101 protein-coding genes and 6 pseudogenes (2 of these 107 cut by a window edge) are annotated in these 111,621 nt (G+C 72.4%); 46 read left to right on the top strand and 61 right to left on the bottom strand.

What is annotated here, in order from left to right:
- From bioB to C1N81_RS37155, 9 genes are all read left to right on the top strand, one after another.
- Window positions 1-238 carry the 3' end of a biotin synthase BioB gene (gene bioB / locus C1N81_RS37195; RefSeq protein WP_394435782.1) on the top strand. It extends 917 nt beyond the left edge of the window, so 238 of the gene's 1,155 nt are visible here — the last part of the coding sequence; the start codon falls outside the window, past its left edge; its stop codon occupies window positions 236-238.
- Window positions 231-1,508, top strand: coding sequence for an adenosylmethionine--8-amino-7-oxononanoate transaminase (locus C1N81_RS37190; RefSeq protein WP_394435781.1), 1,278 nt, complete (start codon window positions 231-233; stop codon window positions 1,506-1,508). The genes bioB and C1N81_RS37190 overlap by 8 nt, the downstream gene beginning before the upstream one ends.
- Window positions 1,509-1,552: 44 nt before the next feature.
- A complete protein-coding gene (gene bioD, locus C1N81_RS37185) occupies window positions 1,553-2,311 on the top strand; it encodes a dethiobiotin synthase (protein WP_394435780.1) in 759 nt (252 codons plus the stop codon).
- A gap of 352 nt (window positions 2,312-2,663) precedes the next feature.
- On the top strand, window positions 2,664-3,350 hold the full coding sequence (locus C1N81_RS37180) for a class I SAM-dependent methyltransferase (RefSeq protein WP_394435779.1): 687 nt from the start codon (window positions 2,664-2,666) through the stop codon (window positions 3,348-3,350).
- 68 nt (window positions 3,351-3,418) lie between these two features.
- The gene (locus tag C1N81_RS37175) at window positions 3,419-4,237 is read left to right on the top strand and encodes an ABC transporter ATP-binding protein (RefSeq protein WP_394435778.1); all 819 of its coding nucleotides are present in this window, start codon (window positions 3,419-3,421) and stop codon (window positions 4,235-4,237) included.
- A 2-nt stretch (window positions 4,238-4,239) separates the two neighbouring features.
- Complete coding sequence (locus C1N81_RS37170; protein ID WP_394435777.1) at window positions 4,240-6,804, top strand: ABC transporter permease; 2,565 nt, start codon at window positions 4,240-4,242, stop codon at window positions 6,802-6,804.
- A 258-nt stretch (window positions 6,805-7,062) separates the two neighbouring features.
- Entirely contained in the window at window positions 7,063-7,539 is a 477-nt protein-coding gene (locus tag C1N81_RS37165) for a GNAT family N-acetyltransferase (protein WP_394438477.1), read from the top strand.
- Between the two features lie 185 nt (window positions 7,540-7,724).
- The gene (locus C1N81_RS37160) at window positions 7,725-9,068 is read left to right on the top strand and encodes a hemolysin family protein (protein WP_394435776.1); all 1,344 of its coding nucleotides are present in this window, start codon (window positions 7,725-7,727) and stop codon (window positions 9,066-9,068) included.
- Entirely contained in the window at window positions 9,065-10,078 is a 1,014-nt protein-coding gene (locus C1N81_RS37155; protein WP_394435775.1) for a hemolysin family protein, read from the top strand. The genes C1N81_RS37160 and C1N81_RS37155 overlap by 4 nt, the downstream gene beginning before the upstream one ends.
- 19 nt (window positions 10,079-10,097) lie before the next feature.
- Here C1N81_RS37155 and C1N81_RS37150 read toward each other — a convergent pair whose 3' ends face one another.
- Complete coding sequence (locus tag C1N81_RS37150; RefSeq protein WP_394435774.1) at window positions 10,098-10,349, bottom strand: holin; 252 nt, start codon at window positions 10,347-10,349, stop codon at window positions 10,098-10,100.
- A 169-nt stretch (window positions 10,350-10,518) separates the two neighbouring features.
- Between C1N81_RS37150 and C1N81_RS37145 the strand changes: the two genes are divergently transcribed.
- The 3 genes from C1N81_RS37145 to mug all read left to right on the top strand — a co-directional run bounded on the left by C1N81_RS37145 (window position 10,519) and on the right by mug (window position 13,490).
- Window positions 10,519-11,295: an SGNH/GDSL hydrolase family protein gene (locus tag C1N81_RS37145; RefSeq protein ID WP_394435773.1), complete on the top strand. Its 777-nt coding sequence runs from the start codon at window positions 10,519-10,521 to the stop codon at window positions 11,293-11,295.
- Between the two features lie 204 nt (window positions 11,296-11,499).
- Window positions 11,500-12,939: an adenylosuccinate lyase gene (purB, locus tag C1N81_RS37140; protein ID WP_394435772.1), complete on the top strand. Its 1,440-nt coding sequence runs from the start codon at window positions 11,500-11,502 to the stop codon at window positions 12,937-12,939.
- A 5-nt stretch (window positions 12,940-12,944) separates the two neighbouring features.
- Window positions 12,945-13,490, top strand: coding sequence for a G/U mismatch-specific DNA glycosylase (mug, locus tag C1N81_RS37135; RefSeq protein ID WP_394438475.1), 546 nt, complete (start codon window positions 12,945-12,947; stop codon window positions 13,488-13,490).
- Window positions 13,491-13,497: 7 nt separating this feature from the next.
- Here the strand turns inward: mug and C1N81_RS37130 are convergent, their stop codons facing one another.
- From C1N81_RS37130 to C1N81_RS37120, 3 genes and pseudogenes are all read right to left on the bottom strand, one after another.
- Window positions 13,498-14,301 carry an SAM-dependent methyltransferase gene (locus tag C1N81_RS37130; RefSeq protein ID WP_394435771.1) on the bottom strand — a complete coding sequence of 268 codons (804 nt, stop codon included), beginning with the start codon at window positions 14,299-14,301 and terminating at the stop codon, window positions 13,498-13,500.
- Window positions 14,302-14,397: 96 nt separating this feature from the next.
- A complete protein-coding gene (locus C1N81_RS37125; protein ID WP_394435770.1) occupies window positions 14,398-14,817 on the bottom strand; it encodes a hypothetical protein in 420 nt (139 codons plus the stop codon).
- Window positions 14,818-14,897: 80 nt separating this feature from the next.
- Window positions 14,898-15,038 (bottom strand): annotated as a pseudogene (locus tag C1N81_RS37120) (ABC transporter permease); the annotation flags it as partial.
- Here C1N81_RS37120 and C1N81_RS37115 point away from each other — a divergent pair.
- From C1N81_RS37115 to C1N81_RS37105, 3 genes and pseudogenes are all read left to right on the top strand, one after another.
- A pseudogene (locus C1N81_RS37115) lies at window positions 15,032-15,475 on the top strand (sensor histidine kinase); the annotation flags it as partial. The pseudogenes C1N81_RS37120 and C1N81_RS37115 sit on opposite strands and share 7 nt — an antisense overlap.
- A 48-nt stretch (window positions 15,476-15,523) precedes the next feature.
- A complete protein-coding gene (locus C1N81_RS37110; protein ID WP_394435769.1) occupies window positions 15,524-16,015 on the top strand; it encodes a response regulator transcription factor in 492 nt (163 codons plus the stop codon).
- A gap of 129 nt (window positions 16,016-16,144) precedes the next feature.
- Window positions 16,145-17,299 (top strand): ROK family transcriptional regulator, encoded by a 1,155-nt coding sequence (locus C1N81_RS37105; protein ID WP_394435768.1) that lies wholly within the window; start codon window positions 16,145-16,147, stop codon window positions 17,297-17,299.
- Window positions 17,300-17,567: 268 nt separating this feature from the next.
- Here the strand turns inward: C1N81_RS37105 and C1N81_RS37100 are convergent, their stop codons facing one another.
- A complete protein-coding gene (locus tag C1N81_RS37100; protein ID WP_394435767.1) occupies window positions 17,568-18,329 on the bottom strand; it encodes a GntR family transcriptional regulator in 762 nt (253 codons plus the stop codon).
- A 250-nt stretch (window positions 18,330-18,579) separates the two neighbouring features.
- Window positions 18,580-19,473, bottom strand: a complete 894-nt coding sequence (sigJ, locus tag C1N81_RS37095) for an RNA polymerase sigma factor SigJ (protein WP_394435766.1) — start codon at window positions 19,471-19,473, stop codon at window positions 18,580-18,582.
- Window positions 19,474-19,598: 125 nt separating this feature from the next.
- Here sigJ and C1N81_RS37090 point away from each other — a divergent pair, with 125 nt between their 5' ends.
- The gene (locus C1N81_RS37090; RefSeq protein ID WP_394435765.1) at window positions 19,599-20,429 is read left to right on the top strand and encodes an alpha/beta fold hydrolase; all 831 of its coding nucleotides are present in this window, start codon (window positions 19,599-19,601) and stop codon (window positions 20,427-20,429) included.
- An 84-nt stretch (window positions 20,430-20,513) separates the two neighbouring features.
- Here the strand turns inward: C1N81_RS37090 and C1N81_RS37085 are convergent.
- Window positions 20,514-21,302: pseudogene (locus C1N81_RS37085) on the bottom strand (DMT family transporter); the annotation flags it as partial.
- A gap of 103 nt (window positions 21,303-21,405) precedes the next feature.
- On the opposite strand from C1N81_RS37085, the gene C1N81_RS37080 reads away from it, so the two are divergent.
- Window positions 21,406-22,830, top strand: a complete 1,425-nt coding sequence (locus C1N81_RS37080) for a MocR-like pyridoxine biosynthesis transcription factor PdxR (RefSeq protein WP_394435764.1) — start codon at window positions 21,406-21,408, stop codon at window positions 22,828-22,830.
- Window positions 22,831-22,890: 60 nt separating this feature from the next.
- A pseudogene (locus tag C1N81_RS37075) lies at window positions 22,891-23,649 on the top strand (alkaline phosphatase D family protein); the annotation flags it as partial.
- A gap of 332 nt (window positions 23,650-23,981) precedes the next feature.
- Here C1N81_RS37075 and C1N81_RS37070 read toward each other — a convergent pair.
- Entirely contained in the window at window positions 23,982-24,209 is a 228-nt protein-coding gene (locus C1N81_RS37070) for a hypothetical protein (RefSeq protein ID WP_394435763.1), read from the bottom strand.
- A gap of 100 nt (window positions 24,210-24,309) precedes the next feature.
- Here C1N81_RS37070 and C1N81_RS37065 point away from each other — a divergent pair, with 100 nt between their 5' ends.
- Window positions 24,310-25,515: a helix-turn-helix transcriptional regulator gene (locus tag C1N81_RS37065; RefSeq protein ID WP_394435762.1), complete on the top strand. Its 1,206-nt coding sequence runs from the start codon at window positions 24,310-24,312 to the stop codon at window positions 25,513-25,515.
- A gap of 291 nt (window positions 25,516-25,806) precedes the next feature.
- On the opposite strand, the gene C1N81_RS37060 is transcribed toward C1N81_RS37065, so the two are convergent.
- From C1N81_RS37060 to C1N81_RS37025, 8 genes are all read right to left on the bottom strand, one after another.
- A complete protein-coding gene (locus C1N81_RS37060; RefSeq protein WP_394435761.1) occupies window positions 25,807-30,771 on the bottom strand; it encodes an aggregation-promoting factor C-terminal-like domain-containing protein in 4,965 nt (1,654 codons plus the stop codon).
- Window positions 30,758-31,021, bottom strand: a complete 264-nt coding sequence (locus C1N81_RS37055; protein WP_394435760.1) for a hypothetical protein — start codon at window positions 31,019-31,021, stop codon at window positions 30,758-30,760. Before C1N81_RS37055 ends, C1N81_RS37060 begins: the two co-directional genes overlap by 14 nt.
- Window positions 31,022-31,090: 69 nt before the next feature.
- The gene (locus C1N81_RS37050) at window positions 31,091-31,420 is read right to left on the bottom strand and encodes a hypothetical protein (RefSeq protein ID WP_394435759.1); all 330 of its coding nucleotides are present in this window, start codon (window positions 31,418-31,420) and stop codon (window positions 31,091-31,093) included.
- 1,345 nt (window positions 31,421-32,765) lie between these two features.
- The gene (locus C1N81_RS37045; protein ID WP_394435758.1) at window positions 32,766-32,990 is read right to left on the bottom strand and encodes a hypothetical protein; all 225 of its coding nucleotides are present in this window, start codon (window positions 32,988-32,990) and stop codon (window positions 32,766-32,768) included.
- A gap of 251 nt (window positions 32,991-33,241) precedes the next feature.
- Complete coding sequence (locus tag C1N81_RS37040) at window positions 33,242-34,114, bottom strand: hypothetical protein (protein ID WP_394435757.1); 873 nt, start codon at window positions 34,112-34,114, stop codon at window positions 33,242-33,244.
- Window positions 34,115-34,191: 77 nt separating this feature from the next.
- Entirely contained in the window at window positions 34,192-34,452 is a 261-nt protein-coding gene (locus C1N81_RS37035; RefSeq protein ID WP_394435756.1) for a hypothetical protein, read from the bottom strand.
- Window positions 34,453-35,361: 909 nt separating this feature from the next.
- Window positions 35,362-35,871, bottom strand: a complete 510-nt coding sequence (locus tag C1N81_RS37030; RefSeq protein WP_394435755.1) for a hypothetical protein — start codon at window positions 35,869-35,871, stop codon at window positions 35,362-35,364.
- Window positions 35,872-35,949: 78 nt separating this feature from the next.
- Window positions 35,950-37,569: a recombinase family protein gene (locus tag C1N81_RS37025; protein WP_394435754.1), complete on the bottom strand. Its 1,620-nt coding sequence runs from the start codon at window positions 37,567-37,569 to the stop codon at window positions 35,950-35,952.
- A 25-nt stretch (window positions 37,570-37,594) separates the two neighbouring features.
- Between C1N81_RS37025 and C1N81_RS37020 the strand changes: the two are divergent.
- Both C1N81_RS37020 and C1N81_RS37015 read left to right on the top strand, forming a co-directional pair.
- Window positions 37,595-38,470 (top strand): annotated as a pseudogene (locus C1N81_RS37020) (alkaline phosphatase D family protein); the annotation flags it as partial.
- A gap of 99 nt (window positions 38,471-38,569) precedes the next feature.
- Window positions 38,570-39,823 (top strand): GNAT family N-acetyltransferase, encoded by a 1,254-nt coding sequence (locus tag C1N81_RS37015; protein ID WP_394435752.1) that lies wholly within the window; start codon window positions 38,570-38,572, stop codon window positions 39,821-39,823.
- On the opposite strand, the gene C1N81_RS37010 is transcribed toward C1N81_RS37015, so the two are convergent.
- Entirely contained in the window at window positions 39,756-40,973 is a 1,218-nt protein-coding gene (locus tag C1N81_RS37010) for a trans-sulfuration enzyme family protein (protein ID WP_394435751.1), read from the bottom strand. The two genes, C1N81_RS37015 and C1N81_RS37010, sit on opposite strands and share 68 nt — an antisense overlap.
- 59 nt (window positions 40,974-41,032) lie before the next feature.
- On the opposite strand from C1N81_RS37010, the gene C1N81_RS37005 reads away from it, so the two are divergent.
- The 3 genes from C1N81_RS37005 to C1N81_RS36995 all read left to right on the top strand — a co-directional run bounded on the left by C1N81_RS37005 (window position 41,033) and on the right by C1N81_RS36995 (window position 44,221).
- Complete coding sequence (locus C1N81_RS37005; RefSeq protein ID WP_394435750.1) at window positions 41,033-41,521, top strand: Lrp/AsnC family transcriptional regulator; 489 nt, start codon at window positions 41,033-41,035, stop codon at window positions 41,519-41,521.
- A gap of 19 nt (window positions 41,522-41,540) precedes the next feature.
- Window positions 41,541-43,241: a DUF885 domain-containing protein gene (locus tag C1N81_RS37000; RefSeq protein WP_394435749.1), complete on the top strand. Its 1,701-nt coding sequence runs from the start codon at window positions 41,541-41,543 to the stop codon at window positions 43,239-43,241.
- 179 nt (window positions 43,242-43,420) lie between these two features.
- Complete coding sequence (locus tag C1N81_RS36995; protein ID WP_394435748.1) at window positions 43,421-44,221, top strand: ATP-grasp domain-containing protein; 801 nt, start codon at window positions 43,421-43,423, stop codon at window positions 44,219-44,221.
- Window positions 44,222-44,270: 49 nt separating this feature from the next.
- Here the strand turns inward: C1N81_RS36995 and C1N81_RS36990 are convergent, their stop codons facing one another.
- The gene (locus C1N81_RS36990; protein WP_394435747.1) at window positions 44,271-44,756 is read right to left on the bottom strand and encodes a rhodanese-like domain-containing protein; all 486 of its coding nucleotides are present in this window, start codon (window positions 44,754-44,756) and stop codon (window positions 44,271-44,273) included.
- A 132-nt stretch (window positions 44,757-44,888) separates the two neighbouring features.
- Here C1N81_RS36990 and C1N81_RS36985 point away from each other — a divergent pair, with 132 nt between their 5' ends.
- Entirely contained in the window at window positions 44,889-45,356 is a 468-nt protein-coding gene (locus C1N81_RS36985) for an Lrp/AsnC family transcriptional regulator (RefSeq protein WP_394435746.1), read from the top strand.
- A gap of 8 nt (window positions 45,357-45,364) precedes the next feature.
- On the opposite strand, the gene C1N81_RS36980 is transcribed toward C1N81_RS36985, so the two are convergent.
- From C1N81_RS36980 to C1N81_RS36955, 6 genes and pseudogenes are all read right to left on the bottom strand, one after another.
- A complete protein-coding gene (locus C1N81_RS36980; protein WP_394435745.1) occupies window positions 45,365-48,379 on the bottom strand; it encodes an AAA family ATPase in 3,015 nt (1,004 codons plus the stop codon).
- Entirely contained in the window at window positions 48,376-49,539 is a 1,164-nt protein-coding gene (locus C1N81_RS36975; RefSeq protein WP_394435744.1) for an exonuclease SbcCD subunit D, read from the bottom strand. The genes C1N81_RS36980 and C1N81_RS36975 overlap by 4 nt, the downstream gene beginning before the upstream one ends.
- An 86-nt stretch (window positions 49,540-49,625) precedes the next feature.
- Window positions 49,626-50,906: pseudogene (locus C1N81_RS36970) on the bottom strand (ThuA domain-containing protein).
- A gap of 32 nt (window positions 50,907-50,938) precedes the next feature.
- Window positions 50,939-53,140, bottom strand: a complete 2,202-nt coding sequence (locus C1N81_RS36965; RefSeq protein ID WP_394435743.1) for an RICIN domain-containing protein — start codon at window positions 53,138-53,140, stop codon at window positions 50,939-50,941.
- Between the two features lie 26 nt (window positions 53,141-53,166).
- Window positions 53,167-54,537, bottom strand: coding sequence for a lectin (locus C1N81_RS36960; protein WP_394435742.1), 1,371 nt, complete (start codon window positions 54,535-54,537; stop codon window positions 53,167-53,169).
- Between the two features lie 198 nt (window positions 54,538-54,735).
- Window positions 54,736-55,356, bottom strand: a complete 621-nt coding sequence (locus C1N81_RS36955) for a YigZ family protein (RefSeq protein WP_394435741.1) — start codon at window positions 55,354-55,356, stop codon at window positions 54,736-54,738.
- A 213-nt stretch (window positions 55,357-55,569) separates the two neighbouring features.
- On the opposite strand from C1N81_RS36955, the gene C1N81_RS36950 reads away from it, so the two are divergent.
- Window positions 55,570-57,531 (top strand): APC family permease, encoded by a 1,962-nt coding sequence (locus tag C1N81_RS36950; RefSeq protein WP_394435740.1) that lies wholly within the window; start codon window positions 55,570-55,572, stop codon window positions 57,529-57,531.
- Between the two features lie 178 nt (window positions 57,532-57,709).
- Entirely contained in the window at window positions 57,710-58,114 is a 405-nt protein-coding gene (locus tag C1N81_RS36945) for a CoA-binding protein (RefSeq protein ID WP_394435739.1), read from the top strand.
- Between the two features lie 19 nt (window positions 58,115-58,133).
- Here the strand turns inward: C1N81_RS36945 and C1N81_RS36940 are convergent, their stop codons facing one another.
- From C1N81_RS36940 to fes, 9 genes are all read right to left on the bottom strand, one after another.
- Window positions 58,134-59,030 (bottom strand): NAD(P)-dependent oxidoreductase, encoded by an 897-nt coding sequence (locus C1N81_RS36940; RefSeq protein WP_394435738.1) that lies wholly within the window; start codon window positions 59,028-59,030, stop codon window positions 58,134-58,136.
- A gap of 134 nt (window positions 59,031-59,164) precedes the next feature.
- Entirely contained in the window at window positions 59,165-63,073 is a 3,909-nt protein-coding gene (locus tag C1N81_RS36935) for an amino acid adenylation domain-containing protein (protein ID WP_394435737.1), read from the bottom strand.
- Entirely contained in the window at window positions 63,070-63,309 is a 240-nt protein-coding gene (locus C1N81_RS36930; RefSeq protein WP_394435736.1) for a phosphopantetheine-binding protein, read from the bottom strand. Before C1N81_RS36930 ends, C1N81_RS36935 begins: the two co-directional genes overlap by 4 nt.
- On the bottom strand, window positions 63,306-63,947 hold the full coding sequence (locus C1N81_RS36925; protein ID WP_394435735.1) for an isochorismatase family protein: 642 nt from the start codon (window positions 63,945-63,947) through the stop codon (window positions 63,306-63,308). Before C1N81_RS36925 ends, C1N81_RS36930 begins: the two co-directional genes overlap by 4 nt.
- 15 nt (window positions 63,948-63,962) lie before the next feature.
- Window positions 63,963-65,633: a (2,3-dihydroxybenzoyl)adenylate synthase gene (locus C1N81_RS36920; protein WP_394435734.1), complete on the bottom strand. Its 1,671-nt coding sequence runs from the start codon at window positions 65,631-65,633 to the stop codon at window positions 63,963-63,965.
- Complete coding sequence (locus tag C1N81_RS36915) at window positions 65,630-66,838, bottom strand: isochorismate synthase (RefSeq protein WP_394435733.1); 1,209 nt, start codon at window positions 66,836-66,838, stop codon at window positions 65,630-65,632. Before C1N81_RS36915 ends, C1N81_RS36920 begins: the two co-directional genes overlap by 4 nt.
- A 346-nt stretch (window positions 66,839-67,184) precedes the next feature.
- Window positions 67,185-68,012: a 2,3-dihydro-2,3-dihydroxybenzoate dehydrogenase gene (locus C1N81_RS36910; RefSeq protein WP_394435732.1), complete on the bottom strand. Its 828-nt coding sequence runs from the start codon at window positions 68,010-68,012 to the stop codon at window positions 67,185-67,187.
- Window positions 68,009-69,004: an ABC transporter substrate-binding protein gene (locus tag C1N81_RS36905; protein ID WP_394435731.1), complete on the bottom strand. Its 996-nt coding sequence runs from the start codon at window positions 69,002-69,004 to the stop codon at window positions 68,009-68,011. Before C1N81_RS36905 ends, C1N81_RS36910 begins: the two co-directional genes overlap by 4 nt.
- Before the next feature lie 57 nt (window positions 69,005-69,061).
- The gene (gene fes, locus C1N81_RS36900; protein ID WP_394435730.1) at window positions 69,062-70,402 is read right to left on the bottom strand and encodes an enterochelin esterase; all 1,341 of its coding nucleotides are present in this window, start codon (window positions 70,400-70,402) and stop codon (window positions 69,062-69,064) included.
- A 125-nt stretch (window positions 70,403-70,527) separates the two neighbouring features.
- Here fes and C1N81_RS36895 point away from each other — a divergent pair, with 125 nt between their 5' ends.
- Window positions 70,528-71,577 carry a FecCD family ABC transporter permease gene (locus C1N81_RS36895; protein WP_394435729.1) on the top strand — a complete coding sequence of 350 codons (1,050 nt, stop codon included), beginning with the start codon at window positions 70,528-70,530 and terminating at the stop codon, window positions 71,575-71,577.
- A complete protein-coding gene (locus C1N81_RS36890; protein ID WP_394435728.1) occupies window positions 71,574-72,635 on the top strand; it encodes a FecCD family ABC transporter permease in 1,062 nt (353 codons plus the stop codon). Before C1N81_RS36895 ends, C1N81_RS36890 begins: the two co-directional genes overlap by 4 nt.
- Window positions 72,636-72,683: 48 nt before the next feature.
- On the opposite strand, the gene C1N81_RS36885 is transcribed toward C1N81_RS36890, so the two are convergent.
- Both C1N81_RS36885 and C1N81_RS36880 read right to left on the bottom strand, forming a co-directional pair.
- Entirely contained in the window at window positions 72,684-73,244 is a 561-nt protein-coding gene (locus C1N81_RS36885; RefSeq protein WP_394435727.1) for a YbaK/EbsC family protein, read from the bottom strand.
- A gap of 43 nt (window positions 73,245-73,287) precedes the next feature.
- Window positions 73,288-73,860, bottom strand: coding sequence for a helix-turn-helix domain-containing protein (locus tag C1N81_RS36880; protein WP_394435726.1), 573 nt, complete (start codon window positions 73,858-73,860; stop codon window positions 73,288-73,290).
- A 93-nt stretch (window positions 73,861-73,953) separates the two neighbouring features.
- Between C1N81_RS36880 and C1N81_RS36875 the strand changes: the two genes are divergently transcribed.
- The gene (locus C1N81_RS36875) at window positions 73,954-74,835 is read left to right on the top strand and encodes a DMT family transporter (protein ID WP_394435725.1); all 882 of its coding nucleotides are present in this window, start codon (window positions 73,954-73,956) and stop codon (window positions 74,833-74,835) included.
- A 49-nt stretch (window positions 74,836-74,884) separates the two neighbouring features.
- Here C1N81_RS36875 and C1N81_RS36870 read toward each other — a convergent pair whose 3' ends face one another.
- Window positions 74,885-76,186: an MFS transporter gene (locus C1N81_RS36870; protein WP_394435724.1), complete on the bottom strand. Its 1,302-nt coding sequence runs from the start codon at window positions 76,184-76,186 to the stop codon at window positions 74,885-74,887.
- 59 nt (window positions 76,187-76,245) lie between these two features.
- Window positions 76,246-76,986 (bottom strand): acyltransferase, encoded by a 741-nt coding sequence (locus tag C1N81_RS36865; RefSeq protein ID WP_394435723.1) that lies wholly within the window; start codon window positions 76,984-76,986, stop codon window positions 76,246-76,248.
- A 126-nt stretch (window positions 76,987-77,112) separates the two neighbouring features.
- On the opposite strand from C1N81_RS36865, the gene C1N81_RS36860 reads away from it, so the two are divergent.
- The gene (locus C1N81_RS36860) at window positions 77,113-77,649 is read left to right on the top strand and encodes a gamma carbonic anhydrase family protein (RefSeq protein ID WP_394435722.1); all 537 of its coding nucleotides are present in this window, start codon (window positions 77,113-77,115) and stop codon (window positions 77,647-77,649) included.
- A 48-nt stretch (window positions 77,650-77,697) separates the two neighbouring features.
- Here C1N81_RS36860 and C1N81_RS36855 read toward each other — a convergent pair whose 3' ends face one another.
- The 3 genes from C1N81_RS36855 to C1N81_RS36845 all read right to left on the bottom strand — a co-directional run bounded on the left by C1N81_RS36855 (window position 77,698) and on the right by C1N81_RS36845 (window position 79,260).
- Window positions 77,698-78,345 carry a DedA family protein gene (locus C1N81_RS36855; RefSeq protein WP_394435721.1) on the bottom strand — a complete coding sequence of 216 codons (648 nt, stop codon included), beginning with the start codon at window positions 78,343-78,345 and terminating at the stop codon, window positions 77,698-77,700.
- 211 nt (window positions 78,346-78,556) lie between these two features.
- Window positions 78,557-78,730 carry an antitoxin gene (locus tag C1N81_RS36850; RefSeq protein ID WP_394435720.1) on the bottom strand — a complete coding sequence of 58 codons (174 nt, stop codon included), beginning with the start codon at window positions 78,728-78,730 and terminating at the stop codon, window positions 78,557-78,559.
- 77 nt (window positions 78,731-78,807) lie between these two features.
- The gene (locus tag C1N81_RS36845) at window positions 78,808-79,260 is read right to left on the bottom strand and encodes a DUF4442 domain-containing protein (RefSeq protein ID WP_394435719.1); all 453 of its coding nucleotides are present in this window, start codon (window positions 79,258-79,260) and stop codon (window positions 78,808-78,810) included.
- Window positions 79,261-79,380: 120 nt separating this feature from the next.
- Here C1N81_RS36845 and C1N81_RS36840 point away from each other — a divergent pair, with 120 nt between their 5' ends.
- Both C1N81_RS36840 and C1N81_RS36835 read left to right on the top strand, forming a co-directional pair.
- Window positions 79,381-80,460, top strand: a complete 1,080-nt coding sequence (locus C1N81_RS36840; RefSeq protein ID WP_394435718.1) for a hypothetical protein — start codon at window positions 79,381-79,383, stop codon at window positions 80,458-80,460.
- 125 nt (window positions 80,461-80,585) lie between these two features.
- A complete protein-coding gene (locus tag C1N81_RS36835; RefSeq protein ID WP_394435717.1) occupies window positions 80,586-81,899 on the top strand; it encodes an MFS transporter in 1,314 nt (437 codons plus the stop codon).
- Here the strand turns inward: C1N81_RS36835 and C1N81_RS36830 are convergent.
- The 3 genes from C1N81_RS36830 to C1N81_RS36820 all read right to left on the bottom strand — a co-directional run bounded on the left by C1N81_RS36830 (window position 81,886) and on the right by C1N81_RS36820 (window position 85,073).
- Window positions 81,886-82,677, bottom strand: a complete 792-nt coding sequence (locus C1N81_RS36830; protein WP_394438474.1) for a spermidine synthase — start codon at window positions 82,675-82,677, stop codon at window positions 81,886-81,888. The genes C1N81_RS36835 and C1N81_RS36830 overlap by 14 nt on opposite strands.
- Window positions 82,678-82,893: 216 nt before the next feature.
- Complete coding sequence (tuf, locus tag C1N81_RS36825) at window positions 82,894-84,084, bottom strand: elongation factor Tu (protein WP_394435716.1); 1,191 nt, start codon at window positions 84,082-84,084, stop codon at window positions 82,894-82,896.
- Window positions 84,085-84,368: 284 nt separating this feature from the next.
- Entirely contained in the window at window positions 84,369-85,073 is a 705-nt protein-coding gene (locus tag C1N81_RS36820; protein WP_394435715.1) for a DNA alkylation repair protein, read from the bottom strand.
- A gap of 129 nt (window positions 85,074-85,202) precedes the next feature.
- Between C1N81_RS36820 and C1N81_RS36815 the strand changes: the two genes are divergently transcribed.
- On the top strand, window positions 85,203-85,910 hold the full coding sequence (locus C1N81_RS36815; protein ID WP_394435714.1) for a TVP38/TMEM64 family protein: 708 nt from the start codon (window positions 85,203-85,205) through the stop codon (window positions 85,908-85,910).
- Between the two features lie 15 nt (window positions 85,911-85,925).
- Here C1N81_RS36815 and C1N81_RS36810 read toward each other — a convergent pair whose 3' ends face one another.
- The 4 genes from C1N81_RS36810 to C1N81_RS36795 all read right to left on the bottom strand — a co-directional run bounded on the left by C1N81_RS36810 (window position 85,926) and on the right by C1N81_RS36795 (window position 90,128).
- Window positions 85,926-86,654, bottom strand: coding sequence for a cupin domain-containing protein (locus C1N81_RS36810; protein ID WP_394435713.1), 729 nt, complete (start codon window positions 86,652-86,654; stop codon window positions 85,926-85,928).
- Complete coding sequence (locus tag C1N81_RS36805; RefSeq protein WP_394435712.1) at window positions 86,648-87,577, bottom strand: DUF6807 domain-containing protein; 930 nt, start codon at window positions 87,575-87,577, stop codon at window positions 86,648-86,650. The genes C1N81_RS36810 and C1N81_RS36805 overlap by 7 nt, the downstream gene beginning before the upstream one ends.
- Entirely contained in the window at window positions 87,570-88,748 is a 1,179-nt protein-coding gene (locus tag C1N81_RS36800; RefSeq protein ID WP_394435711.1) for a Gfo/Idh/MocA family protein, read from the bottom strand. Before C1N81_RS36800 ends, C1N81_RS36805 begins: the two co-directional genes overlap by 8 nt.
- Before the next feature lie 105 nt (window positions 88,749-88,853).
- Window positions 88,854-90,128: an MFS transporter gene (locus C1N81_RS36795; protein WP_394435710.1), complete on the bottom strand. Its 1,275-nt coding sequence runs from the start codon at window positions 90,126-90,128 to the stop codon at window positions 88,854-88,856.
- A gap of 95 nt (window positions 90,129-90,223) precedes the next feature.
- Here C1N81_RS36795 and C1N81_RS36790 point away from each other — a divergent pair, with 95 nt between their 5' ends.
- Together C1N81_RS36790 and C1N81_RS36785 are read left to right on the top strand one after the other, a co-directional pair.
- Window positions 90,224-91,225 (top strand): ArsR family transcriptional regulator, encoded by a 1,002-nt coding sequence (locus C1N81_RS36790; protein ID WP_394435709.1) that lies wholly within the window; start codon window positions 90,224-90,226, stop codon window positions 91,223-91,225.
- A 142-nt stretch (window positions 91,226-91,367) separates the two neighbouring features.
- Window positions 91,368-92,243: an undecaprenyl-diphosphate phosphatase gene (locus C1N81_RS36785; RefSeq protein ID WP_394435708.1), complete on the top strand. Its 876-nt coding sequence runs from the start codon at window positions 91,368-91,370 to the stop codon at window positions 92,241-92,243.
- 22 nt (window positions 92,244-92,265) lie between these two features.
- On the opposite strand, the gene C1N81_RS36780 is transcribed toward C1N81_RS36785, so the two are convergent.
- Window positions 92,266-92,979: an SDR family NAD(P)-dependent oxidoreductase gene (locus C1N81_RS36780; protein ID WP_394435707.1), complete on the bottom strand. Its 714-nt coding sequence runs from the start codon at window positions 92,977-92,979 to the stop codon at window positions 92,266-92,268.
- A gap of 101 nt (window positions 92,980-93,080) precedes the next feature.
- Between C1N81_RS36780 and C1N81_RS36775 the strand changes: the two genes are divergently transcribed.
- Both C1N81_RS36775 and C1N81_RS36770 read left to right on the top strand, forming a co-directional pair.
- Window positions 93,081-93,959 (top strand): helix-turn-helix transcriptional regulator, encoded by an 879-nt coding sequence (locus tag C1N81_RS36775; RefSeq protein ID WP_394435706.1) that lies wholly within the window; start codon window positions 93,081-93,083, stop codon window positions 93,957-93,959.
- 66 nt (window positions 93,960-94,025) lie between these two features.
- Window positions 94,026-94,199, top strand: coding sequence for a hypothetical protein (locus C1N81_RS36770; RefSeq protein ID WP_394435705.1), 174 nt, complete (start codon window positions 94,026-94,028; stop codon window positions 94,197-94,199).
- Between the two features lie 47 nt (window positions 94,200-94,246).
- On the opposite strand, the gene C1N81_RS36765 is transcribed toward C1N81_RS36770, so the two are convergent.
- Window positions 94,247-95,002 carry an SDR family oxidoreductase gene (locus C1N81_RS36765; protein ID WP_394435704.1) on the bottom strand — a complete coding sequence of 252 codons (756 nt, stop codon included), beginning with the start codon at window positions 95,000-95,002 and terminating at the stop codon, window positions 94,247-94,249.
- A 22-nt stretch (window positions 95,003-95,024) separates the two neighbouring features.
- Window positions 95,025-95,702 (bottom strand): maleylpyruvate isomerase N-terminal domain-containing protein, encoded by a 678-nt coding sequence (locus tag C1N81_RS36760; RefSeq protein WP_394435703.1) that lies wholly within the window; start codon window positions 95,700-95,702, stop codon window positions 95,025-95,027.
- A 99-nt stretch (window positions 95,703-95,801) separates the two neighbouring features.
- Here C1N81_RS36760 and C1N81_RS36755 point away from each other — a divergent pair, with 99 nt between their 5' ends.
- The gene (locus C1N81_RS36755) at window positions 95,802-96,272 is read left to right on the top strand and encodes a nuclear transport factor 2 family protein (RefSeq protein WP_394435702.1); all 471 of its coding nucleotides are present in this window, start codon (window positions 95,802-95,804) and stop codon (window positions 96,270-96,272) included.
- Window positions 96,273-96,478: 206 nt separating this feature from the next.
- Window positions 96,479-98,080 carry an apolipoprotein N-acyltransferase gene (gene lnt / locus C1N81_RS36750; RefSeq protein ID WP_394435701.1) on the top strand — a complete coding sequence of 534 codons (1,602 nt, stop codon included), beginning with the start codon at window positions 96,479-96,481 and terminating at the stop codon, window positions 98,078-98,080.
- Here lnt and C1N81_RS36745 read toward each other — a convergent pair.
- A complete protein-coding gene (locus C1N81_RS36745; protein ID WP_394435700.1) occupies window positions 98,007-98,909 on the bottom strand; it encodes a Gfo/Idh/MocA family protein in 903 nt (300 codons plus the stop codon). The two genes, lnt and C1N81_RS36745, sit on opposite strands and share 74 nt — an antisense overlap.
- 265 nt (window positions 98,910-99,174) lie before the next feature.
- Between C1N81_RS36745 and C1N81_RS36740 the strand changes: the two genes are divergently transcribed.
- Complete coding sequence (locus tag C1N81_RS36740; RefSeq protein WP_394435699.1) at window positions 99,175-99,612, top strand: hypothetical protein; 438 nt, start codon at window positions 99,175-99,177, stop codon at window positions 99,610-99,612.
- 12 nt (window positions 99,613-99,624) lie between these two features.
- Here the strand turns inward: C1N81_RS36740 and C1N81_RS36735 are convergent, their stop codons facing one another.
- The 7 genes from C1N81_RS36735 to C1N81_RS36705 form a co-directional block, all read right to left on the bottom strand.
- Window positions 99,625-100,140: a hypothetical protein gene (locus C1N81_RS36735; protein ID WP_394435698.1), complete on the bottom strand. Its 516-nt coding sequence runs from the start codon at window positions 100,138-100,140 to the stop codon at window positions 99,625-99,627.
- 75 nt (window positions 100,141-100,215) lie between these two features.
- Complete coding sequence (locus C1N81_RS36730; RefSeq protein WP_394435697.1) at window positions 100,216-100,899, bottom strand: uracil-DNA glycosylase; 684 nt, start codon at window positions 100,897-100,899, stop codon at window positions 100,216-100,218.
- A 95-nt stretch (window positions 100,900-100,994) separates the two neighbouring features.
- Complete coding sequence (locus C1N81_RS36725) at window positions 100,995-102,581, bottom strand: ABC transporter substrate-binding protein (RefSeq protein WP_394435696.1); 1,587 nt, start codon at window positions 102,579-102,581, stop codon at window positions 100,995-100,997.
- Window positions 102,582-102,730: 149 nt separating this feature from the next.
- Entirely contained in the window at window positions 102,731-103,498 is a 768-nt protein-coding gene (locus C1N81_RS36720) for an SDR family oxidoreductase (protein ID WP_394435695.1), read from the bottom strand.
- 16 nt (window positions 103,499-103,514) lie between these two features.
- Window positions 103,515-104,276, bottom strand: coding sequence for a 3-oxoacyl-ACP reductase FabG (fabG, locus tag C1N81_RS36715; protein WP_394435694.1), 762 nt, complete (start codon window positions 104,274-104,276; stop codon window positions 103,515-103,517).
- Window positions 104,277-104,422: 146 nt separating this feature from the next.
- Window positions 104,423-104,806, bottom strand: coding sequence for a DUF3037 domain-containing protein (locus tag C1N81_RS36710; protein ID WP_394435693.1), 384 nt, complete (start codon window positions 104,804-104,806; stop codon window positions 104,423-104,425).
- Window positions 104,803-105,615 carry a HipA family kinase gene (locus C1N81_RS36705; protein ID WP_394435692.1) on the bottom strand — a complete coding sequence of 271 codons (813 nt, stop codon included), beginning with the start codon at window positions 105,613-105,615 and terminating at the stop codon, window positions 104,803-104,805. Before C1N81_RS36705 ends, C1N81_RS36710 begins: the two co-directional genes overlap by 4 nt.
- Before the next feature lie 107 nt (window positions 105,616-105,722).
- Between C1N81_RS36705 and C1N81_RS36700 the strand changes: the two genes are divergently transcribed.
- Window positions 105,723-106,184 carry a Rieske (2Fe-2S) protein gene (locus C1N81_RS36700; protein ID WP_394435691.1) on the top strand — a complete coding sequence of 154 codons (462 nt, stop codon included), beginning with the start codon at window positions 105,723-105,725 and terminating at the stop codon, window positions 106,182-106,184.
- Here C1N81_RS36700 and C1N81_RS36695 read toward each other — a convergent pair.
- Window positions 106,171-106,812 (bottom strand): cysteine hydrolase, encoded by a 642-nt coding sequence (locus C1N81_RS36695; protein WP_394435690.1) that lies wholly within the window; start codon window positions 106,810-106,812, stop codon window positions 106,171-106,173. The genes C1N81_RS36700 and C1N81_RS36695 overlap by 14 nt on opposite strands.
- Before the next feature lie 134 nt (window positions 106,813-106,946).
- Here C1N81_RS36695 and C1N81_RS36690 point away from each other — a divergent pair, with 134 nt between their 5' ends.
- Window positions 106,947-107,417: a pyridoxamine 5'-phosphate oxidase family protein gene (locus tag C1N81_RS36690; protein WP_394435689.1), complete on the top strand. Its 471-nt coding sequence runs from the start codon at window positions 106,947-106,949 to the stop codon at window positions 107,415-107,417.
- Window positions 107,418-107,448: 31 nt separating this feature from the next.
- On the opposite strand, the gene C1N81_RS36685 is transcribed toward C1N81_RS36690, so the two are convergent.
- Window positions 107,449-108,372: a LysR family transcriptional regulator gene (locus tag C1N81_RS36685; RefSeq protein ID WP_394435688.1), complete on the bottom strand. Its 924-nt coding sequence runs from the start codon at window positions 108,370-108,372 to the stop codon at window positions 107,449-107,451.
- A 91-nt stretch (window positions 108,373-108,463) separates the two neighbouring features.
- On the opposite strand from C1N81_RS36685, the gene C1N81_RS36680 reads away from it, so the two are divergent.
- Window positions 108,464-109,489 carry a DMT family transporter gene (locus tag C1N81_RS36680; protein WP_394435687.1) on the top strand — a complete coding sequence of 342 codons (1,026 nt, stop codon included), beginning with the start codon at window positions 108,464-108,466 and terminating at the stop codon, window positions 109,487-109,489.
- On the opposite strand, the gene C1N81_RS36675 is transcribed toward C1N81_RS36680, so the two are convergent.
- Window positions 109,480-110,811, bottom strand: a complete 1,332-nt coding sequence (locus tag C1N81_RS36675) for an aminotransferase class I/II-fold pyridoxal phosphate-dependent enzyme (protein WP_394435686.1) — start codon at window positions 110,809-110,811, stop codon at window positions 109,480-109,482. The two genes, C1N81_RS36680 and C1N81_RS36675, sit on opposite strands and share 10 nt — an antisense overlap.
- A 37-nt stretch (window positions 110,812-110,848) precedes the next feature.
- Here C1N81_RS36675 and C1N81_RS36670 point away from each other — a divergent pair, with 37 nt between their 5' ends.
- Window positions 110,849-111,544: a pyridoxamine 5'-phosphate oxidase family protein gene (locus C1N81_RS36670; protein WP_394435685.1), complete on the top strand. Its 696-nt coding sequence runs from the start codon at window positions 110,849-110,851 to the stop codon at window positions 111,542-111,544.
- Window positions 111,538-111,621, top strand: the beginning of a protein-coding gene (locus tag C1N81_RS36665) for an FMN-binding negative transcriptional regulator (RefSeq protein ID WP_394435684.1). 564 nt of this gene lie beyond the right edge of the window; only the first 84 of its 648 coding nucleotides appear in the window; its start codon is at window positions 111,538-111,540; the stop codon falls past the right edge of the window. The genes C1N81_RS36670 and C1N81_RS36665 overlap by 7 nt, the downstream gene beginning before the upstream one ends.

Genomic DNA, 111,621 nt, shown 5'->3' with positions numbered 1-111,621 from the left:
GGCGGGCAAGGCAGACCTGGAGATGATCGCGGACGCCGGGTTCGAGGTGGAGGGCGCCGGTGAGGTGACGCTGCCCGAGCACCGGGCGGGCGGCTGCGGTTCCGTGTGCGCCGGTGACAGTGGCGAGGTGGCCGCGGAAGTGCCTGCGGAGGTGCCTGCGGAGGTGCCTGCGGCGCGGACCGATCTGGTGGCCGTACGGCGACGGGGCGCGGGGACGGATGTCGCACCGAATGCCTGACGCACGTGTGACCGAGTTGCTCGCGCTCGACCGGCAGCATGTGTGGCATCCGTACGGACCCATGCCGGGTCGGCAGGAGCCCCTGGTCGTGGAGTCCGCGGCCGGGGTGCGGCTGCGGGTCGCCGGGCACGGGGAGCTGGTCGACGGCATGTCGTCGTGGTGGTCGGCGATCCACGGCTACCGCCACCCCGTGCTCGACGAGGCGGCGCGCGGGCAGTTGGAGCGCATGAGCCATGTCATGTTCGGCGGGCTCACGCACGAGCCCGCCGTGCGGCTCGCGCGGCGGCTCGTCGACATCACCCCGGACGGCCTGGAACACGTGTTTCTGGCCGACTCGGGCTCGGTGTCGGTCGAGGTCGCCCTCAAGATGTGTCTGCAGTATTGGCGTTCGCTCGGCCGGCCCGAGAAACACCGCCTCCTGACATGGCGCGGCGGGTATCACGGCGACACCTGGCAGCCGATGTCCGTGTGTGACCCCGAGGGCGGGATGCACGGGCTGTGGGCCGGGGTGCTGCCGGAGCAGGTGTTCGCCGACGCGCCGCCGGACACGTACGAGGAGTCGTACGCGGAGGGGTTGCGGGAGCTGGTCGGACGGCACGCGCACGAGCTGGCCGCGGTCGTCGTCGAGCCCGTGGTGCAGGGGGCGGGCGGGATGCGGTTCCACTCCCCCGCGTATCTGCGGGTGTTGCGGGAGGTGTGCGACGCGCACGATGTGTTGCTCGTGTTCGACGAGATCGCGACCGGGTTCGGACGGACCGGAGCGTTGTTCGCGGCCGAACACGCCGCGGTGACACCGGATGTGATGTGTGTCGGCAAGGCGCTCACGGGTGGCTATCTGACGCTGGCCGCGACGTTGTGCACGACGCGGGTCGCCGAAGGTATCTCGCAAGGCGAGGTACCGGTGCTGGCGCACGGTCCGACGTTCATGGGAAACCCGCTGGCGGCGGCGGTGGCGTGCGCGTCGATCGACCTGCTGCTGGGCCAGGACTGGCTCGCCGAGGTCAAACGTGTCGAGTCCGGGCTGCGCGAGGCCCTGGCCGGGGCGGCGGAGATGCCGGGCGTCCGGGACGTACGGGTCCTCGGCGCCATCGGGGTCGTCCAGCTCGACCACGAGGTGGACATGGCGGCGGCGACACGGGCCGCGGTCGCCGAGGGGGTCTGGCTGCGGCCGTTCCGGGACCTCGTCTACACGATGCCGCCCTACATCACCAAGGACGAGGACGTGGCACGGATCGGGCGCGCGGTGTGCGCGGCGGCGCGGAAGGGATGAGACGGGTGGGTCCGGAAGGGATGAGGCAGGTGGGCCCGGAAGGGATGAGGCAGGTGGGTCCGGACGAGCCCGGGCAGGCGGGTATGCCGAAGGTGCTCGTGGTCACCGGGACCGGGACCGAGATCGGCAAGACGGTGACGACGGCGGCGATCGCCGCTGCCGCCGTACGGGCGGGGCGTTCGGTGGCCGTGCTCAAACCCGCGCAGACAGGGGTCGCGCCGGGTGAGCCCGGGGACGTCGACGAGGTGGTGCGGCTCGCGGGGGCCGGGGTGACGCCGGTCGAGCTGGGCCGCTTCCCCGAGCCCCTGGCGCCCGGCACGGCCGCGGCGCGGGCCGGGATGGAACCCGTACGGCCCCCGCAGGTCGCGGAGGCGGCCGAGAAGTTGGCGGCGTCGCACGATCTGGTCCTGGTCGAGGGCGCGGGCGGCCTGCTGGTCCACTTCGACGGTGAGGGGGCGACGCTGGCGGACGCGGCGCGGCTGCTCGCGGCCCCGGTCCTGGTGGTGGCGCGGGCGGGCCTCGGCACGCTGAACTCGGTGCAGCTCACGGCGGAGGCGCTCCGCTCCCGCGGGCTCTCGCATCTGGGCGTGGTCATCGGCAGCTGGCCCGAGCGGCCGGACCTGGCCGAGCGGTGCAATGTGGGCGACCTGCCGAAGGTGGCGGGGGCCGGGCTGGTGGGGGCGGTGCCGGTAGGCGCGGGGTTCTTGCCGGAGCAGGCGTTCCGGGAGGGGGCTCCGGGGTGGCTGGGGCCGGAGTTGGGCGGGGTGTGGGACGGGGAGGTGTTTGCGCGGCGGGTGGTGTGAGGGGTGAGTGGTGCGAGGGGTGCGTGGTGTGAGGGGTGGATGGTGTGCGGGGTGCGTGGTGTGCGGGGTGGGCACGAGAGGGCCGGACCCGTCCGCGCTGGTCGCACACCGGCCCGGCTAAAGCCGCCCGGCCCCTCCAGGCTGGTCACACGCCAGCCCGGCCAGAGCCGACCTGCCCCGTCCAGGCTGGTCACACGCCAGCCCGGCCAAAGCCGCCCGGCCCGTAGTTCCCGCGCCGCTGAGAGGCGCACTCCGTGCGCCATCTCCTCCGGGCGCTGCGCACGTTCGTTCGTTTCAGGGTGGGGGCGGGAAGAATCGGCGTGAATCAGTCGGCCCGGCCTAGGAGGGTCCCATGGTGGACCGGAAGCCGTTCCCTGTCAGGAAAGCGGCGCGTGACGGCGCGCGTCACCCCGTCTTCGCCCGGTACTACGCCCGCTTCAGCGAACGGGCCGAACCCTCGATGGCGCCGGTGCGGAGCGAACTGCTCGGCGGGCTCTCTGGACGGGTCATCGAGGTCGGCGCGGGCAACGGGCTGAACTTCTCGTACTACCCGGGCACCGTCTCCGAGGTCGTCGCCATCGAACCGGAGCGCCTGTTACGGAAGTTGGCGGTCGACGCGGCCCAGCGCGCCGAGGTGCCGGTGGACGTCGTGCCGGGGGCGGCGGAGGCGCTGCCGGTGAAGAGCGAGGGGTACGACGCGGTCGTGCTGTCGATCGTGCTGTGCAGCGTGCGCGACGTGGGCCGGGCGCTCGCGGAGGTGCGGCGCGTGGTGCGGCCGGGCGGCGAGGTGCGGTTCTTCGAGCACGTACGGGCGCCGCACCGCACTATGCGGGGTATACAGACCGCGCTGGACCGGACCGTGTGGCCGCGGTTGTTCGGGGGGTGTCATGTGGGGCGGGACACCGTGGCGGCGCTGCGGGACGCCGGGTTCGAGGTCGGTCCGTACCGCACCTTGCTGATGCCCGAGCGCGGGCCCAGGCTGCCCACCTCCTACTGCGTCCTCGGCACGGCACGGCGGCCCGAACTCAAGGACACGTAGAGCACGCGAGCGGCTATCCTCGTACCCGACCCGAATGCACAACTGACTTACGGAGTAAGGGAGTTGGGGTGGGGGATGCAGACGTGGTCACGGAGGTCGTCGCCGCGCGGGCCAGGGGCCTGACGAAGGCGTACGGCTCCGGGGAGACCCAGGTGCTCGCGCTCGACGCGGTGGACGTGGACATCGCGCGCGGCCGTTTCACGGCGGTCATGGGGCCTTCGGGCTCGGGCAAGTCCACGCTGATGCACTGCCTGGCTGGCCTCGGCACGGTCTCCGCGGGACAGGTGTGGCTCGGCGACACGGAGATCACCGGGCTGAAGGAGCGGGAGCTGACCCGTCTGCGGCGCGACCGCATCGGGTTCATGTTCCAGTCCTTCAACCTCATACCTACGTTGAACGCGCTCGAGAACATCACGCTGCCGATGGACATCGCGGGCAAGGCCCCGGACCGGAAGTGGCTCGATCAGGTCATCGACACCCTCGGCCTCCGGGACCGGCTGAAGCACCGGCCCGCGCAGCTGTCCGGCGGGCAGCAGCAGCGGGTGGCGTGCGCGCGGGCCCTCGCGGCGCGCCCTGAGCTGATCTTCGCCGACGAGCCGACGGGGAACCTGGACTCGCGGGCCGGACTCGAAGTGCTCGGCTTCCTGCGGGAGGCCGTCGACAGTCTCGGGCAGAGCGTCGTCATGGTCACGCACGACCCGGGCGCCGCCGCCCACGCCGACCTGGTGCTCTTCCTCGGGGACGGGCGGCTCGTCGACGAGATGCGGGAGCCGACGGCGGAGGCCGTCCTGGAGCGGATGAAGCGGTTCGACGTCGCCTCCGCGCGCGGGGCCGGGGCCGACCCGCGAGCCGACCGGCGCGCCGGCCACCACACCTCCGGGCAGTAGCCATGCTGAAGGCGACGCTGCGGAGCTTCCTCGCGCACAAGGGGCGTCTGACGCTGTCGGCGCTGGCCGTGATCCTGTCCGTGGCGTTCGTCGCGGGCAGCCTGATCTTCTCCGACACGGTGGCCCGCACCTTCGACCGGCTGTTCGCCTCGACCTCGGCCGACGTGCGGGTCGGCCCGAAGGAGGACGGCCTGAGCGAGGCGGTGCCCTCCGGTGAGGTGCGGACGGTGCCCGCGTCGCTCGCCCTGCGGCTCAGGACGGTCGACGGGGTCGCCGCCACGCACATCGACGCCGAGGTCGAGAACATCACGGTCGTCGACCGGCACAACGACTCGGTCGGGCCGACCACCGGCGCCCCGACCATCGCCACCAACTGGGAGCCCACCGACCGCAGTCCGGTCCGCCTGACGTCCGGCCACGCGCCCCGGGGCGGCGGGGAGGCGCTGCTCGACGCGGACACCGCCGACAAGAAGCACGTACGGATCGGGGACACGCTGACGGTGCTGGCGCGGCCCGGCTCGTTCACGGTCGATGTCGTCGGCATCGCGACGTTCCGCACGACCAACCCGGGCGCCGCCCTGGTGTTCCTGGACACCCGCACCGCGCAGCGCCGGCTGCTCGGCGGCGTCGGCCGGGCGACGAGCATCTCGCTCGACGCGGTGGACGGCGTGAGCGACGCGCAGCTGAAGCGGAACGTGGCGCAACGCCTGGGCAACGCCTACAAGTTGCAGACCGCGGACGAGGACGCCAAGTCGTCCGCCGAGGATCTCGGGGGCTTCCTCGACGTCATCAAGTACGTGATGCTGAGCTTCGCCGGGATCGCCGTCCTGGTGGGTGTGTTCCTGATCGTCAACACGTTCTCGATGCTGATCGCCCAGCGCACCCGTGAGCTGGGGCTGCTGCGGGCGCTCGGCGCCGACCGGCGGCAGGTGCGGCGTTCGGTGCTGACGGAGGCGGTCCTGCTCGGGCTGGTCAGTTCGGCGGTCGGGCTCGGGCTCGGGGTGGGGCTCGCCGCGGGGCTGATCCGGCTCATGAGCGTCTTCGGGATGAACCTCAAGTCGACGGAGATGGTGGTCGGGTGGGGCACGCCCGTCGCCGCGTTCGCGGTGGGGGTCGGGGTCACGTTCGTGGCCGCGTACCTGCCCTCGCGGCGGGCGTCCCGCGTCTCCCCCATGGCGGCGCTCGCGGACGCCGAGATCGCCGGAGTGGGGCGGCCGCTGCGGGTGCGCGCGCTCGTCGGCCTGCTGGTCGGCGCGGCGGGCGCGGCCGCGCTCGTCGGCTGCGCGCTCGCGACCGGCACCGGGACGGCCGGTTCGCTGCTCGCCCTCGGCATCGTGCTGACGCTGCTCGCCACGGTCGTCGCGGGGCCGTTGCTCGTGCGCCCGGTGATCCGGGTGCTCGGCGCCGCGTTCCCGGCCGTGTTCGGCCCGGTCGGCCGCATGAGCCAGCGCAACGCGCTGCGCAACCCGCGCCGCACCGGCGCCACCGCGAGCGCCCTCATGGTCGGGCTCGCGCTGGTCGCGGGCATGTCGGTGGCGAGCGCCTCGATGAGCAAGTCGTTCGACGAACAGATCGACAAGACGCTCGGCGCCGACTTCACCGTGCAGAACGCCAACTTCGCGCCGTTCCCGCAGGAGGTCACCGAGAAGGTCAAGGACACCGAGGGCGTCGGCCTCGTCGTACGGCAGCGGTTCACACCCGTCGCGGTGCACATGCCGGACGGCACACGTGTCGAGACGACCGCCGCCGGGTATGAACCGCGGCTCGACGACGTGGCACACGTGACGTATGCGCAGGGCGACACCGCGGCGGCCCTCGCGCCCCGCCACCTCGCGCTGCAGAAGGACTACGCGGACGAGCACGGGGCGCGGGTCGGCAGTGTGCTGCGGGTCGAACTGCCCGGCGGGCGTCGCGCCGCGCTCCGGGTGGGCGCCCTCACCGACCAGGAGGGCGGCGGCTTCGGCATGCGGGGCGGCTTCTTCATGGGGCTCGCCACGCTGGAACGTTACGTTCCCGGCGGCCAGGACTCGGCGGTCTACGTGAACGCGGCGCCCGGCACCTCGGCGGACACCCTGCGCGCGAACCTGGAGAAGACGCTCGACCCGTACCCGCAGGTGCAGGTCCGCGACCTGGCCGACTACAAGAAGCTCGTCCACGACCAGATCGCCGTGCTGCTCTACCTCGTGTACGCGCTGCTCGGCCTGGCGATCGTCATCGCGGTCCTCGGCGTGGTCAACACCCTCGCCCTGTCGGTCGTCGAGCGGACCCGGGAGATCGGGCTGTTGCGGGCGATCGGGCTCGCGCGGCGGCAGTTGCGGCGCATGATCCGCCTCGAATCGGTGGTGATCGCGGTGTTCGGCGCGGTCCTCGGGCTCGCCCTGGGTCTGGTGTGGGGCGTGGCCGCGCAGCAGGTCCTGGCCCTTGAGGGGATGGAGGCGCTGGCGATCCCGTGGACGACGATCGTGGCGGTGGTCGTCGGTTCGATCCTGGTCGGTCTCGCGGCAGCGCTGCTGCCCGCGCTGCGCGCGTCGCGGATGAACGTGCTCGCGGCGATCGCCCACGAGTAGCTCCGCGGGGTTGCGGTGCGGGCGGCGTCCGGCATCTGAAATGGGCGGCGCCGCCGGGGAGGCCGGTGGTGGGATCGAACCATGACCATGAGTGATCTCGAAGACGGCCCGCGTGACGGACACACCGGCGACTCCCACCGTGACGACCCCGGCAACGCCCACCGTGACGACCCTGGCAACGCCCGCCGGGGCCTCCCCCGCGATGTCCTCAGCGATCTCCCCCGCGATGCCCCCCGCGCTCTCCCCGAAGGGCTTCGCATACGCCCCGCCTCCCCCGCCGACCTCGACGCCGTCCTCGCCTTCTGGAAGACGGCCGCGGAAGGCACCAGCATCAGCGACGACCGCGCGGGCGTGGAGCGGCTCGTGGCGCGGGACCCGGAGGCGCTGCTCCTCGCGGAGCGGTCCGGCGGTCAGCGTCCCGACGGGAAGCTCGTTGGTGAGGAGCTCGTCGACGGGAAGCCCGTCGACGGGGAGCTCGTCGGGACGGTCATCGCCGGGTTCGACGGCTGGCGGTGCCACCTCTACCGGCTCGCCGTCCGGCCGGACGCCCGCAGGCAGGGCATCGGCTCGGCGCTGCTCGCCGCCGCCGAGGAACGGTTCGTGGCGCTGGGCGGGCGGCGCGGCGACGCGATGGTGCTCGACCGCAACGAGCGGGCCCACGCCGCGTGGGACGCCGCCGGGTACGCGCGCGAGCCGCAGTGGAGCCGCTGGGTGAAACCGCTGGTCGAGGGGTGAGACCGGCGCGAACGGCGACCGCACTTTGCCGATCCTTTACTATGGAGGTGTCACCCCGACTTCTGCGAAAGGTGTGAGCGTCCGCCCATGGGCGAGCCCCCTAGTACCCGGTCCCTTCCTCCGCACGGTCCGCGCGAGCGCGCGGCACTCCCGCCCCTGGCCGATCATGGGACGGAGGTGACCCGATGACCGAAGTGCTACTGCTCGCCGTCGCAGTGCTGCTCTCGCTGGCCTGCGGCGCTTTCGTCGCGGCGGAGTTCTCGCTCACCACCGTCCAGCGCGGCGACCTCGAAATGGCCGCCGAGCGAGGTGAGCGGGGTGCCACCGGCGCCCTGAAGGCCGTACGGAACCTGACGTTCCAGCTCTCCGGCGCCCAGCTCGGCATCACCGTCACCAACCTGGTGGTCGGCATGCTCGCCGAGCCGTCCATCGCCAAGCTCATCGCGGGGCCGCTCGAAGCGGTCGGCGTCCCGGGCTCGGCGTCCACGTCCGTGGCGCTCGTCCTCGGCACCGCCCTGTCGACCGTCTTCCTGATGGTCGTCGGCGAACTGGTGCCGAAGAACTGGGCGATCTCGTCACCGCTGGCCGTCGCCAAGCGGGTGGCGACGCCGCAGCGCTGGTTCAGCGCGGCGTTCCGCCCGTTCATCACGCACCTGAACAACACCGCGAACCGCCTCGTACGCCGCTTCGGCATCGAGCCGACCGAGGAGCTGGCCTCCGCGCGCGGACCGCAGGAGCTGATGGCGCTCGCCCGGCACTCCGCCAAGGAGGGCTCCCTCGAGGCGGACACCGCCGAGCTGTTCGTCCGCACGCTCAACCTGGCCGACCTGACCGCCGAGAACGTGATGACGCCCCGTGTCCAGGTCATGGCCCTGGACACGCAGGCGACGTGCGAGGACGTGGCGAACGCGACCCGCGCGACCGGCCTGTCCCGCTTCCCCGTCTACCGCGGCAGCCTCGACTCCGTCGTCGGCGTCGCGCACATCAAGGACATCCTGGCGGTGCCCGCCGAGCAGCGGCCCCGCAAACGCGTCGAGGAACTGCTGCGCGAGCCGCTGCTCGTCCCGGAGACGCTGACCGTGGACCGGCTGCTCGACCGGCTGTCCGGCAAGCGCACCATGGCCGTCGTCATCGACGAGTACGGCGGCACCGCCGGCGTCGCCACCCTGGAGGACATCGTCGAGGAGGTCGTCGGCGAGGTCCGCGACGAGCACGACCCGCACGAGACCCCCGACATCGCCGCGGCCGGCACCGACGAGGACGGCCGCACCCTGTACTCGGCCGACGGCGCCGCCCGCACTGACCAGCTCGCGCGCGTGGGGCTGCGGATACCCGACGGCCCCTACGAGACGCTGGCCGGACTCGTCGCCTCCGAACTGGGCCGGATCCCGGACGTCGGCGACCGCGTCGAGGTCGCCGGATGGCGGCTCGACGTCGTGGACGCACAGGGCCACCGCGCCGCCCGCGTCCTGCTGCACGCGCCGCCCACCGGCACCGACACCGACACGCCCCGGGAGGAGGCCCGATGACCGCCGTCCAGTTGCTGATCGGCCTGGCGACCCTGGTCGTCAACGCCTTCTTCGTCGGCGCCGAGTTCGCGCTGATCTCCGTACGCCGCAGCCAGATCGAGCCCCACGCGGAGGACGGCAACCGGCGCGCGCGCAGCGTCCTGTGGGGCCTGCAGCACGTGTCGGCGCTGCTCGCCGCGGCACAGCTCGGCATCACCTTGTGCACCCTGGTGCTCGGCATCGTCGCCGAGCCGGCCATCGCGCACCTCCTGGAGCCGCTGTTCGACGCGGCCGGGGTGCCGCACGGCCTGGTCCACCCGATCTCGTTCGTGATCGCGCTGGCCGTGGCCACGTATCTGCACATGCTCCTCGGCGAGATGCTGCCGAAGAACATCGCCCTTGCCGAGCCGGTCCGCTCCGCATTGCTGCTCGGTCCGCCGCTCGTGGCGCTGGCGCGGGCGCTGCGCCCGGTCATCTTCACCATCAACGCCTTCGCCAACACGCTGCTCAGGCTCCTGCGCGTGGAGACGAAGGACGAGGTCACGGCGACGTTCTCGGATGCCGAACTGGCCCGCATGGTCAAGGACGCCTCCGAGGCGGGCCTGATCGACGACCGCGCGCAGGAACGCCTGCACGACGCGCTCGAACTGGGCCGGCGCCCCATCAAGGACGTCGTCCTGCCGCTGGAAAAGGTCGTCTACGCGCGCGTGGGCGTCACGCCCGAGCAGCTGGAGGAGCTGTCGGCGACGTCCGGGTTCTCCCGCTTCCCCGTCGTGGACGAGGGGCGCCGCATCGTCGGCTACCTGCACGTCAAGGACGCCCTCGACGCCATGCCGCGCGATCTGCCGTTCCGGGTGCCCGACATGCGGCCCATCGCGCGCGTGCGGGAGACGACGCCACTGGACGACGTGCTGACCGCCATGCGCGGCAGCCGGACGCACGTGGCGGCGGTCCTCGGCGCGGACGGCCGGCTCGCCGGGATGGTGACCATGGAGGACGTGCTGCGGGAGCTGTTCGGCCAGCCCGCGTGAGTCCTTGACGCGCCGGCGCTCAGCGGCTGTGCGGGCGCGCGCCGTCCTCGGTGGGCGTCTCCATGATCCCGGGGCCGCGCGCGCCGATCTCCGCCGTGCCGACCGCGGTGAGGACGGCGAGCAGGGTCGCGAGGCCCGCGGTGCCGAGCGCCGCGGCCCAGTCGACGTCGAGCAGGTTCGTCGCCCCGGCGACGAGGACGGCGGCCAGGGCCTGGGCGAAGGTCCTGATGGCGCGTTCGGCGGTGGCTTTCCAGAAGGCGGCGGTCCACATGGTGCGCTCCCCCGTGTGATGCGGTGACATGTGTGGCGACGCGTGCGGTGACGCGTGCGGTGACGTATGCCGTGCGGCGGTGTGTGCTTATTCGGCATACCGCCGTCCCGGGCCGCTGCCCAGACCTCCCGCGCGGGCGCCCGGGCGCCGGGATACCATTTTCGACGCCATGCAGACGAACCCCCACTACACCAGCCTTGTCGCGGTCGGCGACTCCTTCACCGAGGGCATGTCGGACCTGCTGCCCGACGGTTCCTACCGCGGATGGGCGGACCTGCTGGCCGCCCGGATGGCGGCGCGGACTCCCGGCTTCCGGTACGCGAACCTCGCCGTGCGCGGCAAGCTGATCCAGCAGATCGTCGACGAGCAGGTCGACGTGGCCGCCGCGATGAAGGCGGACGTGGTCACGCTCGTCGGCGGCCTCAACGACACCTTGCGGCCCAAGTGCGACATGGTCCGCGTACGGGACCTGCTCACGGAGGCCGTCGAGAAGCTCGCCCCCTCCTGTCAGCAACTCGTCCTGATGCGCAGCCCCGGGCGCAACGGCCCCGTCCTCGAACGCTTCCGCCCGCGCATGGAGGAGCTGTTCACCTGCGTGGACGAGCTGGCGGCGAAGTACGACGCGCTCGTCATCGACCTGTACGGGGTGCCCGTCCTCGCCGACCAGCGGATGTGGGACGTGGACCGGCTGCACCCGACGGCCGAGGGCCACCGGCGCATCGCCGAGGCCGTGTGGCAGGGCCTCGGCTACGAGGGCGAGTCGGAGTGGCGCACCCCGCTCGATGCCGCGGTGCTGCCGAACTGGCTGGCGCGCCGGGTGGCCGACGCCCGCTTCGCCAGGCAGCACCTCGTGCCGTGGATCGGACGCAGGCTGACCGGCCGCTCCTCGGGCGACGGACGCCCGCCGAAGCGGCCCGAACTGGCGCCCTGGGCGCAGCACGACTGAGAGTCCGGGGCACGGGCCGCCGCTGCCACCGCTGCCACCGCTGCCACCTCCGCGAACGGGGTGAGCCTCACCGTGCCCCCGAAGCGGAAGCGGGAGCAGGGTTCGCGAGGCGGGCCTGACCTGTAGGTTCCTCCAGCGCCTGTGCGTTCCTCCAGGCCCCGGCCGGTGCGGACCCTGTAGAGACGCCCGGTAAACTCCATACACGTGACTGCGCCTGCCAAGCCCCGTATCCCGAACGTTCTCGCCGGACGCTATGCCTCCGCCGAGCTCGCCACCCTCTGGTCGCCGGAGGAGAAGGTGAAGCTGGAGCGCCGGCTCTGGCTCGCCGTGCTGAAGGCCCAGAAGGACCTCGGGATCGAGGTGCCGGACGCCGCGATCGCCGACTACGAGCGCGTGCTCGACCAGGTCGACCTCGCCTCTATCGCCGAGCGCGAGAAGGTCACCCGGCACGACGTGAAGGCGCGGATCGAGGAGTTCAACGCGCTCGCCGGGCACGAGCAGGTCCACAAGGGCATGACCTCACGCGACCTGACGGAGAACGTGGAGCAGCTGCAGATCCGGCTCTCCCTCGAACTGGTCCGCGACCGCACCGTGGCCGTCCTCGCCCGCCTCGCCAAGCTGGCCGGGGAGTACGGCGAGCTGGTCATGGCGGGCCGCTCGCACAATGTCGCCGCGCAGGCCACCACGCTCGGCAAGCGCTTCGCGACCGCCACCGACGAGCTGCTCGTCGCGTACGGCCGCGTCGAGGAGCTGCTCACCCGCTACCCGCTGCGCGGCATCAAGGGCCCGGTCGGCACCGCGCAGGACATGCTCGACCTGCTCGGCGGCGATGCCGACAAGCTGGCGGACCTGGAGCAGCGGATCGCCGCGCACCTGGGCTTCAGCCAGGCGTTCACCTCGGTCGGCCAGGTCTACCCGCGCTCGCTCGACTACGAGGTCGTCACGGCGCTCGTGCAGTTGGCCGCCGCGCCCTCCTCCACCGCCAGGACGATCCGGCTGATGGCCGGGCACGAGCTGGTGACCGAGGGCTTCAAGCCCGGCCAGGTGGGCTCCTCGGCGATGCCGCACAAGATGAACACCCGCTCCTGCGAGCGCGTCAACGGCCTCATGGTCATCCTGCGCGGCTACGCGTCGATGACCGGCGAGCTGGCGGGCGACCAGTGGAACGAGGGCGACGTGTCCTGCTCCGTGGTCCGCCGCGTGGCCCTGCCCGACGCGTTCTTCGCGCTCGACGGCCTCCTGGAGACGTTCCTGACGGTGCTCGACGAGTTCGGCGCGTTCCCCGCCGTCGTCGCCCGCGAGCTCGACCGCTACCTGCCGTTCCTCGCCACGACGAAGGTCCTCATGGCGTCGGTGCGCGCGGGCGTGGGCCGCGAGGAGGCCCACGAGGCGATCAAGGAGAACGCGGTCGCCTCCGCCCTCGCCATGCGCGAGCAGGGCGCCGAGCGCAACGAGCTGCTCGACAAGCTGGCCGCCGACCCCCGTATCCCGCTCGACCGGGCGCAGCTCGACGCGCTGATGGCGGACAAGCTGTCCTTCACGGGCGCGGCTTCCGGCCAGGTGGCGCAGGTCGTCGCCCGGGTCGAGGAGATCGTGAAGCAGCACCCCGAGGCCGCCGGTTACACCCCCGGGGCGATCCTCTGACCCGCCTGACCCCCGCGGACCTGGAGGCCGCTCGCGACCGTCTGGTACCGGACGTCGTCGCGAGCGGCCTCTCCGTGCTGTTCTGCGGCATCAACCCGGGCCTGATGTCGGCGGCCCTCGGTCAGCACTTCGCGCGGCCCGGCAACCGCTTCTGGCCCGTCCTGCACCTCTCCGGCTTCACCCCGCGCCGCCTGCACCCCGACGAGCAGGAGGAGCTGCTCGCGTACGGGCTCGGCATCACGAACGTCGTCGCACGCGCCTCGGCACGCGCGGACGAGCTGAGCCCCGAGGAGTACCGGGAAGGCGGCCGTCTCCTGGAGGAGAAGGTCGCCCGGCTGCGGCCCCGCTGGCTCGCGGTGGTCGGCGTGACCGCGTACAGGTCGGCTTTCGCCGAGCCCAAGGCGAAGATCGGCCCGCAGGAGCGGACGATCGGCGGCGCCCGGGTGTGGGCGCTGCCCAACCCCAGCGGGCTGAACGCGCATTGGACGACGGAGACGATGGCGGAGGAGTTCGCGCGGCTCCGCGAGGCGGCGTCCTCCCCCGGCCGGTAGACGGCGGTTACGGCTTACGGGCCACCACCCCGAACTGGGCCACCAGCGGGCCCTCCGCCCCCTCCGCCGTGCGCCAGCGGGCGCAGGAGACGAGCCCCGGTTCGATCATCTCCAGGCCGTCGACGAAGGCGGCGACCTCGGCGCCGGTGCGGGCGGTGATCGGGGGCGTCGCGTTCTCGTTCCAGAACTTCATCGCCGCCTCGTTGCCCTCTCCGCCCAGCTCCAGGGTGGGGTGGGTCAGCACGACGTAGCTCCCCGACGGGATCGCCTCGACGAGCCGGTGCACGATGGCGGTGGCCTCGTCGGTGTCGACGACGAAGTTCAGGATGCCGAGGAGCATGACCGCGATCGGCTTCTCGAAGTCCAGCGTCTCCGATGCCGCCTTGACGATCGCGCGCGGGTCGCGCGCGTCCGCGTCCACGTAGCTGGTGGCGCCCTGGTCGGAGCTGGTGAGAAGCGCGCGGGCGTGGGTCAGCACGATCGGGTCGTTGTCCACGTAGACGACGCGCGCGTCGGGGGCGATGTGCTGGGCGACCTCGTGCGTGTTGTTCGCGGTGGGCAGTCCCGTGCCGATGTCGAGGAACTGCCGGATGCCCGCCTCCCCCGCGAGGAAGCTGACGGCCCGGCCCAGGAAGGCACGGTCGGCGCGGGCGACCTCGCCGATGCTCGGGTACATGGACGTGACCATGGAACCGACCTGTTCGTCGACCTCGTAGTGGTCCTTGCCGCCCAGCCAGAAGTTCCACACGCGGGCGTTGTGCGCGATGTGGCTGGCGATCCGCTCCTTGGGCTGCGCGCCGTCGTCGCTCATGTGCTCTCCCTGGGGTGTCGGGCGCCCCGGAGGGCCGGGCGCGACTCAAGATCCCATGGTGGCACGTGAGTTCCGTGAAGGGCGCCGCGGGCGCGGTCACGGCGGGGCCACGTCCGTGACGACAGCGAGCAGTTGGCAGGGCTGGTCGTCACCCTGCCGGGAGACGGCGAGGGCCACCCATCGCTCCCCGACGTTCCACAAGTGCAGGTCCTGGGCGCAGGCGCTGAGCCAGCCCCAGGGCTCGGGTATCTCCTCCCCCTGCTCGACGCCCCGGATGTGCACGCTCCACAGGCTCAGCCGGTACGGCTCCCCCCAGCGCCCGGTGAGCAGCGCGGTCAGTCCGTCCCGGTCGGCGTCCGCCTGCGCCTCCGCCAGGTCACGCGCCCCGCCCCGCTCGGTCAGTCCCGCCATGACGAACCCGGGCCCGCCCCAGCCCGCGGCGGACCCGCCGTGGTCGTCCGGGAAGGGGCCGGCCCACAACTGGTCGATCGTCGCGAGTTGCTCCGCGATGTTCATGCCTCCCAGTAAAGCGGCCCCCACTGACAACGGGCCGACGGGCCGTCAGGACCCGTTCGCCGTACCGTGCACGCGGCGGCTCAGGCGTCCCTGCGGCGCACGGCCCACCACCCGGCGAGCTGAGCCGCCGCGGCCCACGACGCGGTCACACCGAGCCCCGCCCACGGGCCCAGCGAGCCCACCGCGTCCTGCCGCAACACCTGTTGGCCCGCGCGGTCCGGAGGACCTGGAGCGGGTCCTCGTCGTCCTGCGCGAGGTGGAGCAACCGGTACGCGCGCGTCCCACGCTGTGCGAGGCGGACCGGTTGCTCGACTCGGCGCGGGCTTCGGGGGCGACGGTGGACATGACCGTGGAAGGCCCCCTGGAGACACTTCCCGGGCCCGTCTCCCGGGAGGGCTACCGCATCCTCCAGGAGGGGCTGACGAACGTGCTGCGGCACTGCGGCACCGTCCCGGTCCGTATCGCCCTCACCGTCGCCGACGGACGGCTCAGCCTGGACGTGCGCAACCACCTCCCGGCGGGGTTGCCGCCCGCGGCCGGGGGCACGGGGAGCGGTCTGCGCGGCGTGCGGGAGCGGGCCGCGCTGCTCGGCGGACGGGCGCGCGCCGGGCCTGTCGGCGACGAGTGGCGGGTCCGGGTCGAGCTGCCGGTCGCGTGATCCGCCGGCCCGGCCCGGCCCGCCGCACCGTGGCCTACGCTGGGCCGCGTGCCGCTCACCGTGCTCCTCGTCGACGACGAACCCCTGGTCCGCGCCGGTCTGCGCTCCGTCGAGCGGCCGCCGAAGATCCTCGTCGTCACCACCTTCGAGAACGACGCGTACGTGTACGGGGCGCTGCGCGCGGGCGCCGACGGGTTCCTGCTGAAGCGGGCGCGGCCCGCCGAGATCGTGCACGCGGTGCGGCTCGTCGCGGCGGGCGAATCGCTCCTCTTCCCGGCGGCGGTGCGCAAACTGGCCGCCGAGTACGGCAACGCGTCGGCGCGGGCCGCCATGGAGCGGGCCGCGCTCACCGACCGGGAGGCGGCCGTGCTGCGGCTCATGGCGCGCGGGCTGTCCAACGCGGAGATCGCCGCGGATCTCGTGGTCAGCACCGAGACGGTCAAGTCGCACGTGAGCGCCGTGCTCGCCAAGCTCGGGGCCCGGGACCGCACCCAAGCGGTGATCGCCGCCTACGAAAGCGGTTTCGTCGCGCCCGCGTGAAGGGGTGCCGTCCGTTTCAGGGGTGCCCGTGTGAGCATTCGTCGCCACATGAGTGCACCCGACCCTCGCCGGTGCCGGTCGCGGCGAGTACCATCCGGCGAACACGCGCAACTGCTGGGAGGACGGACGTTGGGGCAGCTGACCGGCGGAGATCCCTCTCTGCTCAGGCGGATCAACTCCGCGGTGGTGCTGCAAGCGCTGCGCTCCGCGGACTTCGCGACGCTCACCGAGATCACCCGGGTGACGGGTCTGTCGCGGCCGACCGTCGAAGGGGTCGTCGAGGGGCTCATCGAGGCCGGGTACGTCGTGGAGACCACCGTCGAGGAACCCGGCGCGCGGCGCCAGGGGCGGCCCGCACGGAAGTTCCGCTTCCGGGCCGAGGCGGGGCATCTGCTCGGCCTGGAGATCGGCCCCCACCGGGTCGCCGCGGTGCTCTCCGCGCTCGACGGGCGCGTCATCGGCTCCGCGTCCAAGGAGGTCGACGAGGCCGCGCCCGCGGAGGAGCGCATCGAGCGGCTGCGCGGGACCGTCGCCGATCTGCTGCGGCGGGCCGGTGTGGCGCGCAGCTCCCTGCGGGCGGTCGGCGTCGGCAGCCCCGGCATCGTCGAGGCCGACGGGACGGTACGGCTCGGTACGGCGCTGCCCGGGTGGACCGGGCTGCCGCTCGGCGAACGGTTGCGGCGCTCCTTCAAGTGCCCGGTGATCGTCGAGAACGACGCGAACACGGCGGCGATGGCCGAGCACTGGAAAGGGGCCGGTGTCGAGTCCGACGACATGGTGTTCGTCCTCGCCGGGCTGAGCCCCGGGGCCGGTGCGCTGATCGGCGGGCGCCTGCACCGGGGGTACGGGGGTGCCGCCGGGGAGATCGGGGCGTTGCATCTGCTGGGGCGCGGGGTGCGGCCCGAGACGCTGCTCTCCACCACCGACGAGCCCCTGCATCCGCTGGACGAGCAGGCCGTCGCCGAGGTGTTCGCCCTGGCCCGCAAGGGGGACGAGCGGGCCCAGGCCGCGATGGAGCGGTTCATTCAGCGCCTTGTGCACGATGTCGCGGCGCTTGTGCTCGCGCTCGATCCTGAGCTGGTGATTGTCGGCGGGTGGGCCGCGGGGCTCGACGGGGTGCTCGATCCGTTGCGGCGGGAGCTTGAGCGGTACTGTTTGCGGCCGCCCCGGGTTGCGTTGTCGTTGCTCGGGGAGGCGGCTGTGGCCACCGGGGCGTTGCGGCTGGCCCTTGACCATGTGGAGGCTCAGCTGTTTGCCATGGAGGGGGCGGTGTCAGCGCGGTGAGCTCCGCTGGTTGCCGGGTTCTCGTCCGGGGGCGCGGTCGCCGTTCGCGGGTTCACGTCGTGCGTGGCTGAGCGCGCCGTTCCCCGCGCCCCTGGCGGGGCCTATGCGTCGCCGCGTCTGCGGCGCCCACGGGGGAGGCCCGTCCTCGTCGTTCGCGGGTTCACCTCGTGCGTGGCTGAGCGCGCCGTTCCCCGCGCCCCTGGCGGGGCTGGGCGCCGGCCTTTGCCTCTGGCGCCCACGGGGCACGTCTGCTGGGCGCTCGGCTGCGTCAGGATGCCCTTGTCGCCGGGGTGTGGTGGATTTCTACTCCGGGCGTGTCGCCGAAGGTCAGGCGGCAGGTGTCCGCCCTGTACGTGGCCACGGAGACCGCCGCCGTGTCGCCCTCGCTGAAGTAGCGGGTGGTGACGACCAGGACGGGGGCGCCGGGGAGGCGGTCGAGTTCCTTGGCGTCGTCGGCGCGGGCCGAACCGAGTTCGACCGCGCGGTCCTGGCCGTCGAGGCCGAAGCGCTGGAGTTCGCGCAGGACGGCACGCGCGCGTGCGGCGCCGGACGGGGCGTCTATGGCCGTGAGGTCGGGCACTGAAGCCGACGGCACGTAGAGCAGTTCGGCGGCGACCGGCTGGCCGTGCGAGACGCGGGTGCGGCGCAGGACGTGCACGGTCTCGCCGGGCGCGGTGGCGAGCATCTCGGCGACCGCGGCCGGCGGCAGCGCCGGGGTGCAGTCGACGGCCTGCCACGCGTCCCCGCTGGCGCCGGGCCAGTCCTGGTCGGTGGAGGCGACGGCGACGCCCATGCGGGGCGGCGCGACGGTCGTGCCGACGCCGCGCCTGCGCTGGAGCCGTCCTTCGAGTTCGAGCTGCTCGAGCGCCTGGCGGAGCGTGGCGCGGGCGACGCCGAAGCGGGCCGCGAGATCACGCTCGTTCGGCAGGATCTCCCCGACGGCGAACTCGGAGTCGAGCGCCTCGCTGAGCACGGTCTTGAGGTGCCAGTACTTCGGCTCCGGTGCCGCTTCCAACTGCGTGGTCCCCACCCTGTCCTCCGCAACAGCCGTGCCCCGGCGGCTTTTTAGCGCCCTTGTTTATTAAAGGTTCCTGCACTAACTCTGCGAGAGTAGGGCCGCCTCCGGACTTGGTCAAGACCAATCCTCGGTCGGTTACCGTCCGCATGGGTGCTCTGCCGCAGAGCGTTCATGGAGGACCGCACTCCGTTCACACGGCGTTCGCACGGCACGCGAAGGGCCCGCCGGTCGACGACGACCGGCGGGCCCAGGGTTCCGACCGCTATGCGAGCGAGTGCAGCTTGTCCGGGTTGCGCACGATGTAGATGTACTGCACCTTGCCGTCGACGATGCCGAGCTGGAGGGCCGCGTCGAGCTTGTCCCCGTCGAGGGCGAGCAGTCCGACGCCGCCATTGATCTCGGTGAGGCGGAAGTCGAACCACTCCGCGCCGCCTTGGCGCGAGGCGCCCGCGACGAAGCGGCCCACCTTGTCGGCGGACTCGATGACGCGCACCGGCGCCTTGGACTTGCCGCCGCTGTCGCCGACGAGGCGCACGTCGGGGGCGAGCAGCGCCATGAGCCCGTCGAGGTCGCCCTCGGTCGCGGCGGCGAGGAACCGCTCGGTGAGGTCGCGTTGTTGCGCGGGGTCGACGTCGAAGCGGGGCCGCCGCTCCTCGACGTGCTTACGCGCGCGTGCGGCGAGTTGCCGCACGGCCGCCTCGCCGCGCTCCAGGGTGGCCGCGATCTCCGCGAACGGCAGCCCGAACGCCTCGCGCAGCACGAACACGGCGCGCTCGAGCGGGGAGAGCGACTCCAGGACGACGAGGACGGCGAGCGACACGGTGTCGGCGAGCACGGCCTGTTCGGCGGTGTCGGGCACGGTGGGCCCGAAGTCGGTGACGAGCGGTTCGGGGAGCCAGGGCCCCACGTAGGACTCACGCCGGGCCTGCACCTGGCGCAGCCGGTCGACGGCCAGGCGGGTCGTGATGCGCACCAGGTAGGCGCGGGGTTCGCGCACGTCGGCGCGGTCGGCCCGGGACCAGCGCAGCCACGCGTCCTGGACGACGTCCTCGGCGTCCGCGACGCGGCCCAGCATGCGGTAGGCCACGCCCATCAGGACGGGGCGGTGCTCCTCGAAGACGTCGATCGCTGCATCGGTGGCGGTCACGCCTCCCATCCCAACCCGGCGGAGTACGCACTGTCCAGGCGGAACCGGCACCTGTGAGCGTTCTCCCTCTTGAACTGCTCGCTACTGAGCGGTAATTGTTGCTGACAGGGTGTCTAAGGAATGGAGCGAGCGGCATGGCGGCACAAGCGTCCTTCAGCATCGAGCGGCCCGGCGGCCCGCGCACGGTGACCCTCGCCTACGAGCGCGCCGGCGCCGGTGAACCCCTGCTCCTGCTGCACGGCATCGGCCACCACTGGCAGGCGTGGGAGCCGGTGCTGCGGATCCTGGCCACCGAGCGCGACGTCATCGCCGTCGACCTGCCCGGTTTCGGCACCTCCCCGGCCCTGCCCGACGACTTCACCCACGACCTGGCCGGTGTCGTGCCGGTCCTGGCCGGGTTCTGCCGCGAGCTGGGCCTCGACCGGCCCCATGTGGCGGGCAATTCGCTCGGCGGACTGCTCGCCCTCGACATGGGCCGCGCACAGCTCGTCCGGTCCGTGACCGCGCTCTCCCCCGCCGGGTTCTGGACCGGGGCCGAGCGCCGCTACGCCTTCGGGACGCTGCTCGCGATGCGCCACGGCGCGCGGACGCTGCCGGTGCCGCTGGTGGAGCGGCTGTCCCGGTCGGCCGCCGGGCGCGCCGCGCTCACCGGCACCATCTACGCGCGCCCCGGGCGCCGTTCACCGGAGGCCGTGGTCGCCGAGACGCTCGCGCTGCGCCACGCGACCGGGTTCCACCGGACCCTCACCGCCGGCCGTGACGTGCTCTTCCGCGACGACATCCCCGAGATCCCGGTCACCGTCGCCTGGGGCTCGCGCGACCGTATCCTGCTGCGCCGCCAGGGGGTCCGCGCCAAGCGGGTCCTGCCCGGCGCCCGTCTGGTCCGGCTGCCCGGCTGCGGCCATGTGCCGATGAACGACGACCCGGCGCTCGTGGCCCGCGTCATCCTGGACACCAGCCGCTGACCGCCGGCTGAACGCGCCCGAGCCCAGGGCCACCCCCGCGCCCACGAGCGCGCTGCCGACGCCCTGGGCGGGCCCGTACGCGCCCGAACCGACCAGCGGCGCGGTGCAGGCGGCGGCGACCGGGATGAGGCCGGAGAAGAGCGTGGCGCGCTCCGCGCCGATCCGCTGCATGCCCATGTACCAGCAGACGAAGCCGATCACGGTGACGATCACGGCCTGCCAGACCAGCGCGGCGCCCTCCCGCCCGTCGGGCACGCGCAGCCAGGAGGCGCCGTCCACGACCAGGCCCACGACGGCCGCCTCCAGCGCGGCGATCCCGCAGACGACGCACGACAGGAGCCGGGGCCCGAGCGGGCGCAGGACGGGCATCGCCAGGACGGCGAAGCCGACCTCGCCCGCGAGGGCGCACACCGAGAACGCGATGCCGGCGGCGTCCGTACGGCCCCATCCCTGCACGGTGAACGCCCCGGCCGCGACGAGCAACGCCCCGTGGAGCACGACCCGTTGCGGGCGCCGTCCGGCCGCGAGCGGCACCATGACGGCGACGAGCACGGGCGCGCAGCCGACGAAGACGCCGGGCACCGCCGGTTCCGCCGTCCGTTCCGCCGCCAGGATCGCGAGGTTGAAGCCGACCATGCCGACCGCCGCCAGCAGGGCGAGGCGCGTCCACCCGCGCGGCGCGAGACGGCGCAGCGGGGCCGTGCCGCCGCGGCCGAGCAGGGGCACAAGGAGCAGGCAGGCGACCCCGTAGCGCAGGAACTGGCCGCCCGCGTACGGATAGTCGCCCAGGAGGCTGTTCGCGGTGAAGGAGCCGCCCACCAGGACGCACGCGAACGCGGCGAGCAGGGAGCCGTTGAGGGACGTGGTCTTCATGGCATCGACGCTAGGGAGGGCGGTGGTCCTGGTGGAGGTCCACTCGGGGGACGGTGTCGGGGACCAATCGGGGCGCGGGCAGGCCCCGTTAGGGTCCGTGCCCATGACGTCTGCGCCGCCCGGCCCGCCCTCCGCCGCCTGGGAGCTGCTGCTGCCCGCCGCCTCCGCCCCGCCACGCGCGCGTGGGCGCTCGTTGCAGGAGGCGCTGCGGGCGGCGGTGCGGTCGGGGCGGCTCGCGCCCGGGACGCGGCTGCCGTCGAGCCGGGATCTGGCGAAGGACCTCGGGGTGTCGCGCGGGCTGATCACGGAGGCGTACGAGCAGCTGGCCGCCGAGGGGTATCTGCGCAGCGGCCGGGGCGCGGGGACGTGGGTCGGCGAGGTGGTCAGGGCCGCCGCTCCCGGCGCCCGGGACCTGGCGCCGCGCCCCGCCGCCGACGTACGGGCCGACTTCGTGGCGGGCAGCCCGGACCTGTCGCTCTTCCCGCGCTCGGCGTGGGCGGCGGCGCAGCGCGGCGTGCTCGCCGAACTCCCCCACCCGGACCTGGGCTATCCGGACCCGCGCGGGCTGCCCCGGCTGCGTACCGCGCTCGCCGAACTGCTCGCGAGGCGGCGCGGGGTGGTGGCGGACCCGGAGCGGATCATCGTCTGTTCCGGCGTGACGCAGGCGGTCACGCTGCTCGGGATCGTGCTCCACGCGCGCGGGCAGGGCGCCATCGGGGTGGAGCGTCCCGGCAGCCCGCAGTACGAGGAGCTGTTCGCGACGGCGGGGCCGCGGGCGGTGCGGCTGCCCCTGGACGACGAGGGGCTCGCCCTGGGCCCCCTGCGGAGGTCGGGGGTGCGGACGGTGGTGGTGACGCCGTCGCACCACTTCCCTTCGGGCATCGCCTACTCGGCGGCGCGCCGGGCCCGCCTCCTGGACTGGGCGCGGGAGGTGGACGGGCTGATCGTCGAGGACGACTACGACGGGGACTTCCGCTACGACCGCGCCCCCGTCGGCGCGCTGCAGGGCCTCGACCCGGACCATGTCGCGTACACGGGCTCGGTGAGCAAGGCGCTGGTGCCGGGGCTCCGGCTCGGCTGGCTCGTCGTGCCCGACGGGCTGGCCGACGAGATCGTGGCGCGCAAGCGCTACATGGACCTCGGCAATCCGGCGCTCGACCAGGCGGTCCTGGCCCGCTTCATCGAGCGCGGCGACCACGACCGGCAGCTGCGCCGCTGCCAGCGCGCCTACAAGGAGCGGCGGGACGCGCTCGTGGCCGCCCTCGCAGCTCAGCTGCCCGGCACCGAGATCTCCGGGATCGCGGCGGGCCTGCACGCCATCGCCACGCTGCCCGCGCGCTGCGGCGCCTCCGAGGACGCCCTCGTGGCACGCCTGGCGGCGTCCGGCGTGGCGGTGCGCCCGCTGGGCCACTACGGCGGCGCGCCCGGCGACCGGGTCTCCCTCGTCCTCGGTTACGCCCATCTGACTCCGGCCCGCGTCACCGAAGGCGTACGCCTTCTGGCGCGCGCCGCCGGCGGCCCTGAATAGTGAACGACCGGCCCGGCGCTCCCCGCCGGCGCCCTCGTCGCAACCGTCACTGGAGGCGTCATGTCGCACCGTCCGCCGAGTCCCCTGCCCGGCCGCCGCGGAGTGCTGCGGGGTTCGCTCGCCGCGTCGGCGGCGCTCGCCCTGCCCCCGGCGGGCGGCGCGGCGGCCCCCGCGTTCGCCTTGTCGGGCCGGCCCCTGGCGGGCTGGGGCGTGCAGAGCGGTGACGTCGGCGCCCACTCGGGCCTGGTGTGGGTCCGCTCGGACCGGCCCGCACGGATGATCGTGGAGACGTCGGCCACCGAGTCGTTCAAGCGGGTGACGAGATGGCGCGGCCCGCTCCTCGGCCCGGACACCGACTTCACCGGCACCACCAGGCTGCGCGGGCTGCCGCCGGGCGAGCAGGTCCACTACCGGGTGGTGCTCGCCGACCCGGACGATCCGCGCCGCACGAGCGCCCCGGTCCCGGGAACGTTCCGCACCGCGCGCGTGGGGCGCAAGGGCGGGGTCCGGTTCCTGTGGTCCGGGGACATCGCGGGCCAGGGCTGGGGCATCAACCCCGACCGCGGCGGCTACCGCGTCTACGAGGACATGCGCGCCCTGGACCCGGACTTCTTCCTGTGCAGCGGCGACACCATCTACGCGGACGGGCCGATCCAGGCGAGCGTGCCGCTGCCCGACGGAAGCGTGTGGCGCAATGTGACGACCGAGGAGAAGTCCAAGGTCGCCGAGGTGCTCGCCGAGTTCCGTGGCAACTTCCGCTACAACCTGCTCGACGCAAGTGTGTGCAACTACGGTTCTAGGAGGAACGCAAAAGCCCCGCCCTCCATGGGGTCCAATCCAGGAGAGGGCGGGGCTCGGTTCGGAGCTAAGCAGGGTGCCGATACAGGCGACGCACGGCACCCTGCCGCCCCTCCCTACCTCCGACGCACGGGCGCCGGAGGTAGGGGTCTATGGGGTTAGAGGCGAGTCGTCGGCCCACTGGAAGTCGCCCAGATCCAGGGCTCTGCCCCAGTGCCACGGGTACGCCGGGTGCGGGGGACGCTGGCACTGGACCTTGACGCCGCTCAGATCCCGGTTGCAGACCGCTTGGTAAATCTCCACGATCTGTGGAGGAATGGGCTCCTCTGCTCCGCAGATGTCGGCGGTCGCAGTCACAGGCTCACCCCCTTAGCGCGGGTGACCGGCGCCTCCGACGTCTGTGCGCGACGCCGCTCGTCGGCGGTTGGGCGGCGCAGGACGCCAGGATCCGCATCCCATTCGCGTCCGCCACCCGGCGGCCGGAGTTGTACGTACGGGCCCTCGTGCCCCATTACGCGGCCCGGCTTATCGCGACGGGTGTCTACGACGAGATCCCACAACCTCAGTTCACTCTTCTCCATCTCTCAGCCCTCCGTGCGTCGCCATTGATCCCAGGATTCCGGCGAGTGAAATGCGGGACTAGTGGCCCCCTGTCGGCCAGATGTCGGCCACTATGGAGAGATGCGCGACGTAATCGGGGCCAACATCAAACGCCTGCGAACCCAGCGAAGTTGGTCACAGGCGGATTTGGCGCGGCGCGTGTGCCTGTGCGCCGGCGTGAGTGGTGATCCCGTCGGCCGCCAGGAGATCAGCCGTTATGAGAACGGGAAACGCTCCCCACGCGAATGGCAGCCCTTCATTGCCCAGGCCTTGGGTGTCACCGTCGACGAGCTACGGACGGAGTATCTTCCGCCCGATCTGGCGCCGCCTTCGCTGGCCGACTACCTGCCCAGCGGAGACCCGCTCGTTGCGCTCCAGGCCCGCAACGGGCGCCGCATCGGGTCCGGCGTCGTCGACGATCTCCGTCAGCGGGTCCACGGCCTCCGCCTGGCGGACGACGTCATCGCCGGCGGGGACCTCATCCGCCCCGCGCTGCGGGAGCTCCGTACGGCTGTGAAGCTGTACCGCGACAGCGTCCACACTGACGACGTGGGGCGCGAGCTACTCCGTCAGATCGGCGAGCTAGCCCAGATCGCCGGATGGATTGCGAGCGACGCCGGGCAGCACGCGGAGGCGGAGCACATCTACAAGCTTGGTATCAGCGCCGCCCGAAAGGCGGGTGACGCAACGCTTGTCGGCAACCTGGCAGGCTCACTCGCCTACCAGTACGCCAACAACGGGCGGGAAGCTGACGGCCTGGCCCTGGCCTCTGCCGCACTCGACGAGGCAGGGACGTCGGCACCGCCTAAAGCTCGCGCGCTCTACCTGGATCGCCTCGCATGGGCCAACGCAAAGATCGGACCGACCAACGCGCAAGCCGCAATGGCGGCGCTTGGAGAGGCGTCCACGGCCCTTGCGGCGGAGGACTCCGGGACTGATTCCCCCGCGTACCTGTACTGGGTGAGCGCAGGGGAACTTCAGATCATGGAATCGCGCGTGTACACGGAGCTGCGCCGCCCCCTCCGCGCCGTTCCGCTGCTCCGCGACGTGCTGAGTCGGTACAACGCGACGCATGTTCGGGAGCTAGCGCTGTATCTGTCGTGGCTCGCGGTAGCACTGGCCGACGCAAACGAGCCGGAAGAGGCCGCAGCCGTCGCCGCGCGAGTCATCGAGATGTCTGCCGACGTTGCCAGTGAACGCACCGCGGAGCGCGTCCATGTCGTCAGGGAGCGCCTGGAGGAGTACCGCGACGTCCCGGAGGTCCGGGCAGTCCTGGATGCGGCTTAGATCGGGAATCCCAGTGCCCGCATCCGACGCCGGTACGACCGCCCGTGCTCAGCCGTGCAGAACCTACGGATCCGCCCGGAGCCGGCCACCTGCGTCAGGGTGGCGCCACAGTGGAGGCAGCCCTCGTCGTGCTGGCTCTTCGCGGTCCTCGTCGTGTCGAACATGGAGCGTCCTCTCGTCAGATCATGGGAACGCCCCCGCGGGCACCATGTCGGCGCTCCGCGGGGGCGTTGAAGTGGGTGGGCCGCTCATCCATGGCGGAGAGCGGCCCGTGTGTGTGCGTGATGTGCGTCAGTAGCGGCCAGCGTTGATGGCCGTAATGGTGGCTGCCTCGTGGACCTCTATGCGGGTGTCCACGATGTCGGTGATCTCGCGGTCCCCGACGAAAACGCGCACGTCGGCGTGGACCTGCGTCGTCCCGCCTCCGCTCTTCGCGGCGCGGATGTCCGACCACTGAGAGCCAGTGAAGACGGGCTCCGGGGAGCCGGTGCCGTTCGCGACGAGGGACAGGCCCGGAGGGAGGTAGCCTCCGTCGTCGTACCAGTGCGGCGAGCGGCTCAGCCACTTCGAATACGCGGCCGACGGGCTTCCGTAGTCGGGCCTGTTCTTGATGTACGACAGACCCCATCGGATCTGCGTCGCGGGGTTGGTTCTCCAGTCGGCACCAGCGCTAGCCATTTTCGCTGCGGGGAGCGCTTGGGGAATGCCGAACGCGCCTGAGCTGGGGTTTCTCGCCTGGTAGTTCCAGTTCGATTCCCCCTCCCACAGCTTCTTCAGGGGGCCGAACTCGCCTTGTCCCCACCCGTAGTTCTTGAGAATGCTCTTCGCGTACTTCTGCGCAGAGCCGACGGCAGTGGCGTTGCCTCCGCCTCCGCCCGTCAGGAACTTCATGGGGTCGACTGCTCTGCCACCGAGTCGCGCCTCCAGGTGGAGGTGCGGACCAGAGACGTTGCCCGTCGCACCGGAGCGGCCGATCACCTCGCCCTGCTTCACCTTGTCGCCGACCTTCGTCATGATCGACGAGAGGTGGGCGTACAAGGACTGCAAGCCGGCGGAGTGCTGCACCAAGATGTGGTTGCCGTACGGCCCGGAGCTCGATGTGTTGAGTACCTGGCCGTCCATGACGGCGCGCACGGCGGTTCCGACTGCCGCAGGGAAGTCGAGTCCGGTGTGGTGGCCGCTGGACCACATCTTCCCGGCCTTGCCGAAGGGCGTCCCGAAGGGGGCGTTGATCGGCTTCGTCCACAACCCGCCGTAGCTGAAGTCGCCGACGAACATCGACTTAGCGGCGCTGATCAGGGTGTCCCGCGCGGACGAAATCCACTTCCGCGGGGCCTTGCCGACCATCTTCCCCCAGTCACCGGAGCCGGCGACGCCAGGGGCGATGGAGTTGACGACGGGCGTCATCAGCTTGTCCCACGTCGAGCCAGGGTTAGCGACCATGTCCGCGCCGGCCTGGCCCCAGGAGAACGCCTTCCCGAAGGTGTCTTTCAGCTTTCCGAGGATGCCACCGCCTTCGAGGAGCTGAGTTCCCGCAGCCTGGTGAAGAGCGAGGGCGCGGCTCCTGTACTTCGGATCCGTCGGGATGACGTATTCCGGGTAGCGGGGATTGCCTTCGCCGACGATGGCCGTCGGCCTGTTCGTCTTCATCGGAGCCGCCACGCCCCAGCCGTCGCCGACGGTGCCACCCGCTTCAAGGAACTTGATCGGCTTAGGCGGGGCCGGAAGCGGATCCATTCCGACGGCACCAGCGACCTTATCCCACACGACCTTCAGGCCCTTGCCGTACACATCCTGAATTACGAAGTTGATGGGCGTCGCAGTGATATTGGCGATGCGCTTCCAGTGTTTCTCTGTCGCCTCCTTTGCTGTCTTGAAGGCCAGAGAGACCAGTTCAAGCCCTCGCTTCAGCTTGTCGAAGGCAGGCTTGATGTGCTGGTCGTAGACACGAGGAATCAGAATCGCCATCGCGTCCATGACGGGCTTTACGGCCTTGTCGTAGAGCCACTTGAATATTCCGCCGACGTCCTTCAGGATGTCGATCAGGAAGCCGAAGTAGCGCTTTCCGACGTTCCTCCACCAATACGCGATGATGTCGCCGAGGAACCCAAAGATTGGAGCCCATACGTTCTGCCAGAGCCAACCGAGAGTTTCAGCGATCTTCTTCCATATGTCGATCAAGGCACCGAAGTACGGCTTCAGGATCGTCGTCCAGAGCCAGGTCACGACGGTTCCGAGAGCCCCGTACGCTTCCTGCATGTATCCGAAGTACGGCTTCAGGATGTTGTCGTAGAACCAGACGACATTGCCGCTCCACCATTCGAAGAACGGCTTCAAGACGGTTTCCCAGAGCCACGACGTGACGACCTGGATCTGTGCCCACGTCTCCTTCACGACGTCGCGGAACCACGGGAACTTGTTCCACGCGATGACCACAATCGCAATGAGCGCGACAATGGCGGCGATAACGAGGCCGATTGGGTTCGCGTCCATCGCGATGTTGAGCAGCCACATAGCGGCTGTCCAAATGCGTGTGACGACGATGATTCCCCAGATCATCTCGATTAGCCACGGCGCATTCGTCGCAACTACCGAGATGCCTTCGGCGATAGCGCCGATAACGTCGAGCACGGGGCCTGACAGCGGGGCCAGTGCCTTGCCGATGTCGAAGAATGCACCGGCTACCTTGCCGAGTGCGGAGGCGAGTTTCGGGCCCGTCCTACTGGCGTATTCGAGGAACTTCTCAAACTCGGGAGAGCCTTTGAGCCCCGTCCCCCAGTCCGCGAACCGGCCGGTTATGCGTTGCATGGTCGTCGAGATGTCGCCCATCCGCGGGAGGAAGGCGTCGATGACGCCTGCCATGCCTTTGAGCGTGTTCCCGAAGGCCACCCCTAGCCCAGTTACCGCCGGCTTCGCGCCGTCGTTGATGTCGTGGCGGAAGTCCTTCCAGAACGGCGTTCTGAGTTCCTTCGACGCACGGTCCTGGAGGTCGCCCACGGCATCCGCCGTATTCGTGACGAGAGGCGACAGTCCCGGGAGTGCGTTCTTCAGCCCGTCGACGGCTCGCGTGAAGATGGGCAAGACTCGGGGCTGTAGCGACCTCTGCCACACGTCGAATGCGGACTTCAGTCCCTTGGGCCCGGCAATGGAGTCGTAGAGATCCCTCTGCGCCGGCGTCAGTTTCGCGAGCGCACGCTGATACTCGTCCGACTTCGTCACCGCTTGCGCGGTCGTGTTGACGGACGAGAGGCGCGCAGACTCGATGCCTCGCTCCGCAGATGCCACCTGCTCCGCAGCCTGAACCTGCGCGTTGGACGCGTTCGTCACGGCGTCGGCCACGGCGCGCTGAGCGTCGGCAACGGCCTGCGCAGACTCCGTCTGTGCCCGCGCGGCCTCGCGGTTGGCGTCGGCGACGGCCTTCGTCTGGTCCTGCACGTTGCGCTGAGCGGAGGCGACTTGATCCGCGGCACGCTTGACGTCGGCGTTGCCTTCGACGCCCGCCTTCCGCTGCTCGTCGGCCGACTTCTGGAGGTCAGCAAGATCCTTCTTTTGCTGTGTCGCCGCCTGCGTCGCCTGGTCTAGGGAGAGCTGAGCGCGCTCCTTCTGGAGGTCGGACGCCTTCGGGTCGGCCATGACGCGCTGAAGTTCGAGCTGCGCCTCCTGGACGCGGAGCGTCGCGTCACGCTGATCAAGCGAGCCCTGCGCTAGGCGCTCGTCCAGGTCGCGGAGTTGGTCGGCCGCACTCTTGCGGGCCTGCGTGAGGTCGTCCTCAGCCTGCCTCGCAGCCTTCTTTGCGTCGGAGAGGGACCTTTCCGCCCGCTCGACGTTCTCCGCGGCCTGGCGGCGCTGTTCCATCGCACGCGCGGCTGCCTGGCCGAGAGAGCGCTCAGCGTCCTCTACCTGCCTGTTCGCCTGCGCGGTGGACTGCGCCGCTTGACGTCGAGCAGAGGCGAGTGCCTGTTGCGCAGACGTCATCTGTAGGGCTTGCTGTGCAGCCTTGACCGACTCCGCGGCGCCGTTGGACGTCGCTCGCGACGCCTCGTCGGTGGCAGCTTTCTGGAGCTGCATGACGTTCGTGACGCTCTTGATCGCGGGGACGGCGACGAGCGCCATCGCTCCGAGTCCCGCGCCCGCAGCGACGCCGGCGGAGGCGACTGCCCCCAGTCCTGCGGCGATGACGGGAAGCGCCGGTATAGCTGCAACTCCACCCACCGCTATGGCCAGTTGAAGGAGAGCGGCCGTTGCCTGCGCCGCGTTGACGCGGACGTTGATCCGTACGTCGTCGCGATCCAGGGAGTTGACCATCGCGTGCACGGCCGCGAGTTGCGACTCCGCGGCGCCGGCGTCGACGCGAACGGCGATGTCAGCGTCAGAGGCAGAGAGCTCCTGGAGTTGGGTCCGCAGAGCCGCGACCTTCGCGAGCGCCTCCGTCGAGGAGACGTCGATCCCGATCCGCTTCTCTCCGAGCGCCGCGAGCTCCGCGCGAACGCGCGCTATGGCGACGTCTGCGGGCGTGCTGTCGGCCGTCAGGTTGATCGCGGGGAGGGAAGCCTCCGCAGCCTTGACGGAGGCCCGGAGCTTGGCTCCGAGCGCCCCCTCCACCTCCACGCGCAGGCGCGTCGGATCTGCGGTGAGTACCGCGATTTCCTCGCGCATTTGCGCGATTGCGGCGCGGGCAGTCGCCGTGTCCGCCCGGATCTGGATATTCGGGTGACTCGCTCCTAGCCGGCGGAGTTCCTCGTCGACGGCGTCCATTTCGGCAATGGCAGCGCCAGTGGTTACGTCGACGCCGATTGTCTTGTTGGAGAGCGTTTCCAGGCGCGCCCGAAGGCGGGCGATATCCGCGTCCACGCCTGTATCACCGATGCGTACATTCGCCTTCGGGAGGGAGCGGAACGCTGCCTCCAAACGCGACTTAAACGAGCGGGCAAACGCTCCGCCAACGTCGTTCCCCTGGCGTTGCGCGGACGTTCTCGCCCGTTGTCCGCCGTTGCGTATTGCGTTGGGAAGTGCACCGGAAATCTGTCGCCCCATCGCGTCGCCGATAGCGTCGCCAAGAGCATTTCCGATGCGCTGCCCGTCGCCGACGAGGGATGCCCGCATGGTCTCTGCCATGCGGTCACCAAGCTTCTCACCTGCGTCGATACCGACTCGGTCAGCCGCGGGGAGGACGGCTTGTTTCAGCTTGGTATGGAAGTTCGGGGTGATAGGAACGACGTCGACGCCGACGCCTCCGACAATGTCAAGATCCGGCATAGAACGCTCCCAAGAGCGAGCCGATTTCCTCGGGGTGCGTTCTCGCGTTCAGGATTTCGGCCGCGTCGTCGAATGCCCGATACGCCTCCGCCGTCTCCGGCGTTGGCGGCGCCATCGCTAGTTTGGACTTCAGGTAAACGAAGTCAGAACAGGCGCTTCCGCAGTAAACGGCGGGCAACGCCATATCGCGGACTAGGACTAGCTCGACGTGAAAGGAGCAACCCTCCCGCGCGCAGATATCTTCACTCATGAGTTCCTCCGGAGGGCATGAAAAAGGCCCCGGGCGCGTCCGCCAGGGGCCGTGAATTGGGTGGTGTCGTCAGGGGCGAGCATTACGGCGATGCCGCGTCGCAGCTCCTACCGGATCCGTATGGACGATCCATCGGGAGCCGTCGATGATCTGAACTCCGTGGACCGGGTCGCCGCCCGACGTTCGTCGGTCGAGGATCTCCGCGGCCTGCATGAGCGTCGCGGCCTGGCGTGCGTCGCCGTTGTGCGCCGCGTGCTTCGCAGCGATGTCCCAGTGCCGGCACCAGGCGCTGCACCAGCCGGTGTACGTCTTCTGCCCCCTGTTGTCCCGCCTGTGCCAGCGAGGCAGGGAGCAGCCGGCGCGCGGGCAGGTGGGCGGCCGACGGGAGTCGGTGGTCATGGGGTGTCCTCTCGTATGTTCCCAGAAAGCAAATCGGTTACGGTTAGTCACGCCAGACCAGCGGCTTTACGATTCCCTATCAGGAACGGTGCAACGATTCTTCGTCTGAGCCCCTCCCGCTTCCCGCGCGCGATGGATCGCGCCGGCATCGCGGGAGGGGCTCCAGGAGGCGCTACAGGGGCTCTCAGAGGGCCTCTGAGGGGCTCTGAAGTCGACCTCTAACCGGTTGCCAGACAGCGTGAACTAGCACCCTTCCGGTGCTCGTGGTGATCAAGTGGGGTTACCGGGGTGGGTCTTTGCAGGTCAGACGCGGTGTCGGTGATCACCGAGCGTCGGCCGTCCCGCAGGGCCGCAAGCGGCTGCCTCGCTCAGGCCAGCTCGCGCGGCGTACTCGCGGCGTGCGTCGAGCCAGCGTCGCCAGGCGCGTGGCACAAGCGGTGAGTTGAAGCCGTCGCGTGAAACGACTAGCGCTTCCTCGTCCGTCAGCCACGACCACACGACGCACGGTGTGCGTAGCTCCGCAGGGCAGGCAGCACTACCCATGACGGGCGCCAGCGCCGCATCCCTGCGTGCCAGCATGGCGTCACGCCGTGCGCTCATGCGGCGCCACCTGGCAATGCATGCAACTCGCCTGTGCGCGTGTCTACTTCTTCCATCTGCCACCCCAGCGTGCGCATACCTGCGGGGCTGAGGCCGAGGTGATCGGCCAAGTGCCGTGCCTCCTGCGCCAGTCCAGCGGTCGCACGGCCGCTGAGGGACTGACAGACAACCTGCACGTACAGCGCGACGATAGGGACGTACGCGTCGTGCCACTGTGTGGCCTGCGGTGACTCCCACAGGTCCGCCCACATCGTCGCCTCTGCCTCGCCCCACGCTCGCCCTGTCGGCATGTCGGGAACGGGGAGGTCGCAGCCTGAGAGGGGGAGGACAACAAGGCCAACGCGAGACTGTTTCCCGCCCTCCCTGTGCGTACGGCTGTACGGACGCGTGGGGTCTCTTCGTGGCCCCGGGGTAACCATGGTTCCTCCTGTGCTTGGATGTTGACGCCGAGAACCGGGTACACTCCTGATGTACGGGCGGGTGATTCGTCCCCGCCTACGACCGGACCCCGCCGGCCCGCTGGACCCCACGGGGACGCTCACAAGCAGTGAGCCGCAACCGCATTCGCCCGCGGTGGGGTCCGTCCACGTCAGGCCCTCCGCATTCGCAGCAAGGGTCAGCATGGGTTCCCTGCTTCTCAGCGGCCTCACGGCCGTGTTCATGTCTATCGCCGCACCGCTTGGCCAGCACATAGCTGATGCCATCTGGCAGCGAACACGTCAGTGGTGGGCAGCGCTTCGACGGACTAACCCTGACCGACACTCGATACATGGTCGACGCGCACTGTGTGTACCTTGCTGGCGACGGTCACGGTCAGGACGTCGGGGTACTCCGTGACGCCCCACAGGCCTGTGGTCGTCGCATAGGCCAGCGTCCCCGTGAGGCTCTGGCCTCCGACAAGGTTCACAACTGCGCTCTGACCGTTCAAAGCCAGGGCTCGCGTCTTCATTGCCTGCGTGTAGTCGATCATGGGTTCCTCCTAGAGTCGGCCGGTGCGGCATCGACGCAAGTACGCCTGCCCTGCGGCTGTTTCGGTCCAGTGCACTCCGCTGTCATAGAAGCCTGGAGGCTGGTAGGCGGCCGGCGCAGGGGACGGCACGTCGACACGTCGGCCCACCGCGCCAGGCGTTGGAGGCTGTACGGCAGGAGCCGCGCCGTCATGCGTCGCTCGGTACCGTGCTGCGCCTGCCTCCAGGCCCGACGTGCTTCCTCGTACGTCGCTCACTGCGCCCCCATGAAGCTCAGTTGCGGCGCCGTGGCGTGCTCGGGGTTTGTCGACGGCTGGTAAGTCAGCGGCGGTAGGACAGTGGGGCTGATGTCAACGACGTCGTCAGCACCCGCCATGACGTCGACAAGCGGTTCCGCTTCCGTCTGTACGTCCTCGTAGGACGTCGGTACGTACCCGGCACCGCTCTTCGCGACAAAGGCGAGATACTCCAGGGTGTACGCGCCAGAGCGCATGACGTCGCGAACGTGCTCGGGGATGTCGTCCGCCCGCATATCGCGAAGCTCGCCGAAGCCGGCACGCTGCCACTGCCCCAACTGTGCGCGGCGGTCCATGCCTGCGACGGCGCCGAGTACGTCCCACTGTGCCGACTTGATGTTGCCGTAGTCTTGGAGAAGCGCCTTCAGGCGTCGCCAGGCGCCTTGCACGTCCGCGCCCGCTTCGAGGGCTTCCTCCGCGGTCGTGACGTCGCCCAGTGTCTCGCTTGCGCTCTTCGCGTCAGCGAGTACCTTCGTCAGCCGCCCGTGGAGGTACTCCAGGACGTCAACCGCGAAGAGGTCGCGGGTGCTCTCCGCGGTTTCCTTAGCACGCTGCTCCAGGATGTTCAGGGCAACCGCCTCCGCCTCCCACACGACGGCGTCAGCGTGAGCCTTGGCAGCGTCCTTCGCGAACGAGGACGACCACTTGCCGGAGCCCTGGAAGGCATCGATAGCGGCGCGCTGTACGCCCGCCAGAGCCTCCCCAGGGTTCATCCCGCGGGGGAAGTCCCGACGCAGCTTGACGGCCGCCTCGTAGCGCTCCTGCGCCTCCGCGACTTCGGGTACGGTCGCCCACGCCCCGCGGAGTTCGGGGTTCGTGCTGTTCCTCATGCTGTGCCCTCTCTAGAAACACGTCAGGCCCGTAACCACCCTGGCTACGGGCCCTGTTGCAGTCGCCTGTGCGGCCGTCACGCGGCCTGCCACTGGGGTTGGGTCTCGAAGTACGCGGAGCGCTCTGAACGGCGCTCACGCACGCGCTGAAGGATCTCGTCGGCCGACGCTGCGTATCGCTCGCGCTCCGCACGGTTCACGCAATCTCGACACCTCCGTTTCAGCCCTTGCGCGCTCATGGCGTCGCGATGGAAGAACTCCGCCGATAGCGGGAAGGCATCGCCGCAGGCGTTGCAGAGCCGTGTGCCGGCCCGGGATGGGATGGGTACGTCGATCACCGCGCCTCCTGTCCTGTCAATCTGTCGGTGAATGGCAAAAAGAGAGTCGTCCCCCACCCGTGCGACGTCACGGAGCATCACGACTCGGGAAGGGCCGGTGCTACAACGCGACGCCTTGCGCGCACGGGTGGGGAACCTGCACGACCGTCGGAGGAGAGCGACGACGTGCATCACGGGCGCCTTCGACGGCCGAGAGGAGGAGGCCGGAGGCGCCACGGAGGGGAGGGACTTCCACGGCCCATAGCTCGCGAAGAAGCCCTCACTTTCTTTATGTCGTAAGAATGTCGGTCGGGATCATCGACGTTCTATGCCGACCTGCGGTTTTCCGAAAAGCTACAAATGAGCTTTGCCTAGACTTTACCTAAGCTTCCTCTGACGGCGCATGGCCACTCCGTGTAACCGATGCGACCGTGGGTGTGCTGGAACCCCTGGAGACGCCATGCGGCCACACGTCACCCTGAGGCGCTATCGGGGCCCGGTTGATACTCCGGGGCCACAAGGACCCGCGAAGCGCCCAGACGGGCACGCAGGGCCCTTCTCGCGCCTCCTGCGCCTCGTCGCCCTCCGTCGGTATGCCTCGCCCGCCCCGTCGACGAGGGTCGCGTCAAACTTGAGTGCAAACTGCCAAACTAAACGGCATTTTCACTTTCTCTCTATGCGCGTTAGAAGAAAGTTGAGATAGGGCTCTAGTTTGGCAGTTTGGGAGAACGCGCAGGTCAGGAGGGGTGCAGGTCTGGCCAGACTGGCGCGGGTTTGTCGACGACGGGGCCGACGAGGGAAGCGGACGAGGTTCCTCCGCCCTGAATGTCCGTTTCCGCGCTCGCGCCGCTTCCTCGACGAGGCACCCCCGTACGCGACGAACCCCGCCCCCAGAGGTCCCGGGGCGGGGTTTCCGTCACACTGAGTTAGCTAAGCGGCGAGCGGGACGCGGTGAGTAGGCGCCGTCGCGTGCTCCAGCCCCGCGCGGCAACCCGGGTGAAGCGGCACCCACGTGGTTCCGTGCTCGACGACGTCCAAGTCCTCCATGTCGTTCCACTCGAAGCACCACGCGCACGCCGACTCTTCGCGGCACTCAGCGCACCACACGGCGCCGTCGTCGCCCCTGACGGTACGAACCGACTGGACCTGTCCGCAGTCGCACGTGTCGACGTCCTCCGCGGCCTGCGGCTCGTAGACGGGGATCCCGGCGAGCAGGGCCTCCGCGACGAGGAGGAGGCCCACACGGTCGCGCAGCGACGTCGACGGCGTCATGCAGTAGACGGCGTCGAAGTCGGTGACACGGTGCTCGTTGTGGGTGGCGTAGGTGGCAGGGGCGCCGAGTTCCGTTGCGACGCTGAGGCCGTAGGCGCGGAGGCGCTCGACGTCTGCGGGGGTGCCGACAGGGGCGACGACGAGAACGGGGCGGGCGAGCTGTGCCATGATTGTCTCTCCTCTGTTGAGGACGAGAGCCCCGTGATCTGTCCAGGATGCTGCGGGGCTCTTGCCGTTGGTTCGGTTCTAGATGCTGGTCTCTGCCGTGATCCACTCAACGTTGATTCGGTCCCGCGCGGGAGTCCTGTCGCCGCGACCCTTGGCCGGGATTGCGCGCAGACGCTTGACCGTCAGCGTCAGGAGGATTCGCTTCGTCGCCAGGTCCGCGGCGTCCCACGCCTCCGCCAGATCTTCCGGCTCCAAGAGAGGCGAGAGATCCGCCCCCCGGGACAGGTCCGCGATCTCTGCCCGAAGCGACGCTAGCTGTCCGTCAAGGGCCGCTTTGAGCGTCTGATAACGCTGCTCCCCCTCGTCGCCAGGGAAGGCGCCCGTGACGTAGTAGGCCGTGTCCAGCTTGTTACGACGGTCGGAGATACCGTCAATCGCGGCTTTCGCCTCGTGTAGACGCAGCCGGCGTGACGGGTCCTGATGTCCGTACCACTCGCGGGCAATCTTCATGAGGACATCGACGTCCCCCGGGTCGTTGGGGTCCAGCGTGGGAACCCACGTCTGCCACCGCTCGGTTACGGCGTCGTCAGCGTCCGGAGCGTCGATGTAGAGACCCTGACAGGCGCCCGGCCCACTTTCGGCGCGGAGGAGACACCGGTACTGCCCGCCGGCGCGCGTCATCGTCCCCTCGCAGCGACCGCATCGGATGATCCCCGTCAAGAGAGACCGCGCTTGACGCGCTCCTCGTCGCTTGCCCGCCTTGCCACTGTTCGTGAACCCTGGCGTCAACTCCATCGTGCGTGAGTTCAGAGCGGCGACAATGCGGAGGCGCTCCTCAGGCGTGACTACACCCTCCCCTACGCTCACAGGAGTACCGTCGAGCCCTAGGACGACTTCCCCCGTCGGCCGCCAACGCTCACGCCCCGTCGTCGGATCCTCCACCCGCTCCTTTCGGTGCATGAGCCCCGCAATGCCGGGGGTCCGCGCCCAAGCTGCGACTGTGGACGCCCGCCACGTCTTACCGCGCCGCGTGACGTGACCTGCGGTCGTCAACCACATAGCGACGCTTAGTGCGGAATTGCCCGACATCAGCCGCTCCGCCATCTCCCGCGCGATGGGGTACTCGTCAGGGTGCCTGACAAGCTGCGCGGCGCGTCGACGAGAGTCGTCGGGATAGAGACGCTGAGACTTCAGGCCGTACGGCGCGGGGCCTCCCGGCCAGTGCCCCAGAGGGCGGTGCGCCTCCTTACCGATGCGGGTACGTACGCCGATGTTGATTGCTTCAGAGCGCGCTTGCTCTGCGGCCACGGCGAAGATGATTCGGTGGTTGGGATTACGTGAGTCCAGCCCGTCGACATGGGCCCTCAGAGCCGCGCCCATTCTCTCGAAGTCGTCGAGGACGATTCCGACGTGACCCATTCCCCGCCGGCTTAGGCGGTCCAGCTTGTACACCCACAGCTCCCCCGTTTCACGGGCGAGCACTGCGGCGATAGCGGCGTCAAACTCCTCACGCTTGACACCGCGCTTCGAGGCGCTCACTTCCTCGCGCCAAACCTTGCGGACCGTCTTACCGTCTGCCTCAATCGCCTTGCGGAGGACGTTCTCGTGCGCGTCCAACGTCGCCTTGTCGTCCATCAGCGTGGAGCGCCGAAGGAAGATGTCGGCAACTCCCGACGAATCCGCCGTCGTTGTTGTCATGGGAGAACCGTAGTTGAACGCGTTCGTGGACGCCAACGTCCGCCGGTTCAACGCCCAGGTCCCCACCATCACCCAATGGGACGACCACGAGGTGCACAACAACTGGTACCCGGGCCAGATCCTGGCCGACGCCCGCTACACCGAGAAGCGCACGGACGTGCTCGCCGCCCGCTCGCTGCGCGCGTTCAGCGAGTACTTCCCGATCTCGACACTGCCGCCCGGCGACCCGGACGGGCGGGTGTACCGGGTGCTGCGCCAGGGGCCGCTGCTCGACGTGTTCGTCCTGGACATGCGCGCGTACCGCAACGCCAACTCGCCGAACCGGCAGCCCGACGACACGACGGGCATCCTGGGCGCCACACAACTCGCGTGGCTGAAAACCGAGTTGTCGCGCTCCCGCGCGGTGTGGAAGGTGATCGCCTCCGACATGCCGCTCGGCCTGGTCGTGGCGGACGGGGCGGTGAACTTCGAGGCCGTGGCGCAGGGCGACCCGGGCGCGCCGCTCGGCCGGGAGCTGCAGATCGCCGAGCTGTTGCGGCACATCAAGCACCGGCGGATCACGGGCACCCTGTGGCTCACGACCGATGTGCACTACACCTCGGCGCAGCACTACGAGCCGGAGCGGGCCGCCTTCCAGGACTTCGCGCCGTTCTGGGAGTTCGTGTCGGGCCCGCTGGCCGCGGGCGGCTACCCGGCGGCGAAGCTCGACGGGACGTTCGGGCCGCGGCAGGTGTTCATCAAGGCGCCCACGCGCGCGAACACCTCACCTGCCGAGACGCCGCCCTACTTCGGCGAGGTCGACATCGACGGCGGCAGCGGCGAGTTGACCGTGCGGTTGCGGCAGGAGGGCGGCGACGTGCTGTTCGCGCGGACGCTCCAGCCGGGCCGCGTCGGACAGTGACCCGTCCCAGTGGTTCAAAACGGGCATAGGAGGGCGCTCTTTACCCATCGGTCACAGACCGTTCGCGGTCACGCAACACCGTTCCTTCACAGTGGACGCATGAGTCGAAACATGTCTGATGTGACCTGCGGGACGACCGACCGGCGCGACGGAGCCGCCCGCAGCAAGCGCGGTGCCCTGGTGGCGAGGGCCACCCAATGGTGGTCACGCCGCCAGGGCCACGCGCCTCCGGCCGAACCCGATACGACCGGCACCCCGCCGGACACGGCGGCGAGCGCCCTGTGGCGGATGCGGACGACCGTGCGCGACGAGCCCGGCACCCTCGCCGCGCTGTGCACGTCCCTGGCCGAGCGCCGCGTCGACATCCTCAGCCTCCAGACCCACCCCCTCGCCGACGGCACCATGGACGAGTTCCTGCTGCGCGCCCCGCAGGAGCTGCCCGCCGCCGACCTGGCCCGGGCCGCGGAGGAGGCCGGCGGCACCGGTACCTGGATCGAGCGCGCCGACGCCCACGACCTGGTGGACGCCCCCACCCGCATCCTCAGCCTCGCCACCCGCACCGCCCTGGACGCGGCCGAACTGCCGCTCGCGCTGCGCCAGTTGCTCGGCCGGTGCACCATCAGGTCGCTGCCCGCGCCGACGGCGGCCGGTGCGGCGGACCCGGCCGAGGGCGGTTTCGAGGAGACCGTGATGCGGCTGCGGACGCCGGAGGGCGGCACCCTCACCGTGGAGCGGCCGTACCTGCCGTTCACGCCGACGGAGTTCGCGCGGGCCCGCGCCCTCGTCGACCTTGACGCGCGCCTCGGCCCGCGCGTGCCGCGCGGCAAGCACGTCCTCACCCTGCCCGAGGGCACCGACATCACCCTGCGCCGGGCCGACCCGACGGACCTGGCCGCGGCGAAGGCGATGCACGAGCGCTGCTCGCCGCAGACGCTCGGCAAGCGGTACCACGGCCCCGTCCGCGACGCGGACCGCTACCTCGACCACCTGCTCAGCCCCCGCTACGGCCGCACCCTCGCCGCGCGGACCGCCTCCGGGCGCGTCGTCGCCCTCGGCCACCTGCTGTGGGACGGCGACGAGACCGAGATCGCGCTGCTCGTGGAGGACGACTGGCAGCGCCGCGGCATCGGCGCCCAGCTCCTGCGCCGCCTGGTCGCGCTGGCGGGCGAGGCGGACTGCCGGAGCGTGTACGCGGTCACGCAGGCGTCCAACACGGGCATGGTGGCGGCGATGCGCGGGCTCGGCCTGCCCCTCGACTACCAGATCGAGGAGGGCACGCTGGTCATCACCGCGCAGCTCGCGGCGACAGCGGCGGCGTCCCCGGCACCGTACGAAGAGGCCGAACAGCGCTGAGGCCGCCGCGCGGAGGACCCGCGCCGAGCGCCCGGTCGAGATCGGCCCACAGGTCCTCGACGTCCTCCAGGCCGACGGAGAGCCGCAGCAGCTTGTCGTCGACGCCCGCCGCCCTGCGGTCCTCGGCGGCGACGACACGGTGGCTGATCGAGGCCGGGTGCTGGATGAGCGAGTCGACGCTGCCGAGGCTCACCGCGGGCGTGACCAGGCCGACGCCCGCGATCACCGCGTGCGGGTCGCCCGCGACCTCGAAGGCGATCATGGCGCCGCCGATCCGGGGGTAGTGGACGCGGGTGACGCGCGGGTCGGCGGCGAGGCGCCGGGCCAGTTCGGCGGCGGTCTCGGAGGCGGCTCGGACCCGGACCGGCAGCGTCGCCAGGCCGCGAAGCAACAGGTATCCGGCGAGCGGGTGGAGGACGCCGCCGGTCGCGAACCGCACCTTGCGCAGTTCCCGCGCGAACAGTTCGTCGCACGCGACCACACCGCCGAGGACGTCCCCGTGCCCGCCGAGGTACTTGGTCGCGCTGTGCAGCACGAGCCGCGCGCCGCTCTCCAGCGGCCGTTGCAGGACCGGCGTCGCGAAGGTGTTGTCGACGAGCAGCGGCACCGCGCCGCAGGCGTGCACCAGCGCCCGTAGATCCACTTCGGCGAGGGTCGGGTTGGCCGGGGACTCCACCATGACCAGACCGGTGTCGGGCCGGATCGCGTCCGCGACGCCCGCCGGGTCGGTCCAGGTCACCTCCGAGCCGAGGGCGCCCGCGGTGAGGAGGTGGTCGCTGCACCCGTAGAGCGGCCGGACCGCGACGACATGGCGCAGGCCCGCCGCGAGCCGCGCGAGGAGGACGGCGGTCAGCGCCGCCATGCCGCTCGCGAACGCGACCGCGGTGTCGGTCCCCTCCAGGCGGGCGAGGGCCGTCTCGAAGCGGGCGACGGTCGGGTTGGAGAGCCGCCCGTAGACCGGCGGCCCGTCGTCGACGACGCCATGGGCGGCGAACAGGTCGACGCGGGCGGCCTCGGCGCGGCTGTCGGCCGACGGGTACGTGGTGGACAGGTCGATGGGCGCGGCGTGCAGCCCGAGAGCGGCGAGGTCTTCGCGTCCCGCGTGCACCGCCTCGGTGGCGAGGGCCCGTGGGCGGAGGGTGTCGTCCATGCGCCCAGACTGAACAGCGGGCGGGGTGCACGCCACAACTCCCGTGCTACGTTCGGCCGATGACCGATTCCGTCGTACTCGATCCGGTCGACCTGGAGATCCTGCGGCTCCTTCAGAACGATGCCCGCACCACCTACCGTGACCTCGCCGCGCAGGTCGGGGTTGCGCCCTCGACCTGTCTTGACCGGGTGGCCCGGCTGCGCCGCTCGGGGGTCGTCCTCGGGCACGTCCTGCGCCTGGACCCGGCGAAGCTGGGGCGCGGCCTCCAGGCCCTGCTCTCGGTGCAGGTGCGGCCGCACCGCAGGGAGCTGGTCGGCCCGTTCGTGGAGCGGATCAGGGCACTGCCCGAAGCCCGTACGGTCTTCCATCTGACCGGGCCCGACGACTACCTGGTGCATGTCGCCGTGCGGGACATGGCGGATCTGCAGCGGCTCGTCCTGGACGAGTTCACGGCGCGGCGCGAGGTGGCGCGGGTCGAGACCCGGCTCATCTTCCAGCAGTGGGAGTGCGGGCCGCTGCTGCCGCCCGAGGGTGACGCCGCCACCTGACACGTAGAAGGATGTACGTATGCCAGCCACCCCGAACGATCAGCACGCCCTGCCCCCGCTGCCCCGGCAGGTCGCCGATGCCCATGTCGACGCCTACGTGCTCCTCGACCCCGTCGAGGGCACCTTCCTCGGCGACGCCGCGTCCCACCGCAGGCTGCCCGACCTCTCCCCCGCGGGCGGTGCGGCCGTGGCCCGGCTGGCCCGCGAGACCCTCGCCCGGCTCGACGAGGCCGAGCGCGCGCCCGGCGCCGACAGCGACGTGGAGCGGCGGTGCGCGCGGCTCCTGCGCGAGCGGCTGACCGCCGAACTCGCCGTGCACGACGCCGATGAGCCGCTGCGCGCGGTCAGCAACCTCGGCTCGCCCGTCCACGGCGTGCGGGAGGTCTTCACCGTCACCCCGGCCGAGACCGACGAGGACTGGGCGGTCATCGCCGAGCGGCTGCGGGCGGTGCCCGCGGCGTTCGCCGGGTACCGCGAGACGCTCGGCCTCGGCCTGGAGCGCAAGCTGCACGCCGCGCCGCGCCCCACCGCCACGTTCGTCGGGCAGCTCACCGAGTGGGCGGGGACCGGGCGCGGCTGGTTCGAGGAGTTCGCCGCCGCCGGGCCCGAGGCGCTGCGCGCCGAGCTGACGGCGGCGGCCCGCGCCGCCGACGCGGCCACCGTCGTGCTGCGCGACTGGATGCGGGACGTGTACGCGCCCGCGATCGAGGGCTCCCCCGACGTGGTCGGCCGCGAGCGGTACGCCCGCTGGTCGCGCTACTACAACGGGGCGGACCTCGACCTCGACGAGGCGTACGCGTACGGCTGGAGCGAGTTCCACCGCCTCCTCGCCGAGATGCGGACCGAGGCGGAGAAGATCCTGCCCGGCGCCGCCACGCCGTGGGTCGCCCTCGCCCACCTCGACGAGCACGGCCGCCACATCGAGGGCGTCGACGAGGTCCGCGCATGGCTCCAGGGCGTCATGGACGAGGCCATCGAGGCGCTCGACGGCACCCACTTCGAACTGGCCGAGCGGGTCCGGAAGGTGGAGTCCCGTATCGCGCCGCCCGGCAGCGCCGCCGCGCCGTACTACACGGCGCCCTCGGTGGACTTCTCCCGGCCCGGCCGTACGTGGCTGCCCACCATGGGCGCGACCCGGTTCCCCGTCTACGACCTGCTCTCCACCTGGTACCACGAGGGAGTGCCGGGCCACCACCTGCAACTGGCGCAGTGGGTGCACGTCGCCGACGACCTCTCCCGCTACCAGGCGACGCTCGGCGGCGTCTCCGCCAACGCCGAGGGCTGGGCGCTGTACGCGGAGCGGCTCATGGACGAGCTCGGCTTCCTCACCGACGCCGAGGCGCGGATCGGCTACCTCGACGCGCAGATGATGCGGGCGCTCCGCGTCATCGTCGACATCGGCATGCACCTGGAGCTGGAGATCCCGGCGGACTCCCCGTTCCACCCGGGCGAGCGGTGGACCCCCGCCCTGGCCCAGGAGTTCTTCGGCGCGCACAGCAGCCGCCCGGCCGACTTCGTGGAGAGCGAGCTGACCCGCTACCTGTCCATCCCCGGCCAGGCCATCGGCTACAAGCTGGGCGAACGGGCGTGGCTGCGCGGCCGGGCCAACGCGCAGGCCGCGCACGGCGACGCGTTCGACGCGAAGGCGTGGCACATGGCGGCGCTGTCGCAGGGTTCGCTGGGCCTCGACGACCTGGTGGAGGAGTTGTCCAGGCTGTAGTGCGGCCGTAGGGGCGGCGCGCGCCGGGCGGGAGAACCGGTGGCCGGTGCCGGGCGGAAGGACCGGTGGCCCGTGCGGGGCCGGAAGACCGGTGGCCGGTGCCAGGCTGAAGGACCGGTGGCCCGTGCCGGGTGTGAAAACCGGTGGCCCCGCCGCCCCGGCCCCGTCATCCTCACCGCATGACTCCGCCGCCCCGCACCCTCCTCCTGTCGCCGCGCACCACCGCCACCGGTCAGGCGCTGGCCGCCGCCGCCCGGGGGCGCGGGCTGCGCGTGGAGACGTACGCGACGTGGCGCACGCCGGACGCATGGCGCCTGCTCCCGGGGGCGAGTCTGTACGCGGGACCGCTGTTCGCGGACGCCGTCGGACGCGAGGTGGGGCTGGGTCTCCTGGAGGCCGGTCCCGGCTGGCTGGCGGCGCTGCCCCATGCACTCACCCGCCGGGACGTCACGTTGACGACGGTCGCGGAGGCGAGGGCCCTGCGGCGGCCCGCCTTCGTGAAGCCGCCGAACGACAAGAGCTTCCCGGCGCGCGTCTATCCGGACGGCAGCGGGCTGCCGGGCCCGGACGCCGTGGACGACACGACCCCGGTCCTCGTCAGCGACATCGTGGCGTTCGACGTGGAGTACCGCCTCTTCCTGCTCGACGGCGCGGTGCACACCGCGAGCCGGTACGCGCGCCACGGACACCTGGACGTGGCGCCGCTGCGCGACGACCCCCTGCGCGCCGAGGTCCTGGACTTCGCGGCGCGGCTGCCGTACGCGGAGCTGCCGAGCGCGATCGTCGTGGACGTGGGCCGGCTCGCGCCCGGCGACGGCGGCGACTGGGCGGTCGTCGAGGCCAACGCGGCCTGGGCCAGCGGCCATTACGGGGCCGACGCCGACCGGGTCCTCGACGTGGTGCTGCGGGCGGCTCGCCCGGCCGGCTCCGTCGACGACCGGGACGCACGCTTTCTGCGGGCGGCGCCGCACCGCGTCTGACCCGGCCCTGTCAGCGGCCGCGGTCGTCGGCGCCGACGGGCACGGCCGGTCAGCAGCCGCAGTCGTCCGCGCCGACGGGCACGGTCAGCGGGTCCGGCTCCTTCCGCGCGGGCCCCTCCCACGTCTCGTGGGCGAACCCCTCGCGGACCCAGTACTCGAACCCGCCGAGCATCTCCTTGACCTGGAAGCCCAGCCCGGCGAGGGCGAGGGCGGCGCGGCTCGCGCCGTTGCAGGCCGGGCCCCAGCAGTACGTCACCACCGGGACGGACCGGTCCAGGAGCTGTCCGGCCTGCCCGGGGATGAGCGCGTTCGGCAGGTGCGTCGCGCCGGGAACGTGGCCCTGGTCCCAGGACTCCGTGGAGCGTACGTCGACGAGGACGAACCCGGGGTCGCCGTCGGCGGCGAGCGCGGCGGCGACATCGGACACGTCGGCGTGGAAGGCGAGGTGCGCGGTGAAGTAGGCGACCGCGGCGGCGGGGGTGGCGGGGGCGTCCCGCAGGACCGGGTTGATCGTGGCCGGGGCGGTGGTGGTCATGGCTGCCCATCTCTGTCTGTCCGGGGTGGATTCTTCCTGGACAGAAATCTATGGCGGCCGCCGCCCCGCCTGAAGGGACGATCCCCGGCGCTCGCCTTGATCCGCCGGGGATCGTGATGCTATTCCTGCCCCATGACCGTTGATTCCACAGACCGGCCCGTGCACGTCCCGGACGCCACCGACTGGCGCATCCTGGAGCTCCTCCAGCGGGAGGGCCGACTCGGCTACGCCGAGCTGGCGCGCGCCGTGTCGATGTCGGCGAGCGCCGTCACCGAGCGGGTGCGCCGCCTGGAGGAGGCCGGGGTGATCGCGGGCTACACGGCGGTCGTGGTGCCGGAGCGGCTCGGGCTTCCGATCCTCGCGTATGTGCGGCTGCGCTACCCGAACGGGAACTACAAGCCCTTCCACGATCTGGTCGAGGTGACCCCGGAGGTCCTGGAGGCCCACCATGTCACGGGCGACGACTGCTTCGTGATCAAGGTGGCGGCCCGCTCCATGCCCCACCTGGAGGAGGTCTCCGGCAAGCTGGGCACGCTGGGGTCGGTGACGACGAGCGTGGTGTATTCATCGCCGCTGCCGAGACGCGCCATCGGGAAGTAGACCGGCCGTCACTCCACCCCGCGCTGCCGCACCACGGACCCCGACCGCCCCTTGACCACCTCAAGCTGCGCGTGCACCCGACGGCGCAGATCGCCGACGTGGCTGACGATGCCGACGCTGCGGTCCCGTTCACGCAGGGAGTCCAGGACGTCTAGGACCTCGTCGAGGGTCTGGTCGTCGAGGCTGCCGAAGCCCTCGTCGATGAAGAGGGTGTCGAGGCGGACGCCGCCCGCCTCGTCGGTGACGACGTCCGCGAGGCCGAGCGCGAGGGCGAGGGAGGCGAAGAACGTCTCGCCGCCCGAGAGCGTCGCCGTGTCGCGCTCGCGGCCCGTCCACGCGTCGACGACGTGCAGCCCGAGTCCCGAACGGCCGCGTCCGGCGAGGGAGTCGGAGTGGACCAGGGTGTACCGCCCGGAGGACATACGGCGGAGGCGGGCCGTCGCCGCCGCCGCGACCTGTTCGAGGCGGGCGGCCAGGACGTAGGACTCCAGGCGCATCTTGCGCTCGTTGTCGGCGGAGGTGCCGGCCGCGAGGGAGGCGAGCCGGGCGATGCGGTTGTACGTGGCGCGCAGCGGGCCGAGGCGGCGGGCCTCGGCGGCGGTGCGCCGGGAGAGCCGGTCGAGGTCGTCGCAGCGGCGTGCGGCGGCGTCCCGCGCGGAGCCCGCCGCCCGGACGCGGGCGTCGGCGGCGTCGGCGGCGGCGCGGGCGCCGGGAAGGTCGGCGGCCGGCCGGTGCGAGGCCGCGACGGTCTCCTCCTCGGCGAGGATCGCGCGCACCGCCGCCTGCTCCGACTGCCAGGCGTCGAGGCGGCGCTGCAGGTCGCGGTGGACGGCGTCGTCGACGAGGGCGGCGGCCGCGTCCTGCGGCGTGTCGAACCCGGCGCGGAACGCGGCGTCGGCGAGCCGTGCGTCCGCGTCCTTGAGGCGGGTCGCGGTGGACTCGACGGCGCGGGCCGCGTCGGCCGCCTCCGTGAGCAGCTGCGCCTGCCGCTCCAGCTGGGCCGCGCGCTCCTCGACGCTTCCGGCGCTGCCGCGCGCCTCGCTCAACTCCCGCTCCAACAGGGCCTGTTCACGCTCCAGCGCCTCGCGCGTGGAGGCGCGGGCGGCGGTGCGGGTGGCGGCCTCCTGGCGGTCGGTGAGCCGCCGGGCGTGCTCGGACTCGGCGCGGGCGAGCGCCTCGCGGGCCGCGTGCAGCCCGGACGCGGCGGTGCGCGCCTCGGCGTGTCGCACCTCCAGGTCCCGCACGGTCTCGGCGAGTTGCTCCGCCGATCCGTCCCCGGCGGCGGCCTTCGCGGCGGCCAGCTCCTCCCTGACGGAGGACAGGGCGCGCTCCGTGTCGCCGCGCCGTGTCTCGGCCGTGCGGTAGGCGGCGAGGGCGCGCTCCTCCGCGGCGCGGTCGACGTGCTGCTCCGACTTGCGCATCGGCGCGGGGTGTTCGGTCGCCCCGCAGACGGTGCAGGGCGCGCCGTCGACGAGGGCCTCGGCCAGTTCGGCGGCCACGTCGCGCAGGCGCTGTTCCTTGAGGCCGAGCCAGTGCTCGTGCGCGGCGGCGGCCTCCTCGCGGGCGGCCAGCATGACGGCGGCGGCTTCCTCCGCCCGGCCGGCGAGCCGGTCGCGCTCCATGGCGGCGCGGGCCTGCCGGCGTGCGGGCTCCAGCTGTCCGGCGAGGTGCTCGGCGCGGGTCGCGGCCTCCTGGGCGTCGTCGACCCGGCTCTGGAGTGCGGCGCGGCGCGTGTCCCAGGCGGCGAGCCATGCCTCGGCCTCGTCGAGCAGGTCGGTGTCGGCGCGCTCCTCGCGGTCGAGCCCGGCGCGTTCGTGTGCGGCTTCGGCGAGTCTGCGCTCGGCGCGCCGCGCGGAGGCGAGTCCGCCCAGTTCGAGGGCGACGCGCCGGGCGGCGTCGGCGAGCGCGTCGGGCGGGGCCGCCGTGTCGGGGGATCCCTCGCCGTCCAGCGCGTGCCGGGCCTGCTCCTGACGCGTCTGCGCCTCCCGGTGCTCCGCTTCGGCCGCCTCGCGGAGGGCCAGCGCCGGGGCGACCGTCTCCGCTTTGCGCGCCCGCCGCATCCGTTCCTCGACGGCCTCGTGTTCGGCGGCGCGGTCGGCGAGCGCGGCGGCCCGCGCCTCGGCCTCCGCGTGCCGGCGCTGGAGCCGCTCCGTCTCGGTGGCGTCGGCCAGGTCCCGCTGGGCCGCCCCGCGCGCGGACTCGGCCGCGCCCAACGCCAGGTGGGTGTGCGTGTAGTGCTCGCGTGCGGCGGAGCGGGCGGTCGCGGCCCAGGCCAGGACGGCGTCCGCGAGGCCGGGGTCGCCGGGCGCGGCGTCCACGGGCGGGAGTTCGACGATGCCGTCGGCGGCCTGCTGCATACGGTGCGCGTCGGCGAGCAGTTCCGCGTCTCCCGCCTCGACCTGCCGCTGGGCCCCGCGCCGGTCGTCCGCGAGCCGCTGCTCGACGGCGGCGAACCGGTGCGTGTCGAAGAGCCGGCCGAGGAGCTTGCCGCGCGCCTCCGCATCGGCGCGCAGGAACCGGGCGAAGTCGCCCTGCGGCAGGAGCACGACCTGGCAGAACTGGTCCTTGCTCATGCCGAGCAGCTGCGTGATCTCCTCGCCGATCTCCTGGTGGGAGCGGCTGAGGTCCTTCCACTCCCCCGTCACGGCGTCGTACTCGCGCAGCCAGCTCTGCGCCTTCTCCGTGGTGAACCCGGTGCCGCGCTTCTTGGGCCGGGCGAACGGCGGCTGCCGGGTCAGCTCCAGACGGCGCCCGGCGACGGTCAGATCGAGGGCGACCTCGGTGCGGACGCCGGGCTCGGCGTGGTCACTGCGCAGATTCTGCCCCTGGCCGCCGCTGGTCTGACGGGCGCCGGGCACGGACCCGTACAGGGCGAAGCAGACCGCGTCGAGGACGGAGGTCTTGCCCGCACCGGTGGGGCCGTGCAGCAGGAAGAGGCCGGCCGCCGAGAGGGCGTCGAAGTCGATCTTCTGGGCGGCGCCGAACGGGCCGAACGCGGTGACGCGCAGCGTGTGCAGTCTCACCGGGCGACCTCGCGCACCACGTCGTCCGTGCGTACGGCGTCGAACGCGGCCCGCAACACGGCGCGCTCCTCGTCGTCGGGCCCGGCGCCCCGGACGTGCCGCACGAAGCCCTCCGCGATCTCGTGGTCGTCGCGCCCCTTGAGGCGCTCGGCGTAAGTGGCGTCGGGCCGCGACTCGGTGCGGCGCGGGTCGAAGAGCAGGCTGAGGGTGTGCGGGAAGCGCTCGGCGAGGCGGGCCATCGGGTCGTCGGGCCGGATCTCGTCGGTGAGGGTCGCCTCGACCCAGGACTCCTCGTGGGCGGTGAGGTCCGGGTCGGCGAGGAGGTCGTCGAGGTCACCACGGATGCGGGCGAGCGCCCGGGGCACGGGACAGTCGATCCGCTCGGCGGCGACGGCCCCGGCCTCATCCAGGTCGACGAGCCACATGCTCTTGCGGTGATCGGCCTCGGAGAAGGAGTACGGGAGCGGCGAGCCGGAGTAGCGGACGCGCTCGGAGATGACCTGGCTGCCGTGGAGGTGGCCGAGGGCGACGTAGTCGACGCCGTCGAAGACCCCGGCCGGGACCGCCGCGACGCCGCCCACCGTGATGTCCCGTTCGCTGTCGCTCGGGGCGCCGCCGGTGACGAAGGCGTGCGCGAGGACGACGGAGCGGGTGCCGGGCGCGCGCCCGGCGAGGTCGGCGCGGACCCGCTCCATGGCGGCGCCGAGCACCTGCTCGTGCCCGGCCTTGGCCACCCCGAACTCGTCCTTCACCAGAGCCGGTTCGAGGTAGGGAAGGCCGTAGAAGGCGACCTCGCCGTGGGCGTCCGCCAGGACGACGGGTTCGCCGCTGCGGCCCGGTTCCGTACGGAGGTGGATACCGGCGCGGCCGATGAGCCCCGCGCCGACGCCGAGACGGCGGGCCGAGTCATGGTTCCCGGAGATCATCACCGTGGGCACGCCGAGGCCGGCGAGGCGGTGCAGCGCGTCGTCGTACAGCTCGACGGCGGCGAGCGGCGGGACGGCGCGGTCGTACACGTCACCCGACACGACCACCGCGTCGACCTCGCGCTCGCGCGCGGTGGTGACGAGGTGGCCGATGAACGTGGCCTGGGCGTCGAGCATGCTCACGCGATGGAACGCGCGGCCCAGATGCCAGTCGGACGTGTGCAGCAGCCTCATGGGACACGAGGCTATCCGCTGGTTCGGACATCACGTGCGGAACGCCCTGATCAGGCGTCCCGCACGTGAGGTCGGTCACCCGGCGGTCAGGTGGCGCTCACCGTGAAGCTCTGCGCCGCCGATCCGTCGCAGGCCCGCTGCGTGAGCTGCGCGCTGTTGGTCGCCGCGCCCGACGCCGTGAGGCACTTGCCGCTGTGCCGCGCGGTGAAGTGGTAGCGCCCGGCGGCTTCCTTCACCGGGAGCCACTGCTGGTTCTGCCCGCCGCCGTACGCCCACAACTGCAGCGGCGCGCCATCGGCCGTGGAGACGTCGGTCACGTCGATGACCTGCTGCGGAGCGGGGCGTACCCCGATCCGCCGGTAGCCGCCGTCGGTCGAGGCGAGCCGGAACTGCTGCGCCTGGGTGCCGTTGCAGGCGTACTACTGGACGACGGTCCCGTCGGCGGTGGCGGCGGAGCGGACGTCGACGCAGGTGCCGTTGCCGACGTTCTTCAGGGAGTACCAGGACGTCTCGGAGAGCGAGTCGTCCGGCGGGGTGGTGGAGCCCGCGCCGCCGAGCCACTTGAGGCCGTCGAGCAGGAACCGGTTCTGGGTCGCGCTGGCGAACGTCGACGACGTACGGGTGTTGGTGTCGTAGTTCATCGCGTTGTGGCCGAAGTTCGCGTAGAGCATCTTGTACTTCGTGTTGGTCCACAGGATCGGGTAGTAGCCGCTGTACCAGGACTGGTTCGGATCGGTGCCGAGCGGGAAGCTGCTGGGGTCGACCGAGGCGAGGATCTTGATGTCGGGGTTCTGCCGCAGGTCGTTGGACCAGCTGTACCACTCGCTGACCGACGAGGTGAACGTGGCGGGCAGGTTCGCGGTGGAGGGGTGGGTGCGGTCCTCGACCTTGAGGGTCGCGGAGGTCGGGCCCCAGGTGTTGGACTTGAAGTTGCCGCTGCCGAGGAACTGGTTGTGGTACCAGGACCAGCTCGCCGCGTCCGTGGTGAACGCGGAGACGTGGAAGCCCATGAAGGCGCCGCCGCCGCGCATGTACTGCTCGAACCCGGTGCGCTGGGCGGCGGTCTGCGGCAGGTCGTCGAGGAAGAGGACGACCTGGTAGGCGTTGACGCCCCCGTTGGCGAGGAGGTTCCAGTCATTGCTGGCGGTGTAGGTGAAGCCGTTGGCGGCACCCTGCTTGGGGAACCAGTCGTTGGCCTCCTTCTCGAAGTCGATGTGGGCCGCGTCCCAGGTGCCGCTGTAGAGGCCGAGCACCTTGAAGGGGGCGGCGGCCGCCGTGGTACCGCCCGGGTGGGCGGCGGCCGGTGGCGCGGCGAGGCCGAGCAGGGCCACGAGCGCCAGAAGCATGAGTCTTATGTGTCGATACATCGCCTGTTCTTCCCTTCCGTGAGGTTTGCGGCTTACGGGTAGTTGGTGAGATAGGCGACGTTCGATCCGGAGTTGGAGGGCCCTCCCGTGGTGTTGATGACGTGGCTGATGGTGCCGGTGCCGCCGAGCGAGACGGTCACCATGTCGTGGAACCGGACCCCGGAGGTGTTCGGCACCTCGAAGGCGCGGTCGGCGACGACACCGGGGTTGGTGCTGAAGTAGCAGTAGCTGCCGAGCCCCCACGCCTCGTGGCTGGTGACGGAGGCGGCGACCTTGTAGGCGGGGTAGCCCTTGCCGCTGCCGTTCATCCAGGCGGCCTGGTTCGGCGGGTCGTAGGGCATCTCGTTCTGGAAGAAGTACGTGCGGCCGCCGTTGCCGTTCCAGAGGACCTGGGTCTTCTGGAAGTGCTCGACGAAGAGCCCGTACGCCGTGACGTCGGCGCCGTTGACGATGAGTCCGGTGTCGGCGGTGTTGGTGTTCCAGCCGACCGTGCCGCCGTTGCCGTGGTCGGCGCGCCAGATCCAGGTGTGGTCGATGACCGTGTCCGGGCTGTTGATCACGACGGAGTTCGTCGCCCTGCCGTTGGTGGCGCCGCCGATCCGGACGAAGAAGTCGGTCAGCTGGACGGGGTTGGCCGCATGGTCGCCGGAGGCGCCGGCCGGGCCGATCCGTACGAGCGTGTCGGAGTTCGTGGTGCCCGCGTCGATCAGGAGGCCCGCCAGCTGGATGCCGTCCACGTCGGCGGTGGTGAGGGCGGTGATCCCGCCGTCCGGCACCAGAGTGGCGAGCCCCATGCCGAGCACCACGGTGTCGGGGCGGGTGACGTTGATCGTCTGGTTGAGGTGGTAGACACCCGGGGTGACCAGCAGGTTCTTGCCCGCTGCGAGGGCCGCGTTCATGTCGGCGGCGGTGGCGCCGGGCTTGACGATGAAGAACTGGTCGAGCGGGAGCGACGTACCCGCCGGGGTCTTCCCGCTCCATGTCGTGCCGACGGAGTTCGACCGCAGCGCCGGGACGAACACCTTGTAGGCGCCCGCGCTGTCCACGTAGAGGAAGGGCTTCTCGCGGACGGTCGGGGTGGAGGCGACGGTGGTGTACGTCGGGAAGGACTGGGCGGGTGCCCCCTGGTCGCCGACGAAGACCATGTTCCAGTTGGACCCGGACCAGCTCGCCATCTGCGAGTTGCGGGTGAGGAACTGCTGCTGGGAGCCGGACCGGATCTGCCCGTCGATCTTGGTGTCGGAGATGAAGCCGCCGCTGGACCAGCCGCCGTCGTCGAGCGCGAGGTTGCCGCGTACGTGCATCCGCCGGTACGGGGCGGCCTGCGAGACGGCCCAGCGGTCGGTGCCGCCGGTCGGGTTGACCGACAGGTTCTCGGCGTCGCGCCAGAAGTTCTGCGTGGCGTTGCCCTGGAACCAGTCGGCCTCGGCGTGCACGGAGCCGTCGATCGTCACGTCGTCGGGCGAGAGGCCGAGCCCGGCGACCTGCGTGTAGAAGCCGACGTTGGCGTCGGCGCTGTACGTGCCCGGCTTGAAGAGCAGCGCCTGGCGGGCCGAGCCGAACTGGTTGGTCTGCTGCTGGGCGAAGACGGAGTTCAGCTTCGACTGGATGTTGGAGGCCGACATCGACGGGTCGAAGACCGTCACGTTCGGCCCGAAGTCCGGGGTGCCCGGCGGGTTGGTCGTATCCCCACCGAGCCGGAAGGACTGCGCGCCCGTGCCGTTGCAGGTGTACTGCGCGAGCTGCACGCTGTCGGCGGCGGAGGCACCGGGGACGTCGAGGCACTTGCCGCTGTTGCGGTTGACGAAGTGGTACGCGCCGTCGGACTCCGCGACGGGCAGCCACTGCTGGTTGTTCCCGCCGGAGTACGTCCACAGCTGGACGGGCGCGGAGTCGGCGGTGGAGACGTCCGTGACGTCCCACGCCTTGTTCGCGTCGAGGTTGCTGTTGATGCGGTAGTAACCGCCGCTGGTCGGCACGAGCTGCCAGTTCTGGGCGGCGCTGCCGTTGCACGCGTACTGCTGCACGACGGTGCCGTCGGCACTGGCGGCGGCGCGGGCGTCGACGCACTTGCCGCTGCCCTTGCCGACGACGGTGGTGGAGCCGGTGGGGAGCGCGGCGGCGGCCGTCGACTGGGCACCGGCCGGGGCCGGGGCGGCGAACTCGACGCCGGTCACGGCGGTGGCGGCGAGCGCGACGACGGCGAACGCTCTGGGTATGACGGATCTGGACACAGGGCTCTCCTGGGCAGGCGCGGGGGTCAGCCGGTGTACTTGGCGAAGATGCCGGTGAACTGCCAGCTGCTCTGGCTCACGCCCGAGCAGGTGTCGTCGTTCGGGTAACCGGACGGGCAGGGCCGGTCGCGGTTGGCCGACCAGAACGTCAGGCGCGCGAGGTGGTGCTGCTGCGCGTAGCCGAGGATGGTCTGGAAGTCGGCGGGGGTGACGGTCTCGCCCACGTCGGTGATGCCGTTCATGGAGGAGATGCCCATGTCCCGGTAGGCCTGGTCGTCGCTGTAGCCGTACGCGTTCTTGAGGGCGTTCTTGAGGCCCTCCGCCGCGCGGGTCGTCAGGGTCCCCATGTTCTGTCCCGCGCCGCCGAAGTCGAACGGCATGATGGTCCAGCTGTCCACGGTGAGACCGGAGTTGGCGGCCCGGTTGATGAGGCTGGTGTCGGGCCCGGACGTGTCGGTGCCGATGGTGACGATCACCTTGATGCCGGGGTTCTTCGCCTTGACCGTCTTCAGCGCGTCGACGGTGCGCTGCTGCACGGTCGGGTTGCTGTACGCGTCGGCTTCGAGGTCGATGTCGATGGCCTTGAGCCCGTACGCGTCGATCACCTTCTGGTAGGCGCCCGCGAGCGCGGAGGCGCTGGTGCAGGAGCTCTCCAGCTTGTTGCCGCTGTAGCCGCCGAAGGAGGGGATGACGTCGCCGCCGTTGGTCCGCACCTTGGTGATCGTCTGCTGGTCGACGCCGCCGGTGAGCGGGCGGCCGCCGTCCCACTGGGGGTTGCAACCGCCGTTGCTGAGCACGAAGGCGAGGGTGAACCACTTGACGCCGGTCGCGTTCATGATGGTGACCGGGTCCGGCGTGTTGCCCCAGCCGTTGTAGAGGTACGGGGCGACGGCCATCGGCGCGGCGGGGGCCGTGCCGCCGCCGGTGGGCGCGGTCCACTTCTGGTTGGCGGCGCCGGTACAGCTCCAGATCTGGACGGGGGTGCCGTTGGCCGAGGTGTTGCCGGTGACGTCGGCACACTTGCCGGACTGCTGGCCGACGAGGTCGCGGGCGGCGGAGACGGTCCACTTCTGGTTGGCGCTGCCCGCGCAGTCCCAGAGCTGGAGTCTGGCGCCGTCGGCGGTCGCATTGTCCTTGACGTCAAGGCACTTGCCGAGGGCGCGGATCGTCCCGTTGGAGCCGACGGTCCACTGCTGGGCGGCGGTGCCGTTGCAGTCGTAGAGCTGGACGGCGGCGCCATTGGCGGAACTGGCGGCCGCCACGTCGAGGCACTTTCCGGCGAGGCCGGTGATGGTGCCGGTGGCGGCGGAGGCGGGGCTCGCGGCGAGCGCGCCCGCCGAGGCGGTGAGCAGTGCGGTGGCGAGGGCGCCGCGGAGGAGTCTGGACGTGCTGGACATAGGGGGGTTCACAGCCCTTCATGGGGGCCGGCACGCGGCCGTCGATGGGGGGTTGCTGTTCATGTGAGTGAACAGTGGGCGTATTCATGAAGCTGTGGCGAACGGGAACCTAAAGGTCTGCACCACAGGCGTCAAGAGATGAACCCAACAAAGCCCAACGAACCCGATTTCCGGGCCAGTTCGTAAGGAGTTGAACGCTCAGCCGTACGCCTCGCCGCCGAGCTCGAAGCCCGCGGTGCCCGCGCTCACGTCCGCGAGCCAGGCCCGGAACCGCTCCACGTCCCCCTCGGGCAGCCCGACCTCGATCGTCACCCGCTCCGCGTAGCGGACGTCGCGCACCTCACGGCCCGTGGACCGCAGGTCGTTCTCCATCTTTCCGGCGCGGGCGTGGTCGACGGTCACCGTGGCGAGCCGGAACCGGCGGCGCGTCACCGTGCCGAGCGCGTCGAGGGCCTCCCCCACCGCGCCGCCGTACGCCCGGATGAGCCCACCCGCGCCCAGCTTCACCCCGCCGAAGTACCGGGTGACGACCGCGACGACGTACCGCATCTCGCGGCGCGTCAGCATCTGGAGCATCGGGACGCCCGCCGTCCCGCCCGGCTCGCCGTCGTCGCTCGCCTTCTGCACGGAGGCGTCGGCGCCGATGACGTACGCGAAGCAGTTGTGGTTCGCCGCCGGGTGTTCCTTGCGGACGCGGGCGACGAAGGCCTGTGCCTCCTCCTCCGTCGCGGCGGGCGCGAGCGCGCACAGGAACCGGGAGCGGCTGATCTCTGTCTCGTGTACGCCCTCACGGGCCACGGTGCGGTACTCGTCCTGCATCACCCCAGCGTATGCGCAGGTGCGGCCGGGTTCGCCCCCGCCCGATGTGCGGGTGACGATGTGGTGGATACTCGCACGTCGCCTCTGCCGCCCGGGCGGCGGAGGCCAGCCACACACATCCATATACGTCCTCATACGTACCCATACGTTGTTATACGTCCGCACGCGTCACTACACGTCCACACACGTCCGCCGAACAGAAGGCATCGCCACATGACCGGCACCCAGACCGAGCACCCGGCGCCGCCCACGCCCCGCTGGCGCGCCTGGCTCCTGGAGGGGCTGACCGACCGGACGGCCCGCCACCAGGGACCGCACGCACACGCACCCGCGGAGCACGAGGGTCACACGTGGTGGCGCGTCATGTGTCTGACAGGTGTGGACTACTTCTCCACACTCGGCTACCAGCCGGGCATCGCGGCCCTCGCGGCCGGGCTGCTGTCACCGCTCGCGACGCTCGTCCTGATCGCCCTCACCCTCCTCGGCGCGCTGCCGGTCTACCGCAGGGTCGCGAAGGAGTCGCCGCACGGTGAGGGCTCCATCGCGATGCTGGAACGGCTTCTTCCCTGGTGGGCGGGGAAGCTGTTCGTCCTGGTGCTCCTCGGCTTCGCCGCCACCGACTTCATGATCACCATCACGTTGTCGGCGGCGGACGCGGCGGCCCACGTCGTGGAGAACCCGTTCGCGCCCGCCTCGCTGGACGGCGCGAACACCTGGATCACCCTGGTGCTGCTCGCGGCGCTCGGCGCGGTGTTCCTGAAGGGCTTCCAGGAGGCGATCCGGGTCGCGGTCGTCCTCGTGGCCGCCTACCTGACCCTGAACGTCGTCGTGCTCGCGACGGCCGCCGCCCACGTCCTGACCGCGCCGGTGAAGGTCGGCAACTGGTGGGACGCGATGACGGCCGAGCACTCCTCGCCGTTCGTGATGATCGGGGTCGCGCTGCTCGTCTTCCCGAAGCTGGCGCTCGGCATGTCCGGCTTCGAGACGGGTGTGGCGGTGATGCCGCAGGTCAGGGGCGACAGGACGGACACCTTCGAGAAGCCGGCGGGCCGCGTAAGGGAGACCCGCAAGCTGCTCACCACCGCCGCGCTGATCATGAGCGGCTTCCTGCTCCTGTCGAGCCTCGCGACGACGATCCTCATCCCGCAGAAGGAGTTCGAGTCGGGCGGCTCGGCGAACGGCCGCGCCCTCGCCTACCTCGCTCACACGTATCTCGGCGAGGGTTTCGGCACGGTCTACGACGTGTCGACCATCTGCATCCTGTGGTTCGCGGGCGCCTCCGCGATGGCCGGCCTGCTCAACCTCGTCCCCCGCTACCTGCCGCGCTACGGCATGGCCCCCGAATGGACGCGGGCCGTCCGCCCCCTCGTCCTCACCTTCATGGCGGCGGCGGTCGCCATCACCCTGTGGTTCAACGCGAACGTCGACGACCAGTCCGGCGCCTACGCCACCGGCGTCCTCGTCCTCATGCTGTCCGCGTCCTTCGCCTCCACGGTCGCCGTGCACCGGCACGGTCACCGCCGGGCCGCGATCGGCTTCGGCACGATCACGGCGGTGTTCGCCTACACCCTGGTCACGAACGTCGTCGAACGCCCCGACGGCATCAAGATCGCCGCGATCTTCATCGTGGCGATCCTCCTCTCCTCCTTCGCCTCCCGCGTGCACCGCGCCTTCGAACTGCGCGCGGGCGCGGTCGCCTACGACGACGCGGCCACCCGCCTCGTCGACGAGGCGGCGGCGCACGGCCCGCTCCGGCTCATCGCCAACGAGCCCCAGGAACACAGCACCGCCGCCTACCGCGACAAGGAGTACGCCCAGCGCGAGGCCACCCATATCCCGGAGGGCGGCCCGGTGCTGTTCCTCGAGATCTTCGTCCAGGACTCCTCCGACTTCACCGAGGACCTGACCGTGCACGGCGACGAGAAACACGGGGTGCGCCGCCTGCGCGTGCACGGCCCCGGCGTCCCCAACACGGCGGCCGCGGTCCTGATGGACCTGCGCGACCGCACCGGTGAGGTCCCGCACGCCTACTTCAACTGGACCGAGGGCCACCCCGTCAGCCACCTGCTGCGCTTCCTCGTCTTCGGCGACGGCGAGGTGGCCCCGGTCACCCGGGAGGTACTGCGCAGAGCGGAACCCGACCCGCGCCGCAGGCCCCGTGTACACGTCGGCTGAGGCGCGTCCGGCCGGGGCTGTGACACAGGCTCTCAGCGGGCGGCGGACCACCCACTGCTCCGGGTGCTCCGGGACCGGATGTCATGGGCGTCGACGCCCCCACCCCGGAATCCGTCACGCCCTGTCCTGGTTGACCCCGGTGACGGAACGTTCCGCGCCACGGCGGTAGGGAGCCAGCATGTACGCCGATCAAGCCACCATCCGGAAGATCCTCACCGAGTCCGGCGACACCTGGGCAGTCGTCGGACTCTCCTCCAACCAGGCACGCGCCGCCTACGGGGTAGCCGCCGTCCTGCAACGCTTCGGCAAGCGGATCGTCCCCGTCCACCCCAAGGCCGGGACGGTCCACGGCGAACAGGGCTACCCCTCCCTCGACGCCATCCCCTTCCCGGTCGACGTGGTCGACGTCTTCGTCAACAGCGACCTCGCGGGCCCCGTCGCCGCCGAAGCCGTCACCATCGGCGCGAAGGCCGTCTGGTTCCAGCTCGGCGTCATCGACGAGGAGGCGTACGCGCGCACGCGGGCGGCGGGCCTGGACATGGTGATGGACCGCTGCCCGGCGATCGAGATCCCGCGCCTCTAGACGACCCGGCGCCGAGGCGTCATCCCTCGCCGGCGTCCTTGTCGAACGAGGCGAAGTACGCCGCCGCCATGTCCTCGTCGCCGTGGCCCTGTTGCGCCGCTCGGGTCAGGCGGGCCTCGCTCGCCTCTGCCACGTCCAGGCGGACGCCGTGGCGGCGGCCCGCCTCGACGATGAGGCGGGCGTCCTTCGCGGCGGTGGTGACGGCGAACTGGGCCGGGGTCAGCTTGTCGTCCAGGACGAGGCCCGCCTTGAGGCGGAGGTAGGGGAGGTCGAGGCCGCCGCCCGCGATGGCGTCGAAGAAGTGCTGCGGGTCGACGCCCAGCGCCTTGGAGAGGGCGAGGACCTCGCCGGCCGCGTTGGTGGCGGCCAGGACCCAGCTGTTGGCCACGAGCTTGAGGCGGGTGGCGGACCCGGCGGCGCCGTCCTCGCCGGTCCACACCGTGCGGGCGCCGACCGCGTCGAAGACGGGCGTCACCGCGTCCCGGTAGGCGCTCGGGCCCGCCGCGAGGACCAGCAGGTCGCCGGATTCCGCGGGCTGGCGGGTGCCGAGCACCGGCGCGTCGAAGAGGACCAGGCCGTGGGCGGTGGCGAAGTCGGCCAGGTCGGTCAGGCCGTCCAGGCCCGCCGTGGTCGACTGCATCCACGCCGCACCCGGGCGCAGGCCGTCGGCGGCCTGGCGCATCACCTCCAGGGCGGCCGGGCCGTCGTAGAGCATCGTCAGGATCACGTCGGCGTCCGCGACCGCCTCGGCCGGGGTGCCGGCGACGTGCACGCCGTCGGCGGTCAGCGGTTCCGCCTTGTCGCGGCTGCGGTTCCAGGCGCGGACGGTGTGCCCGGCGCGCGCGATGTTGCGGGCCATCCCCGCGCCCATGATCCCGGTGCCCAGGACGCTCACGGTCAGCTGGTCGTCACTCATGTCTCCGTCGACTCTCCTCGTCGGGCAACAATGCGTCACGCGTGAGCTTAGGCTCGCTCCGCTCTCACCAGGCCGTACAGCGACACGGGCAGCACGTCGCGCCGCTCGCCGGGCCGCCCCACGGAGCCAGGACCTCAGCTCTCCCTCACCGCCAGTTCGTCCAGACGGGCCGACACGGCCTGCGCGATCACCTCCGTGTGCTCGTCCCGCAGCAACTCCGGGTGCGTGCACGGCAGATCGTGGTTCAGCACCTCTCCGCTCACGTGCGGGCGCCACGCCTGCCTGGTCAGCCAGGTTTCGGGACGCGGGGCCGCCGCCGTGAAGAACAGGATGTCGCCCTCGTAGCGGCGGTGGGTGTGGGCGCGCATCATGCGGGCGTGGTTCGGGACGATGTCGACGATGCGGGAGAGGGTCGAGTCGGTGAGGCCCGCCAGCGGGCTGCCCGCCTTGCGGAGGGTGGCGAGGACGTCGTCGCGGGTACGTTCCGTGGAGCGTTCGAAGCCCGCCATGCGCAGGACCGCCGTGAGCGCGTCGCCCTCCTCCGGGGCGGGGCGCTCGCGCCATTGTTCGGCGGGGAAGGCGTCCAGGAGCGCGAGGAGGTCGACCTCTTCGCCCGCCTCCTGGAGCAGGACGGCGACGGTGTGCGCGAGGATGCCGCCGACGGACCAGCCGAGCAGCCGGTAGGGGCCGTGCGGACGGACGGCGCGGATGCGGGTCACGTAGTCGGCCGCCTGTTCCCACAGGGTGGTGGGCAGCGGGTCGTCCGTGGTCAGGCCGCGCGCCTGGACGCCGTGGACCGGCTGGTCGTGGTCGAGGCGCGCGGTGAGGCCCGCGTAGCACCAGGAGATGCCGCCCGCCGGGTGGATCGCGAAGAGGGGCGGGCGCTCGCCGCGCGTCCGCAGGGGCAGGAGTACGTCCAGGGCGTCGCCCGCGACGGGGGCCGACGAGGCGATGCGGGCGGCGAGCGCGGCCGGGGTGGGGGCCTCGAAGAGGGAGCCGATGGTCAGCTCCGCGCCGAGCTCCTCGCGGACGCGGGCGATCAGGCGGACGGCGAGGAGCGAGGTGCCGCCGAGGTCGAAGAAGGCGTCGTCGGGGCCGGCCCGTTCGACGCCGAGGACCTCGGCGAAGAGGGTCGTCAGGGTCGCCTCGCGAGGGTTCGCGGGGCGGCGGGACGTGCCCGCGCCGCCGGTGAAGACCGGGGCGGGGAGCGCGCCGCGGTCCAGCTTGCCGTTGGGGCTGAGCGGGAACGCCGGAAGCGGGACGATCGCCGACGGGACCATGTGTTCGGGGAGTTCCCGGGCCAGGGCGGCGCGCATCGCCGCCGGTTCGGGGGCGCCGCCGGTCACGTAGCCGACGAGGCGGTCGTCGCGGACGAGGGCGCAGGCACCGTCGACCCCGTCGAGCGCCGCGAGGGCGGCCTCGATCTCGCCGAGTTCGATGCGCTGGCCGCGCAGTTTGACCTGGTGGTCGGTGCGGCCGAGGTATTCGGCCTCGCCGTGCTCGGTCCAGCGGGCGAGGTCGCCGGTGCGGTACATCCGGCCGCCGCGGAAGGGGTCGGGGACGAAGCGTTCGGCGGTGAGTTCGGGGCGGTCGAGATAGCCGTCCGCCAGCTGCCGTCCGGCCAGGTACAGCTCACCCGTGACGCCCGGAGGGCACGGGCGGCCCGCCGGGTCGAGGACGTACAGGCGGGTGTTCCAGACGGGGCGGCCGAGGGGGACCGGGCCCTCGCCGTCCGGCGCGCAGGCGTGGTAGGTCACGTCGACGGCGGCCTCGGTCGGCCCGTACAGGTTGTGCAGCTCGACGCCGGGCAGCGCGCGGGCGAACGCGCTCGCCGTCTCGCGCGCCAGCGCCTCCCCGCTGCAGAAGACGCGGCGCAGGGCGGCCCCGCACCCGTCGCCCTCCGCCAGGAACACCTGGAGCATCGACGGTACGAAGTGGCAGGTGGTGACAGCCTGTTCGCGGATCACCCGGGACAGGTAGGCCGGGTCCTTGTGGCCGCCGGGGTCCGCCATGACGAGCGTCGCGCCCTGCCGCAGCGGCCAGAAGAACTCCCACACGGACACGTCGAACGACGACGGCGTCTTCTGCAGCACCCGGTCGTCCGGCCCGATCGGGTAGGCGTCCTGCATCCACCGCAGCCGGTTGTCGATCGCCGAGTGCGGCACGACGACGCCCTTGGGGCGGCCGGTCGAACCCGAGGTGTAGATGACGTAGGCCGGGTGGGCCGGGGTCAGCGCGCGCGCCGGTTCGGTGGTGGCGTACGAGGAGACGTCCAGGCCGTCGAGGACGACGAGCGGGGTCCCGGTGCCGTCGGCCGGGAGGCGGTCCGCGTGGTCGGTGACGGCGCACACCGGCCGGGCGTCGCCGAGCATGTGGGCGAGGCGCTGCTCGGGGTAGTCCGGGTCGAGCGGCAGGTAGGCGGCGCCCGCCTTGAGGACGGCGAGCAGGGCGACGATCAGCTCGACGGAGCGCGGCACGGACACCGCGACGACCTCGCCGGGGCGGGCGCCGAGGCGCTGGAGGTGACGGGCCAGTTGGTTGGCGCGGGCGTCGAGTGCGGCGTAGGTGAGGGACGTGCCGCCGTGGACGAGCGCCACCGCGTCCGGGGTGCGGGCGGCCTGCGCGCCGATCGGGCCGATGAGGGTCGTCGGGGGCAGGGCGCGTTCCGTGCGGTTGAACTCGTCCAGGACCAGCGAGAGTTCGGCCGGTGTCGCGATGGTGTGCGTGTCGAGCGGGGTGGTGTCGGGGTCCGTCTCGGTGAGGCGGTGCAGGAGGTGGACGAGGCGGGTCTGGTGCGCGGCGAGGTCGGCGTCCTCGTAGAGGGCCGGGTTGCCGTCGTGGTCGATGCGCAGGCCGTGGCCGTCGGCGCGGTCGTAGATGTTGACGGTGAGGTCGTCGACCGGTCCGGCGGAGAGGTTGTGGGCGCGGGCCGGGGCGCCGGCGAAGTCGGTGGCGTAGTCGAACGGCATGACGTTCACGAGGGGGCCGGCGAGGCCCCGGTTCTCGCCGAGGAGGCCCAGGTCGCGGCGGATGTCCTCGTAGCGGTAGCGCTGGTGGCGCCGCAGCTCCCGGATGCCGAGCACGACGTGGCGTACGAGCTGGGTGAAGGTCGCGTCCGGTGCGAGGGTCAGGCGCAGCGGCAGGACGTTCATGACCATGCCGGGGACGCGCAGGGCGACCGAGCCCATGCGGCCCATCATGGGGACGCCGAGGACGACCTCGCGGCGGCCGGTGGCGCGCGCCGTGTAGAGGGCCTGGGCGGCGATGAGGACGTCGGGCCAGGTCGCGCGGGTACGGGTGGCGAGGTCACGGAGGCGTTCCGTCGTCTCCGGCGGCAGGAGCGTCGTACGGCGGCGGAAGGTGTGCGACGCGAGGGCGCCACGGCCCGCGAGGCGCGACGCCTCCGGACGGTCCCCGAACGCGGAGCTCCAGTGGTCCCGGTCGGCGGCGAACGCGTCGGAGGCCCGGTATTCGGCGTCCAGCGCGAGCAGGTCGGCGAGGCCCGCGAAGGGACGGGGACCGGGGTCCGTGGAGCGGACGAGCGCCGAGTAGACCTCGGCGGTGCGGCGGACGAGCAGGGAGTGGCCGAAGCCGTCGATGACGAGGTGGTGGACGCGCTGATACCAGAGCCAGCGCCGCTCCCCCACCCGGAACAGGGCGTGCGCGAAGAGCGGTCCGGCGCTCAGGTCGCAGGGGCGGGCGAGGTCGTCGCGCATCCAGGCGAGGGCCTCGTCGGTGGTCAGGTCCTGGCGCACGGTGAGCGGCAGGTCGACGGTGGCGCGGACGCGCTGGCGCGGCCCGTCCGGGGTCTCCTCGACGCATACGCGCAAGGCGTCGGCCTCGGTGACGACGTGGCGCAGCGCGGCGGCGAAGACCTCGGGGTCGAGCGCGCCGTCGATCTCCAGGTACTCGGCGGTGTTCTGCGCGGGGCTGAGCGGGTCGAGCGCCTGCGCGAACCACATGCCGGACTGGGCGGCGGTGAGCGGGAGGACGCGGTCCCGGGCGGCCACGGTGGCGGTGTCGTGGCCGGTCAGCACGGTCATGAGGGCACCACCCCGAGCAGCGCGGCCCAGGCGTCGACGGCGGGCTTCTCGGCGAGGTCGACGAAGGACGTCTCGACACCGTGGTCGCGGCGCCAGCGTTCCAGGAGGGTCATGATGCGGACGGAGTCGAGGCCGTGGTCGACGAGATTCTCGTCGACGGGGATGTCGGCGGGGTCCTCGCCGAGGCAGTCGGCGACGTCGGCGCGGATCCGCTCGACGGTGAGGGTGGTGGTCATGCGGCGCGTACCTCCTCGATGAGCGCGTCGGTGGTGGTGACGACGGCGCAGCGGCCGGCGGCCCAGCGCAGGGCCATGTCGTGGTCGTCGCGGGTGAAGTCGGCGACGGCGTCGGCGACGACGAACGCCTGGATGTCGCGCATCCACGCGTCGGCGGCGCTGATGAGCACGCCGATGTGGGCGTAGACGCCGACGATCACGAGCTGGTCGCGCCCCGATGCCCGCATCAGCGCCTCCAGTTCGGTGCGGACGAAGGCGCTGTACTTCCACTTGGTGAGGACGGTGTCCCCGTCCTCCGGGGCGACGGCCTCCGGCACGGCGAGCGCCGCGGGATCGTCCGCGACGCCGGGCCCCCAGAAGTCGAGCTGGAGCCCGCGCTCCTCGGGCGTCTGGCCGCCGCGCTGGGTGGAATAGACGACGGGGACGCCGAGCGCGCGGCTCTCCTTGAGGAGACGGGCGGTGTTGTCGATCAAGCCGGTCAACGGCTCGGCGCCCTCCGGGTACTTGTCCAGGAAGTGGTGCTGGAGGTCGTGGACGAGGAGCACGGCGCGCGCGGGGTCGACGGTCCAGGCGACACGGTTGGCGGGCAGCTCGTCCGGGCGGGGCAGGGGGTAGGCGGCGATCGCGGGCAGGGCCATGGTGGGGGGAGCCTCTCAGTGCTGCGGGGCGGGCTGGTCGACGACGTGCGCGGAAGGCTGCTCGGCGGCGGACCGCTGCTGCTTCTTGCTGACCTTGCCGATGCCGGTCCGCGGGAAGGCGTCGACGAACTCGACGAGGTCGGGCACCTTGTACGCGGCCACGCCCCGCTCCCTGACGAACCGCTTGACGGCGACCGGCTTCAGCGGTTCGGCGCCGGGGCGCAGGATCACGTAGGCGAGGGAGCGTTCGCCGAGGTAGGCGTCGGGGACGGCGACGAGGGAGACGTCGTGGACGGCGGGGTGGGCGAGGATGATGTTCTCGATCTCCTCCGGGGCGATCTTCTCGCCGCCCCGGTTGATCTGGTCCTTGGCCCGGCCCTCGACGACGAGGTGCCCGCTCGGGGTGCGGCGCACGATGTCGCCGGTGCGGTAGAAACCGTCGGCGGTGAAGGAGCGGGCGTTGTGCTCGGGCGCGCGCCAGTAGCCGCGGATGGTGTACGGGCCCCGGGTCAGCAGGTGCCCGAACGCGCCCTCGGGGACGTCCTCGTCGGCGTCGTCGACGACGCGGATCTCGTCGTCCGGGGAGATCGGCCGGCCCTGCGTGGTGACGACCGTCTCGGCGTCGTCGTCCAGGCGGGTGTAGTTGACCAGGCCCTCCGCCATGCCGAAGACCTGCATGAGTTTGCAGCCGAGCGCGGGCTGGAGGCGGCGGGCCGCGGCCTCGCTGTACTTGGCGCCGCCGACCAGGATCAGGTCGAGGGACGACAGGTCGTAGCGGGTGTCGGGTGCCGCCTGCGTCCAGACGAGGGCGAGCGGCGGGACGAGCCCCGTCATCGTGATCCGTTCCGCCGCGACGACCGGGAACGCCGTCTCGGGGTCGGCGCCCGGGGACATGACGACGGTGCCGCCCGCGTAGAGCACGCCGAGCCAACCCGGGCTGCTCATCGGGAAGTTGTGGGCGGCGGGCAGCACGACGAGGAAGCGGGTGTCGGCGTCGACGCCGCAGATCTCGTTCGAGCCCCACAGGGAGTACAGGTAGTCGTCGTGGGTGCGCGGGATGAGCTTCGGGCGCCCTGTCGTGCCGCCGGAGAGCTGGAGGAAGGCGAGTTCGTGGGGCGCGGGCCCGTCGAAGTCCACGGGGTCGGCGTCGACGTCGGCCAGCGCCGTGTGCTCGCCCGGGTCGCCGACGACGAAGACGTGGCGCAGGCCCGGGGTCTCCTTCCGCACCCGGGCGGCGAGGTCGCGGTGGTCGAAGCCCGCGTGCCGGTCCGGGATCACATAGGCGACGGCCTCCGCGAACGAACAGAAGTAGGCGATCTCCGACTCGCGGTGCGCGGGCAGCGCGTACACGGGCAGCGCGCCGATCCGGAACAAGGCGAAGACGACCTCGATGAACTCGCCGATGTTCGGCAACTGCACGACGACGCGGTCGCCCCTGCGGATGCCGCGCTCGGCGAACCCGGCGGCCAACCGGTCGGCCCGCTCGTCGAGTTGGCGGTACGTCCACGTGCGGCGGGTCGGCGCCGGATCGACGAGGGCGACGCGATCCGGGTGGGCCCCGGCGCGCTCGCGCAGGACGCCGCCGAAGGTCTCGCCGCGCCAGTACCCGGCGGCACGGTAGCGCTCCGCGAACGCGGCGGGCCAGGTGGGCGCGTCCGCGCCGGGGGTGAGGGCGTCGGCGGTCACAGGGCGGCTCCCACGGCGTTCAGGAACGTACGGAACTTCGCTCCGGTCTCGGCGGTCTCCGCCTCCGGCGACGAGGCGGCCACGACACCGGCCCCGGCGAACAGGCGGAGCAGGCCGCCGTCGGCCCGGGTCTCGGCCTCGGCGCAGCGGATGGTGACGACCCACTCGCCGTCGCCGTCCGCGTTCTGCCAGCCGACCATGCCGGTGTAGGCGCCCCGGTCGAACGGCTCCGACTCGGCGATGACCCGGCGGGCCAGGTCCGTCGGAGTGCCGCAGACGGCGGGGGTCGGATGCAGGGCGGAGGCGAGGTCCAGGGCGGTGGTGCGGTCCGGGTCGGCGATCTCGCCGGTGACCGTCGTCGACAGATGCCACATCGCGGCGGTGCGTACGAGGGCGGGGCGCTCGGGCACGTCGAGGCGCGTGCAGAACGGGGCGAGCGCCTCCCGGACGGCGGCCACCACCACGGCGTGCTCGTGCAGGTCCTTCGGCGATTCGAGGAGCGCGGCGGCGCGGCGGACGTCCTCGGCGAGGTCGGCGCTGCGGGGCGCCGAGCCGGCGAGGGGGTTGGCGGTCAGCCGGGCGCCGTCACGGGCGACCAGCAGCTCCGGGCTGGCGCCGATCAACGTGCGGCCCGGGCCACTGGGCACGGCGAAGGTGTACCCCGCCGGGTCGCGGCGGGCCAGGCGGCGCAGCATCGCGGGCAGGTCGGGGGCGTGCGGGCCCGTCAGCTCCAGGGTGCGGGCGAGCACCACCTTGTCGAACTCCCCCGCTTTCATCCGGGCGACGGCGGCGGCGACCGCGGCGCGGTACTCCTCTGCGGAGGGCACCTCGCGGACCTGCCAGGCGGCGTTCTCGCCGTCCGGCACCGGCAGGGCTGTCAGCGGGTCCTCGCGGAGCGGTGGTGCCCAGCGGAGGCGCTCCGGGACGGCCAGGGCGGGGGCCTTCCCGGGGCCGGGGTCGAAGGGCAGGGCGCCTATGACCACGGCGGACCGGCCGGTGCGGCGGCGGGTGTTGAGCAGGTGCTGTACGCGCCTGCTCAACGGGGCCTCGTCCGGGGGGAGTTCGGCTGCTGTTCCCTGGCCCAGGAGGGTGCGGTGGGGGGTGGCCAGGAAGCGGTCCGTGCCGGGGCGGTAGTGGTCGAGGAGATCGGTCGCCGCGGTCACCTCCGGTGGGGTGGTGGCGGGTTCACGGACGGACGTGGTCATCGGGGCCTCCTGGGGTGGGGGTTGCCGGTGGCGGGGTGAGGGTGGGGGTGGGGGTGGTGCGGGCCGGGATTGTTGGGGTGGGGTGCGCGGGGTCGCCGTTGGCGGGGCGGGTGGGTTCGCGGGTGCGGGTCTCTTCGTGGCTGGTCGCGCAGTTCCCCGCGCCCCCGAGATGCGCACTTCGTGCGCCATCTCAGGGAGGCGCGGCGCGTGGGGCTTCTCGCGGGCGTGGTCCCAGGAGCTATGGCGGAGCCGGGTGCTTCAGGGGCGCGGGGAACTGCGCGGGCGGCCACGACGCTGCGGAGGCCGCCGGACCGGGCGTACCCGGCACACGCGGAGGCGGGTCCCCCTACCCGCGGAGCGTCGCGCCGCCGTCGACGTACAGGTCGTGCATCGTGATGTGCCGCGCCCGATCGGACGCGAGGAACGCGACCGCCTCGGCGACATCGGCCGGGTCCGCGATGCGCCCGAGCGGGATACCGGTGCGGTGGGCGCCGAGGTCACCGGCGATGACGGCGTCCCGGGCCGCCTCGAAGCCGCCGCCGCCCGCTTCCCACATGCCGCGCTGCATGTCGGTGAGGGTCGACCCGGGGCACACGGTGTTGCAGCGCACGCCGTGTGCCGCGACTTCGAGCCCGAGGCATTTGACGAACATGGCGGTGGCCGCTTTGGACGCGGCGTACGCGGACATTCCGGCCCGCGGAATCCCGGCCGCGTTGGAGGCGACGGTGACGATCGCTCCCGCGCCGCGCCCGGTCATGCGGCGCGCGACGGACCGGCAGACATGAAAGACGCCGTCCGTGTTGACGGCGAACGTGGCACCCCAGTCCTCGTCGCTGAGCTCGACCGCGGGCGCGCCCCGCAGGATCCCGGCGACGTTGACGGCGATGTCGAGCGGCCCGAGGGACGCCTCCGCGTCGGCGACGAGCGCTTCGACGGCGACGGCGTCGGTGACGTCGAGGGGGCGGGCGGTGACCTCACCGGCCGCGTACCGCGCCGCGACGTTGGCGACAGCCTCCGCGTCCAGGTCGGTGGCGAGCACACGGGCCCCGCGCCCGGCGAGCGCGGCGACCACCGCCTCGCCGATGCCCCGGCCCGCCCCCGTGACGAGAGCGAGCCGCCCGGACAGTTCACCGGCGGCCGTGGCGGCCTGCGCGCGTTCCTGACCGGTGATCACTTGGCCAGCGCCCCCTTGAGGTCGTCGAGGACGACCTGCGCGGCGAGCGGGCCGCCCGCGCTGTTCCACGCCGAGCCCTGGACGACCACGACGTGCTGATTCTTCTCGGCGTTCAGCTTGCCGAAGTTGGTGACCTTGCGGGCCTCGCCGTACGCCTTCTCACCGTCGGCCTTGTCGCCGAGCGTGCCGAAGAACAGCCAGTCGCCGTCGATGGTGGACAGCTTCTCCAGGGAGACGGGCTCGCTGTGCCCGGTGCTCGCGCCCTGCTGGTCCGTGGGGCGGGTGGTGCCGAGCGCCTGAAGGGTGGAGGCTACGACGCCGTCGCCCTTGCCGACGACGGAGGGCGCGCCGTCCTGCCAGCGGATGACGGAGACGGACTTCCCCGCGTTGTCGCCGAGCCGCTTCTTGACGTCGGCGACCTGGGTGTCGAAGTCGCTCAGCCACTTCTCGGCGTCGGGCTTCTTGTTGAGAGCGTCGGCGGTGTCGGTGAAGGACTTCTTCCAGTCCTCGTTGAGCTTGGCGGTGACGACGGTCGGCGCTATCTCCTGGAGCTTGTCGACGGTCTTCTTCGCGCCGGTGGTCTCGTCGAGGAGGATCAGGTCGGGCCGGAGCGCGGCGAGCTTCTCCAGGTCGGCCTCGGCGACGGTGGCGACGACCTGCGCCTTGGACGCCTTGCCTGCGAGATAGGTGGACACGCCCTGCTGGCCGCGGCCGGCCGTGACGCCGACGGGCTCGATGCCGAGGGCGAGCGCCGCGTCGGTGGTGGGCTCGCTGAGTGTGACGACCTTCTTCGGGGTGCCGGGCACCTTCACCTCGCGGCCCTGTGCGTCGGTGATCTGACGCGTGGTGGCCGCCGCGGGCTTTCCCTCACCGCTGCCGCCGGCGTTGTCGTCGGTGCCGTCGCCGCTGCCGCAGGCGCTGAGGAGCAGGGCTCCGGTGACGGCGGCGCAGGACACCAGGGCCGTGCGGCGGAAGGTTCGGTTGGCGGACATGTGCGTGATGCTCCTCAGTGCGAGACGGGGGTGGTGGAACTCTGGGTGTGCGGAAAGTCAGGCGGCGCCCGGACCCAGCCGCCGGATCAGCGCGTCCGCGAGCGCCACGTGCCAGCACGCGTAGTCGTGCCCGCCGTTGAACTCGTTGCGGGTGACCTGGTAGCGGGCCGAGTGCAAGGTGTCGTGGAGCGCCCGGCAGTGGTCGACCATGGCGCCCTCGTGCAGTCCGACGTCGAGGTGCACGGTGACGGGGCGCGGCTCGGTGGCCGCGTACCGGGCGACGAGCCAGGGCACCCCGAAGACGTGTTTGTGCGGCCGGTCGGCGGGGAGTCCGGGCCGCCACCACAGGGACGGTGACTGGGCGACGACGTGGCCGAAACGGTCGGGGCGCCGGTGGCCCGCGTGGAGCGCGGCCATGCCGCCGAGGCTCTGCCCGGCGACGATCGTGCGCGCCGGGTCGTCGGTGACGGGCCAGCGCCCGGCCGCCCAGGGCAGGAGTTCGTCGGCGAGGAACTCCACGAAGGCGTCGCGGGCGCCGAGTTCGCGGGCGCGGGTGGCGCGGTCGACGGCGTCGGGCGCGAGCACGGCCAGCGGGGCCAGCTTCCCCGCTCCGATGAGGGCGTCGAGGGTGTCCTGGAGTCCGATGCGGCCGAACCACATGTCGCCGTCGCAGAGCACGAGGACGGGCAGCGGGGCGTCGGCGCGGCCGTGGCCGGGCGGGAGGTAGGTCCAGACGTCGCGCGGGGCGCCGAGCGCGGCGGCCGTCGTGCGGTGCCGTTCGACGCGGCCCGCCGATCTCCGGGCCGGGTTCTCGCCCGAGAGGGGCGCCCACGGCTCGGCCGGTGCGTCCGGCAGGGCGAAGACCGACGACTCGGCCGCCGACCAACGGGTGGCTTGTGTGCGGGAGTTGAGCGGGTCGCGGGAGGCGTGCACGGCGAGGGAGCGCAGGCGCGCCTGGAGGATGTCCGGGTCGGTGGGCGGCTCGGTGGCGGAGATGTCGGCGGCGAGGCGGTAGGAGCCGCGGTGGTCGGCGCGCAGCCGCAGGCCGAGGTGCCAGATGTCGGTGCCGGGGGCGCGCTCCAGGAGCGATCCGGCCAGGTGGTCGCGGTCGGCGAGGCGGTTGGCCATGAGCAGCACCTGCCGGGTGGTCCGGTGGCCGCGCCACAGGAAGGTGACGGCACGGTGGTCGGGTGCGCCGTCGATCTCCTCGACGAGCGGGGTGCCGAGGCCGGTCACGTCGCGCCAGAACTCCTCGGCGAGGCGCAGGCGTTGCGCGTCGCCGTCGGCCGCGGCCAGGCGTTCCAGGAGGTGCGCGACGCGTGGCCCTGTGACGCGCACCGGCCGGTGGTCCGGCAGGGCGGCGGGCCTGGCGGGCGGGGCCGCGGTCTGGACGCGCATGTCTCCTCTTCCTCCGAGCGATCCGGGCCGGGCGCGGTCAGCGGTGAGCGATCCACGCGGTTCCGGGGAGCGTTTCGTCAACGTAATTGTCAGCAGACGAGGTTAGGTTAGCCTAAGCTAACCACATGCTCACTGGAACGCGTCCCCGCCGGGGAGAAGCACCGCGACTATCGGCCACCCGCCGCGGCCGCCCACCGCGCGCCGCGGGCCTGGCCCTCGGTGTGCTCCTGCTCTGCGCGGCGTCGGCGTCGTCCCTCGCCGTGGGCACGGAACACATCCCGCTCGGCGACGTCTGGCACGGCCTGTTCTCGCCGTCGGGCTCCGCGTACGACGGGATCGTGCGCGAACTGCGGCTGCCGCGGACCCTCATCGGGATCGCCGTCGGCGCGGCGCTCGGCCTGGCCGGCGGGGTCATGCAGGTCCTCACCCGCAACCCGCTGGCCGATCCCGGGCTGCTCGGCGTGAACGCGGGGGCGTCGGCCGCCGTCGTCACCGCCATCAGCGTCTTCGGGATCACGTCGTTCACCGGGTACGTGTGGTTCGCGCTGCTCGGCGCGGGCGTCGCCGCCGTCGTCGTGAACGCGCTCGGCGGGACCCGCGCCGCGACCCCCGTCCGGCTCGCCCTCGCCGGGACCGCCGTCAACGCCGCCCTCTTCGGCTACGTCAACGGCCTCCAGCTGTGGGACCTGAACACCCTGGACTCGATGCGCCACTGGTCGGTCGGCACGCTGGAGAAACGCGATCCCGAGCTGCTCCTCAAGGCACTGCCACTGCTGATCGCGGGCGCGCTCCTGGCCTTCGCCCTGGCCCGGCCGCTCGGCGCCCTCTCGCTCGGCGAGGACCACGCCCGCGCGCTCGGCACCTCGGTGCGGCGCACGCGCACGCTCTGCGTCGTCGCCGTCACGCTGCTGTGCGGCAGTGCCACGGCCGTCTGCGGGCCGATCGGCTTCGTCGGCCTGATGATCCCGCACGCGGTCCGCGCGTTCACCGGCCCCGACCCGCGGTGGCTCCTCCCCTACTGCGCCCTGTTCGCGCCTGCTCTGCTGCTCGTCTCCGACGTCATCGGCCGGGTCGTGGTGACACCGTCGGAGATCCAGGCGGACATCGTCACCTCGTTCCTCGGCGGCCTGCTCTTCATCCATCTCGTACGCCGGCGGAAGGTGGCCCAGCTGTGACGACGCCGGTGAAGAGCGGACCCGGGGTGTACGGGGCGAGGGTGCGCGCGGGCCGCTGGTCCGTCCGGTTCGACCCCCGTACGGTCCTGGTCTGCGTGGCGCTGATCCTGGTCACGGCGTGCCTGGTGGTGCTCTCCGTCGGCACCGGCACCTATGAGCTGTCGCCCGCCGAGGTGCTGCGCACGTTCGCCGGGAACGGGCCGCCCGGCGCCGGGTTCATCGTGCTCGACCTGCGCCTCCCCCGCGCCCTCACCGCCGTCCTCGTCGGCTTCGGCACGGGCATAGCGGGCGCCGTGTTCCAGTCGCTGACCCGCAATCCGCTGGGCAGCCCGGACATCATCGGGTTCGGCAACGGCGCGTCGGCGGGCGCGCTCGTCGCGATCATGTTCCTGAACGCGGGCGCCCCGCAGACCGCGTTCGGCGCGGTCCTCGGCGGCTTCGCCACCGCGGCGGCCGTGTATCTGCTGGCCTGGCGCAGGGGTGTGCACGGCTACCGACTCGTCCTCGTCGGCATCGGCATGTCCGCCGTGCTGGGCGCGGCGACCAGCTTCCTCTACGTCCGCGCCGACATCGGCAAGGCGGCCCAGGCGGCGAGCTGGATGATCGGCTCCCTCAACGACCGCGGCTGGAGCGAGGTCCGCACGGCCGGTCTCGGCCTGCTGGTCTGCGTCCCCGTCGTCCTCGTGTACGCGCGCCGCCTCACTCTGCTCGACATGGGCGACGACACGGCCGGCGCGCTGGGCGTGCCGCCCGAACGCAGCCGCCTGATCCTGCTGTGCGCGGGCACGGGCCTGACGGCGATGGCGGTGGCGGCGGCGGGCCCCATCCCGTTCCTCGCCATGGCCGCACCGCAGTTGGCCCGCCGGGTCACCCGCGCGGCCGGACCCAACCTGCTGCCCGCCGCCTGGACGGGCTCGCTCCTGGTCACGGCCGCGGATCTGCTGACGCAGCGCGTGACCGGTTCGGCGCTCATGCCGGTCGGCGTGGTCACCGGGGTGGGCGGCGGCCTGTTCCTGGCGTGGCTCCTGCTGCGCGAACGCCGCACGCACCATCTGTGACACACCGTAGGACCACGGCTCCCGTGCCGACGCGTGCGGGACGGCTCCCTACGAACTCACGCCCAGACCGTCGAGGACGACCGCGTTCGCCACCTCGGCGAGCGCCTTGCCGGGGACGATCAGCTTGCCCCTGCGGGTGCCGCTGCCGATGAGGACGTGCGGGAGGTCGACGACGGCCGCGTCCACCAGGACCGGCCAGTCGGCGGGAAGCCCGATGGGGGTGATGCCGCCGTACTCCATGCCGGTCTCGCCGACGGCGGTGTCCATGGCGGCGAACGAGGCTTTGCGCGCGCCGAGTTGGCGGCGCACGACCCCGTTGACGTCGACCCGGGTGGTGGAGAGCACGACGCACGCGGCCAGCGTGGTCTCACCACCGCGCTTGCCCGCGACGACGACGCAGTTGGCCGAGGCGGCGAGCAGTTCGGGCCCGTAGTGCTCGACGAAGGTCGCGGTGTCGGCCCACTCGGGGTCGGTGTCGACGTGGATCAGCTCCTGCGCGGGCACCGTGCCGCGCCAGTGCCGTACGGCGTCGGCGACGGGCCGGGTGAGGAGGTCCAGGGTGTCGGGGGCGGGGCGGACGGCGTCGAAAGTGCCGATGGGTGCGCGCATGGCGGCACGCTAACAGCCCGCGCCGCGCCGGGTTCCCCGTGTCTCAGCGTTCGAACGGGACCGATACGGCCATGATCATCCGGGCCGGCACGTCCCCGTCGTTGCGGTACTCGTGCGCCACGTTCGCCTCGAAGGTGACGCTCGCGCCCTCGGGCACCGTGTGCGCGGCGCCGTCCACGATGAGGGTCAGCTCGCCCTCGGTGACGTGGAGGAGTTCGACGGTGCCGCGCGGGTGCGGGTCGGAGGGGCTGCCGTCACCGGGCTGGAGCAGCCAGTCCCACATCTCCAGCGGCCCCGGCGCCTCGGTGCCCGCGAGCAGGCGGTGGTAGCTGCCCGCGTCCGTGTGCCAGAGGCGGACCGCCTGCTCGGCGGGGACGATCCGTACCTTGGGGCCCTGCTCGTAGTCGAGCAGGGTGGTGATGCTGATGCCGAGCGCGTCGCCGATCTTGACGACGGTGCCGATGCTCGGATTGGTGCGGGCCTGCTCGATCTGGATGAGCATGCCGCGGCTGACGCCGGCCCGGGTCGCGAGCACGTCCAGGGTGAAGCCGCGCTCGGTCCGCCAGTGTTTGACGTTGCGGGCGAGGGACTGGGTCAGGAGGTCGAGGTCCGACACATTCCGTCCAATATCATGGATGACAGAGTGCAATGCATTGAACTACGGTGTGGTGCACCAAAGTGTTCAGCAAACTGTACTGCGAGGTCGTCCGTGGAAGCACAGTCCGCGCTGTTCGCCCTGGCCACGAGCGTGCTGTGGGGTCTGGCCGACTTCGGCGGCGGGCTCCTGACGCGGCGCACCCCGGCGCTGACGGTCGTGGTCGTCTCCCAGTCCATCGCGGTGGTCGTGCTCGGCGCGATCGTGGTCGCCACGGGCGGGTGGAGCGAGGCGGGGCCGCAGCTCTGGTTCGCCGTCGGCGCGGGCCTGGTCGGACCGGTCGCCATGCTGGCGTTCTACAAGGCGCTCGCGCTCGGCCCGATGGGCGTCGTCTCGCCGCTCGGCTCGGTCGGCGTCGCCGTGCCGGTCGGCGTGGGCCTGGTCCTCGGGGAGCGCCCGGGGCTGCTCCAGGTCGCGGGCATCCTCGTGGCCGTCGCCGGAATCGTCCTGGCGGGCGGCCCCCAGCTGCGGGGCGCTCCGGTCCAGCGCCGGGCGGTCCTGCTGACGCTCGTCGCGGCGTTCGGCTTCGGCACGGTGATGGCGCTGATCTCGGCGGCGTCGACCACGCTGACCGGTCTGTTCCTCGCCCTGTTCGTGCAGCGCGTGACGAACGTGGCGGCGGGCGGCACGGCGCTCTGGCTCTCCGCCAGGCGCGGGGCGCCGGTGCTCCCGGCGGAGGCCGACGGCGGCGCCCGCCTCGTCCGGCGCTCGCTGCCCGCGCTCGCCTTCGTCGGCCTCGCGGACGTCGCCGCCAACGGCACGTACTCGCTGGCCGCTCACGCCGGGCCGGTGACGGTGGCGGCGGTGCTCGCCTCGCTGTACCCGGTGATCACCGCGCTGGCGGCGCGCGGCTTCCTGGCGGAGCGGCTGCGGGGCGTGCAGGCGGCGGGCGCGGGGTTGGCCCTGGTGGGGACGGTGCTGCTGGCGGCGGGGTGAGAGCAGCCCGTCCTCGGTCCCCGGCCCGGGCAGCGGGGCCGGTCCCGGCTCAGATGCGGTAGCGGCGCAGCGCCGGGATCGCCAGGGCCAGAGCCAGCATCAGGACGACGACCAGGACACCGCCCCCGGCGACCGCCGTGCGGGGGCCGAAGGCGGAGCCCGCCGAGCCGTGCAGCACGTCGGCGAGGCGCGGGCCGCCCGCGACGACGACCGTGAAGACACCCTGCATCCGGCCGCGCATCTCGTCGGTGGCGGCGGAGAGCAGGATCGCGCCGCGGAAGACCATCGAGACCATGTCCGCGATCCCGGCGACGGCGAGGAAGACGACCGCGAGCCACAGATTGCGGCTGAGTCCGAACCCGGCGATGGCCGCGCCCCACGCGACGACCGCGCCGATCACCATCCAGCCGTGCCGCCGGGCCCGCGAGAACGTGCCGGAGAAGAGGCCGCCGACCACCGCCCCGATCGGGATCGCCGCGAAGAGGAGACCCAGGGCGAGCCCCTCCCCGTACGGGGCGTACGTCTCGGCGGCCAGCTGCGGGAACAGGGCGCGCGGCATGCCGAAGACCATCGCGATGATGTCGGCGAGGAAGGACAGCAGCAGCACCTTGTGGGCGCTGATGTAGCGGAAACCGGCGGCTATCTCGCGCACGCCCGCCCGACGCTTCGCCGACGAGTCCAGAGGCGGCAGCGCCGGGAGGCGGTAGACCGCCCACACGGTGACGCACAGCGCGAGGGCGTCGACGAGGTACAGCTCGGGCAGGCCGATGACGGGGATGAGGACACCGGCGAGCAGCGGGCCGACGACCTGTCCTGTCTGCATGACGGTCGAGCCGAGCGCGTTGGCGGCGGCCAGCTGTCCCTCGGGCACGAGCCGTGCGATGGAGGCGTTGCGCGCCGGGGCGTTGAGCCCCCAGAACGCCTGTTGCAGCGCGAGCAGCACCATGAGCGCGCCGACCGAGTCGAGCCCCACGAGGGCCTGGACCCAGAACAGCACCGAGGTGACGGCGATACCGCAGTTGGTGATCAGCAGGAGCTTGCGGCGGTCCATGGTGTCGGCGACCGCGCCGCCCCACAGGGCGAAGACGATCAGCGGGAGCAGCCCCGCCATGCTCGCGGCGCCGACCCACGCGGACGAGCCGGTGATGTCGAAGATCTGCTTGGGCACGGCGACCGCGGTGAGCTGGCTGCCGACGGCCGTGACGATGGTCGACGACCACAGCCGCCGGTAGGCGGGGATGCGCAGCGGACGCGTGTCCATGGCGAAGCGCCGCCATCCGCGCCGCTCCGCCTCGGCCCCCTGCTGCCCGGTGCCGTTCCCGGTGTCCGTACTGCTTTCGCTGGTGTCCACGTGGTTCCTGGTTGCTCGTTACATCTATCGAATCCAGGGTTCACTATCGCAGCAAACGGCTACGGCTCTTCCAGGTCGGCCAGGGCGAGCAACTGCTCCGGTGTCACCCCGGAGGGGATCGGCCGGGGTGCGGGCGTGCGCAGGGGCGGCTGCCAGCCCGTCTCCGCGTCCCAGCTCCGCACGATCCGGGCGGGCGCCCCCGCCACCACCGCGTGGTCCGGCACCTCGCCGCGCACCACGGCCCCGGCCGCGACGACCACGTTCCGCCCGATCCGCGCGCCGGGCAGGATCACCGCGCCGGTGCCGATCCAGCAGCCGGGCCCGATCTCCACCGGCTCCATGCGGGGCCACTGGCGGCCGATGGGCTCGTGCGGATCGTCGTAGGAGTGATTGGTGGAGGTGATGTAGACGTACGGGCCCATGTAGACGTCGCGCCCGATGGTGACGGTCGTGTCCGCGATGACGTGGCTGCCGCGTCCGATCACGACGCCGTCGCCGAGGGTCAGGATGGGGTCGGGCCCGAGGTCGAGGTCGGGCATGAGCCCGGCGGTCAGCGTGACCTGCTCGCCGATGATGCAGTGCGCGCCGAGCCGTATCCACTCCTCGCCGAACACGGTCCCCTGCGGGAAGGCCAGCTTGGTCCCGTGGCCGATCGCGCCGAACCGGTGGCCGCCGGGGCGCTCCGCGGTGACCGCGCCCGCGCGCTGCGCCCAGCGCCAGCCCGCCTGGACGGCACGGTGGGCGAGGCCGCCCCTGGCGGTCCGCCCACGCGGCGAGAACACGTTCCACTGCTTCGGCACGGCGCCACGTTACTCATCCGTACCGTCCGCCCCCACCTCGACGAGCTGTGATCTTCACCCCAAAGGTACGGTTCGCTCAGGCGCGACGGCACGCACGAGAACCGAGCACACAAGGAGCGGCAGGCGATGGGAAGCACGGGCCACGAGGCACTCGTCACCGGGATCGGCGGCAAGGACCCGCAGGTGCACGCGGAGGCGTTCACGGCGCCGACGTCCGTCGTCATCGGGGAGGTGACGCTCGGCGCGGGCGCGAGCGTCTGGTACGGGGCGGTGCTGCGCGCGGACGCGGGCCCCATCGAGATCGGCGCCGACAGCAACATCCAGGACAACTGCACGGTCCACGTCGACCCGGGCTTCCCGGTGACGGTCGGCGAGCGCGTCTCCGTCGGTCACAACGCGGTGCTGCACGGCTGCACCGTCGAGGACGACTGCCTCGTCGGCATGGGCGCGACCGTCCTCAACGGCGCGGTGATCGGCACGGGCTCCCTGGTCGCGGCGCAGGCGCTGGTCCCGCAGGGCATGGTCGTCCCGCCCGGTTCGCTGGTCGCGGGCGTCCCCGCCAAGGTCAGGCGGGAGCTGACCGACGAGGAGCGCGAGGGCCTCACGCTCAACGGCACGTTCTACGTGGAGCTGGCCAGGACCCACCGGGCCGCCCACGCCTGATCCGCCGTCCTCGGAGCCTGTCTGCAGTCGTCACTCTTCAGCGGGGCGTCACTCCCCGGCCGGGACCGCTTCCGGCTCGGCCGGGGACTCCGCGGCGACCTTGGCCGCGCGCCGCTTCATGAAGAGCATCGAGCCGAGCCCGAACAGCACGGCCAGGCCGAGGCCCACGTACGAGAACCGCTTCAGCCAGTCCTCGGCGACGATGCCCAGGTAGTAGATGACGGCGGTCGTGCCGCCGGCCCACACGATGCCGCCGAGGACGTTCGCGATCAGGAAGCGCCAGTACGGCATGTGCAGGACGCCCGCGAGCGGTCCGGCGAAGATGCGGAGCAGCGCGATGAAGCGGCCGATGAAGACGGCCCACATGCCCCACTTGTCGAAGGACCGTTCCGCCGTGGCGATGTGGGCGGGCCCGAAGTGCTTGGGGAACCTGCGTCCCAGCTTGGCGAGGAGCGGGCGGCCGCCCTTGCGCCCGATCGCGTACCCGATGGAGTCGCCGACGACGGCGCCGGCCGTGGCGCAGACGCCGAGGACGACGGGGTTGACGTCGCCGTGCTGCGAGGACAGCAGCGCCGCCGAGACGAGGACGATCTCGCCGGGCAGCGGGATGCCCAGGCTTTCGAGGCCGATGACCCCGGCCACCAGCGCGTAGATCGCGACCGCCGGAATCGTGTCGAGCCATTCCTGGACGTGCAACGCGGTCGCCTCCCGTACCGAAAAACCGTGTGACCGGCGTGCGCTCCCCCTCTGGCCGCGCACGCCGGGCAGCCTACCTGCTCCGTAGGACGCGGCTGAGACCGAAAAGGTGCATCGGGGCGGCCGTGAAGGATGCCTCACCACGCGACAGGCCCCACCGTGTGCACGGTGGGGCCTGTCGCGGGAGTCCCGCGGGGACCGGCGGCGCGGACTACTTCTGTTCGTTGCCGAACTGGTCCCTCAGCTTGTCCTGACCCATGTCGACCTGCTTGCTGTACTTGCCCTGGGTCTTGTCGTCCACGAAGTCACCGGCCTTGTCGACACCCTTGCCGGCCTGGTCCTCATGGCCCTTCAACATCTGCTTGAGCTTGTCCATCACGGACATGGTCGGCCTCCTCGGTTCGAGCCGTTGCCTCCAGCATGGGGGCTCACCCGGGACACCGCATCCGCAGGACGAGCGCCCTAGCCGTTGGGGCGCAGGGTCCACACGACGGTCATCTCGCCCGTCACGGCTCCGTCCTCCCGCTGGATCGCGACCGTCACCGGGAACTCGGGGCGCTCCCCCGCGTCCAGCTCCGCGACCACCTCGGCGGCCGGGCGGCCGAGGGTCGCCGTGGCGGTGACCCGGCCCATGGCCAGTTTCCTGTAGGCGATCTCCGCGCTGACGGCCAGCGGCACGGCCCGCGAGAGCTGGTCACCGAAGGCGGCGAGGACGATGGCGCCGCTCGCGGACTCGGCGAGCGTGAACATCGCGCCGGCGTGCGGGCCGCCGACGTGGTTGTGGTAATCCGCCTGGTCCGGCAGTGCGACGACCGCCTTGTCCGGGGTGGTCTCCAGGAAGTCGAGGTTCAGGGTGCGGGCCATCGGCACCGTGGCGGCGAGCATCTCGCCGACGGACATCTGCTCTGCGCTCATGGCGCGCATGTTACCCATCGGTAGCAAGCTTGGCCATCCTCCGCGATGGCGCGAAACCGTTGCACGTCCGGTACCGGCCGCGGACCTCGCGCACCCCAGGACCCTCTATCGTTTACGGCCATGTGGCCAGGACAGCAGCCGCCCGGGGGCGAGCAGAACCCGCAGGACCCGAACCAGCCGAACCATCCCGGCAACCCGCCGGCACCCAACCCGTACCAGCAGCCCGGGTATCAGCAGCCGAACCCCTATCAGCAGCCGGGGTACCAGCAGCCGAACCCGTACCAGCAGCAGCCGCAGCAGCAGGGGTGGAACGCGCCGACGACTCCGCTCGGTCCGCCGCAGCCGCCGCAGGGCGGTGGCAAGGACAACCGCACGAAGATCGTCGCGATCGTCGCCGCGGCGGCCGTCGTCGTCGCGGCCGGGGTGACCGGTTTCCTGGTGCTCGGCGGGGACAAGGACGACGAGGCCAAGGACGGCGACAAGAAGAACCCGGCCGCCTCGCGGTCCGCGAGCCCGTCGCCGAGCGTCTCGGCCTCCACGCCCGGCGGCGACAACCCGCGCGGCTCCGACGCCGCCGTCCAGCCGGTCGTCGCCGGATGGCAGCCCGTGGTCAACGTCAAGCACAAGACGGTCTTCGACGTCCCGCCCGGCTGGGAGGTCAGCCCCGGCGGCTCGGACCAGATCATCGGGTTCGAGTACGACTACAAGGACAAGAAGGGCAAGAAGGAGCACGGCATGACCACCGTGTCGGCTCCCGCCGAGTTCAAGTCCAAGTGGTGCTCGGAGGACTCCGACAAGGACGGGCGCGACGAGGACACCTCCCTCGCCGGTGCGGGCACGCGGGGCGAGGACGGCGCCAAGACCGCCGCGCAGGCGGCCGAGAACCGGGTCCCGTGGTGGATCTACGGCGGGTACACCGAGCCGGACCTGAAGTCGGTGAAGGTGGGCAAGGCCGAGGACTTCACCAACGGCCAGGGCGTCAAGGGCAGCCTCATCAAGGCGACCTCGGAGAACACGCCGCAGAAGGGCAAGTGCGCCAGCGACGGCAAGGCGGTCGTCTTCGCCTTCCAGAACGGGGCGGGCGACTTCGTCTCCTTCGACCTGTGGGGCGCCAAGGGCGTCGACGACGAGCTGGACGACGCGACGATCGACAAGATTCTCGGCTCGGTCCGCTACTACAAGGACCCGACCGCCTCCTGACCGGACGGTGCGTCCGTACAGCTCCGGGGGCATTCGTACAGCTCCGGGGGCATTCGTACAGCTCCGGGGGCGCTGGCCGGCGAAACGGTTTGGCAGATGGGGCGTGCGGCGGCGATAGTCCCTCAGTGACCTCCGCCGCCGCCTCCCCGCCCCCCGTGCCCGAGAACCCGCGCCGCCGCCGTCCCGCGTGGGCCGGGAAGAACTACACGCTGCTCGCCGTCGCCTCGTTCATCACGACGCTCGGCGCGCACGGGGCGCTGATCGCGTCCACGTTCGCGGTGCTCGACGCGGGCGGCGACGGCGGCGACGTGGGCCTGGTGGCCGCCGCGCGCACCCTGTTCCTGGTGGTGTTCCTGCTGGTCGGCGGCGCGGTGGCGGACCGCCTGCCGCGCCACCACGTGATGGTCGCGGCCAACGGCCTCAACTTCCTCTCCCAGGGCGCCTTCGCCCTCCTCGTGCTCCACGGCGATCCGCAGCTGTGGCAGATGCTGGCGCTCAGCGCGCTCGGCGGCACGGGCCAGGCCTTCTTCAACCCGGCGGCCGAGGGCATGCTCATGGCGTCCGTCTCCGGGGAGCAGGCGAGCCGCGCGTTCGCCCTGTTCCGGATGGGGATGTCCGGCGCGGCGGTGGGCGGCGCCGCGCTCGGCGGGGCGATGGTCGCGGCTGTCGGGCCCGGCTGGGTGCTCGCCTTCGACGCGGCGGCGTTCGCGGTCGCGGGCGGCCTGCGGATGTTCCTGGACGTCGGCCGCATCGCGCCCCGGGTGCCCGGCAGCGGACTCCTCTCCGACATGCGCGACGGGTGGAAGGAGTTCGTCGGGCGGCCCTGGCTGTGGACGATCGTCGCCCAGTTCTCGGTGGTCGTCGCGGTGGTGGGCGCGGCCGAGTCGGTGTTCGGGCCGCTGGTCGCGCGCGACGAGCTGGGCGGGGCCGGCCCCTGGGGCATCGCCCTCGGCGCGTTCGGCGTCGGCACGATCCTCGGCGGCCTGCTGATGATGCGCTGGAAGCCGCAGCGGCTGCTGTTCGCCGCGACGCTCTCGGTGTTCTCGCTGGCCCTGCCCTCGGCGGCGCTCGCGGTCCCGGTACCCCTCGGCGTCCTCATCGCCGTGATGTTCGTCAGCGGCGTCACCATCGAGATCTTCGGCGTCTCCTGGATCACCGCCCTGCACCAGGAGATCCCCGAGGACAAGCTGTCCCGCGTCTCGGCCTACGACTGGTTCGGCTCGGTGGCGATGGTGCCGCTGGCCACCGCGCTCGCGGGCCCCGCCGAGTCGGCGTTCGGCCGCACCGGGTCGCTGTGGGGCTGCGCGGCGCTCGTCGTCCTGGCGACGACGGCGGTCCTGTTCGTGCCGGACGTACGCAATCTGCGCCGCCGCGCCACGACGGAGATCGTGGCGTCCGGCGACGAGACCCGGCAGGAAGCCGGCCTCACCCCACGCTGAACGAGCCGTCCGGCGGCTCCGGCGACGGCACCGCGTCCGCCTCCGTGACGGGCTTCGCGCCGCCGACGAAACGGCGCAGCCCTTCGCCGTGCTCGACCCGGGCCGGGAACGCGTCACGCGCCGTGCGCCGGGCCAGCTCCGCCACGTCGAACTCGCGCCGCGAGGCGACCAGCACGGCGTTGCCGAACCGGCGGCCGCGCAGCACGCCCGGCTCCGCGATCAGCGCGCTGTGCGCGAACACCGCGCGGAACGTGGCCAGCTGGGAGCGGAGGAACCCGAAAGGGGCCCCGTCCGCGAGGTTGGCCAGGTAGATGCCGCCCGGCCGCAGCACCCGGTCCGCCTCGCGCGCGTACGCCTGAGTCGTCAGGTGCGCGGGCACCCGGGAGCCGCCGAACACGTCGGCCACGAGGACGTCAGCCGAGGCGTCCGGCGCGCCCGCGAGCCACTGCCGGGCGTCGGCGCCGTGCACGGAGATGCCGGACCCGGCCGGGAGCGGCAGGTGCTCCGCGACCAGGCCGAGCAGCGCCCGGTCCGCGTCGACGACGTGCTGCCGGGACCCGGGCCGCGTCGCGGCGACGTACCGGGCGAGCGTGCAGGCCCCGCCGCCCAGGTGCAGCACGTCCAGCGGCTCCCCGTCGGGCGCCGCGCAGTCGATGACGTGGCCGAGCCGCCGGGCGTACTCGAACTCCAGGTGGGCCGGTTCGTCGAGGTCGACGTAGGACTGCGGTGCCCCGTCCACGGTCAGCAGCCAGGCCCGCCGCCGGTCGACGTCGGGCATCAGCTTGGCGAACCCGTGGTCGACGGCGCGGCTCACGGGTATCGGCTCGGGGTCGTCCGGGACGGAGTCGGGATCCGGTGCGGGCCTTGGCGCGTTCACGTGCCCATTCTGCCGGGGATCGGCGGGAACCCGGCCCTTCGGTTCGGGCGACGGTCGGTTGCGTGCGTTCGGGAAGGTTCAGCGGGGTGCGGCCGGGTCCCGGCCGCACCCCCTTTCTCACACGTCCTGCGAGACGCTCGTCACCGTCCCCGCGCCGACGGTCCTGCCGCCCTCGCGGATCGCGAAGCCGAGCCCGGACTCCAGCGGCACGGCGCGGCCGAGCTCGACCGTCATGGTGACGGTGGAGCCGGGCCGGGCGACCGCCGCCGCGCCGAGGTCGACGTCCCCGACGACGTCGGCCGTGCGCAGGTAGAACTGCGGCCGGTAGCCGGTGGCGACGGGCGTGGTGCGGCCGCCCTCCGCCGCCGACAGGACGTACACCCGCGCGGTGAAGCGCCGGGCGGGCCGGACGCTGCCGGGCTCCGCGACGACATGTCCGCGCCGTACCGCGTCCCGGGGGACGCCTCGCAGGAGCAGTGCCACGTTGTCCCCGGCCTGCGCCTCGTCCATCGGCTTGCCGAAGGTCTCCAGGCCGGTGACGACGGTCTCCGCGTCCTTGCCCGCCCCGGCCCCGTACAGGCGTACGCGGTCACCGAGGCGGACGCGGCCGCGCTCCACGGCGCCGGTGACGACGGTGCCGCGCCCGCTGATGGTCAGCACGTTCTCGACCGGCAGGAGGAACGGCGCGTCCACGTACCGCTCCGGCATCGGGACGTATGTGTCCACCGCGTCGAGCAGCGCCTCGACGGACGCGACCCAGCGCGGGTCGCCCTCCAGCGCCTTGAGCCCGGAGACCCGGACGACGGGGACGCAGTCGCCGCCGTAGCCGTGCGCGGAGAGCAGTTCGCGCACCTCCAGCTCGACGAGGTCGGTCAGCTCGGGGTCGCCCGCGTCGGCCTTGTTGACCGCGACGACGATGTGGTCGACGCCCACCTGCCGCGCGAGCAGGACGTGTTCGGCGGTCTGCGGCATGATCCCGTCGAGCGCGGAGACGACGAGGATCGCGCCGTCGAGCTGGGCCGCGCCGGTGACCATGTTCTTGATGTAGTCGGCGTGCCCCGGCATGTCGACGTGGGCGTAGTGGCGGGTGTCCGTCTCGTACTCGACGTGCGCGATGTTGATGGTGATACCGCGCCGCGCCTCCTCGGGCGCCTTGTCGATCCGGTCGAACGGCACGAAGGTGCTCGCGCCGCGCGCGGCCAGGACCTTGGTGATGGCGGCGGTCAGGGTGGTCTTGCCGTGGTCGACGTGGCCCATGGTGCCGATGTTGAGGTGCGGCTTGGTGCGCACGTATGCCGTCTTGGGCATGGCTGGGGTGGTTCCTTCCGGAACGTCCGAGGTACGGGGAGGCGTACCCGGACACGCGAGGGCCTCCGGCGCGTGCGGGAGGCGGGGACCCCTGGACCGGGCCGACCCTCCCCCTGCGGGGTCCGGCGGATTGTCCGGAGAGGGTCAGCTTCGCGCGCCGTCGACGGCTGCCGCGAGGAGGACGGCAGCCTGAGCAGCGTCCGCGACCGCGGACGGAGCTGCGAGAAAGGCGTGCCGGAACATGTGCAGATCATCGCCGACGCGCCGCCTCGCGTCGAATGGTTTTAACCGACCGCTTTGAGCGCTTCGCGCACCGACAGCGGCGCGAGCGCGTCGCGGTGCGCGGCGACGAAAGCCCGTACGGCGTCGGGGTCGGTCTTCGCGTACTCGCGCAGGCTCCAGCCGATCGCCTTGCGGACGAAGAAGTCCGGGTGCCCGGCCCGGCGCAGGCAGTAGGCGAACAGCCGCTCGGTGTCCGTCGCTTCCTTGTAGCGGAGCTGGTGCAGGAGCGCGGTCCTGGCGACCCAGAGGTGGTCGTCCCCGATCCAGGCGTCCATGTCGGCGGTGAGCGCCGGGTCGGCGGCGACGAGGCCGCCCACAATGTGCGCGGCGAGCAGATCGACCGTGTCCCACCACGGCACGGTCACGACCAACTGCCGGGCGACGGGCAGGAACCCGGACGACAGCCGGGGCACGTGCCGGCGCAGCAGGTCGACGGCGAAGTACGCGTACTCGCGTTCGGGCAGCTCCCAGCAGCGCAGCGCGACGGCGGTGAGATCCGTCTCGTCCGGCCGCGGCGTTCCCGCGAGCACCTTCTTGCTCAACTCCCGCCGCCGGGGCGTGGGGAGGCCGAGAAAGGGGGCGACGTCCTTCATGTACGCGCGCATCCGTGCGGCCCGTTCCGGGTCCGCGGCGCCGCCGTAGACGTCGACGAGCCTGGTCAGCACGGTGTCGGCGAAGGCGCTGGGCGGCGGCGCGGCGACGGACACGGGGCTCCTCCCTCGGCGCCTCCCGGGTCCGGAGCGGAGCGGAACGGGCCCGGAACCGCGGGGAGAAGCGCGGCAAAAGTGAGATACAACCTACGGCGATCTTATGTGCGGGTCGGTTAGTCTCCCCGGATGTCCGAAACCGTAGCCGCCCGTCCCGCCGGCCTGGCCGCGCGCTGCACCCGCGTCCTGCTCTCGCCCTGGGCGAGACTCGCGCTGCTTGTGGCGCTGCTCGCCGCGGGCGCGACGTGCGTGCTGCTCTTCGAGCCGCAGCGGTACCTGTCCGGCGGCTGGCGGGCCGAGGTGGGCGGCGCGGCGGCGGTGGTGCTGTTCGCCGTGGCGTACGGGGTGTGCACGGTCGCGTTCATGCCGCGCCCCCTCCTGAACCTCGCGGCGGGCGCCCTGTTCGGCTCCGAACTCGGGCTCCTCGGGGCGATCGCCGGGACCGTGCTCGGGGCGGGGCTCGCCTTCGGGCTCGGCCGGATGCTCGGCCAGGACGCGCTGCGGCCCCTGCTGCGCGGGCGCTGGCTGAAGGCGGCGGACGGCCAGTTGAGCCGCCACGGCTTCCGCTCGATGCTGGCGGCCCGGCTCTTCCCCGGCATCCCGTTCTGGGCGGCCAACTACTGCGCGTCCATCTCCCGGATGAGCTGGCCGGCGTTCCTCCTGGCCACCGCGCTGGGATCGATTCCCAACACGGCGGCCTACGTGGTGGCGGGCGCCCGCGCCTCGACGCCGACCTCGCCCGCGTTCCTGATCGCGATGGGCTTCATCACGGTCACGGCCGTGGCGGGCGCGCTGGTGGCGTGGCTGAAGCGGCACAAGCTGCGCGCCAAGGTCTAGCCCCGGGGGCCGGGCCTAGTCGGTCCGGTACACGTTCAGGCGTCCGCACATCCCGAACCTGCCCCGCGCGGACGGCGTCCCGGACCGCACCACCGCCTGGGCGAGATGCCCGGTGTCCCCCGCCGCGAGCCGGTCGAGCTGGTGTCCGGTCGTGGCGGCCGCGGCGGCGGCGCCCCGCTCCCACCGGGTGCGCCAGGCGTCGAGCCGGTGCCGGACGAGCGCGGCGGCCGCCTCGTGGAAGGCCGCCAGTTCGCCCGGTTCCTCGCGCAGCCGCAGGTACCCCTTGATCGCGAGGTCGCGCCGGGCCCGTGCCGCCCGCTCCTGCTCGGCCTCGGGGGCGTCGGCGGGCAGGGCCGTGGCGGCGGCGTACGTGTCGGGGTCGGTGAGGTACTCGGGCGGCAGCGTGAGCACGGCGTCGCCCGCCTCGGGCAGCCCGCTGTTCTGCATGAGGACGACGATGCGCAACTGCCCGTCCTCGTTGACGAGCCGGTGGATGGTGCCGGGCGTGAACCAGGCGACCGTGCCCGCGGCGAGCGGTGTCTCCTGGAACCCGGTGGCGGTGAGCGTCTGGACGGCGCCGCTGCCGCCCGTGACGACGTAGCCCTCGCTGCACGTGAGGTGCAGGTGCGGGGTGCCGCCGCACAGGCCGTCGGCGGCGGGCCAGTCGTAGACGGACAGGTGCGACACGGCCACGCCGCCGGGCAGCCCGGTGAAGCCCGCGGCCGGGTCCGCGCCGGTCACCACGGGTGCTCCGCGAGGTACTCGGCGATCTCGTCCCGTTCCCAGGCGCCGTCGGCGACGACGACGCGGTAGCGGCGGGTGAGGGTGGCGCCCGGCTCCAGGACGAGTTCGTCGAAGAAGGCGAGGGAGGGCGCCACGGCGGCGAACGGGTCGCTGCGCACGAACCAGTGCGCCGGATGCGCGCCCGGCTCCCCCGCGTGATCGTTCTCCGGGGCGTGCTCGAAGACGAGCGTGGCGTGCCCGTCGGAGCCGTCGTGCTCGGCGCTGTACGCGAGCCAGGGCGCCTGCGTCCCCATCACCCCCGGCCCTTCGGCGTCGGCGGTCTGGACGCGCCCGTCCCGGAAGCCGCGCGGGCCGCGCCAGAACAGGCCCGTGTAGCCCGCCATCTCGCGCCCGTGCGTGGTGGGGCTGCCGAACCGCAGGGGCTCGGCGCGGCGGTTGGTGACGGCGCTGGTCCAGGTCAGCGTCCAGGACCCGGCGGCCGGGTCGACGTCGCGCACCTCGATGCGGCGCTCCTCGTCGGCCCACAGCTCCCCGTCGTACGGGTGCCAGGTCAGGCGCTCGGCGAGGGTCAGCCCGGCCTCGTCCGCGCGGACCTCGTCGAAGCCGGCGTGGGCCATCGACCCGACCCGCTCGGGCAGCGCGAGATACCCCTCGCCGTGGACGTAGGTGTTGCCGCCCCACAGGTTCTGGCCCGAGAGGTGGGATGCGGTCATCTGCAGGCCCTTGTGCCAGCGGTGGTCGTTGGGCCGGTAGTCGGTGACGACGTCGCCGCTCAGCGTCCTGATCGGGTGCAGGTACGGCTTGGGCGCCTCCCAGGCCGCTTCCGGTCGGTAGACATAGGCGAAGAGCTCCACCCCCGTGCTGGGTTCGGTGACGGTGATCCGGTCGCCGTGGGCGTGGACGACGCGCAGGGTCTCACTCATGGGCAGCGGCCTCCTGGATGGGCGCCCAGCCGGGGGCGCCGCCGTGCAGGGCGGTGTAGTACGGGTCGCCGGGGCCGATCTCACCGGCCCGGACGGTGGCGTCGGTGAACGCGGACTTGTAGAGCGCGGCGATCAGCTCCAGGCTCGTCCGCCCGTCGGGCCCGCTGCCGCGGGGGCGCTCGCCCGCGCGGATGGAGGCGACGAGTGCGCGCAGTTGAGCCAGGTGGGAGCTGGGCACGTCGGGGCCGAAGTCGCGCCAGGCGGACGCCAGATCGGCGGGCACGTCGCGGGCGGGGGTGACGGTCCAGTCGGCGTTGCCGTACCCGTACAGATGGGTCAGTTCGAGGGTGACGCGCTCGCAGTCGATCCGGACGCGGCTGACCTCGTCGGGGCTGAGGACGCTGTTGACGACGGTGGCCATCGCGCCGCTCGCGAACCGTACGAGGGCGGTCGAGACGTCCTCGGTCTCCACGTCGTGCACGAGCCGGCCGGTCATGGCCCGCACCTCGGACCACGGACCCAGCAGGTCGAGCAGCAGGTCCATCTGATGGATGCCGTGGCCCATGGCGGGGCCGCCGCCCTCGCTGGCCCAACGGCCGCGCCACGGCACGGCGTAGTAGGCGGTGTCCCGGTACCAGGTGGTCTGGCAGTGGGCGACGAGGGGGCGCCCCACCTCGCCCTTGGCGAGCAGGTCGCGGACGTGCCGCGCGCCCGAGCCGAAGCGGTGCTGGAAGACGATCGCCGCGTACGGGCCGCCCTCGGCGCCCTCGGCCGCCTCGATGGCGTCGAACTCCGCCAGGGACGGTGTCGGCGGCTTCTCGCACCACACCCAGGCGCCCGATTCCAGCGCGGCGACGGTCTGTTCGCGGTGCAGGGTGGGCGGGGTGCAGACGGAGACGAGGTCGGGCCGCTGCTCGGCGAGCATCCGCCCGAGGTCGGTGTACGGGTGCGGGACGTCGCCGTCCGCGCAGAAGCGGCGTACGGCGTCCTCGTCGATGTCGACCGCCGCGACGACCTCCACCTCGCCTTCGGCGGCGAGTTCCCTCAGCGCGGGAAGGTGGCTGCCGCGGGCGATGCCGCCGGTGCCGATGACGGCGGCTCTCAGTCGGTGGGTGCGGGGTCCTGAGCGTGTGCGGGGTGCGGAGGGTGCTGGTTCGGGTGTGCTGCGCATGGGCGCGATCAACACTCCATCGGGGTGCGGTGACAGGGCCTGGGGCGTTGCCTTAGCAAGCGCTTTCTCCCCGGCTTAGACGCTAAGCGGGCGGGGCGACGGGGGTCAACAAGGCGGAGGGAGTTGATCCACTCCGCTCTCCCGCGGACGCGTCGTACGCTCCGGGGGCTCCGGGTGCTGCGGACGCTTCGGGTTCTCCGGGTCCTCCGGACGCTTCGGGCGCTCCGCCGCGCGCAGCCCCGGGGCGAGGGTGAGCGTGACCGCCAGGGAGACGGCCGCCAGGATCGTCATGGCCGTTGCCGGCGAGGTGGCCTCGGCCAGGGCGCCCGCGAGGAGCGCCGCCACGCCTTGCGCCGAGAGCATGCCCGCCGTGTGCAGGCCGAGGGCGTGGCCGCTGAGTTCGTCCGGGGTGAGGGCGACCAGGCGCTCCTGGAGCAGGAGGCTCGCCGCGAAGCCGACGGAGGCGAGGGCCACCGCGAACGCGGCGACGGGCAGGGCCAGCCGCGTCGCGAACAGCAGGTAGGGCGCGGCGAGGAGCAGCCGCAGGGGCGCGCCGAGCCGGGCCCGCCAGTGCGGCGGCAGGAAGCGGCCCGCGAGGACGTCACCGGCGAGCATGCCGAGGGCGGCGCTCGCGAGCAGCACCCCCGCGTGCCCGGGGTCGTAGGGGACGAACAGGGCTTCGCAGCCGACGATCAGTCCGTTCGGCACCCAGAGGGCGAGGTAGACGTAGCGGCGCGGACGCGAGGACCACAGGAGCGCGTTGCCGCGCATGGTCTCCGCGACGGACGGGCGGCCCGCCGCGCGCGCGGGGCGCCGGGTCAGACCGCAGCGGGCGACGACCGCCGACAGGCCGTACAGGGCGGCGGCGATCAGGAGCGTGCCGCGCGGCGAGAGGGCCTGGACCAGGAGGCCGCCGAGCGCGTATCCGAGGATCTGGCAGAAGCCGGTGCTCATGTTGAGGACCGAGCGGCCGATGAGGTAGCCGTCCCGGTCGAGGATGTCGGTGAGCAGGCCGTAGCGGACACCGCCGCCGAGCGCGGCGGGCACGCCCTGGGCGAGGACGAGGGCGAGCGCCAGGGCCGTGGGCATCCCGGGTGCCGCCTGCGCCGCCGTGGCGAGGCCGAGGAGCAGCGGCAGTCCGGCGAGGGCGGCGCGCGGGGGCAGCCGGTCCGCGGCCGACAGCAGCGTGAACGCGCCCACGACCTGCGCGAGCGCGGGGCCGAACATGGCGAGCGCGGAGAGCAGCGCGGAACCGGTGGACGCGTAGACGAGCGAGCCGAGAGCGAGGCCCGCGACCGTCCGGGCGGCGACCTGGGCCGAGCAGGCGAAGAAGAAGGGCGGGTATTCCGGGGCTCTGAACAGCTGACGGTAGGTACGCATGGGCGCAGGCTGCGGGGCGGCGGGGAGGGCTGGTTAATGTTTCGCGGTGGGGCGAAAGGTGGCGCCCCCGGCCGGGTACGCGGGGAGGTGGTTGCATGGGTGTCTGGCAGGTCGACGCCGACACGCTCGCCGGGAGCCGGTTCGTCGTGTCGCAGCTCGCCGAGGTGACGGCGAGTCTGAAGAAGCTGGCGGATCCGCGGGCGGCGCATCCGGGTGAGCGGGCGTGGCTGGACGCGTATCTGCCCGCGTACCGGGCGCGGCTGGCCGCGGACCCGGTGACGGCGCTCCTGGTGGACACCGCGTTCGGCGCGTCCTGGATCGCCGACTTCGTCACGCCCACCCCCCGCGGGGAGCCCGGCCTCGATCTGGCCGCCGGTCTGGCGCAGATCCGGGCCACGCCGCCCGCTGTCGTGCGGGCCGATCTGGCCGTCGCCTCGGGCGGCCCGCTGCCCGGCCCCCTGGCCCGCGCCGACGACCTCGCCGCGCGCATGGCCGCCCTCCTGGAGTGGACATGGCGGGAGACCGTGCGGCCGGACTGGGACCGTCGGCGCCGGATCGTCGAGGCCGATGTGGTGGCGCGGACGCGGGAGCTGACCGTCGGGGGCTGGGCGGCGGCGTTCGGCGGGATGCGGCCCGCGATGCGCTGGCTCGGCGGGGGCCGCTTGCGGATCAACGCGCACGACTACCCGCCCCGGGACGTCTCGGGGGCCGCCCTGCTGTTCATCCCCGTCACCCCGCACCAGGGCTGGGTCTCCTGGCCGCAGCCCGCCGACCGGTACGCGGTGGTCTACCCCTGCGCGGGCGCCCTCGCCGACGCGGGCCGGACGGCGCCGCCCGCGGGCCTCGCCACGCTGCTCGGCACGGCCCGCGCCCAGGTCCTCGTCCTGCTCGGCCGGCCCCTCACGACGACCCAGCTGGTGGCGCTGACCGGCCAGGGCCTCGGTTCCGTGGGGCGCCATCTGAAGGTGTTGCTCGACGCGCGCCTCGTACGGCGGCGACGGGCCGGGCGTTCGGTCCTGTACTACCGCTCACCGGCCGGGGACACGCTCCTCGCCGCGCAGGCGGAGGACGAGGTGGAGGAAAAGAGCGGGACGTGAGCGGCCCCCGTGGGGGTCCCGTCACTTTCGGGCGCTACGCTGCCCCCGCGCACACCCGTGCCGAAGGTGCCGGGGAGCGCGAAGTCCTGTCCGGACCGCGTTCGCGGCCGGTTCCGCCCGCACCCTGGATCGCCTCTTCCCCATGTCTTGGTTCGAATCGTTCATTCTCGGCCTCGTCCAGGGACTGACGGAGTTCCTCCCGATCTCGTCGAGCGCCCACCTCCGTCTGACCGCCGCGTTCGCGGGCTGGAGCGACCCGGGCGCCGCCTTCACGGCGATCACCCAGCTCGGCACCGAGACGGCGGTGGTCATCTACTTCCGCAAGGACATCGCGCGGATCATCTCGGCGTGGTTCCGTTCGCTGACCGACAGGACGATGCGCGGCGACCACGACGCCCAGATGGGCTGGCTCGTGATCGTCGGCTCGATCCCGATCGGTGTGCTCGGGGTGACGCTGAAGGACCAGATCGAGGGCCCGTTCCGCGACCTGCGGCTGACCGCGACGACGCTCATCGTGATGGGCGTCGTCCTCGGCATCGCCGACCGGCTCGCGGCCCGCGACGAGACCGGCGGCAAGCACCGCGCCATCCGCAGCCGCAAGGAGCTGAAGGACCTCTCCGTCAAGGACGGCCTGATCTACGGCGTCTGCCAGGCGATGGCGCTGATCCCCGGCGTCTCCCGGTCCGGCGCGACGATCAGCGGCGGCCTCTTCCTCGGCTACACCCGCGAGTCGGCCGCCCGGTACTCGTTCCTCCTCGCCATCCCCGCGGTGCTCGCGTCGGGCGTCTTCGAGCTGAAGGACGCGACCGAGGGCGGCCACGTCTCCTGGGGCCCGACGATCTTCGCGACGCTCATCGCCTTCGGCGTGGGCTACGCGGTCATCTCCTGGCTGATGAAGTTCATCTCGACGAAGAGCTTCATGCCGTTCGTGTACTACCGGATCGCGCTCGGCATCGCCCTGTTCGTCCTGGTCAGCATGGGCGTGCTGTCGCCGCACGCGGCGGAGTCGGCAGGCTGACCCGCCGTCGGGACCGACGGGTTCACCACGCTACGGGGCCGTGCGCGTCGACATAGCCGCCCGTGGGCCCGTCCGGTCCCAGCCGCGCCATCCGCACGATGATCTCGGCGCCCTCCTCGACGGTCTGCACGCCGGTGTTGCCGTTGAGGTCGGTCTTGGTGAAGCCCGGCTCGACCGCGTTGATCCGCAGCCGCGGGAACGCCTTCGCGTACTGGACCGTCAGCATGTTCACGGCCGTCTTCGAGGCCGGGTAGGCGATGCCCGGATAGCCGTACGCGGGGGTGGCGGGGTCGGTGACCAGGGCCATCGAGCCGAGACCGCTGCTGACGTTCACGATGACGGGCGCCGGGGCGGTGGAGCGCAGCAGCAACGGCAGGAAGGCGTGGGTGACGCGCAGGGTGCCGTAGAGGTTCGTCTCGATCAGCGGGCGCAGGGTGTCGACGGTCTCGTCGGCGGGGGCGACGATGCCGTTGGCGGCGGTGCGGCCCTCGATGCCGGCGTTGTTGACGAGGACGTCCAGGCCGCCGTCGGCCTCGATCGTGCGGGCCGCGGCGGCGACGGAGGCGTCGTCCGTGACGTCGATGACGACGTGGCGCGCGCCGAGCTCCTCGGCGGCGCGACGGCCGCGCTCCGCGTCGCGGCTGCCCACGTAGACGGTGTGGCCCGCGGCGAGGAGGCGGCGGGCGGTCTCGCGGCCGAGGCCCTTGTTGGCCCCGGTGATCAGTGTCGTGGTCATGGGTCAAGGCTGCGTCCGGGCGGCGGCGCGGGCCAGCCGTCCGGTCTTCCTGGGACCGCCGGTACCAGGAAGACCGGGGCCGGCCGGTGCAGAGTGGGGGCATGGTGAGCGCGCGATCCGCATCCGACCGTTCGACGAGCTCCGACGCGGCCTTCGGGGACGCGGTGCGGCGGTGGCGGGACCGGGTGCCGCCCGAGTCCGTGGGTCTGACGCCGGTCGGGCAGCGGCGTGCGGCGGGGCTCCGGCGGGAGGAGCTGGCGCTGCTCGCGGGCATCTCCGCCGACTACGTCACGCGGCTCGAACAGGGCCGGGCCAGCCATCCGTCCGACCAGGTCGTGGAGGCGCTGGCACGGGCGCTGCGGCTGTCGTCCGACGAGCGCGCGCATCTGTTCCGGCTGGCCGGTCTGGCGGAGCCGGGGCCCGAGCGGGTGCCCGCCACGCTGACGCCGGGGGTGCACCGGCTGCTGCGGCGGCTGGCCGGGACGCCCGTCGCGGTGTTCGACGCGGCGTGGACGCTGCTCCTCGCGAACCCGGTCTACACGGAGTTGATGGGTGAGCGGCCGCAGTGGCGCGGTCATGGCCGCAACGGGGTCTGGTGGACGTTCCTCGGCCCGCCCGGCCGCGTCCGGCAGAGCCCCGAGGCGCGGCGGGCGATGGAGGCGGCGCTGGTCGGCGACCTGCGCGCGACGGCGGGCCGCTATCCCTCGGACGAGCGTCTGGGCGCCCTGGTCCGCGAACTGCGGGCGGACAGCCCCCGGTTCGCCGGGCTGTGGGACTCCGGGGCGGTCGGGCGTCACGAGTCGGCCCGCAAGACGGTCGAGCACCCCGGGGTGGGTCCGCTGACCCTGGACTGCGACATCCTCACCGTCGCGGGCGACGAGATCCGCCTCATGGTCTACACGGCCGAGCCCGGCACCGCGGACGCGGAACGGCTTGCCCTGCTGACACCGCACTCGACGTCAACTCCGGCGCCCATGTGATCACTTGACGCATGCGAACGCTCGCTCAGGGTTCACAATCGGTCGTGTGGCACGTAACCTTGGCACATGCCGCCTGTCCCGCCCTGTTCCGTGCGGTCTGCCGACGAGGTGAACGAGCAGATCCGCGGCCTGTGGCTGCGCACCGGCGGGCGTCTTTCCGCCGAACAGCGCACGGAGTACGAGCTGCTGGTGCGCGAATGGGCCGAAGCGGTCCACGCGGAGATCGACGGACCGGACTGATCCGCCGCGCGTCCCGTATCCCGGCCGGCCCGCTCCGCTCGGAGCGATCAGCGGCCGCCCGCCACCCTCAGCACCGTGCCCGTCGTGTAGGACGCGTCCGCCGAGAGCAGCCACGCGATGCCCGCCGCCACCTCCTCCGCCCGGCCGGGGCGGCGCAGAGGGATGTTCGGTCCCGCCTGCGCGGCGCGGTCGGGGGCGCCGCTCGTGGCGTGGATCTCGGTGTCGATGACGCCCGGGGCGACCGCGTTGACCCGTACCCCGGCCGGGCCCAGCTCCTTGGCGAGGCCGAGGGTGAGGGTGTCGATGGCGGCCTTGGACGCGGCGTAGTGGACGTACTCGCCGGGGCTGCCGAGGGTGGCCGCGCCGGAGGAGACGTTGACGATCGCGCCCGTACCGGCGGCGCTCAGGTCCCGGGCGGCGCGGCGGCAGCAGAGCAGGACGCCGAGGACGTTGACGTCGAGGACGCGGCGCAGGCTCTCGGTGCTCGCCTCCGCGAGCGGGCCGATCGGGGCCGTGACCCCGGCGTTGTTCACGAGCCCGGTCAGCGGGCCGAGCCGCTCCGCCGCCTCGTCGAACATCCGCTCGACGTCGGCCTCCTGGGAGGTGTCCGCGCGCAGGACGGCGCAGCGGGCCCCGGCCGCGGTCACGGCCTCGGCGACCCGCTCCGCCGCCCCCTGGTCCTGGACGTAGGAGAGCGAGACGTCGTGTCCGTCGCGCGCGAGACGCAGGGCGGTCGCGGCGCCGATGCCGCGGCTGCCGCCGGTGATCAGTGTGTGCGGACGGGGCGGAACGGAGCGGGTCAAGACGGCCTCCCGAAATGATCGATCATGTCGCGCGGGGTGCACCGTACCAGCGCCATGTCCCGACGCGTTCCCGCCCCGGGAGGTCTCCGCGCCCGGTCAGCCACAGCAGCACCGGCCAGGGTCCGGCGTCCTCGGGCGCGGGCGCGTCCGGGAAGAGGCGGTGCAGCGCGCGGGCGCAGAGGCCGGCGGGCGGCGGCGGGAGGGGCACACCGAGGCCCCGCGTCAGGTCGTGCGCGTGCAGCAGCGTCTCGACCACGCCCATCGCGGCGAACCCCTCGGGGTCGCTGACGCCGAAGACGTGGTGCGCGCGGGCGGTCGCGGGGGCGGCCCGCGCGACGGCGGCGAGCAGCCCGCCGCAGTCCTGGAGCACCTGGAGGAGCCCGGCGGGGCCCTCCGCCCGGTCGGCGGTGATGGTGTTGGCGGGCCCCCCGGGGCGCCGCCGCGCCGCGCCGAACACCTCGCGGTCGTCGGTCGAGGGCCGGAGCGAACCGATCTTCGCCGCGTACCAGAACAGGTCGTCGGCGAGGTGCTCGCCGGTCTCCCAGCACGTCCACTCCAGCGACCCGGCGGGGACGTCCCAGTCGGCGTCGAGCGCGGCCCGCAGCGCGGTCACGGCGAGGTCGACGGCGTGCGCCACGTCGTCGGCGGTGACGGGCCCGGGATGCTGGGCGCCCGTCGGCGTGTTCGATTCGGCTGACATGCGGGGACCGTAACAGCGATCCGCCCGGCCGCCCGGGGATTTCCGCCGCGCTCACGCACGCCCCTTGGCTGTGCACGCCGGGAGCTCGACACTTGCCCGATGACGCAGCGTGTGGAACTGGCGACCGTCCTTGACCGGCTCGCCGTCGACGATCTGGTGACCGGCTACGCGGTGGCCGTGGACGACGGCGACTGGGCGGCGTACCGCGCCCTGTTCGCGCCGGACGGCCGCGCCGACTACCGGGCCGCGGGCGGCGTGGAGGGCAGCGCGGAGGAGATCGCGCGCTGGCTCACGGCCACGATGGAGCTGTTCCCGATGCGCCAGCACCTGATCGTGAACCGGCTCGTACGGTTCGACTCCGTCGACCGGGAGATCGGCGACGCGGCGCACGTCCAGGCCGACTACATCAACCCCATGCGCTTCCCCGGCGAGAGCACGGAACCGGACTTCGTGTGCGGCGGCCGGTACGCCTTCGACCTCGTCCGCACGGCGCCCGGCTGGCGGCTGTCCCGGGTGACCGTCCACGAGAAGTGGCGGCGCGCGCCCGAGGCCGCCGCCACCGGCGCGTGACACCCCGCCGCTCCGCCGCCCTTCTCCTTGATCGCCGGCCTCCCGCACACTGAACGCATGCCGCGCCCGCCGCCGGGTACGCCGGGTGCCGACACCGGCCCCGTACGAGCCGGTGCGGTACGAGCCGGTGCGGTACGAGCCGGTGCGGTGCGGTGCGAGCCGGTGCGGTGCGAGCCGGTCGGGTACGAACTGGGAGGAAGACCCCTATGCAGCAAGGGCGCGGGCCATGGTCGCGGCGGCTGGGCTCGTCCCCCTGGTGGCGCGGCGTCGCGGCGGTCCTCGCGGGCGCGCTGCCCGCCCTCGCGTTCCCCGCGCCGTCCCTGTGGTGGCTGGCGTACGGGGCGCTGGTGCCGTGGATGCTGCTCGCGCGGTCGGCGGGCTCGCCGCGTCGCGCCGCGCTCGACGGCTGGCTCGGCGGTCTCGGCTTCATGCTGGCGGTGCACCACTGGCTGGTGCCGAGCCTGAACGTGTTCACGGTCGTCATCGCCGCGCTGCTCGGGGTGTTGTGGGCGCCGTGGGGCTGGCTGCTGCGCAGGCTTTTGCGCGGGGCCCCGACGCCCGGCCAGGCGGCTGCCGCACTGGTGGCCGTGCCGTCGGGCTGGCTGATGGTGGAGCTGGTCCGCTCCTGGCAGGGGCTCGGCGGGCCCTGGGGGCTGCTCGGGTCCAGCCAATGGCAGGTGGTGCCCGCGCTGCGGCTGGCGTCGGTGGGCGGCGTGTGGCTGGTGAGCCTGCTCGTGGTGGCCGTGAACACCGGGATCGTGCTGCTCGTGGTCGCGCGCGGGGCGCGTGCGTTCGCGGTGGCGGGGCTCGTCGCCGCCGTCGCCGTCACGGGCGCGGCCTGGGCGTGGGCGCCGCGCCCGCAGACGGACGGGGAGGTCCGCGTCGCCGTGGTCCAGCCCGGCATCGTCGCGGGCCCCGCGCGCAGGTTCGACCGCGAGGAGGCGCTCACCCGGCAGCTCGCCGGGAAGGACGTCGACCTCGTGGTGTGGGGCGAGAGCAGTGTCGGCTTCGACCTGGCCGGACGCCCCGACCTGGCGCGCCGGCTCGCCGCCCTGTCCCGCACGGTCGACGCGGACATCCTGGTCAACGTGGACGCGCGCCGCCCGGCCACCGGTGCGGCCGGCGCCACGGGCCAGGGCATCTACAAGAGTTCGGTACTGATAGGCCCAGACGGCCCGACGGGCGACCGCTACGACAAAATGCGGCTCGTCCCCTTCGGCGAGTACATCCCCGCGCGCTCCCTGCTCGGCTGGGCGACCTCGGTCGGCAAGGCCGCGGGCGAGGACCGCAAGCGCGGCACCCGCCAGGTCGTCATGGACGTACGCCATGGTGACGAGGTGGTGCGGGTCGGGCCGCTGGTCTGCTTCGAGTCGGCCTTTCCCGACATGACACGCCAACTGACCCGGGACGGCGCCCGGTTGCTGCTCGCCCAGTCGTCGACGTCCACCTTCCAGCACAGCTGGGCGCCCCCGCAGCACGCCTCGCTCGCCGCGGTCCGGGCCGCGGAGACCGGCCGCCCGATGGTCCACGCCACTTTGACCGGCGTCTCCGCGGTGTACGGCCCGGACGGCGGACGCGCGGGCCCGTGGCTGCCGACCTCGGCGAGCGAGGCCCGCGTCTACACCGCCCCGACGGCGCACGGCGACACGCTGTACGTCCGGTTCGGCGACTGGCCGGTCCACGCGGCGGTGGCGGCGCTCGCGGTCCTGGCGGCGGCGGAGGCGTGGCGGCTGCTCAGGCGCCCTGCTGTACCTCGCGGACGATCCGCTCGCACAGTTCGTGCGTGGCGAGCGCGTCGCGCGCGCTGAGCACCTCGCCCGCCCGGACGGCGTCGAGGAAGGCGAGCACGACCTGCTCGATGCCGCGCTGCCGTGCGACCGGCACCCAGTCGCCGCGGCGGCGCACCGTCGGCTGGCCCTTGTGGTCGACGACGTCGGCGAGGTTCAGCACCTGCCGCTTCGTGTCCTGCCCGGAGATCTCGAGGATCTCCTCCGTCGAACCGCTGAGCCGGTTCATGACGCCGAGCGCGGTGAACCCGTCGCCCGCGAGCTGGAGCACGACGTGGTGCAGCAGACCGTCCTGCGTGCGGGCGCGCACGGTGATGTCGTCGACGGTGCCGGGCACGAGGAAGCGCAGGGTGTCGACGACGTGGATGAAGTCGTCGAGGATCATCGTGCGCGGCTCCTCGGGCAGCCCCACCCGGTTCTTCTGCAGCAGGATCAGCTCGCGCGGGTGCTCGACGCATTGCGCGTACCCGGGCGCGTACCGCCGGTTGAAGCCGACGGACAGGCCGACCCCGCGCTCCTCGGCGAGGCGCACGAGCCGCTCGGAGTCGGCGAGCTCGTAGGCGAGCGGCTTGTCGACGTACGTGGGGACGCCCGCCTCCAGGAGCCGCGTCACGATCTCGGGGTGCACGGCGGTCGGGGCGTGCACGAAGGCCGCGTCGAGCCCCTGCGCGAGCAGCGCGTCCAGGTCGGCGTGGAGCCGCTCCCCGGGGATGTGGTGCTGCTCCCCCACGCGCGCGAGGGTCGCGGGCGTGCGGGTCTGCAGATGCAGCTCCACCCCGGCCTGCGCGGTGAGCACGGGCAGGTAGGCCTTCTGCGCGATGTCCCCGAGTCCGATGCAGCCGACCTTCATTCCCTGAACCCCTCTGTAGCCCTGTGGACCGCCGTGGACCGCCCGGAACCGCCCCGGTCCGTCGTCCCGCCTCGCGGTCCCGGCAGCATACGGGGCGCCCTCCGCGTCCACCGTCACCCGTACAGGGCAACCTCTTCGCTCCCGACCCCCCGCCCCGCCGCCATCCACCACAGTGACCCGCGTGCCCCGTGACCTTCGTAGATGCCGCTCAGCCGCGCTCCTCCTTACGGCGGCCGCCGTCCTCGCCGCCACCGCGTCCGGATGCGTGAGCGTGCCGACCCCGGACGGTCCGGCCCGGCCCTCGCCGCCCGTCACCGCGCCCGCTCCCCGCCCCGACGGGCACGCGGGCCGGCCGCTCGTCGAGGCCCCGGTGCGGGAGGCGCTGAGACGCACGGGCCGCGCGCCGCATCACGCCCCGGCCGCCCCGGGCACCGGGGAGCCGCAGACCGGGTCCCCGCACGGCGCGGCCGCGCACGCCGAGAAGCCGCCCACCGCGCCCAGGCCCGCAGCGCGGCGGCCCCCGCGTCGTACGGCCCCGGCGCCGAAACCCCCGCCCCGCGGGGCCGCGCCCGGGCCGGCCGCGCGGCCCGTCGCTCCGAAGCCGCCCGCCCGCACCGATGTGTGCGCCCTCGGCCGGGCGTACGGGCACTGGGCCCCGGACAGCCCGCAGGCTGTCATCTGCCGTGATACGTACGGGAGTTGAGCACCGGGCGGCTCAGGGGCGCTCCTCCCCCGGCGGGCCCGGCAGCCCCGCCACCCGGCGCTCCAGCCGGGTCAGCGCGGCCCGTACCCCGTCGCCGTACTCGTCGTCGCCCAGCGTGCCGATGACCGACCAGGCGCGGGCGAGGTGGTCGCGGGCCGCGCCGGGGCGGCCCAGTTTCACGTAGTCCGCCGCCAGATTCAGGTGGAGCGACGGGTACAGGGCCCGCAGCGCGAGGGACTCCTGGTGCGCCGCGAGCCGCTCCCTCGTGGGCCCGTCGGCGGCGGCCAGCGCGCGCAGGTCCCAGGCCAGCTCGTCGTCCGGGTCGTCCTGGGTGTCGGCCAGGTAGTGGGCGAGCGTGCAGCGGTGCAGCGGGTCGCCGTCCTCGCCGATCTCGGCCCACAGGGCGAGGAAGCGGTCGCGGGCCTCCTCGCGGTCACCGGCGTGCGCCAGCATGACGGCCTGCCCGATGCGGGTCAGCATGGCGTCGTCCGCCGTCTGCTCACGCTGCTGTGCCACTGGCTCCTCCATGTCCCGGACGGGCCGCGCGCCGGCCGTGGCCACCGACGCTAACGGCCGCCACCGGTGATCCGGGGCAGGCGCGGCTCAGCCCAGATCCGGGATGCGCCAGTCGATCGGCTCGTGGCCCTGCGCCGCCACCGCCTCGTTGATCTGCGTGAACGGCTGGGAGCCGAAGAACTTGCGGGCGGACAGCGGCGAGGGGTGCGCCCCCTTCACGACGATGTGCCGCTCGGTGTCGATGAGCGGCAGCTTCTTCTGCGCGTAGTTGCCCCACAGGACGAAGACGGCCGGGTCGGGGCGGTCGGCGACGGCGCGGATCACGGCGTCCGTGAACTTCTCCCAGCCCTTGCCCTTGTGCGAGTTGGCCTCGCTCGCCCGGACCGTGAGCACCGCGTTGAGCAGCAGCACGCCCTGCTGGGCCCACGGCATCAGATAGCCGTTGTCCGGGATCGGGGTGCCCAGCTCGGCCTGCATCTCCTTGTAGATGTTGCGCAGGGAGGGCGGGGTGCGCACGCCGGGCCGCACCGAGAAGCACAGCCCGTGGCCCTGGCCCTCGCCGTGGTACGGGTCCTGGCCGAGGACGAGGACCTTCACCTGGTCGTAGGGCGTCGCGTCGAGCGCGGCGAAGACCTCCTCGCGCGGCGGGTAGACGGGACCCTTGGCGCGCTCCTCCTCGACGAACTCGGTGAGCTCCTTGAAGTAGGGCTTCTGCAGTTCCTCGCCGAGGACGCCGCGCCAGGACTCGGGCAGCATCGCGGTGTCGGTCACGTCAACAACCTCCGGGGTTCGTGCACTTCCTCAACACCCACGAACCTACCGGCGCCCACTGACAACCGGCCCCCGCCCCCGGAAAGCTCCGCCCCTCACCAGCTGGTCTTGCGGTCCAGCTCCCACATCATCATGATCGTCGACGGGTCGAGGGCGCGTTCGCCGCCGGATATCTCGTCGCTGGCCGCGATGTACTGCTTGCCCTGCCACAGGGGAAGGAGCCGGGAGTCGTCCGCCATGATCTGCTGGGCTCGCTCGAACTGCCGCACCACGGCGCCGCGGTCGCTCTCACGCCGCGACTGCGGCAGCAGCTCGTCGGTGATCTCCGGCGACACGTAGGGCGTGCTCACCGCGTTGTCCTCGCCCACGAAGGGCGCGATGAAGTTGTCGGCGTCGGGGAAGTCCGGGAACCAGCCGCGCCCGAACACCGGGTACTCGCCCTTGCGGTAGCCCTGTTCATACGTCTTCCACGGGCGGCTCTTGAGCTTCACCTCGAACAGCTTGGACGCCTCCAGCTGACGCTTCAGCTCCTCGAACTCGGGCCGGGTCGCCGAGCCGTAGCGGTCGGTGGTGTACCAGAGGGTGAGCGGGACCGGTGCGGTGATGTTCGCCTTGGTGAGGATCTGGGCCGCCTTGGCGGGGCTCGGGTCGCCGAAGTCGTCGAAGAAGTCGGTGGTGTGGCCGGTGAGGCCGCGCGGGACCATGGAGTACAGCGGTTCGACGGTGTCCTTGTAGACCTGGTGCGCGATGGCTCCGCGGTCGACGACCTGCGCGACGGCCCGGCGCACGGCCCGTTTGCCCGCCCAGGGGTCCTCCGGGTTGAACACGAGGTAGCTGATCTCGGTGCCCGCGCCCTCGACGAGCTGGAGGCCCTCCTGGTCGCTCTTTCCCTGGAGACGCACGACGTCCTCCGCCGCGAGACCGCGGAAGGTCGCGTCGATCCGGTGCGACTTCAGGGCGGCGACCATCTGCGCCGAGGTGGCGAAGTAGCGGATGGTCACGGCGTCGTTCTTGCGGTCGGCGAACCCCTTGTAGTGGGTGTTCTCGACCAGCTCCGCCTTCTGGTCCTCCGTGTAGGCCTGGAGCGCGTACGGTCCGGACCCGGTGACCCTGCCGTCGGAGCGCAGCTCGTCCGCCGGGTACTCCTCGGGGTCGACGATGGACATCGCGGGGGTGGCGAGGACGAACGGGAACGTGGCGTCCGGCTTCTTCAGACGAAACGTTACGTCGCGCTCGCCCTCCGTCTCGACGCGGTCCAGGCTGCCGAGCAGGCCGCTGGGCCCGCCCTTGACGCCGATCGCGCGGATCCGGTCGATCGAGTGCTTCACCGCGGCGGCGTCGAGCGGGTCCCCGTCGGAGAACTTCATGTCCTCGCGCAGCCGGCAGTGGTAGACGCGGTTGGCGCCGTCCTCGAAGGAGCAGGTGGCGGCGTCGGGCTCCGGCTGCGCGGCGCCGGAGGGGAAGGCGACGAGGGTCTGGTACACGTTGCGGAACAGCTCCCAGGAGCCGTCCCAGGAACCGGCCGGATCGAGGGTGCTCGGCGCGCTCGTCGTCCCCACCACGATCGGGTCGCCGTCGTCCTCCGAGCCGCCCGAATCGACCAGTCCGCACCCGGCGAGCAGAACCACGGACGCTGTCGCCGCCCATGTGCGTGGGGCAAGCAAACGTCTGAACACGCGCACGCTCCTCGATCAGCCTTGCCAAGGGTCGGCAGACCATATCGCAGTGGCCTGCCGGTTCAACTCCCTGTTCCGGCAGGCCACTTCGCGCGTCGCGGACGTTTGTCAGGCGTTGTCACCCGACGCCCGCAATCTCACCGCGGGGTACGGGGTCAGGCGACGCCCGCGTTGAGGAAGATGCCGCCGTCCACGACGAGCGTCTGCCCGGTGATCCAGTCGGCCTGGCGCGAGGTGAGGAACGCGGCGGCGCCGCCGATGTCCTCGGGCACCCCGAGCCGGCCAAGGGGGTAGGCCGCCGCGGCCTCGGCCTCCCGGCCCTCGTACAGCGCTTGCGCGAACTTGGTCTTCACGACCGCCGGGGCGATCGAGTTGACCCGCACCTTGGGCGCGAACTCGTGCGCGAGCTGGAGCGTGAGGTTGACCATGGCGGCCTTGCTCATGCCGTACGCGCCGATGAACGGGGACGCGGAGACACCGGCCACGGACGCGATGTTGACGATCGCGCCGCCGTTCTCGCTCTGCCACGCCTTCCACGTCCGCTGCGCGAAGCCGAGCGCGGAGACGACGTTGGTCTCGAAGACCTTGCGCGCGACGTTCAGGTCGAGCTCGGCGATGGGGCCGAAGACGGGGTTCGTACCGGCGTTGTTGACGAGGAAGTCGACGCGGCCGAACGCCTCCATGGTGCGCTCCACGGCGGTGGCCTGGTGCGCCTCGTCGTGGGCCTTGCCGGCCACGTAGATGGCGCGGTCGGGGCCGAGGTTCTGCACGGCCTCCTTCAGCGCGTCCTCGCCGCGCCCGGTGATGCAGACACGGTCGCCGCGGGCGATGAGCGCCTCGGCGATGCCGTAGCCGATGCCCCGGCTGGCGCCGGTGACGAGGGCGACGTTGCCGGAGAGCGCGGGCAGTTCGGAAGAAGTCATGTCCAGGGCCCCGGTTTCAGTTGAGCGGTCCGCCGGCCACGTACATGACCTGGCCGGAGACGAAGCCGGCGGCGTCGCCGGTGAAGAAGGCGATGGCGTTGGCGATGTCCTCGGGGCGGCCCACGCGCTGCACCGGGATCTGCGTCGCGGCGGCGGCCTGGAACTCCTCGAAGCCCATGCCGACGCGGTCGGCGGTGGCCTTGGTCATCTCGGTGACGATGAAGCCGGGGGCCACCGAGTTGGCGGTGACGCCGAACTTGCCGAGCTCCTTGGCGAGGGTCTTGGTGAAGCCCTGCAGACCGGCCTTGGCGGCGGCGTAGTTGACCTGGCCGCGGTTGCCGAGCGCCGACGAGGAGGAGAGGTTCACGATGCGGCCGAACTTGGCGTCCACCATGTGCGACTGGACGGCCTTGGACATCAGGAACGCGCCGCGCAGGTGCACGCTCATGACCGTGTCCCAGTCGGAGGCGCTCATCTTGAACAGCAGGTTGTCGCGCAGCACACCCGCGTTGTTCACGAGGATCGTGGGCGCGCCGAGCTCGGCGGCGATGCGCGCGACGGCCGCCTCGACCGCCGCCTCGTCGGAGACGTCGCAGCCGACGGCGAGCGCCTTGCCACCGGCGGCGGTGATCTTCTCGACGGTGTCCTTGCAGGCGGCCTCGTCGAGGTCGATCACGGCGACGGCGCGGCCCTCCTCGGCAAGCCGGATCGCGGTGGCGGCGCCGATGCCGCGCGCGGCTCCCGTGACGATCGCTACGCGCTGCTCAGTGGTGGACATGCTCTGTGGTCTCCTCGCCCTAGAGGGCGGCCGCACCACCGAGAACAGGTGAGCGACCGCTTAGTACCCTGTGCGGGTGACGCTAGAAGCCCTGGCACCCGGTGTCAACGTACCCACCGGGTGCCCCTGATCACTCAGCGCGCCGGTCAGCGGACGAGGAGCGTGAGGAGCCGCTCGGCCTCGGCCGCCGGATCCGCCGTCAGACCCGTGTGCACGGGTCCCGGCCGCACCACTGTCGAGCGGGGCGCGATCAGCCACCGGTAGCGGCGGCCCGCGTCGTCGGCCGCGGCCTGGCCCGCGCTCTCGCCGCCCCGGCAGTGCCTCTCGACGGCGTGCAGGAGGGCCCGTACCCCCGCCACGTCCGCCTCGGGGTCGAGGGCGAGCAGCCGCGCCTCGTCGAGGTGCGTGAGCGCGGTGACGAAGGACTTGGCGCGGCAGTACACGACGACGCCGGCGTTGATCTGCTCGCCGCGTTCGACGCGGGGGACGACGCGCAGCAGCGCGTACTCGTAGACATCGCGCTCGCTCACAGAGCCGCTCCTCGCGTGATCCAGCCGGCGGTGGGGACGGCCCGGGCGGGTCCTGCCCCGGGCAGCCGGACGCGCTCGTGGACGGTCGCCGCGCGTTCGGCGAGGATCTCCACGTACGCGCGCCGCACGGCGTCGGGGCCGTCGAACCCCGGCTCGTCGGCGAGCCACACGTCGGGCACGTCCGCGGCGGCCTCGGTGAGCAGGTCCTCGGTGACGCGGGGCGCCAGGTCGGCGGCGGCCGCGGCGACGTCGGGCCCGAACGGGGCGAGGGCGTGGTCCGTGGCGTCGTACGGCTTGGCCGCCCAGGCGGCGGCGGTGCGCCAGTTGTGGTGCCAGATCATGGTCGCGCCGTGGTCGATCAGCCACAGGTCGCCGCCGTGGACGAGCATGTTGGGGTTGCGCCAGGACCGGTCGACGTTGTTGATCAGCGCGTCGAACCAGACGACCCGGCCCGCCTCGGCGGGGCCGACCGCGTAGGCGAGCGGGTCGAAGCCGAGCGCGCGCGGCAGGAACCGCATCCCCAGATTGGTGCCGCCGCTCGCCTTGAGCAGCTCCTGCACCTCCGGGTCGGGTTCGCCGAGCCCGAGCACCGGGTCGAGGCCGAGGGCGACCAGCTCCGGCACCCGGAAGCCGAGCGCGCGGGCGAGCTGTCCGCAGATCACCTCGGCGACGAGCGTCTTGCGGCCCTGCCCGGCGCCGGTGAACTTCATGACGTACGAGGTCAGATCATCGGCCTCGACCAGGCCAGGGAGCGATCCGCCCTCCCTCAATGGGGTGACGTAGCGGGTCGCCGCGACTTCGGTGAGCATGCGCCCAGGTTAGGAGATCGGTGCGCCGTTGAACGCTCGGGGATCACCGCACGTACCGGAGAGCACCCCCACACGGGATCCAGTCGACCGTCGAAAGGACCGACAGCATGACCGATACGAACATGTCCGCGCCGCTGGGCCCGGCGCCCGCGCGCCGTACCGTCGTCGCGGCGGTCGGCGCCGTGGGGCTCGCCGCCGCGCTGACCGCCTGCGGCGGCTCGGAGGGCGACGGGTCGTCCGAACCGGCGGGCAACGCCTCGTCGGCGGGCGGCGGCGCGGGGGGCGCGGAGCTGGCGAAGGTCTCCGACATCCCCGAGGGCGGCGGCAAGGTCTTCGCCGACGCGGGGGTGGTGGTGACCCAGCCTGCCAAGGGCCGGTTCAAGGGGTTCAGCAGCACCTGTACGCATCAGGGGTGCGCGGTGACCAAGGTCGAGGCCGGCACGATCGACTGCCCGTGCCACGGCAGTAAGTTCTCCATCGAGGACGGCAGCGTCAAGAGCCCGCCGGCCACGCGTCCGCTGCCGGAGAAGCAGATCAAGGTGACCGGCGAATCGATCACCCTCGCCTAGGCCGCTTCCAGGCGGCCAGGACGTCGTTCGTCGTCGTCACGGTGGCGACGAGCGCGAGCGTGTTGCGGACCATCGCGGGGGTGTAGTCGGCGGGCACCCCCGCGATGGCGTCTTTGGGGACGGCGACGGTATAGCCCCGGTTCACGGCGTCGAAGACCGCGTTCGGGATGGCCACGTTGGCGGAGACGCCGGTGACGACGAGCGTGCGGCAGCCGAGGTTGCGCAGGAGCGGGTCCACGTCGGTGCCCGCGATCGGTGAGAGCCCGTGCAGACGGCGGACGACGAGGTCCTCGTCGGCGACCTCGATGGGCGGGGCGATCCGGACGGCCTTGGACCCCGACAGCTGTTGTACGGGGAGGCGTTCGGCGGCGCGGAAGAGGCGGGCGTTGCGGTTGGCGCCGCGGCCGTCCGGGCGGCGCTCGGCCACGGCGTGCACCACTTGGACCCCGCTCTCGTGCGCGGCGGCGACCAGCCGGGCCACATGGACGAGCGCGCCGGAGGTGCGGGCCGCGTCGGCGAGTTCGGGCAGGGCGCTGTCCGTGCCGACGACGCCCTGCTGGCACTCGACGGTCAGCAGCACGGTGTACGCCGGGTCGAGCAGTTCGGCCAGGTCCTCGCGCGTCGCCATGGCGCCCCCCTGTACGTCGTCGCCTCCGGGGGCTGGAGACTAGCCACCATTGCGCGGGGACGGAAGAGACCGCATCCTGCTTTTCTGACGCCGCGTCAGCTCACCATTCCTCCGCACACGGACAAGGAGCGCTCATGGCCGCCACCCGGCAGCGCAGGGGACGCAAGATCATGATGACCCCGCAGGAGCTGGACTCGTTCCTCACCGAACAGCGCACTTGCCGGGTGGCCACGGTGTCGGCGGACGGGACACCGCACGTCAGCCCGCTGTGGTTCGTGTGGGACGGCACCTCCTTGTGGCTGTACTCCCTCGCGCGCAGCCGCCGCTGGGCCGACCTGCGGGCCGACGGACGGATGGCCGTGGTGGTCGACGCGGGCGAGGACTACGGGGAGCTGCGCGGCGTCGAGCTGTCCGGGCGCGTCGAGTTCGTCGGCGAGTCGCCGCGGACGGGCGAGCCGTGCCCCGAACTCGACGCGCCCGAAGGGCTGTTCGCGCGGAAGAACTTCGGCATGTCCGAGATGTTCCACGACGGCCGCCACGCCTGGGCCCGCCTCACCCCGGACAAGATCGCCTCCTGGGACTTCCGGAAGCTGGCGGATCTGTAGGAGGCCCCGGGAGCCCGCGGGGCAGGACGGGTCAGCCCCGGCCCGCCGCCACCTGTCCGAGATCCGCGCCCGCCTTGCGCAGTGCTTCCACCGCCGCCCTGATCGAGGGGCGGCGGTCGGCGTCCGCGCGCCAGACCACGTAGACGTGGCGCCGCACCTGATGCCGGACCGGGACGGTCACCACGCCGGACGGCATCGGGTCGCGGCCGAGCAGGGGCGCCACGCACACGCCGAGCCCGGCGGCGACGAGCGCGAGCTGGGTGTGGGTCTCGGCGGCGATGTGGCCGATGCGGGGTTCGACGCCGCCGGCGCGGAGCGTGAACACCAGCCACTCGTGGCAGAACTCCCCCTCGCCCCAGGTGATCCAGTCGTCGTCGGCGAAGTCCTCCAGGCGGACCTCGGCGCGGTCCGCGAGCGGATGCCCGGCGGGCATCGCGATGTCCGCCGGGTCGTCGAGGACGCTCGCCTTGACGAGCCCGTCGGGCAGCGGCATCGGCTTGTTGTGCCAGTCGAGCACGACGGCCAGGTCGAGGTCGCCGCGGAGCACCCCGGCGACACCGCCCTCCGGCTCCGACTCGCGCGAGCGCACGCGCAGTTGCGGGTGGGCGGCGCGCAGTGCGGCGACCGCGGCGGGGACGAGGCCGCGCGCGGCGGTCGGGAACGCGGAGAGCCGCAGCTCGCCCACGACCTGCCCGCGCTGCGCCTCCAGATCGGACTGGGCCAGCTCGACCTGCGACAGGATCCGCCCGGAGTGCTCGGCGAGCAGCCGCCCCGCGTCGGTGAGGCGCACCCCGCGCCCGTGCTTGGCGAGGAGTTGCTGACCGACCTCGCGCTCCAGCTTCGTCATCTGCTGCGAGACGGCGGACGTCGTCACGTGCAGCGCGTCGGCGGCGCCGCTGACCGAGCCGTGCCGGGCCAGCGCGTCCAGGACGCGCAACCGCTCCAGGTTCAACATGACAGCGATGCTATAGGTAAGCACCGCTAATGAATACCGGGCAAATAATCTCGCTTGTGCTACGAAGAAGCGGGGCGCGATCCTTACGTCCATGAGCACCGTGACCCCCGCGAGCGCCGCCCCCGCCGCATCCGCCGCCCCCGCCCCCGCCGCCTCCGACACAGGCACCGCCGACGCCGTCACCGACACCTCGGCCGGTACGCCGGCCGCCCCGCCGCGCCGCGCCCTCGACTGGCGCGTCCGCTTCGGCGTGCTGTCCCTCATCTGGGGCTTCAGCTTCCTGCTCATCAAGGTGGGCACGGACGGCTACGCCCCGTTCCAGGTGACGCTCGGCCGCCTGCTCTTCGGCACGCTCGTCCTTGTCGCGGCGATGGCCGTGAAGCGGGAGCGGCTGCCGCGCTCCGCTCGGACCTGGGGCCACCTGACGGTCGCGGCGTTCTTCCTGAACGCGCTGCCGTTCTCGCTGTTCGCCTTCGCCGAGGAGACGATCCCCTCGACGCTCGCCGGGATCTGCAACGCGACGTCCCCGCTGTGGGGCATGGCCCTCTCCCTGGTCGCCCTTTCGGAGGACCGGCCGACCCGGCGCCGGGTCGCGGGCCTCGGCATCGGCTTCCTGGGCGTGCTCACGGTCCTCGGCGTCTGGCAGGGCTTCCACGGCCTGGACGTGACGGGCACGGCGATGGCGCTGCTCGCCTCGTTCAGCTACCCGGTCGGCTGGATCTACCTCCGCCGCACCCTCGCCCGCACCGGCGACTCCCACCTGTCGATGACCGGCGCCCAACTGCTGCTCGCCACCGTGCAACTGGCCGTCGTCACGCCCCTGTTCACGTCCTGGCCGCACGACTTCCCGGTGCTCCCGCTCCTGTCGATCGTCGCGCTCGGCGCCCTGGGCACCGGTCTCGCGGTCCTCATCCAGTACGGCCTGGTCGCCGAGGTCGGGCCGACGACGGCGCAGATGGTCACGTACTTCATCCCGGTGATCGCCACCGCGGCGGGCGTCGCGCTCCTCGGCGAGTCCCTGAGCTGGTCGACCCCGGTCGGCGCGGTGATCGTGCTCGCGGGCGCCGCGCTCACCCAGCCCCGGAACAGGCCCTCCCGCCCCCGCCGTCAGGCGTAGTGCCGCGCCGGTCCCGCCCCGACCGACGCCGCCACCGCCTCCGCCACCGCCCGGACCTCCCCGAGGTCCAGGCGGCTCACGGTGATCCGGACGCCCGGCGCCGCCGTCATCCGGAACCGCGCGCCCGGGGCGACCGCCCAGCCCGCGTGGAGGAGCCGGGCCACCGCGCCGGTCTCGTCGGGGACCGGCACCCACACGTTCATGCCGCTGCGGCCGTGCGCGGCGACGCCCCGCTCGGCGAGGGCCGCGATGAGCGCGTCGCGCCGCTCGCCGTACGACGCGGCGACGGCCCGCGGGTCCACGGCGCCGCTCTCCCACAGTCCGGCCACCGCCCGCTGCACGATCCGGCTGACCCAGCCGGGGCCGAGGCGCTGGCGGCCGCGCACCCGGTCCAGGGTGACGGGGTCGCCGGTGAGCACCGCGAGCCGCAGGTCCGGGCCGTAGGCCTTGGCGACGGAGCGGACGAACGCCCAGTGCCGCACGGTTCCGGCGAGCGGGCGCAGCGGCAGGTCGACGATGCCGTGCCCGTGGTCGTCCTCGATGAGCAGCACGTCCGGGTGCGCGGCGAGCACCGAACGCAGGGCCTGCGCGCGGTCCGCGCTCACGGCGGCGCCGGTCGGGTTCTGCGCGCGGTCGGTGACCACGAGCGCCCGCGCGCCCTCGCCCAGGGCCCGTTCGACGTCGTCCGGCAGCGGCCCGTCGTCGTCCACGCCGACCGGCACGAGCCGCAGCCCGAGCGCGGGCACGAGATCCAGCATGCTGCCCCAGCCGGGGTCCTCGACCGCGACCGCGTCCCCGGGCTTCAGATGCGCGGCCAGCACCCGTTCGATCGCGTCGAGCGACCCGGACGTGACGGCCACCGGCCCTTCGGGCACCCCGTCGCGGTCCAGGTCGGCCCGCGCGCGGCGCACCAGCGCGGGCTCCAGGGGATCGTCCCCGTAGAGCACGGGCTCCCGGTCGGCGATGCCGGCGGCCGCGGTGAACGCCTCGGCGAGGGACGGCAGCAGCGCCGTGTCCGGGTTGCCGTCGGACACGTCCCGCACACCCGGCGGCACGTCCACCCTGATGCGCTCGCGCGCGGTCGTGGCGGGCTTCGGGCGCACGCGGCTGCCCCGCCGGCCCGCGGTCTCGATGACCCCGCGCTCGCGCAGGGTGCGGTACGCGGCCGCGACCGTGTTCGGGTTCACCCCCAGCCGCTGCGCCAACTCCCGCATGGGCGGCAGCAGTTGGCCCGGGGCGAGACCGCCGTCGGCCACCGCGCGCTCGACGCTCGCGGAAATCTCGGCGGCGCGCCGCCCTTCGATCGGATACTCTCCTAGCACAAACCACAGTTTGCACTAGTGCAATGGAGTCCGCAACATGAGCGTCGCCCCCGAACCCCCGGCCGCCACCCGCGAGAACGCCTACACCGCGACGGAGCGCACGGTCCCGACCCGTTCCAAGGAGCGCGCTTCCTACGACCGCGACCTGGTGCACGCGATACTCGACGAGGCCTACGTCTGCCACCTCGGCTTCGTGCGCGACGGCGCGCCGGTCGTTCTCCCGACCCTCTACGGCCGCGTCGGCGAGCGCCTCTACGTGCACGGCTCCACGGGCTCGCGCCCGCTGCGGACGGCCGGGCAGCTGGACCCGGGCCTTCCGGTCTGCCTGACGGTGACCCATGTCGACGGCCTCGTCCTCGCTCGCTCGGCCTTCCACCACTCGATCAACTACCGCTCCGTGGTGGTCCACGGCATCGCGCACCAGGTCACCGACCCGGAGGAGAAGCGGCTCGCCCTGGACGCGCTCGTCGACCACGTGGTGCCGGGCCGCGCCGCCGACTCCCGCCCGGCCGACGCCAAGGAGCTGGCCGCGACCGCCGTGCTCGCCCTCGACCTCGCCGAGGTCTGCGCGAAGGTCCGCACCGGCGGCCCCAACGACGAGCCCGAGGACCTGGAGCTGCCGCACTGGACCGGCGTCGTGCCCGTGCGCCGGGAGTACGGCCCGCTCGTCCCGGCCGACGATCTCGCCGACGGCATCGAGGTCCCCGCCTACCTGCGGGCGCTGTCGTGCTGATCCACCCCTGGGACGCGGCCCGCTCCCCCGCCGAGTGGCAACGGTGGCTGGCCGCTCACGACTTCGGCCAGCTCGCG

The organism is Streptomyces sp. SGAir0957 (assembly GCF_043523415.1).
This window is presented reverse-complemented; position numbering and strand designations above follow the sequence as displayed.

Excerpts from the sequence above, each read along its gene's own strand:
- C1N81_RS37190 (WP_394435781.1), top strand. The coding sequence starts at position 231 with ATGCCTGACGCACGTGTGACCGAGTTGCTCGCGCTCGACCGGCAGCAT.
- bioD (WP_394435780.1), top strand. The coding sequence starts at position 1,553 with ATGAGGCAGGTGGGTCCGGACGAGCCCGGGCAGGCGGGTATGCCGAAG.
- C1N81_RS37180 (WP_394435779.1), top strand. The coding sequence starts at position 2,664 with ATGGTGGACCGGAAGCCGTTCCCTGTCAGGAAAGCGGCGCGTGACGGC.
- C1N81_RS37170 (WP_394435777.1), top strand. The coding sequence starts at position 4,240 with ATGCTGAAGGCGACGCTGCGGAGCTTCCTCGCGCACAAGGGGCGTCTG.
- C1N81_RS37160 (WP_394435776.1), top strand. The coding sequence starts at position 7,725 with ATGACCGAAGTGCTACTGCTCGCCGTCGCAGTGCTGCTCTCGCTGGCC.
- C1N81_RS37155 (WP_394435775.1), top strand. The coding sequence starts at position 9,065 with ATGACCGCCGTCCAGTTGCTGATCGGCCTGGCGACCCTGGTCGTCAAC.
- C1N81_RS37150 (WP_394435774.1), bottom strand. The coding sequence starts at position 10,349 with ATGTGGACCGCCGCCTTCTGGAAAGCCACCGCCGAACGCGCCATCAGG.
- C1N81_RS37145 (WP_394435773.1), top strand. The coding sequence starts at position 10,519 with ATGCAGACGAACCCCCACTACACCAGCCTTGTCGCGGTCGGCGACTCC.
- C1N81_RS37130 (WP_394435771.1), bottom strand. The coding sequence starts at position 14,301 with ATGAGCGACGACGGCGCGCAGCCCAAGGAGCGGATCGCCAGCCACATC.
- C1N81_RS37125 (WP_394435770.1), bottom strand. The coding sequence starts at position 14,817 with ATGAACATCGCGGAGCAACTCGCGACGATCGACCAGTTGTGGGCCGGC.
- sigJ (WP_394435766.1), bottom strand. The coding sequence starts at position 19,473 with ATGGGAGGCGTGACCGCCACCGATGCAGCGATCGACGTCTTCGAGGAG.
- C1N81_RS37090 (WP_394435765.1), top strand. The coding sequence starts at position 19,599 with ATGGCGGCACAAGCGTCCTTCAGCATCGAGCGGCCCGGCGGCCCGCGC.
- C1N81_RS37080 (WP_394435764.1), top strand. The coding sequence starts at position 21,406 with ATGACGTCTGCGCCGCCCGGCCCGCCCTCCGCCGCCTGGGAGCTGCTG.
- C1N81_RS37070 (WP_394435763.1), bottom strand. The coding sequence starts at position 24,209 with ATGGAGAAGAGTGAACTGAGGTTGTGGGATCTCGTCGTAGACACCCGT.
- C1N81_RS37065 (WP_394435762.1), top strand. The coding sequence starts at position 24,310 with ATGCGCGACGTAATCGGGGCCAACATCAAACGCCTGCGAACCCAGCGA.
- C1N81_RS37060 (WP_394435761.1), bottom strand. The coding sequence starts at position 30,771 with ATGCCGGATCTTGACATTGTCGGAGGCGTCGGCGTCGACGTCGTTCCT.
- C1N81_RS37055 (WP_394435760.1), bottom strand. The coding sequence starts at position 31,021 with ATGAGTGAAGATATCTGCGCGCGGGAGGGTTGCTCCTTTCACGTCGAG.
- C1N81_RS37050 (WP_394435759.1), bottom strand. The coding sequence starts at position 31,420 with ATGACCACCGACTCCCGTCGGCCGCCCACCTGCCCGCGCGCCGGCTGC.
- C1N81_RS37045 (WP_394435758.1), bottom strand. The coding sequence starts at position 32,990 with ATGATCGACTACACGCAGGCAATGAAGACGCGAGCCCTGGCTTTGAAC.
- C1N81_RS37040 (WP_394435757.1), bottom strand. The coding sequence starts at position 34,114 with ATGAGGAACAGCACGAACCCCGAACTCCGCGGGGCGTGGGCGACCGTA.
- C1N81_RS37030 (WP_394435755.1), bottom strand. The coding sequence starts at position 35,871 with ATGGCACAGCTCGCCCGCCCCGTTCTCGTCGTCGCCCCTGTCGGCACC.
- C1N81_RS37025 (WP_394435754.1), bottom strand. The coding sequence starts at position 37,569 with ATGACAACAACGACGGCGGATTCGTCGGGAGTTGCCGACATCTTCCTT.
- C1N81_RS37015 (WP_394435752.1), top strand. The coding sequence starts at position 38,570 with ATGAGTCGAAACATGTCTGATGTGACCTGCGGGACGACCGACCGGCGC.
- C1N81_RS37010 (WP_394435751.1), bottom strand. The coding sequence starts at position 40,973 with ATGGACGACACCCTCCGCCCACGGGCCCTCGCCACCGAGGCGGTGCAC.
- C1N81_RS37005 (WP_394435750.1), top strand. The coding sequence starts at position 41,033 with ATGACCGATTCCGTCGTACTCGATCCGGTCGACCTGGAGATCCTGCGG.
- C1N81_RS37000 (WP_394435749.1), top strand. The coding sequence starts at position 41,541 with ATGCCAGCCACCCCGAACGATCAGCACGCCCTGCCCCCGCTGCCCCGG.
- C1N81_RS36995 (WP_394435748.1), top strand. The coding sequence starts at position 43,421 with ATGACTCCGCCGCCCCGCACCCTCCTCCTGTCGCCGCGCACCACCGCC.
- C1N81_RS36990 (WP_394435747.1), bottom strand. The coding sequence starts at position 44,756 with ATGACCACCACCGCCCCGGCCACGATCAACCCGGTCCTGCGGGACGCC.
- C1N81_RS36985 (WP_394435746.1), top strand. The coding sequence starts at position 44,889 with ATGACCGTTGATTCCACAGACCGGCCCGTGCACGTCCCGGACGCCACC.
- C1N81_RS36975 (WP_394435744.1), bottom strand. The coding sequence starts at position 49,539 with ATGAGGCTGCTGCACACGTCCGACTGGCATCTGGGCCGCGCGTTCCAT.
- C1N81_RS36960 (WP_394435742.1), bottom strand. The coding sequence starts at position 54,537 with ATGTCCAGCACGTCCAGACTCCTCCGCGGCGCCCTCGCCACCGCACTG.
- C1N81_RS36955 (WP_394435741.1), bottom strand. The coding sequence starts at position 55,356 with ATGCAGGACGAGTACCGCACCGTGGCCCGTGAGGGCGTACACGAGACA.
- C1N81_RS36950 (WP_394435740.1), top strand. The coding sequence starts at position 55,570 with ATGACCGGCACCCAGACCGAGCACCCGGCGCCGCCCACGCCCCGCTGG.
- C1N81_RS36945 (WP_394435739.1), top strand. The coding sequence starts at position 57,710 with ATGTACGCCGATCAAGCCACCATCCGGAAGATCCTCACCGAGTCCGGC.
- C1N81_RS36940 (WP_394435738.1), bottom strand. The coding sequence starts at position 59,030 with ATGAGTGACGACCAGCTGACCGTGAGCGTCCTGGGCACCGGGATCATG.
- C1N81_RS36935 (WP_394435737.1), bottom strand. The coding sequence starts at position 63,073 with ATGACCGTGCTGACCGGCCACGACACCGCCACCGTGGCCGCCCGGGAC.
- C1N81_RS36930 (WP_394435736.1), bottom strand. The coding sequence starts at position 63,309 with ATGACCACCACCCTCACCGTCGAGCGGATCCGCGCCGACGTCGCCGAC.
- C1N81_RS36925 (WP_394435735.1), bottom strand. The coding sequence starts at position 63,947 with ATGGCCCTGCCCGCGATCGCCGCCTACCCCCTGCCCCGCCCGGACGAG.
- C1N81_RS36915 (WP_394435733.1), bottom strand. The coding sequence starts at position 66,838 with ATGACCACGTCCGTCCGTGAACCCGCCACCACCCCACCGGAGGTGACC.
- C1N81_RS36905 (WP_394435731.1), bottom strand. The coding sequence starts at position 69,004 with ATGTCCGCCAACCGAACCTTCCGCCGCACGGCCCTGGTGTCCTGCGCC.
- fes (WP_394435730.1), bottom strand. The coding sequence starts at position 70,402 with ATGCGCGTCCAGACCGCGGCCCCGCCCGCCAGGCCCGCCGCCCTGCCG.
- C1N81_RS36895 (WP_394435729.1), top strand. The coding sequence starts at position 70,528 with ATGCTCACTGGAACGCGTCCCCGCCGGGGAGAAGCACCGCGACTATCG.
- C1N81_RS36885 (WP_394435727.1), bottom strand. The coding sequence starts at position 73,244 with ATGCGCGCACCCATCGGCACTTTCGACGCCGTCCGCCCCGCCCCCGAC.
- C1N81_RS36860 (WP_394435722.1), top strand. The coding sequence starts at position 77,113 with ATGGGAAGCACGGGCCACGAGGCACTCGTCACCGGGATCGGCGGCAAG.
- C1N81_RS36850 (WP_394435720.1), bottom strand. The coding sequence starts at position 78,730 with ATGTCCGTGATGGACAAGCTCAAGCAGATGTTGAAGGGCCATGAGGAC.
- C1N81_RS36845 (WP_394435719.1), bottom strand. The coding sequence starts at position 79,260 with ATGAGCGCAGAGCAGATGTCCGTCGGCGAGATGCTCGCCGCCACGGTG.
- C1N81_RS36840 (WP_394435718.1), top strand. The coding sequence starts at position 79,381 with ATGTGGCCAGGACAGCAGCCGCCCGGGGGCGAGCAGAACCCGCAGGAC.
- C1N81_RS36830 (WP_394438474.1), bottom strand. The coding sequence starts at position 82,677 with ATGCCCGACGTCGACCGGCGGCGGGCCTGGCTGCTGACCGTGGACGGG.
- tuf (WP_394435716.1), bottom strand. The coding sequence starts at position 84,084 with ATGCCCAAGACGGCATACGTGCGCACCAAGCCGCACCTCAACATCGGC.
- C1N81_RS36815 (WP_394435714.1), top strand. The coding sequence starts at position 85,203 with ATGTCCGAAACCGTAGCCGCCCGTCCCGCCGGCCTGGCCGCGCGCTGC.
- C1N81_RS36805 (WP_394435712.1), bottom strand. The coding sequence starts at position 87,577 with ATGAGTGAGACCCTGCGCGTCGTCCACGCCCACGGCGACCGGATCACC.
- C1N81_RS36800 (WP_394435711.1), bottom strand. The coding sequence starts at position 88,748 with ATGCGCAGCACACCCGAACCAGCACCCTCCGCACCCCGCACACGCTCA.
- C1N81_RS36795 (WP_394435710.1), bottom strand. The coding sequence starts at position 90,128 with ATGCGTACCTACCGTCAGCTGTTCAGAGCCCCGGAATACCCGCCCTTC.
- C1N81_RS36790 (WP_394435709.1), top strand. The coding sequence starts at position 90,224 with ATGGGTGTCTGGCAGGTCGACGCCGACACGCTCGCCGGGAGCCGGTTC.
- C1N81_RS36785 (WP_394435708.1), top strand. The coding sequence starts at position 91,368 with ATGTCTTGGTTCGAATCGTTCATTCTCGGCCTCGTCCAGGGACTGACG.
- C1N81_RS36780 (WP_394435707.1), bottom strand. The coding sequence starts at position 92,979 with ATGACCACGACACTGATCACCGGGGCCAACAAGGGCCTCGGCCGCGAG.
- C1N81_RS36775 (WP_394435706.1), top strand. The coding sequence starts at position 93,081 with ATGGTGAGCGCGCGATCCGCATCCGACCGTTCGACGAGCTCCGACGCG.
- C1N81_RS36770 (WP_394435705.1), top strand. The coding sequence starts at position 94,026 with ATGCCGCCTGTCCCGCCCTGTTCCGTGCGGTCTGCCGACGAGGTGAAC.
- C1N81_RS36760 (WP_394435703.1), bottom strand. The coding sequence starts at position 95,702 with ATGTCAGCCGAATCGAACACGCCGACGGGCGCCCAGCATCCCGGGCCC.
- C1N81_RS36755 (WP_394435702.1), top strand. The coding sequence starts at position 95,802 with ATGACGCAGCGTGTGGAACTGGCGACCGTCCTTGACCGGCTCGCCGTC.
- lnt (WP_394435701.1), top strand. The coding sequence starts at position 96,479 with ATGCAGCAAGGGCGCGGGCCATGGTCGCGGCGGCTGGGCTCGTCCCCC.
- C1N81_RS36745 (WP_394435700.1), bottom strand. The coding sequence starts at position 98,909 with ATGAAGGTCGGCTGCATCGGACTCGGGGACATCGCGCAGAAGGCCTAC.
- C1N81_RS36735 (WP_394435698.1), bottom strand. The coding sequence starts at position 100,140 with ATGGAGGAGCCAGTGGCACAGCAGCGTGAGCAGACGGCGGACGACGCC.
- C1N81_RS36720 (WP_394435695.1), bottom strand. The coding sequence starts at position 103,498 with ATGACTTCTTCCGAACTGCCCGCGCTCTCCGGCAACGTCGCCCTCGTC.
- fabG (WP_394435694.1), bottom strand. The coding sequence starts at position 104,276 with ATGTCCACCACTGAGCAGCGCGTAGCGATCGTCACGGGAGCCGCGCGC.
- C1N81_RS36705 (WP_394435692.1), bottom strand. The coding sequence starts at position 105,615 with ATGCTCACCGAAGTCGCGGCGACCCGCTACGTCACCCCATTGAGGGAG.
- C1N81_RS36700 (WP_394435691.1), top strand. The coding sequence starts at position 105,723 with ATGACCGATACGAACATGTCCGCGCCGCTGGGCCCGGCGCCCGCGCGC.
- C1N81_RS36695 (WP_394435690.1), bottom strand. The coding sequence starts at position 106,812 with ATGGCGACGCGCGAGGACCTGGCCGAACTGCTCGACCCGGCGTACACC.
- C1N81_RS36690 (WP_394435689.1), top strand. The coding sequence starts at position 106,947 with ATGGCCGCCACCCGGCAGCGCAGGGGACGCAAGATCATGATGACCCCG.
- C1N81_RS36685 (WP_394435688.1), bottom strand. The coding sequence starts at position 108,372 with ATGTTGAACCTGGAGCGGTTGCGCGTCCTGGACGCGCTGGCCCGGCAC.
- C1N81_RS36680 (WP_394435687.1), top strand. The coding sequence starts at position 108,464 with ATGAGCACCGTGACCCCCGCGAGCGCCGCCCCCGCCGCATCCGCCGCC.
- C1N81_RS36670 (WP_394435685.1), top strand. The coding sequence starts at position 110,849 with ATGAGCGTCGCCCCCGAACCCCCGGCCGCCACCCGCGAGAACGCCTAC.